106 protein-coding genes, 5 tRNA genes and 1 other RNA gene (1 of these 112 cut by a window edge) are annotated in these 111,829 nt (G+C 69.7%); 41 read left to right on the forward strand and 71 right to left on the reverse strand.

Features of this window, described 5'->3' with window-relative positions:
• Positions 1 to 20: 20 nt before the first annotated feature.
• Positions 21 to 2,903 carry a hypothetical protein gene (locus ACTJKK_RS06420; protein WP_440747384.1) on the forward strand — a complete coding sequence of 961 codons (2,883 nt, stop codon included), beginning with the start codon at positions 21 to 23 and terminating at the stop codon, positions 2,901 to 2,903.
• A gap of 28 nt (positions 2,904 to 2,931) precedes the next feature.
• Entirely contained in the window at positions 2,932 to 4,371 is a 1,440-nt protein-coding gene (gene cycA / locus ACTJKK_RS06425; protein ID WP_440747385.1) for a D-serine/D-alanine/glycine transporter, read from the forward strand.
• Here cycA and ACTJKK_RS06430 read toward each other — a convergent pair.
• Positions 4,360 to 4,896, reverse strand: a complete 537-nt coding sequence (locus ACTJKK_RS06430; protein ID WP_440747386.1) for a hypothetical protein — start codon at positions 4,894 to 4,896, stop codon at positions 4,360 to 4,362. The two genes, cycA and ACTJKK_RS06430, sit on opposite strands and share 12 nt — an antisense overlap.
• A 169-nt stretch (positions 4,897 to 5,065) precedes the next feature.
• Between ACTJKK_RS06430 and ACTJKK_RS06435 the strand changes: the two genes are divergently transcribed.
• The 3 genes from ACTJKK_RS06435 to ACTJKK_RS06445 are packed head-to-tail and all read left to right on the forward strand — an operon-like array spanning position 5,066 to position 8,344.
• Complete coding sequence (locus tag ACTJKK_RS06435; protein ID WP_440747548.1) at positions 5,066 to 6,214, forward strand: calcium:proton antiporter; 1,149 nt, start codon at positions 5,066 to 5,068, stop codon at positions 6,212 to 6,214.
• 52 nt (positions 6,215 to 6,266) lie between these two features.
• A complete protein-coding gene (locus ACTJKK_RS06440) occupies positions 6,267 to 6,809 on the forward strand; it encodes an ArsR/SmtB family transcription factor (RefSeq protein WP_440747387.1) in 543 nt (180 codons plus the stop codon).
• A 14-nt stretch (positions 6,810 to 6,823) separates the two neighbouring features.
• The gene (locus tag ACTJKK_RS06445) at positions 6,824 to 8,344 is read left to right on the forward strand and encodes a serine hydrolase domain-containing protein (RefSeq protein WP_440747388.1); all 1,521 of its coding nucleotides are present in this window, start codon (positions 6,824 to 6,826) and stop codon (positions 8,342 to 8,344) included.
• Between the two features lie 16 nt (positions 8,345 to 8,360).
• On the opposite strand, the gene ACTJKK_RS06450 is transcribed toward ACTJKK_RS06445, so the two are convergent.
• Positions 8,361 to 9,314 carry an aldo/keto reductase gene (locus ACTJKK_RS06450; protein ID WP_440747389.1) on the reverse strand — a complete coding sequence of 318 codons (954 nt, stop codon included), beginning with the start codon at positions 9,312 to 9,314 and terminating at the stop codon, positions 8,361 to 8,363.
• Between the two features lie 57 nt (positions 9,315 to 9,371).
• Between ACTJKK_RS06450 and ACTJKK_RS06455 the strand changes: the two genes are divergently transcribed.
• The gene (locus ACTJKK_RS06455; RefSeq protein WP_440747390.1) at positions 9,372 to 9,923 is read left to right on the forward strand and encodes a hypothetical protein; all 552 of its coding nucleotides are present in this window, start codon (positions 9,372 to 9,374) and stop codon (positions 9,921 to 9,923) included.
• Positions 9,924 to 9,932: 9 nt separating this feature from the next.
• Positions 9,933 to 10,415, forward strand: a complete 483-nt coding sequence (locus ACTJKK_RS06460; RefSeq protein WP_440747391.1) for a hypothetical protein — start codon at positions 9,933 to 9,935, stop codon at positions 10,413 to 10,415.
• 24 nt (positions 10,416 to 10,439) lie between these two features.
• On the opposite strand, the gene ACTJKK_RS06465 is transcribed toward ACTJKK_RS06460, so the two are convergent.
• Positions 10,440 to 10,512: transfer RNA gene (locus ACTJKK_RS06465), tRNA-Thr, on the reverse strand.
• Between the two features lie 57 nt (positions 10,513 to 10,569).
• Positions 10,570 to 11,517 (reverse strand): DsbA family protein, encoded by a 948-nt coding sequence (locus ACTJKK_RS06470; RefSeq protein WP_247956672.1) that lies wholly within the window; start codon positions 11,515 to 11,517, stop codon positions 10,570 to 10,572.
• A gap of 237 nt (positions 11,518 to 11,754) precedes the next feature.
• On the opposite strand from ACTJKK_RS06470, the gene ACTJKK_RS06475 reads away from it, so the two are divergent.
• Positions 11,755 to 12,858, forward strand: coding sequence for an ABC transporter ATP-binding protein (locus ACTJKK_RS06475; protein ID WP_247625011.1), 1,104 nt, complete (start codon positions 11,755 to 11,757; stop codon positions 12,856 to 12,858).
• Positions 12,859 to 12,938: 80 nt separating this feature from the next.
• Positions 12,939 to 14,249 carry a DUF4032 domain-containing protein gene (locus ACTJKK_RS06480; protein ID WP_247625012.1) on the forward strand — a complete coding sequence of 437 codons (1,311 nt, stop codon included), beginning with the start codon at positions 12,939 to 12,941 and terminating at the stop codon, positions 14,247 to 14,249.
• A 27-nt stretch (positions 14,250 to 14,276) separates the two neighbouring features.
• On the opposite strand, the gene ACTJKK_RS06485 is transcribed toward ACTJKK_RS06480, so the two are convergent.
• The 5 genes from ACTJKK_RS06485 to ACTJKK_RS06505 all read right to left on the reverse strand — a co-directional run bounded on the left by ACTJKK_RS06485 (position 14,277) and on the right by ACTJKK_RS06505 (position 19,197).
• A complete protein-coding gene (locus ACTJKK_RS06485; RefSeq protein ID WP_440747392.1) occupies positions 14,277 to 14,918 on the reverse strand; it encodes an NAD(P)-dependent oxidoreductase in 642 nt (213 codons plus the stop codon).
• 30 nt (positions 14,919 to 14,948) lie between these two features.
• Positions 14,949 to 15,953, reverse strand: coding sequence for a 23S rRNA (guanosine(2251)-2'-O)-methyltransferase RlmB (gene rlmB, locus ACTJKK_RS06490; RefSeq protein WP_247625014.1), 1,005 nt, complete (start codon positions 15,951 to 15,953; stop codon positions 14,949 to 14,951).
• Positions 15,946 to 17,355 carry a cysteine--tRNA ligase gene (gene cysS / locus ACTJKK_RS06495; protein WP_440747393.1) on the reverse strand — a complete coding sequence of 470 codons (1,410 nt, stop codon included), beginning with the start codon at positions 17,353 to 17,355 and terminating at the stop codon, positions 15,946 to 15,948. The genes rlmB and cysS overlap by 8 nt, the downstream gene beginning before the upstream one ends.
• Before the next feature lie 65 nt (positions 17,356 to 17,420).
• Complete coding sequence (ispD, locus tag ACTJKK_RS06500; protein WP_440747394.1) at positions 17,421 to 18,638, reverse strand: 2-C-methyl-D-erythritol 4-phosphate cytidylyltransferase; 1,218 nt, start codon at positions 18,636 to 18,638, stop codon at positions 17,421 to 17,423.
• Positions 18,639 to 18,714: 76 nt separating this feature from the next.
• Entirely contained in the window at positions 18,715 to 19,197 is a 483-nt protein-coding gene (locus ACTJKK_RS06505) for a CarD family transcriptional regulator (RefSeq protein ID WP_247625017.1), read from the reverse strand.
• 134 nt (positions 19,198 to 19,331) lie between these two features.
• On the opposite strand from ACTJKK_RS06505, the gene ACTJKK_RS06510 reads away from it, so the two are divergent.
• Positions 19,332 to 19,805: a DNA modification methylase gene (locus ACTJKK_RS06510; RefSeq protein WP_247634196.1), complete on the forward strand. Its 474-nt coding sequence runs from the start codon at positions 19,332 to 19,334 to the stop codon at positions 19,803 to 19,805.
• A gap of 88 nt (positions 19,806 to 19,893) precedes the next feature.
• Here ACTJKK_RS06510 and ACTJKK_RS06515 read toward each other — a convergent pair whose 3' ends face one another.
• Complete coding sequence (locus ACTJKK_RS06515; RefSeq protein WP_247625019.1) at positions 19,894 to 20,577, reverse strand: response regulator transcription factor; 684 nt, start codon at positions 20,575 to 20,577, stop codon at positions 19,894 to 19,896.
• Complete coding sequence (locus ACTJKK_RS06520; RefSeq protein ID WP_440747395.1) at positions 20,574 to 21,794, reverse strand: sensor histidine kinase; 1,221 nt, start codon at positions 21,792 to 21,794, stop codon at positions 20,574 to 20,576. Before ACTJKK_RS06520 ends, ACTJKK_RS06515 begins: the two co-directional genes overlap by 4 nt.
• 221 nt (positions 21,795 to 22,015) lie before the next feature.
• Between ACTJKK_RS06520 and phoU the strand changes: the two genes are divergently transcribed.
• On the forward strand, positions 22,016 to 22,714 hold the full coding sequence (gene phoU, locus ACTJKK_RS06525) for a phosphate signaling complex protein PhoU (protein WP_247625021.1): 699 nt from the start codon (positions 22,016 to 22,018) through the stop codon (positions 22,712 to 22,714).
• Between the two features lie 70 nt (positions 22,715 to 22,784).
• On the opposite strand, the gene ACTJKK_RS06530 is transcribed toward phoU, so the two are convergent.
• Entirely contained in the window at positions 22,785 to 23,534 is a 750-nt protein-coding gene (locus tag ACTJKK_RS06530) for a phosphoglyceromutase (RefSeq protein WP_247625022.1), read from the reverse strand.
• Positions 23,535 to 23,592: 58 nt separating this feature from the next.
• On the opposite strand from ACTJKK_RS06530, the gene ACTJKK_RS06535 reads away from it, so the two are divergent.
• The gene (locus ACTJKK_RS06535; RefSeq protein WP_440747396.1) at positions 23,593 to 24,417 is read left to right on the forward strand and encodes a class I SAM-dependent methyltransferase; all 825 of its coding nucleotides are present in this window, start codon (positions 23,593 to 23,595) and stop codon (positions 24,415 to 24,417) included.
• Between the two features lie 20 nt (positions 24,418 to 24,437).
• Here ACTJKK_RS06535 and ygfZ read toward each other — a convergent pair whose 3' ends face one another.
• The 3 genes from ygfZ to ACTJKK_RS06550 all read right to left on the reverse strand — a co-directional run bounded on the left by ygfZ (position 24,438) and on the right by ACTJKK_RS06550 (position 26,613).
• Positions 24,438 to 25,559 (reverse strand): CAF17-like 4Fe-4S cluster assembly/insertion protein YgfZ, encoded by a 1,122-nt coding sequence (ygfZ, locus tag ACTJKK_RS06540; RefSeq protein WP_440747397.1) that lies wholly within the window; start codon positions 25,557 to 25,559, stop codon positions 24,438 to 24,440.
• Position 25,560: 1 nt separating this feature from the next.
• Complete coding sequence (locus tag ACTJKK_RS06545; protein ID WP_440747398.1) at positions 25,561 to 26,163, reverse strand: FABP family protein; 603 nt, start codon at positions 26,161 to 26,163, stop codon at positions 25,561 to 25,563.
• Between the two features lie 153 nt (positions 26,164 to 26,316).
• On the reverse strand, positions 26,317 to 26,613 hold the full coding sequence (locus ACTJKK_RS06550) for a hypothetical protein (protein ID WP_247625026.1): 297 nt from the start codon (positions 26,611 to 26,613) through the stop codon (positions 26,317 to 26,319).
• 73 nt (positions 26,614 to 26,686) lie between these two features.
• Between ACTJKK_RS06550 and ACTJKK_RS06555 the strand changes: the two genes are divergently transcribed.
• The 7 genes from ACTJKK_RS06555 to pstB all read left to right on the forward strand — a co-directional run bounded on the left by ACTJKK_RS06555 (position 26,687) and on the right by pstB (position 34,790).
• Positions 26,687 to 27,370, forward strand: a complete 684-nt coding sequence (locus tag ACTJKK_RS06555; protein ID WP_247625027.1) for a winged helix-turn-helix transcriptional regulator — start codon at positions 26,687 to 26,689, stop codon at positions 27,368 to 27,370.
• Between the two features lie 52 nt (positions 27,371 to 27,422).
• Entirely contained in the window at positions 27,423 to 29,588 is a 2,166-nt protein-coding gene (locus ACTJKK_RS06560) for an RNA degradosome polyphosphate kinase (protein WP_247956680.1), read from the forward strand.
• Complete coding sequence (locus ACTJKK_RS06565; RefSeq protein ID WP_247625029.1) at positions 29,585 to 30,559, forward strand: NUDIX hydrolase; 975 nt, start codon at positions 29,585 to 29,587, stop codon at positions 30,557 to 30,559. The genes ACTJKK_RS06560 and ACTJKK_RS06565 overlap by 4 nt, the downstream gene beginning before the upstream one ends.
• A 154-nt stretch (positions 30,560 to 30,713) precedes the next feature.
• Positions 30,714 to 31,817, forward strand: a complete 1,104-nt coding sequence (locus ACTJKK_RS06570; RefSeq protein WP_440747399.1) for a phosphate ABC transporter substrate-binding protein PstS — start codon at positions 30,714 to 30,716, stop codon at positions 31,815 to 31,817.
• A gap of 100 nt (positions 31,818 to 31,917) precedes the next feature.
• The gene (pstC, locus tag ACTJKK_RS06575; protein WP_247625031.1) at positions 31,918 to 32,880 is read left to right on the forward strand and encodes a phosphate ABC transporter permease subunit PstC; all 963 of its coding nucleotides are present in this window, start codon (positions 31,918 to 31,920) and stop codon (positions 32,878 to 32,880) included.
• A 1-nt stretch (position 32,881) separates the two neighbouring features.
• Positions 32,882 to 33,982, forward strand: coding sequence for a phosphate ABC transporter permease PstA (gene pstA, locus ACTJKK_RS06580; RefSeq protein ID WP_247634190.1), 1,101 nt, complete (start codon positions 32,882 to 32,884; stop codon positions 33,980 to 33,982).
• A 28-nt stretch (positions 33,983 to 34,010) separates the two neighbouring features.
• Positions 34,011 to 34,790, forward strand: a complete 780-nt coding sequence (gene pstB, locus ACTJKK_RS06585; protein ID WP_247625033.1) for a phosphate ABC transporter ATP-binding protein PstB — start codon at positions 34,011 to 34,013, stop codon at positions 34,788 to 34,790.
• Positions 34,791 to 34,898: 108 nt separating this feature from the next.
• Here pstB and ACTJKK_RS06590 read toward each other — a convergent pair whose 3' ends face one another.
• From ACTJKK_RS06590 to sigK, 4 genes are all read right to left on the reverse strand, one after another.
• On the reverse strand, positions 34,899 to 35,783 hold the full coding sequence (locus ACTJKK_RS06590; protein WP_440747400.1) for an aminodeoxychorismate lyase: 885 nt from the start codon (positions 35,781 to 35,783) through the stop codon (positions 34,899 to 34,901).
• Positions 35,784 to 35,962: 179 nt separating this feature from the next.
• On the reverse strand, positions 35,963 to 36,592 hold the full coding sequence (locus ACTJKK_RS06595; protein WP_247625035.1) for a DNA-directed RNA polymerase subunit beta: 630 nt from the start codon (positions 36,590 to 36,592) through the stop codon (positions 35,963 to 35,965).
• 29 nt (positions 36,593 to 36,621) lie between these two features.
• Positions 36,622 to 37,422, reverse strand: a complete 801-nt coding sequence (locus tag ACTJKK_RS06600) for an anti-sigma factor (RefSeq protein ID WP_440747401.1) — start codon at positions 37,420 to 37,422, stop codon at positions 36,622 to 36,624.
• Positions 37,419 to 38,018 (reverse strand): ECF RNA polymerase sigma factor SigK, encoded by a 600-nt coding sequence (sigK, locus tag ACTJKK_RS06605; protein ID WP_247957552.1) that lies wholly within the window; start codon positions 38,016 to 38,018, stop codon positions 37,419 to 37,421. The genes ACTJKK_RS06600 and sigK overlap by 4 nt, the downstream gene beginning before the upstream one ends.
• A 304-nt stretch (positions 38,019 to 38,322) precedes the next feature.
• On the opposite strand from sigK, the gene ACTJKK_RS06610 reads away from it, so the two are divergent.
• Together ACTJKK_RS06610 and ACTJKK_RS06615 are read left to right on the forward strand one after the other, a co-directional pair.
• Positions 38,323 to 38,985: a fasciclin domain-containing protein gene (locus ACTJKK_RS06610; protein ID WP_440747402.1), complete on the forward strand. Its 663-nt coding sequence runs from the start codon at positions 38,323 to 38,325 to the stop codon at positions 38,983 to 38,985.
• A gap of 136 nt (positions 38,986 to 39,121) precedes the next feature.
• Positions 39,122 to 39,194, forward strand: a tRNA-Lys gene (locus ACTJKK_RS06615).
• Positions 39,195 to 39,212: 18 nt separating this feature from the next.
• Here ACTJKK_RS06615 and ACTJKK_RS06620 read toward each other — a convergent pair.
• Positions 39,213 to 39,842, reverse strand: a complete 630-nt coding sequence (locus ACTJKK_RS06620; protein WP_440747403.1) for an HD domain-containing protein — start codon at positions 39,840 to 39,842, stop codon at positions 39,213 to 39,215.
• A gap of 122 nt (positions 39,843 to 39,964) precedes the next feature.
• On the opposite strand from ACTJKK_RS06620, the gene ACTJKK_RS06625 reads away from it, so the two are divergent.
• Positions 39,965 to 40,513 (forward strand): type 1 glutamine amidotransferase domain-containing protein, encoded by a 549-nt coding sequence (locus ACTJKK_RS06625; protein WP_247625039.1) that lies wholly within the window; start codon positions 39,965 to 39,967, stop codon positions 40,511 to 40,513.
• A 186-nt stretch (positions 40,514 to 40,699) separates the two neighbouring features.
• A complete protein-coding gene (locus tag ACTJKK_RS06630; protein WP_440747404.1) occupies positions 40,700 to 42,289 on the forward strand; it encodes an SGNH hydrolase domain-containing protein in 1,590 nt (529 codons plus the stop codon).
• Here ACTJKK_RS06630 and ACTJKK_RS06635 read toward each other — a convergent pair.
• Entirely contained in the window at positions 42,282 to 42,812 is a 531-nt protein-coding gene (locus tag ACTJKK_RS06635; RefSeq protein ID WP_440747405.1) for a CGNR zinc finger domain-containing protein, read from the reverse strand. The genes ACTJKK_RS06630 and ACTJKK_RS06635 overlap by 8 nt on opposite strands.
• Before the next feature lie 25 nt (positions 42,813 to 42,837).
• On the opposite strand from ACTJKK_RS06635, the gene ACTJKK_RS06640 reads away from it, so the two are divergent.
• The gene (locus ACTJKK_RS06640; RefSeq protein ID WP_440747406.1) at positions 42,838 to 43,077 is read left to right on the forward strand and encodes a hypothetical protein; all 240 of its coding nucleotides are present in this window, start codon (positions 42,838 to 42,840) and stop codon (positions 43,075 to 43,077) included.
• On the opposite strand, the gene ACTJKK_RS06645 is transcribed toward ACTJKK_RS06640, so the two are convergent.
• From ACTJKK_RS06645 to ACTJKK_RS06700, 12 genes are all read right to left on the reverse strand, one after another.
• Complete coding sequence (locus ACTJKK_RS06645; RefSeq protein WP_440747407.1) at positions 43,067 to 43,600, reverse strand: DUF1697 domain-containing protein; 534 nt, start codon at positions 43,598 to 43,600, stop codon at positions 43,067 to 43,069. The genes ACTJKK_RS06640 and ACTJKK_RS06645 overlap by 11 nt on opposite strands.
• Positions 43,597 to 44,178: an isochorismatase family protein gene (locus ACTJKK_RS06650; RefSeq protein WP_336642113.1), complete on the reverse strand. Its 582-nt coding sequence runs from the start codon at positions 44,176 to 44,178 to the stop codon at positions 43,597 to 43,599. Before ACTJKK_RS06650 ends, ACTJKK_RS06645 begins: the two co-directional genes overlap by 4 nt.
• Positions 44,179 to 44,246: 68 nt before the next feature.
• Positions 44,247 to 44,319: transfer RNA gene (locus ACTJKK_RS06655), tRNA-Thr, on the reverse strand.
• A gap of 103 nt (positions 44,320 to 44,422) precedes the next feature.
• Positions 44,423 to 45,982, reverse strand: coding sequence for an alpha/beta hydrolase (locus ACTJKK_RS06660; protein WP_440747408.1), 1,560 nt, complete (start codon positions 45,980 to 45,982; stop codon positions 44,423 to 44,425).
• Complete coding sequence (locus ACTJKK_RS06665; protein ID WP_440747409.1) at positions 45,979 to 47,136, reverse strand: DNA polymerase III subunit delta'; 1,158 nt, start codon at positions 47,134 to 47,136, stop codon at positions 45,979 to 45,981. The genes ACTJKK_RS06660 and ACTJKK_RS06665 overlap by 4 nt, the downstream gene beginning before the upstream one ends.
• A 68-nt stretch (positions 47,137 to 47,204) precedes the next feature.
• Positions 47,205 to 47,834, reverse strand: a complete 630-nt coding sequence (gene tmk, locus ACTJKK_RS06670) for a dTMP kinase (RefSeq protein WP_440747410.1) — start codon at positions 47,832 to 47,834, stop codon at positions 47,205 to 47,207.
• On the reverse strand, positions 47,831 to 50,662 hold the full coding sequence (gene topA, locus ACTJKK_RS06675; protein WP_440747411.1) for a type I DNA topoisomerase: 2,832 nt from the start codon (positions 50,660 to 50,662) through the stop codon (positions 47,831 to 47,833). Before topA ends, tmk begins: the two co-directional genes overlap by 4 nt.
• Positions 50,663 to 50,741: 79 nt before the next feature.
• Positions 50,742 to 51,071, reverse strand: coding sequence for a helicase (locus tag ACTJKK_RS06680; RefSeq protein ID WP_440747412.1), 330 nt, complete (start codon positions 51,069 to 51,071; stop codon positions 50,742 to 50,744).
• A complete protein-coding gene (locus tag ACTJKK_RS06685; protein WP_440747413.1) occupies positions 51,071 to 51,427 on the reverse strand; it encodes a TadE family type IV pilus minor pilin in 357 nt (118 codons plus the stop codon). The genes ACTJKK_RS06680 and ACTJKK_RS06685 overlap by 1 nt, the downstream gene beginning before the upstream one ends.
• A complete protein-coding gene (locus tag ACTJKK_RS06690) occupies positions 51,427 to 51,624 on the reverse strand; it encodes a DUF4244 domain-containing protein (RefSeq protein WP_247634171.1) in 198 nt (65 codons plus the stop codon). Before ACTJKK_RS06690 ends, ACTJKK_RS06685 begins: the two co-directional genes overlap by 1 nt.
• Before the next feature lie 45 nt (positions 51,625 to 51,669).
• A complete protein-coding gene (locus ACTJKK_RS06695) occupies positions 51,670 to 52,563 on the reverse strand; it encodes a type II secretion system F family protein (RefSeq protein WP_440747414.1) in 894 nt (297 codons plus the stop codon).
• Positions 52,557 to 53,570: a TadA family conjugal transfer-associated ATPase gene (locus ACTJKK_RS06700; RefSeq protein ID WP_440747415.1), complete on the reverse strand. Its 1,014-nt coding sequence runs from the start codon at positions 53,568 to 53,570 to the stop codon at positions 52,557 to 52,559. Before ACTJKK_RS06700 ends, ACTJKK_RS06695 begins: the two co-directional genes overlap by 7 nt.
• A 360-nt stretch (positions 53,571 to 53,930) precedes the next feature.
• Between ACTJKK_RS06700 and acs the strand changes: the two genes are divergently transcribed.
• A complete protein-coding gene (gene acs, locus ACTJKK_RS06705; RefSeq protein WP_440747416.1) occupies positions 53,931 to 55,898 on the forward strand; it encodes an acetate--CoA ligase in 1,968 nt (655 codons plus the stop codon).
• 159 nt (positions 55,899 to 56,057) lie between these two features.
• Here the strand turns inward: acs and ACTJKK_RS06710 are convergent, their stop codons facing one another.
• Together ACTJKK_RS06710 and ACTJKK_RS06715 are read right to left on the reverse strand one after the other, a co-directional pair.
• Positions 56,058 to 56,516: a RidA family protein gene (locus tag ACTJKK_RS06710; protein WP_440747417.1), complete on the reverse strand. Its 459-nt coding sequence runs from the start codon at positions 56,514 to 56,516 to the stop codon at positions 56,058 to 56,060.
• Positions 56,513 to 56,737 (reverse strand): DUF4177 domain-containing protein, encoded by a 225-nt coding sequence (locus tag ACTJKK_RS06715; RefSeq protein WP_247625076.1) that lies wholly within the window; start codon positions 56,735 to 56,737, stop codon positions 56,513 to 56,515. Before ACTJKK_RS06715 ends, ACTJKK_RS06710 begins: the two co-directional genes overlap by 4 nt.
• An 89-nt stretch (positions 56,738 to 56,826) precedes the next feature.
• Here ACTJKK_RS06715 and ACTJKK_RS06720 point away from each other — a divergent pair, with 89 nt between their 5' ends.
• The 6 genes from ACTJKK_RS06720 (at position 56,827) to ACTJKK_RS06745 (ending at position 62,648) form a co-directional block, all read left to right on the forward strand.
• Positions 56,827 to 59,391, forward strand: coding sequence for a transglycosylase domain-containing protein (locus tag ACTJKK_RS06720; RefSeq protein WP_440747418.1), 2,565 nt, complete (start codon positions 56,827 to 56,829; stop codon positions 59,389 to 59,391).
• A complete protein-coding gene (locus ACTJKK_RS06725) occupies positions 59,388 to 60,323 on the forward strand; it encodes a metallophosphoesterase (protein WP_440747419.1) in 936 nt (311 codons plus the stop codon). Before ACTJKK_RS06720 ends, ACTJKK_RS06725 begins: the two co-directional genes overlap by 4 nt.
• A gap of 53 nt (positions 60,324 to 60,376) precedes the next feature.
• Positions 60,377 to 60,453 (forward strand) — tRNA-Pro (locus ACTJKK_RS06730).
• Positions 60,454 to 60,521: 68 nt separating this feature from the next.
• Positions 60,522 to 60,998: a VanZ family protein gene (locus ACTJKK_RS06735; protein ID WP_440747420.1), complete on the forward strand. Its 477-nt coding sequence runs from the start codon at positions 60,522 to 60,524 to the stop codon at positions 60,996 to 60,998.
• Entirely contained in the window at positions 60,995 to 61,750 is a 756-nt protein-coding gene (locus ACTJKK_RS06740; protein WP_440747421.1) for an HAD-IIB family hydrolase, read from the forward strand. Before ACTJKK_RS06735 ends, ACTJKK_RS06740 begins: the two co-directional genes overlap by 4 nt.
• A gap of 55 nt (positions 61,751 to 61,805) precedes the next feature.
• Positions 61,806 to 62,648: a DUF1295 domain-containing protein gene (locus ACTJKK_RS06745; RefSeq protein ID WP_440747422.1), complete on the forward strand. Its 843-nt coding sequence runs from the start codon at positions 61,806 to 61,808 to the stop codon at positions 62,646 to 62,648.
• A 44-nt stretch (positions 62,649 to 62,692) separates the two neighbouring features.
• Here the strand turns inward: ACTJKK_RS06745 and ACTJKK_RS06750 are convergent, their stop codons facing one another.
• The 16 genes from ACTJKK_RS06750 to ffs all read right to left on the reverse strand — a co-directional run bounded on the left by ACTJKK_RS06750 (position 62,693) and on the right by ffs (position 81,851).
• Positions 62,693 to 63,973: an alpha-hydroxy acid oxidase gene (locus tag ACTJKK_RS06750; RefSeq protein WP_440747423.1), complete on the reverse strand. Its 1,281-nt coding sequence runs from the start codon at positions 63,971 to 63,973 to the stop codon at positions 62,693 to 62,695.
• A 10-nt stretch (positions 63,974 to 63,983) separates the two neighbouring features.
• Positions 63,984 to 64,730, reverse strand: a complete 747-nt coding sequence (locus tag ACTJKK_RS06755; protein WP_440747424.1) for a FadR/GntR family transcriptional regulator — start codon at positions 64,728 to 64,730, stop codon at positions 63,984 to 63,986.
• A 140-nt stretch (positions 64,731 to 64,870) separates the two neighbouring features.
• On the reverse strand, positions 64,871 to 65,497 hold the full coding sequence (locus ACTJKK_RS06760; RefSeq protein ID WP_247625084.1) for a thymidine kinase: 627 nt from the start codon (positions 65,495 to 65,497) through the stop codon (positions 64,871 to 64,873).
• Between the two features lie 9 nt (positions 65,498 to 65,506).
• A complete protein-coding gene (gene mqo / locus ACTJKK_RS06765; RefSeq protein WP_440747549.1) occupies positions 65,507 to 66,934 on the reverse strand; it encodes a malate dehydrogenase (quinone) in 1,428 nt (475 codons plus the stop codon).
• A gap of 173 nt (positions 66,935 to 67,107) precedes the next feature.
• Entirely contained in the window at positions 67,108 to 68,172 is a 1,065-nt protein-coding gene (locus tag ACTJKK_RS06770) for an aspartate-semialdehyde dehydrogenase (protein WP_247625085.1), read from the reverse strand.
• A gap of 130 nt (positions 68,173 to 68,302) precedes the next feature.
• Entirely contained in the window at positions 68,303 to 69,583 is a 1,281-nt protein-coding gene (locus ACTJKK_RS06775) for an aspartate kinase (protein ID WP_440747425.1), read from the reverse strand.
• A gap of 109 nt (positions 69,584 to 69,692) precedes the next feature.
• Positions 69,693 to 70,616: a DMT family transporter gene (locus tag ACTJKK_RS06780; RefSeq protein ID WP_440747426.1), complete on the reverse strand. Its 924-nt coding sequence runs from the start codon at positions 70,614 to 70,616 to the stop codon at positions 69,693 to 69,695.
• 22 nt (positions 70,617 to 70,638) lie between these two features.
• Positions 70,639 to 71,232, reverse strand: a complete 594-nt coding sequence (recR, locus tag ACTJKK_RS06785; RefSeq protein WP_247625088.1) for a recombination mediator RecR — start codon at positions 71,230 to 71,232, stop codon at positions 70,639 to 70,641.
• Positions 71,232 to 73,589 (reverse strand): DNA polymerase III subunit gamma and tau, encoded by a 2,358-nt coding sequence (locus ACTJKK_RS06790; RefSeq protein ID WP_440747427.1) that lies wholly within the window; start codon positions 73,587 to 73,589, stop codon positions 71,232 to 71,234. The genes recR and ACTJKK_RS06790 overlap by 1 nt, the downstream gene beginning before the upstream one ends.
• 68 nt (positions 73,590 to 73,657) lie before the next feature.
• Positions 73,658 to 76,165: a glycoside hydrolase family 65 protein gene (locus ACTJKK_RS06795; RefSeq protein WP_247625090.1), complete on the reverse strand. Its 2,508-nt coding sequence runs from the start codon at positions 76,163 to 76,165 to the stop codon at positions 73,658 to 73,660.
• Positions 76,162 to 76,923: an HAD family hydrolase gene (locus ACTJKK_RS06800; RefSeq protein WP_440747428.1), complete on the reverse strand. Its 762-nt coding sequence runs from the start codon at positions 76,921 to 76,923 to the stop codon at positions 76,162 to 76,164. The genes ACTJKK_RS06795 and ACTJKK_RS06800 overlap by 4 nt, the downstream gene beginning before the upstream one ends.
• Before the next feature lie 105 nt (positions 76,924 to 77,028).
• A complete protein-coding gene (locus tag ACTJKK_RS06805) occupies positions 77,029 to 78,249 on the reverse strand; it encodes an acetate/propionate family kinase (RefSeq protein WP_440747429.1) in 1,221 nt (406 codons plus the stop codon).
• The gene (gene pta, locus ACTJKK_RS06810; protein WP_440747430.1) at positions 78,246 to 80,363 is read right to left on the reverse strand and encodes a phosphate acetyltransferase; all 2,118 of its coding nucleotides are present in this window, start codon (positions 80,361 to 80,363) and stop codon (positions 78,246 to 78,248) included. The genes ACTJKK_RS06805 and pta overlap by 4 nt, the downstream gene beginning before the upstream one ends.
• Positions 80,364 to 80,439: 76 nt before the next feature.
• Positions 80,440 to 81,006 carry a hypothetical protein gene (locus tag ACTJKK_RS06815; protein ID WP_440747431.1) on the reverse strand — a complete coding sequence of 189 codons (567 nt, stop codon included), beginning with the start codon at positions 81,004 to 81,006 and terminating at the stop codon, positions 80,440 to 80,442.
• A 110-nt stretch (positions 81,007 to 81,116) separates the two neighbouring features.
• Positions 81,117 to 81,713 carry a rhomboid family intramembrane serine protease gene (locus tag ACTJKK_RS06820; protein WP_440747432.1) on the reverse strand — a complete coding sequence of 199 codons (597 nt, stop codon included), beginning with the start codon at positions 81,711 to 81,713 and terminating at the stop codon, positions 81,117 to 81,119.
• Positions 81,714 to 81,754: 41 nt separating this feature from the next.
• Positions 81,755 to 81,851, reverse strand: an RNA gene (gene ffs / locus ACTJKK_RS06825) — signal recognition particle sRNA small type.
• A gap of 50 nt (positions 81,852 to 81,901) precedes the next feature.
• Here ffs and ACTJKK_RS06830 point away from each other — a divergent pair.
• The 4 genes from ACTJKK_RS06830 (at position 81,902) to ACTJKK_RS06845 (ending at position 89,354) form a co-directional block, all read left to right on the forward strand.
• Positions 81,902 to 84,796, forward strand: coding sequence for a DEAD/DEAH box helicase family protein (locus ACTJKK_RS06830; RefSeq protein ID WP_440747433.1), 2,895 nt, complete (start codon positions 81,902 to 81,904; stop codon positions 84,794 to 84,796).
• Positions 84,797 to 84,914: 118 nt separating this feature from the next.
• Complete coding sequence (locus tag ACTJKK_RS06835) at positions 84,915 to 85,892, forward strand: AAA family ATPase (protein ID WP_247625097.1); 978 nt, start codon at positions 84,915 to 84,917, stop codon at positions 85,890 to 85,892.
• 8 nt (positions 85,893 to 85,900) lie between these two features.
• Complete coding sequence (locus ACTJKK_RS06840; protein WP_440747434.1) at positions 85,901 to 87,091, forward strand: DUF58 domain-containing protein; 1,191 nt, start codon at positions 85,901 to 85,903, stop codon at positions 87,089 to 87,091.
• The gene (locus tag ACTJKK_RS06845; protein ID WP_440747435.1) at positions 87,078 to 89,354 is read left to right on the forward strand and encodes a transglutaminase family protein; all 2,277 of its coding nucleotides are present in this window, start codon (positions 87,078 to 87,080) and stop codon (positions 89,352 to 89,354) included. Before ACTJKK_RS06840 ends, ACTJKK_RS06845 begins: the two co-directional genes overlap by 14 nt.
• Before the next feature lie 54 nt (positions 89,355 to 89,408).
• On the opposite strand, the gene trhO is transcribed toward ACTJKK_RS06845, so the two are convergent.
• Positions 89,409 to 90,299, reverse strand: coding sequence for an oxygen-dependent tRNA uridine(34) hydroxylase TrhO (trhO, locus tag ACTJKK_RS06850; RefSeq protein ID WP_440747436.1), 891 nt, complete (start codon positions 90,297 to 90,299; stop codon positions 89,409 to 89,411).
• Between the two features lie 65 nt (positions 90,300 to 90,364).
• Between trhO and ACTJKK_RS06855 the strand changes: the two genes are divergently transcribed.
• Positions 90,365 to 90,452: transfer RNA gene (locus tag ACTJKK_RS06855), tRNA-Ser, on the forward strand.
• Between the two features lie 100 nt (positions 90,453 to 90,552).
• Here the strand turns inward: ACTJKK_RS06855 and ACTJKK_RS06860 are convergent.
• From ACTJKK_RS06860 to ACTJKK_RS06900, 9 genes are all read right to left on the reverse strand, one after another.
• On the reverse strand, positions 90,553 to 90,738 hold the full coding sequence (locus ACTJKK_RS06860) for a hypothetical protein (RefSeq protein ID WP_440747437.1): 186 nt from the start codon (positions 90,736 to 90,738) through the stop codon (positions 90,553 to 90,555).
• A 128-nt stretch (positions 90,739 to 90,866) separates the two neighbouring features.
• On the reverse strand, positions 90,867 to 91,469 hold the full coding sequence (locus tag ACTJKK_RS06865) for an N-acetyltransferase family protein (RefSeq protein WP_440747438.1): 603 nt from the start codon (positions 91,467 to 91,469) through the stop codon (positions 90,867 to 90,869).
• A 9-nt stretch (positions 91,470 to 91,478) separates the two neighbouring features.
• Entirely contained in the window at positions 91,479 to 92,144 is a 666-nt protein-coding gene (locus ACTJKK_RS06870; RefSeq protein WP_440747439.1) for a phosphatase PAP2 family protein, read from the reverse strand.
• Positions 92,145 to 92,196: 52 nt separating this feature from the next.
• Entirely contained in the window at positions 92,197 to 93,567 is a 1,371-nt protein-coding gene (locus ACTJKK_RS06875; RefSeq protein WP_440747440.1) for a multidrug effflux MFS transporter, read from the reverse strand.
• Between the two features lie 166 nt (positions 93,568 to 93,733).
• Positions 93,734 to 94,888 carry a cystathionine gamma-synthase gene (locus ACTJKK_RS06880; RefSeq protein ID WP_440747441.1) on the reverse strand — a complete coding sequence of 385 codons (1,155 nt, stop codon included), beginning with the start codon at positions 94,886 to 94,888 and terminating at the stop codon, positions 93,734 to 93,736.
• 69 nt (positions 94,889 to 94,957) lie between these two features.
• Positions 94,958 to 96,334, reverse strand: coding sequence for a cystathionine beta-synthase (locus ACTJKK_RS06885; protein ID WP_247625106.1), 1,377 nt, complete (start codon positions 96,332 to 96,334; stop codon positions 94,958 to 94,960).
• A gap of 68 nt (positions 96,335 to 96,402) precedes the next feature.
• Positions 96,403 to 97,374 carry a carbohydrate ABC transporter permease gene (locus tag ACTJKK_RS06890; protein WP_247625107.1) on the reverse strand — a complete coding sequence of 324 codons (972 nt, stop codon included), beginning with the start codon at positions 97,372 to 97,374 and terminating at the stop codon, positions 96,403 to 96,405.
• The gene (locus ACTJKK_RS06895) at positions 97,374 to 98,714 is read right to left on the reverse strand and encodes a carbohydrate ABC transporter permease (protein ID WP_247956715.1); all 1,341 of its coding nucleotides are present in this window, start codon (positions 98,712 to 98,714) and stop codon (positions 97,374 to 97,376) included. The genes ACTJKK_RS06890 and ACTJKK_RS06895 overlap by 1 nt, the downstream gene beginning before the upstream one ends.
• A 109-nt stretch (positions 98,715 to 98,823) precedes the next feature.
• Positions 98,824 to 100,149 carry an ABC transporter substrate-binding protein gene (locus ACTJKK_RS06900; protein WP_440747442.1) on the reverse strand — a complete coding sequence of 442 codons (1,326 nt, stop codon included), beginning with the start codon at positions 100,147 to 100,149 and terminating at the stop codon, positions 98,824 to 98,826.
• Between the two features lie 304 nt (positions 100,150 to 100,453).
• On the opposite strand from ACTJKK_RS06900, the gene ACTJKK_RS06905 reads away from it, so the two are divergent.
• Positions 100,454 to 101,458 (forward strand): LacI family DNA-binding transcriptional regulator, encoded by a 1,005-nt coding sequence (locus ACTJKK_RS06905; protein ID WP_440747443.1) that lies wholly within the window; start codon positions 100,454 to 100,456, stop codon positions 101,456 to 101,458.
• Between the two features lie 67 nt (positions 101,459 to 101,525).
• Here ACTJKK_RS06905 and rplL read toward each other — a convergent pair whose 3' ends face one another.
• Both rplL and rplJ read right to left on the reverse strand, forming a co-directional pair.
• The gene (gene rplL / locus ACTJKK_RS06910) at positions 101,526 to 101,909 is read right to left on the reverse strand and encodes a 50S ribosomal protein L7/L12 (RefSeq protein WP_247625111.1); all 384 of its coding nucleotides are present in this window, start codon (positions 101,907 to 101,909) and stop codon (positions 101,526 to 101,528) included.
• A 48-nt stretch (positions 101,910 to 101,957) separates the two neighbouring features.
• The gene (gene rplJ / locus ACTJKK_RS06915; RefSeq protein ID WP_247625112.1) at positions 101,958 to 102,446 is read right to left on the reverse strand and encodes a 50S ribosomal protein L10; all 489 of its coding nucleotides are present in this window, start codon (positions 102,444 to 102,446) and stop codon (positions 101,958 to 101,960) included.
• 333 nt (positions 102,447 to 102,779) lie between these two features.
• On the opposite strand from rplJ, the gene ACTJKK_RS06920 reads away from it, so the two are divergent.
• Positions 102,780 to 103,460, forward strand: coding sequence for a YqaJ viral recombinase family protein (locus tag ACTJKK_RS06920; protein ID WP_440747444.1), 681 nt, complete (start codon positions 102,780 to 102,782; stop codon positions 103,458 to 103,460).
• Between the two features lie 25 nt (positions 103,461 to 103,485).
• Here ACTJKK_RS06920 and ACTJKK_RS06925 read toward each other — a convergent pair whose 3' ends face one another.
• The 5 genes from ACTJKK_RS06925 to ACTJKK_RS06945 are packed head-to-tail and all read right to left on the reverse strand — an operon-like array spanning position 103,486 to position 106,599.
• Positions 103,486 to 103,965, reverse strand: coding sequence for a hypothetical protein (locus tag ACTJKK_RS06925; protein ID WP_440747445.1), 480 nt, complete (start codon positions 103,963 to 103,965; stop codon positions 103,486 to 103,488).
• Positions 103,966 to 104,009: 44 nt separating this feature from the next.
• On the reverse strand, positions 104,010 to 104,654 hold the full coding sequence (locus ACTJKK_RS06930; RefSeq protein WP_440747446.1) for an LPXTG cell wall anchor domain-containing protein: 645 nt from the start codon (positions 104,652 to 104,654) through the stop codon (positions 104,010 to 104,012).
• Positions 104,651 to 105,265, reverse strand: a complete 615-nt coding sequence (locus tag ACTJKK_RS06935) for a signal peptidase I (protein ID WP_440747447.1) — start codon at positions 105,263 to 105,265, stop codon at positions 104,651 to 104,653. Before ACTJKK_RS06935 ends, ACTJKK_RS06930 begins: the two co-directional genes overlap by 4 nt.
• Positions 105,266 to 105,299: 34 nt before the next feature.
• A complete protein-coding gene (locus tag ACTJKK_RS06940) occupies positions 105,300 to 105,956 on the reverse strand; it encodes a SipW-dependent-type signal peptide-containing protein (protein WP_247956721.1) in 657 nt (218 codons plus the stop codon).
• Between the two features lie 7 nt (positions 105,957 to 105,963).
• Positions 105,964 to 106,599 (reverse strand): SipW-dependent-type signal peptide-containing protein, encoded by a 636-nt coding sequence (locus tag ACTJKK_RS06945; RefSeq protein WP_247625118.1) that lies wholly within the window; start codon positions 106,597 to 106,599, stop codon positions 105,964 to 105,966.
• A 278-nt stretch (positions 106,600 to 106,877) separates the two neighbouring features.
• Between ACTJKK_RS06945 and ACTJKK_RS06950 the strand changes: the two genes are divergently transcribed.
• Both ACTJKK_RS06950 and ACTJKK_RS06955 read left to right on the forward strand, forming a co-directional pair.
• A complete protein-coding gene (locus tag ACTJKK_RS06950; protein ID WP_440747448.1) occupies positions 106,878 to 108,575 on the forward strand; it encodes an MDR family MFS transporter in 1,698 nt (565 codons plus the stop codon).
• Positions 108,562 to 109,056 (forward strand): MarR family winged helix-turn-helix transcriptional regulator, encoded by a 495-nt coding sequence (locus ACTJKK_RS06955; protein WP_440747449.1) that lies wholly within the window; start codon positions 108,562 to 108,564, stop codon positions 109,054 to 109,056. The genes ACTJKK_RS06950 and ACTJKK_RS06955 overlap by 14 nt, the downstream gene beginning before the upstream one ends.
• Here the strand turns inward: ACTJKK_RS06955 and ACTJKK_RS06960 are convergent.
• Positions 109,047 to 109,925: a LysR family transcriptional regulator ArgP gene (locus ACTJKK_RS06960; RefSeq protein WP_440747450.1), complete on the reverse strand. Its 879-nt coding sequence runs from the start codon at positions 109,923 to 109,925 to the stop codon at positions 109,047 to 109,049. The genes ACTJKK_RS06955 and ACTJKK_RS06960 overlap by 10 nt on opposite strands.
• Before the next feature lie 70 nt (positions 109,926 to 109,995).
• Here ACTJKK_RS06960 and ACTJKK_RS06965 point away from each other — a divergent pair, with 70 nt between their 5' ends.
• Positions 109,996 to 110,649, forward strand: a complete 654-nt coding sequence (locus ACTJKK_RS06965; protein WP_440747451.1) for a LysE/ArgO family amino acid transporter — start codon at positions 109,996 to 109,998, stop codon at positions 110,647 to 110,649.
• 15 nt (positions 110,650 to 110,664) lie between these two features.
• Here ACTJKK_RS06965 and ACTJKK_RS06970 read toward each other — a convergent pair whose 3' ends face one another.
• Positions 110,665 to 111,492 (reverse strand): amino acid ABC transporter ATP-binding protein, encoded by an 828-nt coding sequence (locus ACTJKK_RS06970; protein ID WP_440747452.1) that lies wholly within the window; start codon positions 111,490 to 111,492, stop codon positions 110,665 to 110,667.
• Positions 111,479 to 111,829, reverse strand: partial view of an amino acid ABC transporter permease gene (locus ACTJKK_RS06975; RefSeq protein ID WP_440747453.1) — the 3' portion only. Its footprint extends 315 nt past the window's final position; only the last 351 of its 666 coding nucleotides appear in the window; its start codon lies beyond the right edge, outside the window; its stop codon occupies positions 111,479 to 111,481. The genes ACTJKK_RS06970 and ACTJKK_RS06975 overlap by 14 nt, the downstream gene beginning before the upstream one ends.

Genomic DNA, 111,829 nt, shown 5'->3' on the forward strand with positions numbered 1-111,829 from the left:
CCCGACCGGAGGTACTCGCCGTGCCCATCCCCCGCTCCCTCTCCTTCGGCCTCGCCGCGCTCGTCGCGGCGAGCGCGGCGATCGTCGCCCCGCAGGCGGCCGTCGCCGCCGATGCCCCCGCCGACCAGCTCGCCGTCTCGGTCGTCGGCGACGGCGCGACCACCGGCAACGACGCGGTTCCGGTCGCGATCCAGCTCCTCGACGGACAGGGCGAGCTCGGCGACACGATCGCGCTGCCGACGACGGATGCCGGTGATCAGCACGCGTTCACCCTCGGGGCGAACCGCGACCAGCAGGGGGCACTGCAGCAGTCCGCCGATCACCGCTACGTGACGCTCGGCGGATACGACGCGGCCCCGGGATCGGGCTCGCTCAACGACACGGCCGCCCCCGACACGCTGCGCGTGATCGCCCGGATCGGATCGGAGGGCGACGTCGACACCGCCACGACGCTCGCCGGAGGGTTCTCCCTGCGTCACATCCGGGGCACCGCCACGGTCGACGGCACCCGCTACTGGGCGGGCGGGCACGGCGGCGATTCCACGGCTCCCGCCGGCGGCGTCCTCACGGTCGAAGCCGGTGGGACCACCCCCACCGCCGTCGTCTCCGGCAGCAGCAACCTCAACAACGGACGCGTGGTCGACATCCACGACGACCAGCTCTACCTCACGAGCGACCGCAGCGGATTCTCGGGGCTGAACACGGTCGGCACCGGCATCCCCACCGCCGCGGGATCACCGCTCACGCTCGTGGCCGCGGCCCCGGCCGGGGCATCCGTCGCGCACGACTTCGCCTTCGCCGGCGAACACCTGTACGTCGGCTACACGGAGGGGGCGAACGAGGGCATCGCGAAGTACCGCCGGACCGGTGCCACCTGGACCTGGGTCGACACCCTGCCGGGTGACTTCTGGGGCCTCGAGGCACGCCCGGCCGGCGACGATTCGGTGCTGTACGCCGTGCGCGGACTCAACCAGGGCAACGAGATCGTGCGGATCGTCGATTCCGGTGACGACTCCGCGTTCACCGCGCAGACCGATGTGCTCGCGACGGCGGCGCCCCAGACCGCGTTCCGCGGTGTCGCCTTCGCGCCCGGGTTCGAGCCGGGCGCGGATGCGGTCGGCCCCATCCTCGCGAAGCCGACCCTGTCATGGGACGTGCGCGTTCCCGGCGGCGCCGGCAGCGCCCTCGCCGCCGTGCTCGGGCAGGACACCAACCCCGCAGCCACCGGCGTGATCGCCGATGCCGCCGGTGAGGCCGTCACGGCGACCGTGACCAGCAGCAACCCCGCGGTCGTGCCCGACGAGGCGATCCGCCTCGACGTCGCCGACGACGGATCGTTCCGGCTCGCGGCGACACCCGCGGCCACCGGCACCGCGGTGCTCACCGTGCATCTGCGCACCGACGACGGACGCACCGCGATCTCTCAGCTCCCCTACCGCGTCGCCCCGGCCTTCGCCGATGGCGGCGCTCGCGGGCACTTCGGCATGTCGGATGCCTCCGCCGCGATCGACGCCGGCGACGGGTTCTTCTTCGCGGCCGACGACGACTCGAACGCGATCCGTCTCATCTCGGAAGAGGGCGGAGAAGCCGTCGCGGCGTTCGACTTCAGCGATCGCATCGAGTTCGAACGCGCAGGTGAAGCCCACGACTTCGAGGCCGTCGCTCAGGCCGGAGACCAGGTCTTCTGGATCGGATCGACCGGCAACACCCGCAGCGGCAACGTGCGGCTCGACCGCGACATCGTGCTCCAGACGCAGATCTCCGGATCCGGCGCGGACGCGACGCTCGCTTTCGTCGGTTACCGCAACGTGCTGCGCGATGCGCTCGTCGCCTGGGATCACGAAGGCCAGCACGGCCTGGGCGCCGACCGCTTCGGGTTCCTCGCGGCCACCCAGCCGGGGGTCTCGGCCGAGGGTCCCGACTCGCTCAACATCGAAGGAGCGGCGATCGCGCCGGACGGCACGACGCTGTGGCTCGGCTTCCGCTCGCCCGAGGTCGGCGATGACGCGGATGCTCTCATCGTGCCCGTCGCCGACATCGCCGACGTCGTCGCCGGGGCGGATGCCGTCGTCGGCGATCCGCTCCTCCTCGACCTCGGCGGGCGAGCGATCCGCGACATGGCCCGCGCCGAGTCCGGTGACTACCTGATCGTCGCCGGCAGCGCCGACGACACCGGCCGCTTCGCCCTCTTCGGGTGGTCCGGCTCGCTGGACGACGCCCCGATCGCGGCATCCGGCACCCTCGGGCTCGCGAACTGGCCCGGCTCCTACGAGGGCATCGCGGGCGTGCGCGACCTCGCCGACGGAACCTCCGTGCGCCTGCTGCTCGATTCGGGCACGGTCGACATCTACGGCGACGGCACCGAGGCGCAGGACCTCTCCCCCGTCGAGTTCAAGCTCTTCCCCTCGCAGACCGTCGAACTGTCGTTCGGTGCGGCGTTCACCGAGAAGCGGATCGCGGTCACGGGCGGCACCCTTCGAATCGGCTCGCCCTCCGAGATCACCGTCTCGGGCTTCGCGGAGGGCGAGCAGATCGAGCTCGTGCTGAACTCCGACCCGGTGCGCCTCGCGACCCTCATCGCGGGAGCGGACGGCACGGCGCGCGCGGTCGTCGTTCCCCCGGCATCCGTCGCTCCGGGGGCGCACACCCTGACCGCCACGGCGGCCTCGGGCGCCGCCGAACTCGCGGTCACGGTGCTCGCCCCGGTCGCCGACGGCGGCGACGGCACGGACGGCGGCGGCGACAGCGGTGCCGGAGCGGGATCCGGCGCGGGATCGGATGCCGGTGACGCACTCGCCACGACGGGGTCGGACTTCCCCGCAGGGCCGGTCGCGCTCGTCGCACTCGCGCTCCTCGCCCTCGGTGCGCTGGCGCTGCGCCGCAGGGGTGTCGCTTCGGAGTGACCCGTTCTCGTCGGCTACTCTGCATCGGGTGACCGTGCAGAGTACCGACGAAGAACAGCACCTCCGGCGAGCGCTGAGCAACCGCCACATCCAGCTCCTGGCGATCGGCGGTGCGATCGGGACCGGGCTCTTCATGGGCAGCGGCAAGACGATCTCGGTGGCCGGTCCCTCGGTGATCTTCGTCTACATGATCATCGGGTTCATGCTCTTCTTCGTGATGCGCGCGATGGGCGAGCTGCTGCTGTCGAACCTCAAGTACAAGTCGTTCAGCGACTTCGCCAGCGACCTGTTGGGGCCGTGGGCCGGGTTCTTCACGGGCTGGACGTACTGGTTCTGCTGGGTGGTGACGGGCGTCGCCGATGTCATCGCGATCGCCGGGTACACGAACACCCTCATCCCCGGCATCCCGCTGTGGATCCCGGGTGTCGCCGTGGTCGTCATCCTGCTCGCGCTCAACCTCCCCACGGTCGCCGCGTTCGGTGAGATGGAGTTCTGGTTCGCGCTGATCAAGATCGTGGCGATCGTCGCTCTCATCGTCACCGGTCTCGTGATGATCTTCACCGGCTTCCAGCACGACGCCGGTACCGCGTCGTTCGCGAACCTCTGGAGCCACGGCGGCATGTTCCCGCACGGGTTCATGGGGTTCGTGGCCGGTTTCCAGATCGCGGTCTTCGCGTTCGTCGGGATCGAGCTGGTCGGCACCGCCGCCGCCGAGACGAAGGACCCGAAACGGAACCTCCCCAAGGCGATCAACGCCATCCCGATCCGCATCCTGCTCTTCTACGTCGGCGCGCTGATCGTGCTGATGGCGGTGACCCCCTGGACCGAGTACGTCGCCGGGGAGAGCCCCTTCATCGCGATGTTCGCCCTGGCCGGCCTCGGCATCGCCGCGACCGTCGTGAACCTTGTGGTGCTGACCTCGGCGATGTCGAGCGCCAACTCGGGCATCTATTCCACCTCGCGCATGGTCTTCGGGCTCGCGCAGGACGGTGACGCGCCGAAGCTGTTCAGTCGCCTGTCGAAGCGCCGCGTGCCCCAGAACGCGCTGTTCCTCTCCTGCATCCTCCTGCTCTCGGGCGTCGTGCTGCTCTACGCAGGCAAGGACATCGGCACCGCCTTCGACATGGTGACGACGGTCTCCGCCGTGTGCTTCATGTTCGTGTGGACGATCTTCCTGCTCAGCTATGTGGTCTACCGCCGCCGGCGCCCGGAGAAGGCCGCGACCTCGGCCTTCCGGATGCCGGGCGGAGTGTTCATGGTCTCCGTCGTGCTGGCGTTCTTCGTCTTCATCCTGTGGGCGCTGACCACCCAGCCCGACACCCTCACGGCCCTGCTCGTGACGCCGATCTGGTTCGCGCTGCTCGTCGTCGCCTGGCTGTTCGTGCGCCGCTCGCCGAACCACCTGCAGCGGCACGCGGCCCACATCGCGCATCTGCGCAGCGACGACGAGGAAGAGTCAGCGTCGTAGCTCTCCACGAACCGCCCAACGCCCCGTCGCCTGGTGGAACTGCAGCTGTGCGAGCAACGGCGAGGCGTCGTACATCCGGATGTTGAGGCTCAGCCGCACCCCGCGCGCGGTGCGCACCGTGACCATCGGCCCCTGATCCGAGCGCCGTACCGAGTAGTCGGCGATGTCGGAGTAGCGGAAGCTGCGCGTGACACCCGCGAGGGTGCGGAAGGTCACCTCCTCGTCGCCGAACGCGACGTACCAATTGCGGTACATCACGAGGAAGAGGATGCCGCCGCCGAGGATCGCGAACGAGGCGATCGCCATGGCGGTGCGATCATCGTCGCGCGAAGCATCCGAGAGCAGGATCATGGGGATGCTGAGCAGGAGCAGGGTCCACCCGCCGATCGGCAGGATCTTCATCAGTCGGAGGCGGCGCGGATCGCGACGATCACGATTCGGATGCTTCCGGGCGTAGTGCGCGGCCTCGACGGCCAGCCACCCCGCGATCGCGGCGACCGCGATGTGCACGACGACCGCCAGCATCCGCTTCTCCTCTCCGGAGCGCGATGCGCTCCCCTTCTCCTTGACGAGTACTGCCCAGGAATCCGTCGGACACAGCCGGTAGAATACTGGGTGTGCACGGTGCACGCTGCGGCCGGGACGACCCGGATCGCGTCATCACCCGGGGACGGCCCCGCGAAGGAACCGGATGATGATCCCCACCGCTGTGAAGCAGTTCGTCGGACGACCCGATATCGCCCGCATCGCCCTGGGCTGGGGCGCCTACATCCTGGTGCTGCTGGCGCACCCCCTGCTCGCGGCCCCTGTAGCCGTCCCCCTGCTGATCGTCGCCCTCGGGGTGATCATCGGTGTGATCCTGGTGTGCGCGTTCGGCGTGGTGAAGCAGGCCGAAGCCCTCGCCCACCGCTTGGGCGACCCCTATGGATCGCTCGTACTCACCCTGTCGATCGTGCTGATCGAGGTGATCCTCATCTCGGCCGTCATGCTCGGACCGGGCGACCACGCCACCATCGCCCGGGATTCGGTGATGGCCGTCGCGATGATCATCCTGAACCTCGTGATCGGTCTCGCACTGCTGCTCGGCGGTCTCCGCCACCGCGGCATGGCGCACAACCGCACGGGAACCTCGACCTACCTGGCGATGCTCGTGGTGCTCGTCGCGCTCGCGTTCGCCCTCCCGGCTCTCATCGGCCGCGACGGCTCGTACACCCTCGGCCAGGAGATCCCGATCGTGATCCTGACCCTCGGGATCTACGCATTCTTCCTCTTCCGGCAGATGGGGGCGCAGGCGGGCGATTTCACCGAGGTCGACGAACGCCTGCGGCGACGGACGGATGCCGCGGACGCTGCGCCGCGCACGGGCATCCGCGAGACTCTCGCCGCGCACCGCACCGAGGTCCTGGTGCGCCTCGCCCTGCTCGTGGTGACGGTCACCCCGATCGTGCTGCTCTCGCACGACATGGCGGCGCTCCTCGACGACGGCCTCGGTCGTCTCGGAGCCCCGGCCGCCCTGGCCGGCGTGCTGATCGCCGCGATCGTGTTCCTGCCGGAGTCCCTCACCGCAGTGAGGGCAGCTCTCGGGGGCGAGGCACAGCGGGTGGTGAACCTCTGCCACGGGGCGCTGGTGTCGACGGTCGGGCTCACGATCCCCGCCGTACTGATCATCGGCATGCTCACCGGCCAGACCGTGGTGCTGGCCGAGTCTCCGGCGAACCTTCTGATGCTGGGTGTGACGCTGCTGCTCTCGGTGACCACGTTCGCGGCGAAGCGGGTGACGGCCATGCACGGCGCCGCGCACCTCGCGGTCTTCGCGGTGTACGTGATCGTGCTGTTCAGCTGATCATAGAAGTTCGATTTCTCCGTAATTACGAACTATTGCTACGGTTGTAGCCATGGAACGTGACGCGCTGCACGCGATCGAAAGCCGGGTCGACGCCCTCGAACGCGAACTCGAGCGTTTGCGTACGCAGGTCGAGGAGCCGTCTGCCGACGCCTCGACCGTGACACCGGAACCGGGGGCTGCGACATCGGACCCCGCCGCCGATCCGCTCTGGTTCGTCAATGAACTCGGACGCCGGGCTCCCGGCGCGGTGATGATGGCGGGTGCCGTCGAGGTACCGGCCGGGCCCATCCGCTGGCAGTACGGCCTCTACGCGGAAGAGCTCCTCGGCAAGGACTGGGGCGAACTCGCTCGACCCCTCGAAGCACTGGGGCACCCGGTACGTCTCGAGCTCGTGCGCGTCATCCTCACCGGCACCCAGACCACCGCTGAGCTGCTCGAACTGGAGCAGTTCGCGTCGTCCGGCCAGCTCTACCACCACCTCCGCCAGCTCGTGGGCGCGGGGTGGTTGTCCTCCCCGCGCCGCGGGTTCTACGAGGTGCCGGGGGCGCGCATCGTGCCGCTCCTCGTCCTGACCATGATCGCCTCGAGCTGAGGAGCAGCCGCACCGTGACCTCCCCCGCCCCCGCACTCACAGACCCCACCCCGACAGTGACGTCGCCCGCGCGACGCTCCCCCGGTCCCGTGCTCGGCCTCCTGGTGGGCGGCGCGGTCGCCGCGATCGCCCTCGGCGCGGCCGTCGGGCCGCAGCAGCAGACCGTGAGCTCGGCCTGGAGCGGTGACGAGACCCTGGCGGAGAGCATCCGCACTCTGCCCGGAGGCCTCGACGGATTCCGCTCGCTGTCGGTCGCGGAGATCGATCCGGGCGGCGTCGTCTTCGCCGGTCTCGGTGACGCCGATCCCGCACACCCGGAGGCGCCCGGGCCCGACACCGTGTTCGAGCTCGGTTCGATCACGAAGACCTTCACCGGAGCGCTGTTCGCCGACGCGATCGAACGCGGAGAGGTGGCCCCCGATGATCGACTCGCGGAGCACCTCACGGCCCTCGAGGGAACGGATGCCGGCGACGTCACCCTCGCGTCGCTGTCGCAGCACTCCTCCGGACTCCCCGGCCTGGGCGCGACGGCCGCTGACGGCGCGGTGACGAGCCTGATCCTCAACGACAACGCCTACGCGTCGTCGACCACGGCGCAGCTCATCGCCGACGCGGCCATCGCCCCCGTCGACCCCGACCAGGGCGCCGTCTACTCGAACTTCGCCGTCTCGCTCCTCGGCACCGCACTCGTCGAGGCGGCCGGCGCCGACGACTATGCGACATTGCTCGACGAGCGCCTCACCGGCCCGCTCGGGATGGAGCACACCACGGTCGCGGCGACGGCCGCAGAGGTGCCGGTCGATGCGGTTCCGGGCTTCCTCCTCAACGGCACACCCGCACCGCGCTGGTGGGGGGAGGGATACCTGCCCGCGGGGTCGTCGACGTTCACCACGGCATCCGACCTGGCGATCTGGGCACAGGCCAACCTCGACGGCTCGGCGCCGGGCGCAGCCGCACTCGAGCCGACCGCTCCCCTGGGAGCGGAGGGCGAGATCGGCTGGGGCTGGATCACCTCTGCGTCCTTCGACGGCGCCGGCACTCAGACCTGGCACAACGGCGGCACAGCGGGCTTCCGCACGATCCTCACGATGGATCGCGACGCCGGCACGGCCTTCATCGCCCTGTCGAACACCGTCGCGACCGTCGACTACGTCGCGATGTCGTATCTCTCGGGTGCGCCGATCCCCGGCCCCGCCGAGCCGTATCTGATCCTGGGATGGTCGGTCTTCGGCATCGCGCTGGCGCTCGGTGTCGTCGCGCTGCTCCGGGCCCTCCGCGCGAAGGCGCTGCTCCCCTCGCTCAGCGACCTCGTGTGGGCGCTCGCCGGGCTCCTGCTGCTCTGGCACAGCGGCCCGTGGTTCGCGGTCGGCGGTTGGGTGTGGGGCGTCGCTCTCGCGCCGACCTTGGCAGCGGTCGGACTGCTCGCGCTGCGCGGCCGCTCGCTGCCGTTCCTCCCCGCGCGTCGACGGTGGTACTGGTGGCCGACCGCGGCCATCGGTGTCGCGGCCGCGGTCGGCGTCACCTTCCTCTGGTGAGGACGCCGGTGGCCGCTCAGGCCTGAGCGGGAGTCCACTCCGAGACGCGGTCGAGCGTCTGCACCTCGTCGGCGCTCAGCTCCAGGCGAGCGCCGGCGAGGAGGTCGGGAACCTGCTCGACCGTGCGGGCGCTCGCGATGGGGGCTGCCACCGTCGGCTGCGCGCGCAGCCACGCCAGCGACGTCGCGGCGATCGAGGCTCCGTGCGCGGAGCCGATCTCCTCGAGGGCGTCGATGATCTTCAGGCCGGCCGGAGTCGCGTACTTGGCGGCGCCCTCGGCGCGGGGCGAGGACTGCCCCGCGGTCTCGGTGGAGCGGTACTTGCCCGTGAGGAAGCCGCTCGCCAGCGAGTAGTACGGCACGAGTCCGAGACCGAACTCCTCGGCCACCGGGATGATCTCGTTCTCGACGTCGTTGCGGTGCACGAGGTTGTAGTGCGGCTGCACGGCGACGGGCAGCGCGGCACCCGTGCGCTGGGCGATCTCGATCCACTCGCGGATCCGGTCGGCGGAGTAGTTCGAGACGGCGACGTTGCGCACGAGGCCGTCGGTCACGAGCTGACCGAATGCGCCGACCGTCTCCTCGAGGGGCACGCTCTCGTCGTCGAAGTGGGCGTAGTAGAGGTCGATCGCATCGACGCCGAGACGCCCGAGCGATGCCTCGGCAGCCTTGCGGATGTTCGCTGCGGCGAGTCCCCGGAACTCCGGGTGCGTGCTCACCTTCGTCGCGACCGTGACGCCCTGCGGCTTGCGCGACGCCAGCCACTCGCCGATGATCGTCTCGCTCTCGCCGCCGGAGTTTCCGGGCACCCACGCACTGTAACCGTCGGCGGTGTCGATGAAATCGCCCCCGCCCGCCACGAACGCGTCGAGCACGTCGAAGGACGTGTCGCGATCGGCCGTCCAGCCGAACACGTTGCCGCCGAGAGAGAGCGGGAAGACATCAAGGTCGCTGTTTCCGATACGAGTCATACTCGTCGCAACCGATCGATCCCGTGGGGTATTTCCGATTCGGGATACTCTCACCGCATGCATATCCTCCGCCGAGCATCCGTCGCCGTCGTCGCCGTCGCCCTCGCCGGGCTGCTCGGCGGGTGCGCGGCATCCGTCCCCGACCCGCCCGCTGCGGTGGGCGAGAACTACCCCGGCACGTGCATGCCCGCCGAGTTCACCTGGCCGACCGACTTCCTCGAGGCGCTGCCGAGCGAGTCCGAGGCCGTGGGCGGCTCCATCGTCGGCCTGCGGCTGGAGTACATCGACGAGCGGTGGGCGTGGCGCATCCGCAGTGCGAGCGGTCGGACGGATGCTTTCGGCGAGCGGGTCGACGATCCCGCGGCGGGGCGGGAGACGCTCGCGGACGTGCGGACCCTCGAGGTCTTCGCCAGCCGCGACGTCACCCTCACGAAAGCGGAGCAGACGGCGGGAACGAGTGCCTACACGGCAGCCGACCGCTCGGGCGAGGAGTGGCCCAGCCCCCTCATCATCGAGATGGCCCGGGTCGATGACGCTGGTTCCGACGTCTGGCGGATCACGATGTGCGACACGGCGACCAACGCGCAGTCCGTGATCACCGTGAAATAGCATTCAGGAATGCGCCGTTCTGCCGTCGTCCCCCTGATCGCTCTCGTCGCGCTGCTCGCCGGCTGCACGGGAGCTCCGATCCCCGCATCCTCGGCGACACCGGCCCCGACGCGAACGGCGACCACCGCGCCCACCTCCACGGCCACGCCCGCTCCCTCGTCGAGCCCGTCCACGGCGCCCGCCCCCTCGTCGCCGCCGGTCGCGTCCGATCCCACCGACGGCGAGCTCGTGACGATGTGCGTCGAGAAGGTCGATGCCTACGCGGGCGGCGCGACGTACGCGAGCGACCGGGGCACCGTCGAGTGGCTGGCCGAGCAGACGACCTGGTTCGTGGTCGTGCCCACGGATCGCGACGGCAACGAGGGCGCGGCCGTCTGCGGCATCGAGAAGACCTCCGCGGGCCCCGACGTCACGACCTACGGCGAGACCATCCCGAGCGGCGTCGCCGATCAGCGTGCGGAACTGCTGCGCGGAGAACACCCGCACGAGTGACCGCAGTCCCCTGCGATTCCTGAGAGCCGACTACGGGACTCGAACCCGTAACCCCCGTATTACAAGTACGGTGCGCTACCAATTGCGCCAAGTCGGCGGGTGCCACCAGCTTAGCGATGGTGGCGGAGGTCTCCCGACCTCTCGGGCTTCCGACTTACTCGGCCGGAGTCTCGGTCGGTGTTGGCGTCGGCGTCGCGGTGGCCTGGTAGTACGCGTCGCTGGCGACCGTGAGCACGAACTGCGAGAACTCGGCCGGGTCATCGAGCGCGCCGACGTATGCCTCGCCGTTGGCGACGATCATCGGGGTCGACGCGAGCACGAGGTCATCGGAACCGGGCAGCGGACCCTCGAGTGCACGGGTCGTCGCCTCCTTGGCCCAGGTGAGGTAGTCGCCGTCCTGGATGCAGCTGCGCACCGTCTTGGTGTTGTCGACGCCGACGGCCCCCGCGAGATCCGCGAGTTCGCTGTCGGACAGCCCGTCGGTGTTCACCTCGGGCTGGTCGTCGAGCAGGTCGTGGTTGAAGGCGTAGAACTGGTCGGGCGAGTGCGTCGCGACGCAGGCGGCCGCAGCGGCGGCGCGCAGCGAGTACTTGGTTCCGTTGGAGCTCGCGGTGAGCAGGGCGACCGGGTGGTAGGTCACGGTGACCGCACCCTCGCTGATCCAGTTGGTGAGTTGGCGGGCGTTGGCGCGCTCGAACTCACCGGCGTCATCCGACAGGTAGTCCACGTAGATGTGGATGTCGACCTTCTGAGCCGTAGTGGGCTCGGCCGTCGGCTCGGCGGGGGCCTCGGCCTCGGAGGAGTCGGGGGTGGGCGTGGCCGTACCGGCATCGGATGCCGCAGATGCGGAGAGCTCGGAGACGACGACGCCGTCCCCGTGCATGCCGGTCGGCGAGAGCTGGGGCTTCGAGACCTGCGCCGACACCGCGAGCGTCACGGCGGTACCGATCGCGCCGACGGCGACCACCGCGAGCGTCCCGATGATGATCCGTCGCATGATGCGCGCACGGGACTGCGCTGCATGCACTCTCTGTGCCTTCTCCCGCACAGCCTCGCGGGAGTTGCGAGGGGTGGGGACGTTCGGCGTTTCGTCGCTCGACATCGTTCCTCTTGAAAGTCTCACGGGGGCAGGGTGGCCCCGATCATCGGATATCGGATAGGCGACGATCGCCGCGTTGCACGGCCGGATTCGATGTTAACCATCGCACCTGAGAAATACCCAGATGCCGCGGTCCATGTCATACTGAGGGCGACCCAATGAGGGGTCACGGCGGGTCGAACCGCCGCATCCATCACTACGGATCGTCCGGCACGTACCTGCCGGTGAAGGAGAAACACAATGGCATCTGTGACTTTCGACGAGGCCACCCGCCTCTACCCGGGCGGCACCCGTCCGGCCGTCGACAAGCTCGACCTCCAGGTCGCCGACGGCGAGTTCCTCGTCCTCGTCGGACCCTCCGGTTGCGGTAAGTCCACGTCGCTCCGCATGCTCGCCGGCCTCGAAGAGGTCAACGCGGGCCGCATCCTCATCGGCGACCGCGACGTCACCGACGTCCCGCCGAAGGACCGCGACATCGCGATGGTCTTCCAGAACTACGCGCTGTACCCGCACATGACGGTCGCCGAGAACATGGGCTTCGCGCTCAAGATCGCCGGCGTCGGCAAGGAAGAGCGCGCCACCCGCGTGCTCGAGGCCGCCAAGCTGCTCGACCTCGAGGAGTACCTGACCCGCAAGCCGAAGGCCCTCTCGGGTGGTCAGCGTCAGCGTGTCGCCATGGGTCGCGCGATCGTGCGTCAGCCCCAGGTCTTCCTCATGGACGAGCCGCTGTCGAACCTCGACGCCAAGCTGCGCGTGCAGACGCGTACGCAGATCGCGTCGCTGCAGCGCCGCCTCGGCGTCACCACGGTCTACGTCACCCACGACCAGACCGAGGCCCTCACCATGGGTGACCGCATCGCGGTGCTCAAGGACGGCCTCCTGCAGCAGGTCGGCACGCCGCGCGACCTGTACGAGAAGCCGAACAACGTGTTCGTCGCCGGCTTCATCGGCTCCCCCGCCATGAACCTGTTCACGGCGGACCTCGCCGAGGGCGGCGTGCGCTTCGGCACCGAGGTCGTCCCGCTCGAGCGTGACGCGGTCGCCGGCGCGAACGGCACGCAGGTCACGGTCGGCGTGCGTCCCGAGGACATCACGGTCGGACCGGCCGACGGCAAGGGCCTCTCGGTCGTCGTCGACCTCGTCGAGGAGCTCGGCGCCGACGGTTACCTCTACGGCCACACCGACATCAACGGCAAGCGCACCGACCTCGTCGCGCGCGTCGACGGTCGCAGCCACCCGAACGCCGGCGAGACGGTCACCCTGGCCGCCAACCCGGGTCACGTCCACGCGTTCGACCTCGAGTCGGGAAGCCGCCTGAACACGGCTCCGGTCGTCTCGGCCTGATCGCACACACCACTCGCGGCGCGGGTCGACTTCGGTCGCCCGCGCCGCGTCTGCGTCCACCCCGACTTCCCAGGAGCGCCATGCAGGATTCGCTGCGCATCACCGCCAGCACCGTCGACCCCGGCCTCCTCGGCCTCCCCTGGTCGACGACGCTCGCCCGCTGGCCCTCCGAGCACATCGTCTCGCTCCCGAAGGGTCTGTCGCGGCACCTCGTGCGCTTCGCCGATCTGTCGGGACGGGTCGTCGCGGTGAAGGAGACCACCGAGGAGATGGCGCGCCGCGAATACGAGATGCTCGGCAACCTCGCCCGCCTCGACGTGCCCTGCGTCGACCGGGTCGCCGTCATCGCCGGGCGAACGGATGCCGACGGCGAAGCGCTCCCGGCCGCCCTGGTGACCTCGCACCTGCGCTTCTCGATGCCGTACCGTGCGCTGTTCACCCGCGTGCTGCGCCCCGACACCGCCACTCGACTCGTCGACGCGCTCGCCCTCCTGCTGGTGCGCCTGCACAACGTCGGCTTCTACTGGGGCGACGTATCGCTGTCGAACACGCTGTTCCGCCGCGATGCGGGCGCGTTCGCGGCGTACCTCGTCGACGCCGAGACCGGCGAACTGCACGAGGAGGGGCTGACCGACGGGCAGCGCGCCTACGATCTCGATCTCGCCCGCACGAACATCGCCGGCGAGATCATGGACCTGGCCGCCGGCGGGCGCCTCGAGAACGGTGTGGACGCGGTCGCGATCGCCGACGGCATCGTCTCGTCGTACCGGTCGCTCTGGGCCGAGCTGACCGCACAGGACTCCTTCTCGGCATCCGAGACCTGGCGCATCACCGAGCGCGTCGAGCGGCTGAACGCCCTCGGTTTCGACATCGACGAGATGTCGATGACGACCACGGCCGACGGCGCGGTCGTCGAGATCCAGCCGAAGGTCGTCGATGCCGGCCACCATCAGCGGCGACTCATCCGCCTCACCGGCCTCGACGTCGAGGAGAATCAGGCACGTCGCCTGCTCAACGACCTCGACGAGTTCCGTGCGCGTTCCACCAAGCAGTGGTCCGATGAGGAGATGTACGCGCACGAGTGGCTGACGCGCGTCTTCGAGCCCGTCGTGCGCGCGATCCCCTACGACCTGCGCGCGAAGCTCGAACCGGCGGAGGTGTTCCACCAGGTGCTCGAGCACCGGTGGTACCTGTCGCAGGCGCAGGGACGCCCGGTACCGCTCGCCGAGGTGCTGACGAGTTACATCAACGAGGTGCTCCGCCACCGTCGCGACGAGGCCACGATCATGGGGCCTCCCACCGAGACGATGAGCCTTCCCGTCATCACCGGCGCCACGCGCACCACCGACGAAGACGAGGACGGCGACATCGACTGGCGCGATCTCGTCTGATCCTCGGGGCGCGATGCCCGTTCGCGGTCAGTAGCCGACGGTGAACCGCTCGCGGTGGTGGTTGCCCTGCTCGATCTCGTCGACGACCGCGACGGCGAAATCCGCGCCCGAGATGTAGGACTTGCCGTCGGCGTCGCGCACGAGCACGTCTCCGCCGTCACGGTAATGGCCGGTGCGCTCGCCCTCGGCCCAGGGCCCGAAGACCTCCGCGGGGTGCACGAAGAACCAGTCGAGCGAGGCATCCGTGCTCTCGAGGAACGCGAGCGAGTCGATTCCCACCTGCGCCTCGTGCTTGTACTCCTCGGGGAAGTCCTGGTCGAACAGTCGCGGGCCGCCCGGGGCGACCAGGCTGCCGCCCGCTCCTCCGACCACGCCCAGGCGCGTGCCGGTGCCGCTGAGCTGTCGGGCCACGCCCTCGAGCGCGTCGAGCACACGGTCCTCCATGTCGCCGCGCGGGGAGAGCGCGGAGACCACCGCATCCGCCCCTGCGAAGGCGCCGGCGAGAGGAGCGAGGTCCAGCACGGAGCCCTGGATGTACGCGACGCCCTCCACGGCATCCGTCGGCACCGAGCGCGACACCGCGACGGCCTCGTGACCGCGGCTCACCGCCTCTGCGGCGATGTGACGACCGGCGTAGCCGGTCCCTCCGAGGATGACGATGCGACTCATGCGGGCTCTTCCCTTCGGATGCTGCGGCGACTACTTCGTGGAGCGGATCGTCGCGACCTGGTACAGGGCGACGGAGGTGGCGATGCCGACGTTCAGCGACTCGGTGGCCGTGGAGATCGGGATCGAGACGATCTGATCGCAGGTCTCGCGAACGAGGCGCGAGAGGCCCTTGCCCTCGGCGCCGGCAACGATGACGACCGCGCGATCGGCGAGCTGGAGCGCGGGCAGATCGACGTCGCCGTCACCGGCGAGGCCGAGGATGAACACACCCTGCTTCTTGAACTCCTTGAGCTGGGTGGTCAGGTTCGTCGCGAGCGCGACGGGCAGACGCGCGGCGGCACCGGCGCTCGTCTTCCAGGCGGCGGAGTTCACCCCCGCCGAACGGCGCTGCGGCAGGATCACGCCGTGGCTGCCGAACGCGGCCGCCGAGCGGATGATCGCGCCGAGGTTGCGGGAGTCGGTGATGCCGTCCAGAGCGACGAACAGCGGGACCTGCCCCTTGTCGATCGCCTTCTCGAGCAGATCCTGCGGGTGCGCGTACTCGTAGGGCGGCACCTTGATGGCGACGCCCTGGTGCACGCCGTCGAATCCGGCCATGCGGTCGAGCTCCTGGCGCGTGACCTCGAGCACCGGGATGCCCCGGTGCGTCGCGATCGAGAGCATCTCCTTCACGCGGTCGTCCATCTCGACCCGCTGCGCGATGTAGAACGCCGTCGCCGGGATCTTCGCGCGCAGCGCCTCGAGCACCGAGTTGCGGCCGGTGACGACCTCGGTCTCCGTCGTGTTGTCCTTGGAGCGCGCCGAACGGTTCGGGTTGCCGCCGGCGGTCTGGCGCTGGCCCGGCTTGCCCTTGCCGCCAGATGCGGCGTAGCGCTCGGCCGCGGCCTTGCGCTTGCCGGCGGGGTGCCAGGCGCGGTCCTCGGCCTTCGGCGTGGGTCCGCGTCCTTCGAGCGCCTTGCGCCCGAGACCGCCGGTGCCCTTGGTGGGGCCCTTCTTGTTGCCCTTGTTCGCGCCGGGGCGCTGTGGCTTAGCCATCGATACTCCAATGAGTTCCGGCCGGAGTATCCTCCAGCGTGATTCCTGCGGCTGCGATCGCGTCACGGATGCGATCGGCTGCCGCCCAGTCCTTGTCGGCACGCGCCTGTGCGCGCTGGGTGATCATCGTCTGGACGAGTGCGTCCAGTGCGGCGGCCTCGGCTCCCCCGCCGGTGCCGTTCCACTGCGAAGAGTGCGGATTGATCCCCAGGACGAGCGTCATCTGAATGACGTCCATCACGTCCTGCCTCGCCTCATCGTACTTGCCCGCGTCGAGGAGCGCATTCCCGGAGCGGATGCTCGTATGGATCGCGGCGAGCGCCCGGGGTACTGAGAGGTCGTCGTCCATGGCCTCGACGAACTCCTGCGGGAGTCCCTCCTTCGCCTGGCCCCAGCCCGGCTTCGCGAGGCGCTCGCCCCGTTCGAGGAAGGTGCGGATGCGTCCGAGCGCAGCCTCGGCCTCCGTCCACGACGACTCCGTCAGGTCGAGGCTCGAGCGGTAGTGCGCGGCCGCGAGCGCGTACCGCACGACGAGCGGATCGCGGGCGGCGAGCACATCGGCGGCCAGCGTGAAGTTTCCGAGCGACTTCGACATCTTCTGCCCGTTCACGGTGACCAGGCCGTTGTGCACCCAGTACCGCGCGAACGCGTCGCCCGCGGCCGTCGACTGCGCCAACTCGTTCTCGTGGTGCGGGAAGCGCAGGTCGAGACCCCCGCCGTGGATGTCGAACTCCGGTCCGAGATAGCGCTTCGCCATCGCGGAGCATTCGATGTGCCAGCCGGGCCGGCCTTCACCCCACGGAGACACCCACCGGGCATCCGCGGGCTCATCGCTCTTCGACCCCTTCCAGAGGGCGAAGTCCTGGGGATTGCGCTTTCCACGGGGGTCGGCGTCCTCCGCCGCCTCCATCGCGTCGATCGATTGGTGCGTCAGCGCACCGTACTCGGCCCACGAGCGCACGTCGAAGTACACATCGCCCGAGCCGTCGGCGGCGGGGTACGCGTGGCCGCGATCGATGAGCAGCGCGATGAGCTCCTGCATCTGCGGGACGGATGCCGTCGCGCGCGGTTCGTACGTCGGGGGCAGGATGCCGATGCCGGCGTAGGCTGCGGCGAACTCCTGCTCGATCCGATAGGCGAGGGCCCACCAGGGCTCCGCGTCGGTGGCGTTCGCGAGCACCTTGTCGTCGATGTCGGTCACGTTGCGCACGAAGGTGACGCGTCCGTGCCGCTTCTCGAGCCAGCGGCGCAGCAGGTCGAAGCTGAGCGCCGCGCGGACGTGCCCGATGTGCGGACCGGACTGCACGGTCGGACCGCACACGTACATCGTGACGTTTCCGGGGTCGAGCGGCACGAAGTCGCGCAGGTCCTGCGCACGGGTGTCGTAGAGGCGGAGAGTCACCGCTCAAGCCTACTCGGCCCGCCCCCGCGCGCCCCGAGAGTGACGCGCAGGCCGCGGTCGGTGGTTCAGGGCGCCGAGGCCGGGAAGACGAGTGCGGCCGCGGTCACGGCGATGCCCTCCCCGCGCCCCGGGAAGCCGAGCGCATCGGTGGTCGTCGCGGTCACCGAGACGGGGGCACCGCCGAGAGCATCCGAGAGCGCCCGCTCGGCCTCGGCACGGCGCGCGCTGAACCGGGGATGGTTGCCCTGGAACTGCGCCGAGACGTTGCCGATCACGAACCCCGCCTCGCCGAGCAGTTCGCGGGTGCGCGCCAGGAAGACCGCGGCGTGCGCGCCCGCGTACTCGGGATGCGCGGTGCCGAAGTGCTCACCGATGTCGCCCAGGCCGGCAGCACCGAGCAGTGCGTCGACGATGGCGTGCGCGACCGCGTCGCCGTCGGAGTGCCCCGAGAGCGCCGGTTCGCCGGGCCACCGCAGTCCGGCCAACCACAGGTCGCCCTCTCCGCCGAAGGCGTGGACGTCGGTGCCGAGGCCGACGCGCGGCAGGTTGGGAGCGGATGCCGGCACGTGCAGGGGCAGCGTGGGCGCCTCGGCGAGCAGCCGGCGCGCTCGGTCGAGGTCGTCCGGCGTCGTGATCTTGAAGGCGCGGGCATCGCCGGGGATGTGTCGGACGGCGTATCCGGCGGCGGCGAACAGCGCGGCGTCGTCGGTGTACTCGATCCCCGCAGCGGCGGCGGCGTCGTACGCCGCCTCGAGCGCGGTGCGCGGGAAGCCCTGGGGAGTCTGCGCCGCGGCGAGCTCGGAACGATCGACCGGGGCGACGATGCTGTCGCCGTCGACCCGCTTGAGGGTATCGATCACCGGGAGCGCGGGGATGATGCCGGTGCCCTCGGCGACAGCGGCGGCGACGGCGTCGATCTGTGCGGGCGGGGTCAGCGCACGAGCGGCGTCGTGCACCAGCACGGTGCGCACATCGCCCCAGAGCGCCGCGATCCCCGCCGCGACGGACTCCTGGCGCGTGTCCCCTCCCACGACGACCCGTGCGAGGTCGACGCGATCCCCGGCGGCCTCGCGCACCTCGGTCTCGGCGTCGCCTTCGAAGCCCGCGGGCGCGACGACGATCACCTGCGCGGGGGCGGCGGCGAACACGCCGTCGAGGGCGTGGCGCAGGATCGAACGCCCGTCGATTCCGACGAGGGCTTTCGGCGCGCCCGCCGCCAGGCGGGTACCGGATCCGGCGGCGACGACGATGACCGCGACGTGCGGCACGGGAAGCAGAGTCACGTCTTCACGCTACCGCCTGCCGGGAACGACGAAGGGGGCGGATGCCGAAGCATCCGCCCCCTTCGGGAAACTCGGATCAGGACGCGAGGACCTCGTCGAGCATCGCGCCCGCCTTGTCCTCGTCGGTCTTCTCCGCGAGCGCCAGTTCGGAGATGAGGATCTGACGAGCCTTCGCCAGCATCCGCTTCTCTCCGGCGGACAGACCGCGGTCCTGGTCACGGCGCCACAGGTCGCGCACGACCTCGCTCACCTTGATCACATCGCCGGAGGCGAGCTTCTCGAGGTTCGCCTTGTAGCGGCGCGACCAGTTGGTGGGCTCCTCGGTGAACGGAGCACGCAGAACCTCGAACACGTGGTCGAGGCCCTCCTTGCCGATCACGTCGCGGACACCGACCAGGTCGACGTTCTCGGCAGGAACCTCGATGATCAGGTCGCCCTGTGTCACATTGAGCTTCAGGTACTTCTTCGCCTCACCCTTGATGATGCGCTCCTTGACCTCGATGATGGTCGCAGCGCCATGGTGCGGATAGACGACGGTCTCGCCAACCTCAAAAAGCATAAAAACGTATCCTTTCGGCAACCTCAAGGATACCACAGGGGTTATGCGCTAAGGTTTGCGCCCCCTCGTCCCGAGGCGCGGTCCGCGTACCCGTAGAATGGTTGCGGATATCCCGTCGTACCCCAGGAGGACCCGTGAAATCGCGCCTTGTTGCGTCTGCTGCCCTCAGCGCCGTCGTTCTTCTCGGCGCGACCGGATGCACGTTCATCTCGCCGCAGGCGACGAAGATCGAGTACTCCGCCTCGGACGGCGTGAACGTCTCCGACGCCGAGGGCCCGATCGACGCGCGCAACGTGTTCATCGTCGCGAACGAGGACGGCACGGTGGGCAACCTCATCGGCGCCTTCGTGAACCCGACCGACGACCGCGCGACCATCACCATCGCCTTCGCCGACAACGACGCGTTCACCATCACGGTTCCCGCGGGCGACAGCATCAGCCTGGGCGCCGACGCCGAGCCGCTGCGCATCGTCGGCCTCGACTCGAAGCCCGGTTCCACGGTCGAGATCCACTTCCAGTCCGGTGACTCCACCGGCGTGAAGACGGCCATCCCGGTGCTCGACGGCGGCCTCCCCTACTACGCGGATCTGGTTCCCGAAGAGAACTGATCCAGACGCACGCAGAGAAGGCCGGCTCCCTCGGGAGCCGGCCTTCTCGCTGTCCGGAGACCGTCCGGTGCGCTCGGGACGCGGTGGCTCAGGCCTCGAAGCGGTAGCCGAGACCCCGCACGGTGACGAGCATGACCGGCTCGCTGGGGTTGACCTCGATGCGCGAGCGGATGCGCTTGATGTGCACGTCGAGGGTCTTCGTGTCGCCGAAGTAGTCGCTGCCCCAGACCCGGTCGATGAGCTGTCCGCGGGTGAGCACGCGACCCGCGTTGCGCATCAGCACCTCCAGCAGTTCGAACTCCTTCAGCGGCATGTTGATCAGCTGCCCCGCCACCGACACCGTGTGCCGGTCGATGTCGAGCGACACGCGCCCGCCGTCGAGCACGCGCTCGTCGAGCTCGCTGTCGGCCTGCACCACCCGGCGCAGCACCGCCCGCATACGGGCGAGCAGCTCGCGCGAGGAGTACGGCTTCGTGATGTAGTCGTCGGCTCCGAGCTCGAGCCCCACCACGATGTCGACCTCGGAGTCCTTCGCCGTGAGCATGATGATCGGCACCGCCGACGACGAGCGGATCTGACGGCACACCTCGGTGCCCGGCATCCCCGGCAGCATCAGGTCGAGCAGAACGATGTCGGCACCGCGCTCGCGGAACGCCGTGAGCGCCGTCGGGCCGTCCTCGGCGATCTCGACCTCGTACCCCTCCCGACGCAACAGGTACGCCAGCGGATCGGCGAGATCGGGCTCGTCTTCGACGAGGAGGATGCGGGTCATGCGCGATCACCTTTCCGTGCGCGAACGGCACCGGCCTTGGCGGCCTTCCGTTCGCGCTTCTTCTTGCTCTTCTTGCCGGCATCCGCGTTCGGCGGCGCGTCGATCAGGGGAAGCCGCATCGTGAACGTCGAGCCGCGCCCCGGGCGCGACCACAGGCGCACCTCGCCACCGTGCCGCTGCGTGGCGTGCTTGACGATCGACAGGCCGAGGCCGGTGCCGCCGGTGCGGCGCGAGCGCGCCTCGTCCGCGCGGTAGAAACGCTCGAAGATGCGCTCGCGATCCGCCTCGGCGATTCCGATCCCCTGGTCGGACACCGCGATCTCCACGACGCCGTCCTCGGCGCGCACGCCGACCCCGACGCGGGATCCGCTCGGCGAGTACACGATCGCGTTCACGATGAGGTTCCCGACGGCTTCGACGAGGATCTGCGCGTCGCCGCGCACCCAGATCCCGCGGTCTCCGCCGCGCGTGATCTCGACGCCCGCGGCATCGGCCTGCACGACGTGCGCCTCGATGGACTTCGCGATGACCTCGTCGATCGCGACGGGGGTGACGTCGCCCAGGCCGTCGTCGGCCTGGAGCCGGGAGAGGCTCATGATGCGACCGGTCAGCTGCGCGAGACGGCCCGCCTCCGCCGAGATGCGCGTCGCGAAGATGCGCACCTGGGCCGGGTCGTCGGCGGCCGACTCGATCGCCTCCGCGAGCAGAGTCACCGCACCGACCGGGGTCTTGAGCTCATGGCTGGTGTTCGCGACGAAATCGCGCCGCATCTGGTCGAGGCGTTCCTGCTCCGTGACATCCCGGATGATCAGCAGGGTCAGACGCGGTCCGAGCACGCTCGCCCGCGCCGAGACGAGACGCGGGTCGAGGCTCAGCCCCCCGCGGGTGATGCGCATCGACTCCGTCGCCGTGCCGCCGTCGGCGCGCACGCCGCGCACGAGCAGACGCAGTTCCGGGTTGTCGAGGGTCGAGCCCACGTCGATCCCGAACCGCGAGGCGGCGACCGATGCGGCGAGCACGAGGCCCGACGTGTCGACCACGCACGCCGCATCGTCCATGCTCGCGAGAACGTCGACGATCCCCTCGGGAACGGCGCTCGAGGTCTCCTCCGCGACACGGGCCCGCGCACGGTACGCCCAGGCGAGAAGGAGCGAGAGGCCGATACCGATCGCCAGGCCGACGGCCAGGGCGATCAAGGCGATCTGCGTCTCGGTCATATCTCCAGCGTAGAGTGCGTTCACCCTCTCTCCGGCGGGTTTCCGGGCCACAGCGGCAACGAGAGAAGTACTATTCACGTGCTGGGCACCGTTCGTTAACCTTCGGAGCAGACAATCGCTTCGGGCCTGTGCGGGAGCGCGGTCCTGCTCCTCCCGTGCGGACGACCCCGCCGTCTCGCGCTGACACCAGTCGAGATTCACATGAAAGGTTGCGCCCCACCATGCGCGAAGTCTTCCACCAGTCCCTCGAGGACCTGCAGTCCCGCCTCGTGGAGATCGCCGACCTCGTCACGGTCTCGATCGACAAGGCGACACGTGCGTTCGCGACGAGCGACGTCGCGTTGGCCGAAGAGGTCATCGCCGACGACGCCAAGATCGACGAGCTCGCCGTCGCCCTCGACGAGCAGGCCATCGAGATCCTCGCCCGCCAGCAGCCGGTCGCCCGCGACCTGCGCATCGTCGTCACGGCACTGCGCGTCAGCGCGTCGCTCGAGCGCATGGGCGACATGTCCGAGCACATCGCCCAGCTCGCACGCCTCCGCTTCCCGGAGCGCGCCATCCCGAAGGGCCTCAAGGGCACCTTCGTGAAGATGGGCGAGCTCGACGTCGAGATCTCGCGGACGCTCTCCGAGCTGCTGCGCACCCAGGACCTCCGTTTCGCCGACGCGATCCGCAATGCGGACGACGACGTCGACGAACTGCACGCCACCGTCTTCGAGAAGGTCCTCAGCGACAACTGGAAGGGCGAGGCCACGGCCACCGTCGACGCCACGCTCGCCAGCCGCTACCACGAGCGCTTCGCCGACCACGCCGTGGCCGTCGCGAAGAAGTACGTCTACCTGTCGACCGGAGACTGGGCCGTCGCCGAGGACGACATCGCCCTCGCCGTCGAGCAGCAGCAGGAGCTCGGTCACGCCTGACCCGCGGCATCCCCACGACGAAGCCCCCGGCGCCTGAGCACCGGGGGCTTCGTCGTGTCGTGCGTGGAGGTTACTTCTTGCCCTGCGCGGCGACCGCAGCAGCACCGGCGGCGGCGGCCTCGGGGTCGAGGTAGCGGCCGGGACCGGTGGGCACGTTGTTCTCGTCGAGTTCGTAGACGAGCGGGATGCCGGTGGGGATGTTCAGCTCGGCGATGTCTTCGTCGCTGATGCCCTCGAGGTGCTTCACGAGGCCGCGCAGCGAGTTGCCGTGCGCCGTGACGAGCACGGTCTTGCCGGCCTCGAGGTCGGGGACGATCGCGCTCTCCCAGTACGGGAGGAGTCGATCGATGACGAGCTTGAGCGACTCGGTGCGCGGCACCTCGCCGTCGATGCCCGCATAGCGGACGTCGTGCACCTGGCTGAATTCGCTGTCGTCGTCGAGCACGGGCGGCGGCACGTCGAACGAGCGACGCCACAGCTGGAACTGCTCGGGACCGAACTCCTCGAGCGTCTGCGCCTTGTCCTTGCCCTGCAGCGCACCGTAGTGACGCTCGTTGAGGCGCCACGAGCGCGTCACAGGGATCCACAGCCGGTCGGCGGCGTCGAGGGCGATGTTCGCGGTCTGGATCGCGCGGCTCAGCAACGAGGTGTGCAGCACGTCGGGCAGGATGCCGGACTCGGCGAGCAGCTCTCCGCCGCGGCGTGCCTCCTTCTGCCCCTGCTCGTTCAGGCGGACGTCCACCCAGCCGGTGAAGAGGTTCAGTTCGTTCCACTCGCTCCGGCCGTGACGGAGCAGGATGAGGGTGCGCTTCGCAGTCATGCCGTCAGTTTATCCGCCCGGACGGTGCGACCGAACAGGATGCTGGGAGGATGGAGACATGGCGTCATCTCCCCTCGGCAGGCCCACGCGCGGCACCACCGGGACCAACCGGCTGCGGCGCAACGACCGCTGGATCGCCGCGAGCGACGCTCTCCGTCGAGCATCCGATCCCCTCGTCGTCGACCTCGGGTACGGGGCGAGCGGCGTGACCGCGTTCGAGCTGGCGACCCGCCTCGTGCGTGTGCGGCCCGACGTCGAGGTGCGCGGGCTCGAGATCGATCCCGCGCGCGTCGCGAGCGCCGAGACGCAGCTCGCGGAGGTGCGGGCGGGCCGCACGCCGTTCGCCGCCGACCTTCCCGTCTCGTTCGGCCGCGGCGGGTTCGAGGTGCCGCTTCCCGACGGTCGCCGCGCGGCGGTCATCCGGTCGATGAACGTGCTCCGCCAGTACGACGAGCAGGACGTGCCGGATGCCTGGGCGCGCATGACCTCGCGCCTGGCGCCCGGTGGACTGTTGTTCGAGGGCACGTGCGATGAGATCGGGCGCATCGCGAGCTGGATCGACGTCGCCCCTGACGCTGTGCCGCTGCGCTTCACGCTCTCGCTCCGGCTCGCCGATCTCGACCGTCCGAGCATCGTCGCAGAGCGTCTCCCGAAGGCTCTGATCCACCGCAACGTGCCCGGCGAACGGATCCACGCCCTCCTGGTCGACCTCGACCGCGAGTGGGATCGGGCCGCGGGACTATCGACGTTCGGGGCGACCCAGCGCTTCCTCGCGGCCGCGAGCGCGCTGCGCGCACAGGGGTGGCCGGTCCTCGGCGGGCGGACACGGTGGCGTCTCGGCGAGCTCACGCTGCCGTGGTCGGCGGTCGCACCGGCGACCTGACCGCGCCGCGGAAAGCTCGCTTAGACCTGCGCGCGGGGGTCCGGCGCCGACGGGCGACGCGACAGACGGGTGAGGCGCGGGATGTCGGCCGTCGCACCGGCATCCGCCGGAACGATGACCTGCTGCGAAGCCGCGATCTCGAGGCCGTCGGCTCGCACGACGAGGTCGCCGACCGGTGCGCGGCGGCTGAGGATCGCGAGCGCGATGGGCCCGTCCTCGAAGTGCCGGGCCACGGAGGTCAGGTGCCCGACCTCCTCGTCGCCCGCGAAGACGGATGCCCCGGCCTCCGGCAGCACCGCATCGCTGCCGTCGAGCTGCAGCGCGGCCAGACGCCGCGGCGGGTGCCCGAGGTTGTGCACCTTGGCGACCGTCTCCTGCCCGCGGTAGCAGCCCTTGTTCAGGTGCACGGCGCTGCGGATCCAATCGGACTCGTGCGGCAGGGAGCGCTCATCGACCTCGGTCGCCCAGCGCGGACGCCAGGCGGCGACGCGCAAGGCCTCTGCTGCGAGGAGCCCGGCCAGCGCGTCGCGATCGGCCGACACCGCGAGAGCATCCGCGGCCTCGGTCGTCAGCAGCGCGACCCGCCACGCGTAGTCGGCGGCGGGGTGCGCTGCGACCTCGGCGTACTGGTGCCCGCCTGCGGACACGCGCTGCCACGGATCGGCCCAGATCAGGGGCGCACCACTCGGTGCGGCCGCCGCCGTGGCCACCACCGACGCGATCGCACCGCCGTCGAGGAATCCGATCGGAACGAGATCCGGACGGATGCCGACGGAGGCCTGCGCGCGGAACTTCATGCGGGTCAGCCATCCGGCGAGCGCCTCGGCGTCACCGGCATCCGCCAGCAACCAGGTCGATGCGCCGTCGTCGAGGACTCCGGCCGCGTGCTCGACCCGACCCTGCGGGTCGAGGATCAGCAACTCGGTGCTCTCACCCGGAGCGAGACCGCCGAGCGCCTGCGAGGTGATGGAGTCGAGCCAGCTCAGCCGCTCGGGCCCCGCGACCTCGATCACGACCCGATCGCCGAGCGGGACGAACGCAGCTCCCTCGGCGAGACGGCGCTGCTCGCGGAACGCGTCGCCGAAGTGCGCGATCACGTCTCCGTCGGAGACGGCGCCGTCGATCTCGGCGAATGCGCCCATCTCAGACCTTGGCCAGTCGCGCGGAGGCGTGCGAGCGCAACGGGGTGCCGAGGGCCGCGATGTCCCAGGCCCACAGCAGGTGGCCGTCGACCAGTCCGTACATCCGCGAGGAGGCGGTGTGCACCTTGGCTCCGGAGCTGCGCACCACGGCATCCGTGGCGATATCGATGCGCGGGCCGTTGATCTCACCCAGGTACAGCTCGAGCGCACCGTCGGCGTGCGCGAGCGACACCTCGATCGGGAAGCCGCCGCTCTCGGCGCGCAGCTCCTCGACGTCGTCGACCGTGCGGGCCACGGCGTCCGCAGTCGGGGGCAGCAGTGCCGGACCGGCATCCGCGTCCGTCGCCGGGCGCGCGAGACGCCAGAAACCGGTCTCGGCCAGCAGGGCGGAGGCCGGGGAGCCCTCCTCCGTGAGGAAGGTGGCGGTCGCCGAGTAGTTCAGGAACGGGCCGCCGTCATGGCTGAAGCTCACGCGATGCGTGAACTCGCCCTGCAGCCGCTCATCTCCGATGGGGTAGTCGATGACCCCTGTTCCCTCCCAGACGCCGATCAGCCACGAGAGCGGGGCGAGGTCGGCCGGGAGGTCGGTGGGAAGCTCGAGCACGATCGGCTCAGCGCTGGCCGCGGAAGAGGTTGCGCAGCACGACCGCCGAGACGAAGACGATCGCGAGGCTCGCCAGACCCAGCAGGCCGATGAAGAAGAGTTCGAGCGCCATGAGATCCATGGCTCCCACCCTACCGCGCGTGAGCGCGACTGTCAGGCGGAGGCGGTGGCGAGGGCGGCGAGCCCGAATCCGACCGAGATCACGCCCATGAGCAGCAGCGCGCCGATCACGCTCCCCGCCACCCGGAAGATGAATCCCTCGGTGCGGCCGTACCAGAGCTGCACGGCGAAAGAGAGGAGCACGGCGCCGCCGAAGGCCACCAGCATCCACGGGATGCGCCACTCCTCACCGACCAGGATGCCGATCGCCACGGCGCCCACCAGAGCGACCGCCCAGACGGCGACCACGCCGGCGAGCGGGCTGCGCGGAGCGAGTGCGGGTTGCGTCATGCGTCCATTGTCACTCATCGACCCCGGTATTATTGCCGCACGGCGTTGACCCGCGCGCCGGTGAGGAGTACGCGTGCCCCAGATCCTGGTCTTGACGAATGCTCCTGCCGAGGAGTCGGTCCTGCCCGCGCTGGAGCTGCTCAGCCACACCGTCCGCCAGATCCCCGCAGAGCCCGCGCGGCTGGTGAGTGCCCCCGAGTACGACATCGTGATCGTCGATGCCCGCACCGACCTCGCGGGCGCCAAGTCGCTGTGCCGTCTGCTCCGCGCGACCGGCCAGGAGGCGCCGCTGCTGCTCATCGTCACCGAAGGCGGCATGAGCGCCGTCTCCGGCGACTGGGGCATCGACGACGTGCTGCTCTCGACCGCCGGCCCCGCCGAGACCGACGCCCGCCTGCGGCTCGCGATCGCGCGCCGCGACGACGCTGCGGCTCCGACGCGTGTGCAGGCATCCGGCGTCACGATCGACGAGCAGTCGTACTCCGCCAAGCTGCACGGCAAGCCGCTCGACCTCACCTACAAGGAGTTCCAGCTCCTGCACTTCCTCGCCACGCACCCCTCCCGGGTGTTCACGCGCGAGCAGCTGCTCAGCGAGGTCTGGGGCTACGACTACTTCGGCGGCACGCGCACGGTCGACGTGCACGTGCGGCGCCTGCGGGCCAAGCTCGGCGACGCCGATCAGATCATCGGAACGGTCCGCAACGTCGGCTACCGCTTCAACGTGTACGAGGACGACACCCTGGTCGGCTCGCGGTAACCGAGGGCATCCGTTCACGCGCGTGTCACCTCTCGGTGCTTAGATGTACCCCATGATGGATCCCGCTCTCGCCGACGCAGGTCTCGGCGATGCCGAAGACGACGACTTCGATGCCGTCGAGGCCCCCGACTCGCTCCTCCCGGACCACCGGTACCTCGATCGCGAGCTGAGTTGGCTCGCGTTCAACCAGCGCGTGCTCGAGCTGGCCGAGGATCCCTCGCTCCCCGAACTCGAGCGGGCGAACTTCCTGGCCATCTTCGCCAGCAACCTCGACGAGTTCTTCATGGTGCGCGTCGCCGGCCTCAAACGGCGCATCATCACCGGCCTCGCCGTGCCGACCAACATCGGCCGCTCCCCCTCCGACGCCCTCGCCGACATCTCGCGCGAGGCGCATGCGCTGCAACTGCGGCACGCGGATGCCTGGACATCGCTCGTGCGCCCCGCCCTCGCCGACGCCGGTGTCGAGATCACTGAGTGGGACGAGCTGACCGACGACGAGCGCGCGGGCCTGACCGATTACTTCCAGGCCCAGGTGTTCCCGGTGCTCATGCCCCTCGCGGTCGACCCGGCGCATCCGTTCCCCTACATCTCGGGGCTGTCGCTCAACCTCGCGATCCGCATCCGCAACGCACGCACGGGTCGCCAGGAGTTCGCGCGCCTCAAGGTGCCGCCCATGCTGCCTCGGTTCGTGGAGGTGCCGGGCAACAGCGAGATCTCGCGCTACCTGCGCCTCGAAGAGCTCATCGCCAACCACCTCGGAGACCTCTTCCCCGGTATGGAGGTGCTCGACCACCACGCCTTCCGCCTCACCCGCAACGAAGACGTCGAGATCGAGGAGGACGAGAGCGAGAACCTCATCCAGGCGCTCGAGGCCGAGCTGCTGCGCCGCCGGTTCGGACCGCCGATCCGCCTCGAGATCACCGACGACATGGACGACGTGACCCTCGAGCTGCTGGTGAAGGAGCTCGACATCACCGACCAGGAGGTCTACCGCCTCCCCGGGCCGCTCGACCTGCGCGGACTCTTCGGGCTCTCGCGCATCGAGCGCCCCGATCTGCGGTACCCGCCGCACGTTCCGACCACGGCCGTCGCGTTCCAGCCCGGCGACAGCAGCACGCGTGCCGACATGTTCAAGGCCATCCGCAAGTCCGACGTGCTCGTGCACCACCCGTACGAGTCGTTCACCACGAGCGTGCAGGCGTTCCTCGAACAGGCTGCCCGCGACCCGCACGTGCTCGCCATCAAGCAGACCCTCTACCGCACCTCGGGAGACAGCCCCGTCGTGCAGGCACTGATCGACGCCGCCGAAGCGGGCAAGCAGGTGCTCGCCCTGGTCGAGGTCAAGGCACGGTTCGACGAGGCGAACAACATCGTCTGGGCGCGCAAACTCGAGAAGGCCGGCGTGCACGTCGTGTACGGCCTGGTCGGGCTCAAGACGCACTGCAAGCTCGCCCTCGTGATCCGCGAGGAAGACGGCAAGCTCCAGCACTACTCGCACGTCGGTACCGGAAACTACAACCCGAAGACCAGCCGCATCTACGAGGACTTCGGGCTGTTCACCGCGGACGCGCAGGTCGGGAAGGACCTCACCCGCCTCTTCAACGAGCTGAGCGGCTACGCGATCGAGAAGAAGTTCAAGCGTCTGCTCGTCGCGCCCCTGCACCTGCGCAAGGGACTCGTGCGCCAGATCGACAACGAGCGCGCCAACGCCGTCGCCGGCAAGCCCGCGCACATCCGCATCAAGGTCAACTCGATGGTCGACGAGGAGATCATCGACGCGCTCTACCGTGCCAGCGTGGCCGGGGTGAAGGTCGACGTGTGGGTGCGTGGCATCTGCAGCCTCCGCACGGATCTCGACGGCATCAGCGACAACATCACGGTGCGCAGCATCCTGGGCCGCTATCTCGAGCACTCGCGCATCTTCGCCTTCGAGAACGGCGGCGATCCGCAGATCTACATCGGCAGCGCCGACATGATGCACCGCAACCTCGACCGACGCGTCGAGGCGCTCGTCCGTGTCACCGAACCCGCGCATCTGAAGGAGCTCCTGGCGTTCTTCGACCTCGCGATGGATCCGGGGACGAGTTCCTGGCACCTCGGCGCGGCCGGCGTGTGGGAGCGCCACGCCGCGGATGCCGACGGCAAGCCGCTGATCGACCTGCAGGATAAGACCATGGGTCAGATTCAGCGACGCCGGCGTGCGCGGGCGGTTCGATGACGGTCGGACAGACCTTCGCAGAGCGGTCGAAGTGGACGGACAAGGCCGTCTACGCGGCCGGTGCCGTCGTCTGGCGCATCGTCGACGGCAAGCTGCGCATCCTGCTGATCCACCGCACCAAATACCGTGACGTCACTCTGCCCAAGGGCAAGGTCGATCCCGGCGAGATGCTCGCCGAGACCGCCGTGCGCGAGGTGCAGGAGGAGACCGGCATCCGCGTCTCCCTGGGCGTTCCCGTGGGCGTGAGCCGCTACAACCTCGCGTCGATGAAGCAGAAGGTCGTGCACTACTGGGCCGCCGAGGCCACCGACGACGCGATCCGCGCGTCGACGTTCGTGCCCAACCGGGAGATCGCGGCGATCGAGTGGGCCAGCGTGAAGAAGGCCAGGGAGCGCCTCAGCTACCCGGTCGACCACGAGATCCTCGATTTCTTCGCCCGTCTGGTCGAGGACGGCGCGCTGCGTACGTTCCCACTGATCGTGCTGCGGCACGCCAAGGCGTTGTCGCGTTCCGAATGGGACGGTACGGATGCCGAGCGTCCGCTCGCCGATCGCGGGCGCCGACAGGCGAAGTCGATCGTCGGCCCCCTGCGCGCGTTCGGCGTGCGGAAGATCGTGACGAGCGACGCCGTCCGATGCGTCGAGACCGTGAAGCCGCTCGCCAAGGCGCTCGATCGCAAGGCCGTGCGCACCGAGCTCATCAGCCAGGACGCCTGGGAGGACGGAACCTCCGATCTGCGCTCGGTGGTCGGGCGGCGCGTACGCTCCGGCAAGCCCGCCGTGCTCTGCAGCCACGGGCCCGTTCTGCCCGGCCTCCTGTCCGAGATCGCGCTCGCGACCGCCACGATCCAGGGCTCCTACCTCAGCAGCGCGGCCGACCTCGAGCCGGCGGCGTTCTCCGTGGTTCACCTCTCGGCCACGAACCCCGGATCCGGCATCATCTCGATCGAGACGCACATTCCGAAGGTCTAATGCGGCCCGGAATTCCGGGGGTAGCACCCCAGAGAGTCGACAGCCGTTCACCTTCCGTTCACCCGCGCGGGAGAGTCTCGTTAACCGCCGCGCTTAGCGTCACTGTGTGCCCTGCACCGGGCCTCAACCCCTCCCACGATCGAACGGATCCACAGTGAAGATCTCCCGAATCGCTCGCATCGGCGCCATCGGCGCCGTCGCTGCTCTCGCCCTGGCCGGTTGCGCCGCGAACGAAGGCGGCACCGGCGGCTCGTCCGACGCCCCCTCCGACTCCACGCTCTCGGGCACCATCGACGCCACCGGCGCGTCGTCGCAGACCGCTGCGCAGGAGGCGTGGGTCGCCGCGTTCCAGACCGCGAACCCCGACGTCACCGTCAACTACGAGCCCACCGGCTCCGGCACCGGCCGCGAGAACTTCCTCGAGGGCGGCAGCAACTTCATCGGCTCCGACCGTGCGTTCAACGACGAGGAGATCGCCGCCGGCGGCTTCGGCGCCTGCGCGACCGACGACATCGTCGAGGTCCCGCTCTACATCTCGCCGGTCGCCGTCGCGTTCAACATCGAGGGCATCGACACGCTCAACCTCGACGCAGCCACGATCGCGGGCATCTTCGCCGGCACGATCACCAACTGGAACGCTCCCGAGATCGCCGCGCTGAACGACGGCGTCGAGCTGCCCGACCTGGCGATCTCGCCGGTCCACCGCTCCGACCCCTCGGGCACGCAGGAGACCTTCACCAAGTACCTCTCGGCGACCGCCGGTGACATCTGGACCTACGAGCCGGCCGACGTCTGGCCGATCGAGGGTGGCGAGGCCGCTCAGGGCACCTCGGGTGTCGTCCAGGCCATCACCGCGGGCAACGGCGCGATCGGCTTCGCCGACGCCTCGCAGGTCGGCGACCTCGGCCAGGTGCACGTCGGCGTGGGCGGCGACTTCGTCGCCTACTCGGCCGAGGCCGCTGCCGCGCTCGTCGAGGGCTCGCCCCTCGTCGAGGGACGTGGCGCCGGAGACCTCGTCTTCGACGTCGACCCAGCATCCGCTGCCGAGGGTTCCTACCCGATCGCGCTGGTCAGCTACCTGATCGCGTGCGAGCAGTACGAGGACACCAACGTCGCCGAGCTCGTCAAGGCGTACCTCACCTACATCGCCAGCGCCGAGGGCCAGGAAGCCGCCGCGGACAACGCCGGCAGCGCCCCGATCTCGGACTCGCTGCGCGAGCAGGTCCAGGCCGCGATCGACCTGATCCAGGTCGGCTGATCCAGCCGATCGACTGATGGCGGTGCCCCCGCGTCCCGATCGGACGCGGGGGCTCCGCCCGGTCAGCCCCCGTTCCACCCCGCCCCGAAACAGGGAGACCATGAGCACGACCGCGCAGGCGCCCGCAGCGCCGCACGCACCGATCAAGGCCAAGCAGCGTCTCGGCGACCGGGTGTTTTCCGGTACCGCTCTCGGAGCGGGGATCATCATCCTCGTCGTCCTCGCGCTGGTCGCCGCCTTCCTCATCATCCAGAGCATCCCGGCGTTCCAGCTCGACACCACCGGCAACCACATCCTCAAGGGCGAATCCTTCTGGGTGTACGTCTGGCCCCTCGTCTTCGGAACGCTCTGGGCCTCGTTCATCGCGCTGCTCATCGCCGCACCGATCTCCATCGGCATCGCGCTCTTCATCTCGCACTACGCGCACCGTCGCCTCGCCGCCTTCCTCGGCTACGTGATCGACCTGCTCGCCGCGGTCCCCTCCGTCGTCTTCGGCCTCTGGGGCGGCCTCGTGCTCGCCCCCCTCCTCCAGCCGATCTACGCCTGGCTGAACACCCACGCCTCCTGGGTGCCGTTCTTCGGCGGTCAGGTGTCGTCGACGGGAAAGACGATCCTCACGGCATCCCTCGTGCTCGCCGTGATGTGCATCCCGATCATGACCGCCATCTGCCGCGAGGTCTTCCTGCAGACACCGAAGCTCCACGAGGAGGCGGCGCTCGCGCTCGGCTCCACCCGCTGGGAGATGGTGCGGATGGCCGTTCTGCCGTTCGCGCGCGGCGGTATGGTCTCGGCGGCGATGCTCGCCCTCGGCCGCGCACTCGGCGAGACCATGGCCGTGACCATGGTGCTGTCGCCCTCGGCCGTCGTCAGCTTCCTCGTGCTCACCGCGACGAACCCGACGCCGATCCCCGCCAACATCGCCCTGGCCTTCCCCGAAGCGCACGGCACCGGAGTCAACACGCTCATCGCGACCGGCCTCATCCTCTTCATCGTGACCTTCGCGGTCAACGCGTTGGCGCGATGGATCGTCGCCCGCCGCGCCGAGTTCTCGGGAGCGAACTGACATGACCGTCCTCACCCCCACCCCGACCGCCGTCGCCTCGGCCCCGGCAGCGTCGCTCACCGCGGGCAAGCTTCCCCGGTGGACCCCATGGGCCCTGCTCGGCGGATCGCTCGCGGTCAGCGCCGCCGTCTTCGGCGTCGCCGCGATCGGCACCAGCCTCGCGGACTTCAACATCGCCGGCACCGTCATCATCGGGCTCCTGCTCTACATGGTGCTCATCACGGTCATCTCCTCGATCGTCGAGAGCCGCCGAAAGGCCGTCGACCGCCTCATGACGGCGCTCGTCGCGACCGCGTTCCTCATCGCGCTGCTGCCGCTGATCTCGCTGCTGTGGACGGTCGTCTCCAACGGCATCGAGCGCTTCGACGCCGAGTTCTTCAGCTACTCGATGCGCAACGTGATCGGCGACGGCGGCGGCATCGTCCACGCGATCTGGGGCACGCTCCTCATCACCCTCACGGCGACGGTCATCGCCGTGCCGATCGGACTCATGACCTCGATCTACCTCGTCGAGTACGGTCGCGGCAAGATCGCGAAGGCGATCACGTTCTTCGTCGACGTCATGACCGGCATCCCCTCGATCGTCGCGGGTCTGTTCATCTACGCGGTCTTCGCGCTGATCTTCAAGCCGGGCATCTCGATGGGCATCATGGGCGCCCTCGCCCTGGCCGTGCTGATGACCCCGGTCGTCGTGCGAGGCAGCGAGGAGCTGCTCAAGATCGTGCCGAACGAGCTCCGCGAGGCGTCGTACGCACTCGGTGTACCGAAGTGGCTGACGATCCTCAAGGTCGTCCTCCCGACGTCGATCGCCGGAATCACGACCTCGGTCATGCTCGCGATCTCGCGCGTGATCGGCGAGACGGCTCCCCTGCTGCTCACCGCCGGGTTCACGCAGAGCCTGAACACCAACATCTTCAACGGCCAGATGATGACCCTTCCGGTGTTCGCCTACAACCAGTACATGAATCAGGGCACCAACCCGGACGCGTCGCTCGCCCGGGCCTGGGCCGCTGCTCTCACCCTCATCCTCATCGTCATGGTGCTGAACCTGCTCGCGCGTCTCGTCGCGAAGCTGTTCGCCCCGAAGACCTCCGGCCGCTGAGCGCCCGACCACTCAGAACAGGAAACACGTGTCCAAGAGCATCGAAGTCAACGACCTCAACGTCTACTACGGCAACTTCCTCGCCGTGGAGGGCGTCTCCCTCGACATCCAGCCGCGCAGCGTCACCGCGTTCATCGGCCCCTCGGGCTGCGGCAAGTCCACGTTCCTCCGCACCCTCAACCGCATGCACGAGGTCATCCCCGGCGCTCGCGTCGAGGGCGAGGTGCTCCTCGACGGCAAGGACCTCTACGGCCCCGGCGTCGACCCCGTGCTCGTGCGTCGCCAGGTGGGCATGGTCTTCCAGCGCCCCAACCCGTTCCCCACGATGTCGATCAAGGAGAACGTGCTCGCGGGCGTCAAGCTCAACAACAGCCGCATGTCGAAGAGCGACCAGGACGACCTCGTCGAGAAGTCGCTCACCGGCGCGAACCTGTGGAACGAGGTCAAGGACCGCCTCGACCGTCCGGGCTCCGGCCTCTCGGGTGGACAGCAGCAGCGTCTCTGCATCGCCCGCGCGATCGCCGTCTCGCCCGAGGTGCTGCTGATGGACGAGCCGTGCTCGGCCCTCGACCCGATCTCGACCTACGCGATCGAGGAGCTGATCGGCGAGCTCAAGAACGAGTTCACGATCGTCATCGTCACGCACAACATGCAGCAGGCGTCGCGCGTCTCCGACAAGACCGCGTTCTTCAACATCGCCGGCACCGGCAAGCCCGGCAAGCTGATCGAGTACGACGACACCACGTCGATCTTCACCACCCCGTCCGTGCAGGCCACCGAGGACTACGTCTCGGGCCGCTTCGGATGATCTGACGCCGTCGGCCGTCTGACAGGGCTCGGGGACTTCGGTCGCCGAGCCCTGCCGCGCGCCCTCCCCTCCCCGGCCCCGCACGACTTCGGAGACCTGGTGCCCGCCTCAGTCGCGGGGCGAGAGCAGGTACGTGTTCAGCTCGTCGGTCAGAGGCTGGTCGACCGGGAGAGCGGCGCCGTCTACGGCGGTGATCGCCGCCGCGAGACGCACGCTCGACACGAGCCACGCGGCATCCGCTCGGGGAAGATCGGATGCCGGGATCCGGTCGTACCCGACCTCGAAACCGCGGGCGGCGAGGTGCTCGTAGACGCTCAGCTGCGTGGTGCCGTGCAGGATGCCGCCGTTCGGCGCCGGCGTGACGAAACGGTCTCCGAACCGGAGGATCAGCGAGGCGGTCGGCGCCTCGAGCACGAAGCCGTCGCTGGAGAGGAAGATCGCGTCATCCGCGTCACGGCGGTGCGCCTCCCGCAGTGCGGCCATGTTCACGGCGTACGAGAGGGTCTTCGCCCCCAGCAGCAGCCACGGCGCCCGTTCGGCGGCGCCGAGGTCGTAGCCGCGGTCGAGGGTCACCACACGCACACCGTTCGCGCGCACGGCACGGAAGTCCGCCGCCGGGGCCGCGGTCACCCATGCCGTCGGCGTCGGCCCGTGCTCCACTCCCCTGCTGAGGATGAGCTTGATGACGGCCTCGCCCTCGCCGCACTCGTCAGCGGCCTGATCGATCGCCTGCCGCCACTGCGCCAGGTTCGGCAAAGGCAGGTCGCACAGGCGTGCGGAGTGCGCGAGACGCTCGAGGTGCGGCACGACCTCCTGGGCGTGGCCGTCGACCACTCCGATCGACTCGAACACGCCGTCGCCGCGCTGCGTGCTCAACTCGCCCACGCTGAGGGCGGGAGCCGCCGCATCGACGTGGGTGAACGTGTCACCGTAGTCGGCACGCTGCTCGTCGGCGGTGACGGGATCGATCATGAGTGCGAAGCGCCGGTTCATGATCCGAGCCTAGAGCGCCGGGAATACCTTCGCTCGTCTCGCGTTACACTGGTACAGGCCGGGCCGCATAACCCCGGGCTCCATTTTTCGCCGCTGCGAGCGGCCTTCCGCCGAGAGGCGTTCTTGCGGCCCGGTCTTTTTCTTGCCCGGACTTCTCCCTCCCGGCCGCACTCGTCCGCTCAGGCCAGCGCGCCCGACCGCCACAGCACACTCGCCGCGGAGAGGTCCTGCGCGTAGCTGCTCAGTCGCAGCGCTCGGGTCGTCAGTTCACTGGCCCGCCCCGGCTCGGTCGCCTCGTAGTCGTCGGCCGTATGCGTCGCTCCGGAGGCCTGTACGCGGCAGAACGCGGCCGCGCGCTCGAGCGCCACCGCGAAGTCGCCGCGGAACGCTCCGCGCAGGATCGTGTCGACCAGCGCGACGATCTCCTCCGGGCTCGCCGGGACCGGAGCACCGGCGATGGCGGCGTCGACCGAGGGAAGCTCGACCCGCCCGCGCTCGTACAGCAGCGCCGAGGTCTGCGGATCGGTGTGGATCGCCAACTGCAGCAGGTACAGCCGCCAGAGCGCACCGGGAAGCGTGCGCGAGGGCGCCTTGGACCACAGCTCCGCGATCTCGTCGATGCCGTGCTCGGCCGTGAACGCCACCAGGCGATCGGCGCTCACACCGCTCTCGTCGGCGCGCACCCGCGCCAGCAGGGCAGATGCCGTGGCGTGCGCGATGCGCGTCTCCTCGGCGGGATCGTGCGCCCCGACGAGGTTGTCGAAGGAGGCGGAGGGGCGTCGCACGGGGCGGTGGTGCTGCTCGGGCATCCCACCAGGGTACGCGCGATCGGTGACGCTCAGGCCGTGGGGATCGCGATGATCGGGTCGGTCGTGGGCAGGCCGCTCGGCGAGCCGCCCTCTTCCTCGACCGTGACGGCGATGACGTCACCCTCGTGCATCGAGCCGGAGAGCACGGCGGTGGCGGTCGTGCCATCGGCGTCGAACACACCGGCCGGAACCGGGGTCTCGCCGCGCACGAACCACATCTCGTACGTCTTGCCGTCGGCCGGAGCCGCGAGACCGTCGGTCACGAGCACGGCGGAGCCGAGCGATGCCGACCAGTGCGCCGTGGCCGTGGTGCCGTCGTCGAGTGTGACACTCGCTTGCGCGGCATCCGATGCTCCCGTGATCTGCTCGAGGGCCACGACGCTCGCCGGACGGTTGAGGTAATCGTTCAGCGCGACGGAGCCGATGCCGACGCCGACCAGGAGTGCGAGGCACGCCGCGAGCGCGAAGATCGCCCGTGACCAGCGGCGGGGCGGACGGATGCTGTCGACCGTCGAGGTGTCGGCCGATTCGGAAGACGCTGCGGCAGGCGCGGCCTGCTCGTCGTCCGTGCGACCCTCCTGCGGCGTCTGCGCTCCCTGCACCTGCGGCGTCTGCGCGATCTGCGAGAGCAGCGCGGCACGGATGTCGGGCCGGGGCACTTCACCGGTGAACGGGGCCGAGAGGGTGGCGGCGGTCGCGGCATCCGCCTCGACGATGCGCTCCCACTCGGGGTGCTCGTCGAGGGTACGACGGAAGCGCGCCTCGTCCTCAGGAGAGAGCGCGTGCAGGGCGGCGCCAGCCGCGAGCTCTGCGAAGTCCTTCTCGTTCATGCCATCACCCCCATCGCCGACCGGAGCCGGGTGAGTCCATCCCGCATCCGTGTCTTGATCGTTCCCAGTGGCGCCCCCAGGAGCGCCGCGATCTCGTTCTGACTGTAACCGCCGTAGTAGGCGAGGACGATCGCTTCACGCTGAGCTTCGGGTAGGCCGGAGAGTGCGCCGACGACGCGCTCACCTTCCATGCTCAACTCGACCTGCTCCGCCACGCTGTCGTGGGCCACCCCGATGTCCCGCAGTCCCGCCCGGACATCTCGATCCGAACTGGACTGCGAGGATCGGACGCGGTCCACCGCCCGGCGGTGCGCCATCGTCATGATCCATGTTCGTCCTTGCCCCTTGTTCGGAGCGAAGCGCGAAGCGGATTGCCAGATCTCGAGAAAGACCTCCTGGAGCACTTCCTCGCTCTGCGAGCGGTTGACGAGGACTCGGAGGATGAGACCGAACACGCGGGAGGAGAGGAGGTCGTAGAGCTCCGCGAAGGCCCGCTGGTCGCCGGCGGCTATGGCGAGGAGGAGGTCGGCGACGGCGTCCCGCGCCGTGCCGTCCTCGGGAACATCCATCCCATCGATGACCATCTCCATAAGCATGCCGTATTCCACCCCTCCTGCTCTGCATCCGACGCCCGATATCCGCTGATTCCTCGCGGAATTCTCGAAGATTCCGCGGCCCGCGCCCCGCATCACGATCGCGTCACGCTCGCGCGCGTGCTCGCGCGCGTGCTGCTTTTCCGTCGGATGTCGTTCGTGCTGGCGCGCCGATCGGATTGGCGGAGCCGTTCGAGACGGATCTCGAAGAAATCTCGAATTCTTCCCATCCGATCGGCGAGGGGTTCCGAACACCTGTCAACGCCACGGAGAGGCCGTGGTGGTAGTTCATCTGAAGGAGCTCGAAATGTTCAGCACCAAGAAGAAGGTCACCGCAGCACTGACGCTCACGGTGGCGAGCGCGTTCCTGCTCTCGGCATGTTCCATGGGCAGCGGCGAAAGCACCACCGAATCCGAGGAGCCCATGGCGCCGGAGAGCTCGCAGTCGTCCGAGCCCATGGAGATGGACCCCGCGGCCAACCTCGTGGGCCCCGGTTGCGCGGCGTACGCCGAGCAGGTTCCGGACGGAGCGGGTTCGGTCGAGGGCATGTCGAAGGACCCGGTCGCGGTCGCGGCATCCAACAACCCGATCCTCACCACGCTCACCGCAGCGGTCAGCGGACAGCTCAACCCCGACGTCGACCTCGTCGACACGCTCAACGGTGACGAGTTCACGGTCTTCGCACCGGTCGACGACGCCTTCGCGAAGATCGACCCGGCCACCATCGACGCCCTCAAGACCGACAGCGCCACGCTGAGCTCGATCCTGACGTACCACGTCGTCCCCGGCCAGATCACGCCGGACGACATCGTGGGCACGCACCCGACCGTCAACGGAGCCGACCTCGAGGTCACCGGTAGCGGCGACGAGCTGCAGGTCAACGGCGCCAACGTCATCTGCGGCGGTGTCCAGACCGCGAACGCCACCGTGTACCTCATCGACACGGTGCTGATGCCCCCGGCTCAGTAAGAGCGGGAGAGTGCCGACTGGACCCCGGCACGAGGCCTCACCTCATCCGGGGAGGGATGACCTGAGGTAACAAGAGGGCCGTTGACGATAGCTGTGTCGTCAACGGCCCTCTTTCTGCGCCCTAGACTGGGAGCACGGGCCTCTAGCTCAGTTGGCAGAGCATCGGACTTTTAATCCGCGGGTCGTGGGTTCGAGCCCCACGGGGCCCACCGCATTCCCCTCACTGTTCACCGGTCGGGAGAGACCTTCCACGCATCCTCCCCCGTGGCGATTCGCTTCGAAGCGTCGAGCCTCGCGGCGGCCGTCGCGGGTTTGCGCGCCGCCTGGTCGGCGATCGCGGCCGAGAACTCCTCGGCGAACGTCAATCGGGGCACGCGCCGCACGATCTCGGCGATGAGCTGCGCGTCCCACAGATCTGCCGCAGCGTGCGCGACATCGAGGCTGGTCGCCGCCTCCAGCAGGTAGCCCTCGGGATCCTCGTCGGCGTCAACGCTCACCCACATGTGCCGCTGGATCACCTGGCCGAGTCGCTCGCGGCGGTGCGGCGACCACCCGGCTCCGGCGGCGAAGACCTCCGACACCGCGGCCCCCGCATCTTCGAACGCCACCGTGTGGCTGTCGAACGCGGGCACGATCCCGACGTCGTGCAGGACGGATGCCACGAAGAGCAGTTCCTCGTCGCTCTCGAGGCCCCGCGACTCGGCGAGGGCTTTCGCCCACACCCACGAGCGCAGGGAGTGGTTCAGCACGGCGGGCGTGCACCACTGCCGCGCGACCTCCAGCGCACGCTCCGACGCCGCGGTGGGCGGCACGAGCAGACGGTCGGCGAGGGCGGAGACGGGCGCGGAGGTCGACATGGTGCGAGCCTAGCGGCGCGGCCGCTATCACCCCTGCCGCGCACTGGCCACCCCCTTCACGGCATCCGCCCCTCGCGGCAGAGTCGGAGCATCCACTTCCCCCTCCTGAAAGGACGACGACCATGGCGACTCTCACCGGAAACCGCGTGGCATTCCTGGCGACCGACGGCTTCGAGGACAGCGAGCTGACCAGCCCGTGGGAGGCGGTGACGGCCGCGGGAGCGAGCGCCACGTTGATCGCCCCGGCGGCGGGCAGCATCACCGGCAAGAACGGACACGAGCAGGCCGTCGACCTCATCTCCGGCGACACGAGCGCCGATGAGTTCGAGGCGCTCGTTCTGCCGGGCGGCGTGGTGAACGCCGACCACCTGCGGCTCGACGAGGCATCCGTCGCCCTCGCGAAGGAGTTCTTCGCACAGCACAAGCCCGTCGGAGTCATCTGCCACGGAGCCTGGATCCTCATCGAGGCCGACGTCGTCGACGGGCGCACGCTGACCAGCTACCCGAGTCTCAAGACCGACCTGCGCAACGCCGGAGCGACCTGGGTCGACGAGGAGGTCGTCGTCGACGCGGGCCTCGTCTCGAGCCGCACCCCGGACGACCTGCCGGCGTTCAACGCGAAGGTCGTCGAGGAGATCGGCGAAGGGCGCCACGAGGGCCAGACCGCCTGACTCGCATCACCATCGCGCCCGGGGCAGGATCAGGCACCTCCCCGGGCGCGATGCCGTCGTACCGCGGCCCGGTCGCCTCGCCGAGATTCTCCTCGGCGCGTTTCCTCCATCAAAATGCTGCGCGTTGCGCGTGCCCCCGCAGACACGCCCGTTATGCCAATATGCTTGCGGCGTTCTTGCATCGAGATGACCGTCACTTTCGTGACCCGGGGGGGCAGTTCTAGTATGACAGCGCAATCAACCGCGATCCGCAGACGGACGACTGCGATCGTCGCGGTACTGATTCTTGCGCTCGTAGCGATTCTGGAATCGAATGTCGCACACGCTGCGACCCCTGTTTCGCTCACGTTGAGCACGAGCGCCGAGAGCGTGACGTTTTCTCGCCCCCTGACTGTCACCGGCGTGGCCAGGACCGGCTCCGCCCCGCTTGTCAATGCCGAGGTGAAGATCGTCGGCCAGAATGTCAACGGGGTCTGGCGGATCCTCAGCACAACCAGGACTGACCCCTCCGGCGCCTACACGGCGACCTTCGCGCCCGTGGAGCAGTACCGGGTGAAGGCGGAGATTGCTGCGACGTCCACCACGGCGAGCGCCGCGAGCACATCGCGCATGATCACCGTGCAGCCCGGTGTCTACAATGCTGTGCCAGCACAAAATAGCTACGCAGTCGTGAACCTCTCCAAGCACGTCACCGGCAGCCTGCACGGCGGGCTCGCGGGCAAGCGCGTCAAGCTGGAGCACCTCGTCGGCGGCGCCTGGACGACGGTGGCTCAGAGCTACGCCGCATCCGACGGATCCTTCTCCATGTCGTTCACACCGACCCGGACCGGGTCGACGCGTCTGCGTATCTACATTCCCGCTGGACAAGGCCTGCTGGGCAAAGCAGGCCCGAACACCGTGCTCACCACGCTCGGCTCGACCGCCGAACTGGCAGGACGCGGCCCCACCTGCTACGGCGTGATGAGCACGCTCACGCCCAACTGCGTCAATCCCGAGCTCGGCGGAGTCATCTTGCCAACGACCGTCGCCGAGGAGCTGCGTCTGGTAACAGGTGGCTCTTATGGGCCGGACTGCTGGCAATCCAACCCCACCGATAACGTACGGATGTGCTCGTACGGGTCGACACGATCCGATGCAACACGAATCGCGTTCGTCGGAGATTCTCATGCTGCTGGGTACATGGCGGGATTGCGACCCCGCCTGACAGCCGAGAATTGGCGAGTCGACACCTACTTCGGCGTGAGCTGCCGCTGGTTGGACTTCCCTGATGGCCACGGATGCAAACCGCGCGCCGTCGCGATCGAATCCGCGCTGCTCCACGGCGGCTACGATGCGATCGTCGCGACGGGGCTTCGCGAACCGAGCGCTGATCCCACCAGCGCCGAAGCGGTCTCCCAACAGTACGTACGGGCGTGGAGCCGCGCCGCCGCCGCCGGCATCCCGGTCATCGCGATCGGCGACTTCCCCTATCTGCCGCAGGCCGCAGTGGACTGCGTAACGAGATCACGGGGGATGGCCGCAGCCGGCTGCACCGCCGCGCGCTCAGAAGTCTTGGCCGGCATAGACCCGATGTACTCGGCCGCGCGGCAGACCCCCGGCGCTTCGTTCATCGACCTCAATCGCTACTACTGCGGACCCGATACTTGCCCGCTCGTCACCGGCGGCATCGTGGTCTTTCGAGACCGTCACCACATCACCGGAACGTTCTCGGAGACCATGGGCGCCCACGTCGCTTATCGAATCAAGAAGCAACTCCAGGAACTCGGCATCAGGTGACGAGGCGCTCGCCCCGGGCACGATGCCGTCGTACCGCGGCCCGGTTCGCGCATCGCACCGAACAGAATCGTTGGCGGCCGTTCCGGGTGACGTCCGCGACGACGTTCGTGCAGGGGGATGCCGCGCAGCGGCCGAGCCTGCTCATGCCACGAGTGACCAGGTGGAGCGAGGTGCCCAGGTTGATGATCGCCCGCAGCACGTACGGAAGCGAGGGCACGTCGTCGCGGTAGTGCAGGTGCCAGCCCTCTCCGTCGTGATTCGTGAGCCGCGGGTACGCAGCCGCCTCCGCGAGCTGGGCATTGAGGAGTTCTGCACGCGCGTCGGGGTCGGCTTCGTCGACGATCCGGAGCCAGTCGTCGATGACGTCGCGCACGCGGGCGTGGTCGTCGGCGGCGGGCGGGAACGTCATCGTCATGCCCATCTCGATCGTGCGCTCCTCGATCCCGGCACGGTCGGCGGGCCAGTCGTTGGCGAGCGAGGTCGCCAGGAGGACCGCGTACTCTCCGTAAGGGTTGAGATGCATAAGGCCATTACATCACGCTGGTGTCATGACCTCCACGGACACCCTCCCGATCCCCCGACCGACCACTGCCCCGATAGTGCACGAGCACTTCTGGCTCACGGAGTCCCGCCATTCGACGAGCGAGGGCATCGTCGTCTACGTGCGGTGCGGGGCGTGCACCGCACGTCGCATCGATCTGCACCCCTCGAGCGCTGCGCCGTCGACCTCTCTGCCGCCGATCGCGATGAGCCGCAGCATCGGAGAGTCGCCGACCGTCAGGCCGTGAGCTCCGTGAGCTTTCTCACGGTGCGCAGGTTCCGCGCCGTGCCGGCGACCCCGAGCGCGCGATCGAGAACGGCTTTCGTGAGCTTCGACGCATGCACTCCGGACTCGGCGTAGGAGATCCACAGATCGTGCCCGACGAGGGCGATCTCCTCCCCCGGCACCAGACGCTCACGTAGCGCCGCGACCGCACCCTTCTGCGGAGCGCCCTCCAGGAACATCGCGTGCAACAGCTTCTCGACCGGATCGACGAACGGCTGCGACGCGAGGGCTCGCGCGAGCGCATCGTGCGTGCGCAGGATCACCGGAGTGTCGACTCCGAACTCGTCATGGATGAGCGACCGCACGCGCGCGCAGGCCGCGACCGGATCGGACGGATGCCGACACACGATGTTGCCGCTCGCGATGTACGTCGAGACGTCGTCGAGCACCCCGGCGTCGTTCAGCACCGAACGCAGCTCGGCCATCGGCACGCGATTGCGACCGCTGACGTTCACGGCCCGCAGCAGCAGGACGCTGCGGCTCACACCTCGGCGCTCACGACCAGCTCGGCGCCCGCGTGGGCGAGCTCGATCAGCGCCGCCTCACTCGACTCGGCACCGACGCCCGCGACCAGATCGGTGAGCACCCGCACGCGCACCCCGTGGGCGACGGCGTCCAGAGCGGATGCCCGGACGCAGTGATCCGTCGCGATCCCCACCACATCGGCGCTGATCACCCCGGCCGCCGTCAGCACGGCTCCGACCGTCTCGCCGGAATCCGTGACACCCTCGAACATCGAGTAGGCGGGCAGCCCCTGCCCCTTGCGCACGTGGTGGGTGACGGCATCCGTCTCGAGCAGCGGGTCGTACTCGGCGCCCGGCGTGCCCGCTACGCAGTGCACCGGCCAGGAGTCGACGTAGTCGGGACTCTCGGCGAAGTGCCCGCCATTGTCACCCTCGGCGTCGTGCCAGTCGCGCGAGGCGACGATCACGTCGTAGTCGCCGGCGTGGGCGGCGAGGTATGCCGAGACCGCGGCGGCAACCGCATCACCGCCCGCGACCGCCAGGGCACCGCCCTCGGTGAAATCGTTCTGGACATCGACGATGAGAAGCGCTCTGCTCATGATTCGAGACTACGCCGCCGGGAAGAGGAAAGCCCCCGTGATGTTCTTCGCATCACGGGGGCTGTCGGAGCCGCTTGTCAGAATCGAACTGACGACCTTTTCATTACGAGTGAAATGCTCTGCCGACTGAGCTAAAGCGGCGTGCGACGGACGAACCGGCGCGATCACCGATATTACCCTGTCTCGCGCTCGCTCGCGAATCGAGCGCGACGCACGCGCGTGTCACGCGCGTGCGTCGCGGACGTCACTCGCAGCGGAGGCCGTCTTCGGGCACCACGTCGTCGAGGAAGAACGCCTCCACGGCGTTGTCGACACATCCGTTGCCCTTGTTGTAGCCGGTGTGCCCCTCGCCCACACGGGTGATGAGCACGCCCTCGTCGAGCTGATCCGCGAGCGCCTCCGACCACTCGTAGGGCGTGGCCGGGTCGTTGGTCGTACCGATGACGAGGATGGGTCCGGCACCCTCGGCCGTGATCTCCCCGCGCGTTCCCGTGGGCGGGTAGGGCCACACCTCGCACGAGTCGGGGCCGGTCCAGTACGGCGCGATGGTCGGCGCACCCTCTTCGATCTTCTTCGTGGTCGCGGCTTCGGCGGCGGGGTCGTCTTCGACCGGGTAGTCCATGCAGTTGTACGCGCGGAACGCCTCGGTCGCGTTATCGGTGTACGAACCGGCCTCACGACTGTTGTAGAAGTCCGCCAGCACGAACGCCGTCGACGGGTCGCCCTGCAGCGCCTGGTCGAGTGCCTGCGTGAGGAACGTCCAGCTGTCCTGCGAGTAGAGCGCCGCGATGATTCCCGTCATCAGGGAATCCGCACCGAGCATCCGGCCGTCGCCGTTCTCGAGCGGCGTGCGATCGACGCTCGCGAGCAGCGCCCCGAGATCCGCCATGGCGTCGTCCACCGAGCCGTTGAACGGGCAGCTCCCGGAATCGAGGCAGTCCTGCATGTACGCGCGGAGCGCCGATTCGAATCCGAGAGCCTGCGTCGCACCGACCTCGAGCCCGGGCACCGACGGGTCGATCGCACCGTCGAGCACGAGGCGGCCGGCCTTCTCGGGGTAGAGGTTCGCGTAGGTCGCTCCGAGGAAGGTGCCGTAGGAGTAACCGAGGTAGTTCAGCTGCGAGTCGCCGAGCACGGCACGGATCAGGTCCATGTCGCGTGCCGCGTTGATGGTGGTGATGTACGGCAGGATGCCGTCGCTGTTCGCGTCGCACGCCTCGGCGAACGCCGTGTTGCGCTCGGTGAGCTCGGCTTCCCATTCGGCGCTGCCACGGGGCGAGGTCGAGACGTCGTAGAGGTAGGCGTCCATCTCGGCTGCGTCGAAGCAGCGCACCGCCGTCGACTCGCCCACGCCGCGCGGGTCGAAGCCGATCACGTCGTAGTTCTCGATGAGGTCGGCGCCGACCGCGTAGTCGAGACTGTCGCGGATGAGGGCGACGCCACTGGCGCCGGGGCCGCCGGGGTTGGTGAGCAGGGAGCCCATCGGCGTCTGCTCGGCCTGGTGCCGGATGATGGAGAGCTCGATCTCGCCCTCTGCGGGGTTCTCCCAATCGAGCGGTGCGGTGACCGTCGTGCAGTCGAAGCCGGCGCTGCCGCAGGACTCCCAGGTCAGCTCCTGCGAGTAGAACGGAAGGAGCTCTTCGGATACCCCGTCGGTGTCGGGCGCACCGGTCGCCGACGGGCGCGTCGCCGTCTCCTCGGGGATCATCGAGTAGAGGCAGCCGGAGAGCGCCACGGCGGCGACGGCGAGGCCGGCGACCAGTGCGGCGGCACGGCAGAGGCGGGGAGTCTTGCGGATGTTCACGGTGTCCTCCCGCTCGTGATGGTCACGAGCAAGCTCTCGAGGGCGAGCAGCGGTGCGACGTTTCGCTCCAGCGCCTGCCGGGTGTCGGCCAGGTGGTCGAGTACGACCAGCGTACGGGTCTCGGGCCAGGCTTCGGCGAGCGCGCTCAGCTCAGCCCGGAGCTCACGGTTGATCAGTTCGTCGGTGCGGCCGAACTGCAGCATCACGACGTCGCGGAAGAGCGACTGCATATCGGTGAGCACGCGGTCGATGCCGTCGCGCAGGCTGCGGGTGGCGCGCTTCTTCTGGTCGTCTTCGAGGGCCGAGAGCTGGGAGCGCAGTGCCGCGGGGATGGCCTGCCCCTCGGCGACGCCCACCATGCGCAGCAGGTTCGCCCGCTCGGCCGCGTCGCGCTCGGCGGTCAGGGCCTTCGCATCCTCGGTGGCGGCCTGGATGATGCGCCCGGCGACCTCGACGGCGTCGCCCACACCGCGCACGCCGATCACCGAGCGGAGCGTGTCGTCGCGCCGGCGACGGGCGGCCTCATCGGTGGCGAGTCGCTGCGCCATGCCGATGTGTCGCTGGGAGTGGCGGGCGGCCTGCTCGGCCACGACCTCGTCGACGCCCGTGCGCAGACTGATCAACCGCGCGACGTCTGCGACGTCCGGTTCGCGGAGCCGCAGCGAGCGTACGCGCGAACGGATGGTCGGGAGCAGATCGGCCTCGCTGGGGGCGCAGAGGATCCAGACGGTCTTCTCCGGCGGCTCCTCGAGCGCCTTCAGCAGAACGTTCGAGGTGCGTTCGACCATGCGATCGGCGTCTTCGACGACGATGACGCGGTAGCGCCCGGCCGAGGGAGCGAAGTACGAACGCTCGACCAGGGCGCGCGCCTCGGCGATCGTGATGATGACCTTGTCGGTGCGCAGCGCCGTCACATCGGGGTGAGTGCCCGCGAGAACCTGCCGCATGGTCGCCTCATCATCGGGCCGATCGGCGATCAGCGCCGCAGCGAAGGCGTAAGCGAGGGTGGAACGCCCGGACCCCGGCGGACCGGTGATCAACCAGGCGTGCGACAGCGCCGACGGATCGGATGCCGCGTCGCGCAGAGTGTCGACCGCGGCATCCTGCCCCCACACATCGGCCCACGGGAAAGGGGCGGCGATGGTCTCAGGCATGCACTCAGCCTAATCGGCACCACCGACGCCGACCGCATGCGATCGTGGCGCTGTGCAGAGGAGGGGGCTCAGGCCAGGAACGACGCGACCCGCGCACGGATCTCGCCGGCGATCACGTCGACCGGCGCGGAGGCGTCGATCACGAGGAAGCGCTCCGGTTCTGCGGCGGCGAGCGAAAGGTACGCATCGCGCACTCGACCGTGGAACTCGGCCTTCTCCGCCTCGAGCCGATCGAAGGGCTTGTCGGCCGAGTCGAGCCGGGTGCGGGCGGTCTGCGGGTCGAGGTCGAGCAGCACCGTGAGGTCGGGCAGCGCTCCCTCGGCGGCCCAGAGCGACAGGTCGCGGATCTCGGTCGCATCGAGCACGCGGCCCGCGCCCTGGTAGGCGACGGACGAGTCGAGGTAGCGATCCTGCAGCACGATGTCGCCCCGCTCGAGCGCGGGCCGCACGACGGTCGCGACGTGATGCGCCCGGTCCGCCGCGTACAGCAGGGCCTCGGCACGCGGCGCGATGTCGCCGCGGTGGTGGAGCACGATGTCGCGGATCAGCTGGCCGACCTCCGACCCGCCGGGCTCGCGCGTGCGCACGACTTCATGGCCGGTCTCCGACAGCCAGGAGGCGAGCAGGTCCGACTGCGTGGTCTTGCCCGAGCCGTCACCGCCCTCGAGCGTGATCCAGCGACCGCGGCCTTCCGTCACGAACCGGCCTTCTTCGCGGCGGCGTTCGCGGCGCGCGTCGCGGCCGCCTTCTTCGCCGCAGCCGAGCGTGCGGCCGCCTTCTCGGCATCCGTCGGAGCCTTCTTCGCTGCAGCCTTCTTGGCCGGCGCCTTCTTGGCAGGAGCCTTCTTGGCCGGCGCCTTCTTGGCCGCCGCACGCGAGCCGCGCTTGGGAGCGGGGCCCTTCGCGCGCTTATCGGCCAGCATCTGCACGGCGATCTCGAACGTGATGTCCTCGGGCTTCTGGCCGCGCGGAATCGTGACGTTGGTCTCCCCGTCGGTCACGTAGGCGCCGAATCGACCGTCGCGAATGCGGATCGGCTTGCCACTGACCGGGTCGGCGTCGAACTCGGCGAGCGCGCTGGATGCCCGGCGGGCACCGTACTTGGGCTGCTTGTAGATCTCGAGCGCCTGCTCGAGGGTCACGTCGAAGATCTGCGATTCGCTCTCGAGCGAGCGCGAATCGGCGCCCTTCTTCAGGTATGGACCGAAGCGGCCGTTCTGGGCGGTGATCTCGTCGCCCGATTCGGGGTCGACGCCGACGACGCGCGGCAGGGTGAGCAGCTGAAGGGCGGTGTCGAGATCGATCGCGTCGACCGACATCGACTTGAAGAGCGATGCGGTGCGCGGCTTGGGCGCGGCCTCCTTCTTGGCACCGCGCTTCTTCGGGGCTTCGACGACCTCACCGGTCGTCTCATCGACCGCGGCGTCCTCGGACACCGGGTCGTTCTCCTGCACGTACGGGCCGAAGCGTCCGTCCTTGACGACGACGATCTTGCCGTTCTCGGGGTTCTCTCCGAGAACGCGGTCGCCGGCGACGGGAGCGTCGATGAGCTCCTGCGCCTTCTCGGCCGTGAGCTCGTCGGGCGCGAGGTCTTCCGGAACGTTGACGATGCGCGGCTTGGCCTCGGGGTTCTCGGGGTCGGCGACCTCGAGGTAGGGGCCGTACTTGCCGAAGCGCAGGGTCGCGGTGTCGGTGATCGGTGTCGAGTTGAGCGCTCGCGCATCGATCTCGCCGAGGTTGTCGACGACCTTGCGCAGGCCGACGTGCGCGTCGGAACCGAAGTAGAAGCCCTTCAGCCACTCGACGCGGTCCTGCTCGCCGCGTGCGATCGTGTCGAGGTCGTCCTCGAGCGAGGCCGTGAAGTCGTAGTCGACCAGCTCGGCGAAGTGCTCTTCGAGCAGGCGGACGACGCTGAAGGCGAGCCACGTCGGCACGAGCGCCTGGCCGCGCTTGACCGCGTAGCCGCGATCGAGGATCGTCTCGGGGATCGTCGCGAACGTCGACGGACGCCCGATGCCCTTCTCCTCGAGCACCTTGACGAGCGATGCCTCGGTGTACCGCGGCTTCGGCGTCGTGCGGTGCCCCTTGGCCTCGGCTTCGGCGACCGACAGCTCATCGCCCACGGCGACGGCCGGGAGCGACTGGTTCTCGGCGGCATCCGCATCGCCGCGCTTCTCGTCGCGACCCTCTTCGTACGCCTCGAGGAAGCCCTTGAAGGTGTAGACGGTTCCGGATGCCGTGAACTCCGCGACCTGCCCGGCGGCGTTCACCGCGATCGTGACGGTCGTCGTCTCGTACTTCGCGTCGGCCATCTGGCTGGCGACGGTGCGCTTCCAGATCAGGTCGTAGAGGCGCTGCTCGTCACGGTCGAGCTCGGACGAGAGCGACGCGGGGGTGCGGAAGTTGTCGCCCGAGGGACGGATCGCCTCGTGCGCCTCCTGCGCGTTCTTGCTCTTCGACTTGTACACGCGGGGCTTGAGCGGCACCGCGGAGTCGCCGTAGAGCGCGACCGCCTGGCTCCGCGCCGCCTGCACCGCCTGGGTGCTCAGCGACGTGGAGTCGGTACGCATATAGGTGATGTACCCCTTCTCGTAGAGACGCTGGGCGACGCTCATCGCCTGCTTCGCCCCCATCGAGAGCTTGCGTCCCGCCTCCTGCTGCATCGTGGAGGTGGTGAACGGGGCGTAGGGGCTGCGGGTGCCGGGCTTGGCCTCGACCTTGGTCACCGTCCCGGCGCCGGCCGATTCGACGGCCTGGGCGAGGGCGTGGGCCTTGGCCTCGTCGAGGACGACGACGGCCTTCTTCAGGGCACCGCGGTCGTCGAAGTCGGTGCCGCGGGCGAGCTGCCCGCCGTCGACGCGCACGAGGCGGATGCGGAACGACGTTCCGGTTGCGGCCGCAGCGGCATCGACATCCCAGTACTCGGCCGAGACGAACGCCATGCGCTCGCGTTCCCGGTCGACGATCAGACGGGTGGCAGCGGACTGCACGCGGCCGGCCGAGATGCCGGTCTTGACCTTGTACCAGAGGACGGGCGAGACATCCCAGCCGTACAGGCGGTCGAGGATGCGGCGGGTCTCCTGCGCATCGACGAGCGCGTGGTCGAGCTCGCGGGTGTTGCCGACGGCTGCCTGGATCGCGTCCTTGGTGATCTCGTGGAAGACCATGCGCTTGACGGGGACCTTGGGCTTGAGGGTCTCGAGCAGGTGCCAGGCGATCGCCTCACCCTCGCGGTCCTCATCAGTGGCGAGCAGGAGCTCGTCGGCGGTCTTCAGGGCGCGCTTGAGTTCGGCGACCGTCTTCGTCTTGCGATCGGAGACGACGTAGTAGGGGTCGAAGCCGTTCTCGATGTCGATCGAGTACTTCCCGTAGGCCTCCTTGTCGGCGGCCGGGATGTCCCGCTTGTCGGCGAGGTCGCGGATGTGGCCGACCGAGCTGAGCACCTCGTAGCCGTCTCCGAGGTATCCCTGAATAGACCGCATCTTCGTCGGAGACTCGACGATGACGAGCTTCTTGCCTTCAGCCAAGGGGGCGTCCTTTCTTCGAAGCACACCATACACACCCCTGCTATCCGGGTGCGTCGCAGTGAGGAGGTACGTTCTGCCGTCATTCGCCCTCGGGTGGCCCGGCACGGGCTCGGGAGACGGCAACGACTCCAGCGTACGCCGACTCCACCTGCACGGTCGCCACGAAGCCCTCGATCGAGCATCCGGTGAGGGTCGCACCCGCAGCCCCGGCCACTCGCGCGGCGACGGCACAGGGCTCGTCGGAGACGACGACGGCACCGCTGACGGCGTCCGCCGCGGCGAGCGCCGCCGCATCGGCCGCACCGGCGACCCGTTGCGCGGTGATGGCGGCGCCGCCGACCGCGGCGAGCCCGAGGGCGAGGCCGGCCGCTGTCACCAGAACGCCGGTGGCGAGCGCGGATCCGGCCATCAGAGACCGCCCGCCAGGGCGCAGCTCGATGCCTGCAGCGGCACGGTGAGGAGATTGCCGACGGCCACCTCCGTGCGCGCCGTCACGCAGACGAGGTCGCCGGAGGTCGCGGACGACATGGTGGCACCCGGCGCCGCGCGCGCCACGGCATCGGCGGCGCGCCCCGTGTCTTCGCCTCGCCCGAGGAGGCGGGCGGCATCGGCCGCCGCATCCTGCAGAGACACCTGACGCGTGGCGGCGCCGAGCGCTCCGACGCCGAGGGCGAGCACGAGGACGACCGCCGGCAGCGCGAGGGCCAACTCGGCGGCGACCGATCCCCGGTCACCGCCGAGCCGTGCGAGTCGGGATCGCGGCATCACGCCACGGTCAGCGCCCGGCGCACCAGGTCGGTGAGGATGCCGCGCACCTCGTCGGAGCGCATGATGACGACGAGTAGACCCGCAAAGGCCACGGCGGCCATCGTGGTGATCGCGTACTCGGCCGTCGCCGCTCCGGTTTCGTCGCCGAACAGCGATGCGGCCCGACGCCGGTCGAGTGGGGGAAGTGCGTGCATGGTGTTCCTTCTTTCTGGTGTGACGCGGTCGCGTCGTCGTTCCGCTCATATCGGGAGCGGTGTGGAGGTCAGGACGCTGAGGAGCATCGGCGCGACGCCCAGCAGCAGGAAGGCGGGGAGCGTGCAGACGCCGAGCGGGAGGAGCAGCCGTGTCGAGAGACGCGAGGCGCGCAACCTGCCCTCGACCCGCGACGTGTGGCGCTCCTGGGCAGCCGACGCGCGGAGGAGCTCCACGGCGGGGACGCCCGCCGCGCGCGACAGTTCGAGCACGGCGGGCACACGGTCCTCTCCCCCGTGCGCGATCGATCCGACCGCGTCGAGGAGCCCCAGAGCCCGGTCGATCGAGGCTCCGCCCGCCAGGGCCACCGCGACGAGTTCGGCGCGCATGCCCGGTGTTCCCGGTGACGGCCGCGCCCGCCGGAGCAGGCTCGCCGTCCAGACCCGCGCGAGGAGCACGAGCCCTCCCCCGGCGAGCACACAGGCGGCGCCGATCGGGTTCCGGATGATGACCCCGATCGTGTCGAAGCCCAGCGCGAACCCCAGGAGCAGACCGGCGAGCGGCATCCACAGCAGCAGGCGCGCCGTGCCGGCGGGCTCGGCGAGGGCGATGCGCACGTCATCGGCCGCGGAGGCGGCGTCGCGAAGGGTCTCGGCCAGCGTGCGCAGCACCTCGGCGAGCGGTGCGCCCACCGTGGTCGCGATCTCCCAGGCCGAGGCGAGATCGACCCACACCCCGCCCTCCGCCTCGATCGCGGCGGCGATGGGCTCGCCCGCGTCGATGCGCGACACGATGGCGATCGCGTGCCGGTCACCGGTCTCTGCGAGATGCCGCCAAGCCACCGTCGGCATGGCTCCGGCTTGCAACAGCACGGCCAGCGTCTGCACGGAGGTCGCGGTATCCGCATCGCGCGTCACATCCCGCACTCGCCGCCTCACCATGGCCGCACCTCCTCGATCGTCAGCCGGTCGTCCGCGAGCGCGAACACCCCCGCCTGCGCAATACGCCGGGTTCCGCCGGGATCGCGCACGAGATGCAGCACGGTGCTGAAGGCGCTCACGGTCTGCCGCGCCAACGCCGTGGCATCCATCCCCGCGAGTGCCCCGAGCGCTTCCAGCCGCGCGGGCACATCGGTCAGCCCACTCGCATGCAGGGTCCCGGCGCCGCCGTCATGCCCGGTGTTGAGCGCGGTGAGCAGTTCTCGGATCTCCTCACCGCGGCACTCGCCCACGATCAGCCGATCCGGCCGCATGCGCAGCGACTCCCTCACCAGACGCGCCAGGCTGATCCCTCCCGCGCCCTCGAGGTTGGCCTGCCGCGCTTCGAGGGCGACGTGGTGCGGATGCCGCGGCCGCAGCTCGGCGACGTCTTCGATCGTCACGAGGCGCTCGGAGTCCGCGGCCTCCGAGAGCAGCGCGGAGAGCAGCGTCGTCTTGCCCGTGCCCGTGCCTCCGGTGATCAGCAGATTCGCCCGCTCGTGCACCAGGCTCGTCAGCCACCGCTGCATCCGTGCGTCGAAGCAGCCGAGCGCCGCGAGCGCATCGAGGTCGGCGGCGCGCACCCGGGGGATGCGAATCGAGATGGCGGTGCCGCTGGCCGCGACGGGGGCGAGCACGGCGTGCACGCGGATGCCGGAGTCGAGCCGCACGTCGACGCACGGCGACTGGTCGTCGAGATGGCGCCCTCCGAGTCCGACGAGGGCGACCGCGAGATCGCGGACCTCGCGTTCGGATGCCCGCCACGCGGAGACGGGTTCGGCGCCCTCGCCCCGATCGAGGAACAGTCCTCCGTCGCCGTTGACGAAGAGATCGGTGACGGCGTCGTCGGCGCAGTGTTCGGCCAGCATCCCGAACGCGGGGTCGATCCGCAGCGGGGCCGGCGGGTTCGGCACCGAGGCGCCGTGCGGGGTCTCGGTGCCCCGGGGCTGGAGGATGAACGGATCGGCCATGCCCCGACGCTAGGCAACGGGTGGGACGCCGCCCGTCCACGGATGCGGTCGCTGTGCAGAACCCACGGCATCGCCGCGCCGTGCAGAACCGATCGCAGCGCCTCGCCGGTAACGAGAAAGGCGGCACCTCACGGGGGGAATGAGGTGCCGCCCGGGGCGGGCACCGATCGGGGGAATCGGGCGCGCCAAGGCCGGAATGAGTATTCGGCTGAGGTCGAGTGTACGCAAGGCAACCGTCCTGACAAAACCGACGCGACTACCGACTTTCGGCAGTATTGATCCCCCGTGCGCGAGACTAGATTCGCCCTGTCCCGGACGCACCACCCGGGATCGACCCCAGCCGCAAAGGAGCGTCTGCCGATGAGCAGTCAGATCGACCACCTTCTCGATGAGAACCGCCAGTTCCCGCCGTCCGAGGAGTTCGTCGCCCAGTCGATCTCCTCCCCCGAGCTCTACGAGCGCGCCGCCGCCGACCGCGAGGGCTTCTGGGCCGATCAGTCGCGCGAACTGCTGCACTGGCACACGCCGTTCACCCGGGTTCTCGACTGGTCCGCCCCGCCGTTCGCCAAGTGGTTCGACGACGGCGAGCTCAACGTCGCCTACAACTGCCTCGACCGACATGTCGAGCAGGGCAACGGCGACCGCGTCGCTCTGCACTGGGAGGGCGAGCCCGGCGACAGCCGCAGCATCACCTACGCCGAGCTGACCGACGAGGTCAAGCGCACGGCCAACGTGCTCGCCGATCTCGGCGTCGGCCAGGGGGACCGCGTCGCCATCTACCTGCCGATGATCCCCGAAGCCGTCGCCGCGATGCTCGCCGTCGCGCGTCTCGGCGCCATCCACTCGGTGGTCTTCGGCGGATTCAGCGCCGACAGCCTGCGGGCGCGCATCGACGACGCCGGCGCCAAGGTCGTCATCACCGCAGACGGCGGTTACCGCAAGGGTCGCGTCTCGGCGCTCAAGCCGGCCGTCGACCAAGCGCTGAGCGACCGCGGAGACGGCGAGCAGCTCACGGTCGAGCACGTGCTCGTCGTGCGTCGCGGAGGCAACGAGGTCGACTGGGTCGATGGTCGCGACGTCTGGTGGCACGAGGCCGTGCCCGCGGCATCCGCCGAGCACACCGCCGAGGCGTTCCCCGCCGAGAACCCCCTCTTCATCCTCTACACCTCGGGCACCACCGGGAAGCCGAAAGGCATCCTGCACACGTCCGGCGGCTACCTGACACAGGCCGCGTACTCGCACAAGTACGTCTTCGACCTGCACGCCGACAGCGACGTCTACTGGTGCACGGCCGACATCGGCTGGATCACCGGGCACTCCTACGTGACCTACGGCCCGCTCGCGAACGGAGCGACGCAGGTCATCTACGAAGGCACCCCGGATGCCCCGCACCCCGGTCGCTGGTGGGAGATCATCGAGAAGTACAAGGTGTCGGTCTTCTACACCGCCCCGACCGCCATCCGGTCGTTCATGAAGATCGGACGCAGCGTCCCGCAGAAGTTCGACCTCTCGTCGCTGCGCGTGCTCGGATCGGTGGGAGAGCCCATCAACCCGGAGGCGTGGATGTGGTACCGCGAGGTCATCGGCGGCAACCGCGCCCCCATCGTCGACACCTGGTGGCAGACCGAGACCGGCGCGATCATGGTCTCGCCGCTGCCGGGCGTCACCGCCACGAAACCGGGCTCGGCGCAGGTGCCGCTCCCCGGCATCCGCATCGACGTCGTCGACGAGCAGGGTCAGGAGGTCGGCAACGGCAACGGCGGCCTGCTCGTGGTGACCGAACCCTGGCCGAGCATGCTGCGCGGCATCTGGGGCGACCCGGAGCGCTTCCGCGAGACCTACTGGGAGAAGTTCGAGGACCAGGGGTACTACTTCGCCGGCGACGGCGCCCGCCTCGACAACGACGGCGATCTCTGGCTGCTCGGGCGCGTGGACGACGTGATGAACGTCTCGGGACACCGCCTCTCGACGGCCGAGATCGAGTCGTCGCTCGTCGCCCACGAGGCCACCGCCGAGGCGGCCGTGGTCGGGGCGTCCGACGAGACGACGGGCCAGGCGGTCGTCGCCTTCGTCATCATCAAGGAGAGCTACCTCTCAGCGCACGACCCCGCCGGTCTCGCCCAGCAGCTGCGCCTGTGGGTCGGCGAGCAGATCGGGGCGATCGCCCGCCCGCGCGACGTCTACATCGTGGGTGAACTGCCCAAGACCCGCTCCGGCAAGATCATGCGCCGCCTGCTGCGCGACGTCGCCGAGGGTCGCGAGGTCGGCGACACAACGACGCTGGCCGACACCGCGGTGATGACGATCATCTCGTCGCAGGTCAAGTAGTTTCTCGGGGGCCCGCTCCGCAATGCCCCTGCGCCGGTCGAGACGGGGACCCCTGCACCCCGATCGCCCGGCGCAGGGGCATCGCTGCGCTCGCCATCGATCTGCTGCGACCGGGCGTCTCGCCTCCCGGTAGGGAGAGAGGCGGATGCCGCGGGCCGATCAGGCGAGGAGGAAGGTGACCTCGACCTCGACGGGGCTGTCGAGCGGCAGCACGGGCACGCCGACGGCGGCGCGGGCGTGACGGCCGGCGTCGCCGAAGATCTCGCCGAGCACTTCACTCGCACCGTTGATGACACCGGGCTGGCCCGAGAACTCGGGAACGGATGCCACGAACCCCCCGACGCGCAGCACCCCGGCGATCCGGTCGACACCGCCCGCGGCATCCGCCGCGGCGGCGAGGGCGTTCAGCGCGCAGGTGCGGGCGTAGGCCTGGGCGTCGGCGGCGTCGACGTCCGCGCCGACCTTGCCGGTCGCGGGAAGAGCGCCATCGGTGAACGGGAGCTGGCCCGAGGTGTAGACGAGCCCCGCGTGCACGACAGCGGGTACGTAGGCGGCGACCGGAGCGGCGACGGCAGGAAGTTCGATGCCGAGCTCTGCGAGGCGGGCGGAGATGCTCATGCGGCACCACCCTCGAACTGGCGGGCGGCCTGGGCGGCAGCCGCGAGACCGGTCTCGTTCGAGCCGTCCTGCGTGACGGGGCGCTTGAAGTAGGCGACGAGTCCGCCCTCGGGACCCTGCACCACCTGGACGAGCTCCCAGCCCTGCTTGCCCCAGTTGTTGAGGATCGCCGCGGTGTTGTGGATCAGCAGCGGCGTGGTGAGGTATTCCCACGTGGTCATGGCACTCCATCGGATCGTCGTGCGGGCGCAGCGGACGAACGCGGGCCCGTCAAAGGCGGTATTCAGGGAACTCCCCTACGATCAAGCGTATGCCTCAAAAGAACCGTACGGTGAAAGGCGTGCTCGGTGGTCTGCTCGGGCTCGTCGGTCTGAGCGCCGTCGCCGGCCTTCTTGTCACCACCAGCGTCACGCCCGTCCTCGCGATGGCCGGCATCGCCGGCAACAGCGCCGTGACGCTGTTCGAAGAGCTCCCTGCGAACCTCGACGTCAACGCGCCGATGGAGCAGTCGACCATCTACGCGACCGACCCGAACACCGGGGAGAACATCGCGCTCGCCTCGTTCTACGAGCAGAACCGTGTTCCGGTGAAGTACGAGGATCTCTCGCCGACCCTCATCAACGCGATCCTGTCGAGCGAGGACAAGAACTTCTACAGCCACGGCGGCGTCAACCTCGGCGCGACCGTCAAGGCCGTCATCGACAACCTGCGCAAGACCTCGAGTCGCGGTGCGTCGACGATCACGCAGCAGTTCGTGAAGAACGTGCAGATCCAGGAGTGCGAGCAGAAGGCCGACACAGCGTCGGAGACCTATTCCGCGGATCTGCAGAAGTGCTGGACGGACGCCACGAACGCCGAAGGCGCCGCCGGTATCGAGCGCAAGCTGCAGGAGATGCGCTACGCCATCCAGATCGAGAAGACGTCGTCGAAGAACGACATCCTTCTCGGCTACCTCAACATCGCGAACTTCGGCGGCACCGTGTACGGCATCGAGGCCGCCGCCAAGTACTACTTCTCGGCATCCGCATCGAACCTCACGATCGCTCAGGCAGCAACCCTGGCCGGCATCGTGCAGAACCCGAACACCTTCCGTATCGATCTGCCGGAGGGCACGTATACCGATAACGATGGCGTCGCCCACAACTCGGCCGCAGACGGTTACGCGGCCACGCTGGAACGTCGCAACTACGTGCTCAACCGCATGAAGGCCGACGGAAAGATCACCGAGGCCGAGTACGACGAGGCCTATGCCTCGCCCATCGAGCCCGCGATCACACCGTCCGTGCAGGGATGCGCCACGGCCGGCCAGAACGCCTACTTCTGCCAGTACGCGAAGTCGATCATCGAGAACGACCCGATCTTCGGGGAGACCCGACAGGAACGCAGCGAGCTGCTGCGCCGCGGCGGCCTGAAGATCTACACCACGCTCGACTTGCGTGTGCAGGGCCCGGCCGCCCAGGCCATGGCCGACAATGCTCCGGGCAACATGGACAACCAGTACTTCGGCGCCGCCGGCGTCTCGCTCAACACCAAGAACGGCAACATCATCTCGATGACGCAGAACACCACGTTCAGCGAGACGGTGACCGACGACCAGGCGTTCACCTCGATCGTGTTCGCGGGCGACCGGGTCCACGGAAACTCCGACGGCTTCCCGGTCGGATCGGCCTACAAGCTCTTCACCCTCATCGACTGGCTCGAGAAGGGGCATTCCGTGAGAGAGACGCTCAACGGAGCCGTGCAGCGGAACCTCAAGATGAACGTGTGCGGCGGAACCCAGACCGTCAACACCGCGGAGATCGGTAACTTCGGTGGCAACCGCGGATACACGAGCAACGTGCTCAACTTCACCGCGCAGTCGCTCAACAGCGGGTACTTCGCCATGGCCGCGAAGCTCGACATCTGCGACATCAACAAGGTCGCCGACCGCATGGGCGTGACCTTCGGCACCGGCGAGAAGGTCACGGACAAGAACGCGCCCTACGACGTGCTCGGCTCGAAGAACATCTCGCCGATGGCGATGGCGGCGGCCTACGCGACCGTCGCGAACGGCGGCACCTACTGCGCCCCGCGCGCGATCGAGAAGGTTCTGAACGCCGACGGCACCGAGCACCCGATCCCGCCCGTGGCGTGCAAGGAGGGCGTGATCTCCCCCGAGGTCGCCGCGACCGCCGCCTTCGCGCTACAGGGCGTCATGGCAAGCGGCGGCACCGGCGCAAGGGGCAACCCCTTCGACCGCACGCCGCTGATCGGTAAGACCGGAACGCACAACCGCGAGGGCACGATGATGATCGAGTCGAGCACCAACGTCGCGACCGCGGTCTGGGCCGGACGGTGGAAGGGTCAGGCCGACATCTTCCAGGTGCCCTCGCAGAAGGGCGGGCTCCTCAACGAGATCCGTTACCCGATCGCGAAGGCGACACAGGCAGCCGCTAATGCTGTCTATGGCGGAAGTGCCTTCCCTCAGCCCGACCGAAACCTCACCCGCACGATTCTCACAGATGTGCCGAGCGTCGTCGGGATGACAGTCGACGAGGCGAGGGCTGCTCTGGAGGGCGCTGGATTCTCGGTCTCGGTCGGAACGCCGGTCGACGGCTCGCAGGCGACCAACATCGTCGCCGCGCAGGATCCGTCGGGGCAGGCTCCGACGGGTGCGACCGTCACGATCTCGCCCAGCAATGGGCAGGCGGTGACCGTACCGGAAGATATCCTCGGCAAGTCGAAGACAGCCGCGTTCGCCTCGCTCGCCGGTGTCGGCCTGAACGCCCAGTTCGACACCTCCTGCAACCCCGGCGGCTCGAAGGTCAGCAGCACCGATCCCACACCGGGGACGGCGACCACCAAGGGCACCACCGTGACCGTGGTCTGCGAGTGACCCGCACCTCTTCGGTGCACCCGGCCCTCATCGCGCTCGGCGCGGTGGGGGCCGTGGGCGCTGCGGCGGCGGTCTGGGGCATCGGCATCGAGCGCTACCTGTTCACGGTGCGCGAGGTCGAAGCATCCGCTCTGCCGCCCGGCTCCGCTCCCCTGCGCATCCTGCACCTGTCCGATGCCCACATGGCGCCCTGGCAGCACCACAAGCAGGACTGGCTCGCCTCGCTCGCCCAGCTGAAGCCCGACCTCGTCGTCAACACCGGCGACAACCTCGGGCATCGCGAGGGGCTCGACGGCATCCGTCGTGCGTTCGATCCGTTCGCCGGCATCCCCGGCGTCTTCGTGCACGGCTCGAACGACGTCAACGAGCCCTCGCCGCGCAACCCGTTCAAGTACTTCACCGGTCCGTCGAAGCACACGAGCGCCCCGCGCCTGCTCGACACCGACGCGATGGATCGCTACTTCACCGACGAGCTCGGGTGGACGGGGCTCAACAACACCGCCGCGCGACTCTCGGTCGCCGGGCGCGACATCGACCTCTTCGGCGTGAACGACGCCCACCGCGACTGGGACCGCCTCGACGACCTCCCCGACGCGATCGCAGCGCTCGGCCCGGCACCGGCCGGCACACCGGTGCTCGGGGTCACGCACGCGCCGTACCAGCGGGTGCTCAACGGGTTCATCGATCTCGGGGCCGACGCGATCCTCGGCGGCCACACGCACGGCGGCCAGGTGTGCATCCCCGGCTTCGGCGCTCTGGTCGCGAACTGCGACATCCCCCTGAAGCAGGCCAAGGGGCTGAGCACCTGGACGCACGGCGACCGCGCCGTGCCGCTCAACGTCAGCGCGGGCTGCGGGCACTCGATCTACGCCCCGGTGCGCTTCGCCTGCCGCCCGGAGGCGACGCTGCTCACGCTCACCGCGCGGGCCTGAGCGCTCGATTGGGCGCTCGCGACTTTTCCTTGTAGACTCGGAGGGTTGCAAAACGGGGTGTGGCGCAGCTTGGTAGCGCGCTTCGTTCGGGACGAAGAGGTCGCAGGTTCAAATCCTGTCACCCCGACCAGTAACACCGGAAAGGCCGCCCTGCGGGGCGGCCTTCTCTGTACCCCGACCGCGGATCGAAGGGACGGCATGGGCTCGCTCCTCCCCCCGCCGCGTCGCCGCACACGCGCCTGGGCTCTGGGTCTCGGCATCCCGTTCCTCGCCGGACTCGTCGCGCTCACCCTCACGCCGTCGCGCGTCGAACAGCGTCTGCCCAACCTGCTCGACCTCGTGCTGTCGACCGCGCACCGTCTCGGCTGGGCGTCACTCGATTTCACCCGCCTCGAGATCCTCGCGAACGTCTTCGTCTTCGTGCCGGTGGGAATCCTGGCGTTCGTGCTGCTCCCCCGCCCGGTCTGGGGTCTCGCCTTCCTCGTCGGTCCCGCGATCTCGATCGGCATCGAAGTCTTCCAGCGTCTGGTGCTTCCGCACCGCACGGCGACCGTCTCCGACGTGATCGCCAACTCGACCGGAGCGACGATCGGCGTCGTCCTCGCGGTGTTGTCCACACTCCTCGTCGCCGTGCTCTCCGGCCCCTCGCCATCTCGTAGGCTGGAAGCATCATGACCGCGCCCTCCCTCGTCGCCTTCGACCTCGATGACACGCTCGCCACCTCGAAGGCGGCGATCACTCCGCGCATCGCCGCCCTGCTCCAGGCCCTGCTGCACCGGGTCGACGTCGCGATCATCTCGGGCGGCAACGAGACGCAGTTCCGCACCCAGGTGATCGCCCAGCTGACGGACGCGGATGCCACCGCGCTCGGCCGACTGCACCTCCTGCCCACCTGCGGCACCCGCTACCTGCGCCACGACGGCACCGAGTTCGCCACCGTCTACGCGCACGACCTCACCGACGACGAGAAGTACGCCGCCCTCACCGCTCTGCGGGAAGAGGCCGAACGCCTCGAGCTGTGGGAGGCCGAGCCCTGGGGCGAGATCCTCGAGGACCGCGGCTCGCAGATCACCTTCTCGGCCCTCGGGCAGCGCGCGCCGAGCGACGCCAAGCACGCGTGGGACCCGGCGGGCGCGAAGCGCGCCGCGCTGCGCGATGCCGTCGCCGCCCGCCTCCCCGGCCTCGAGGTGCGCTCGGGTGGGTCGACGTCGATCGACATCACCCGTGCCGGCATCGACAAGGCGTTCGGGATGACGCGCCTCGCCGACCTCACCGGCATCCCGCTCACCGACATGCTCTTCTTCGGTGACCGTCTCGACGAGGGGGGCAACGACTACCCCGTGCTCGCGATCGGCGTGCCCTCGGTCGCGGTCGACGGCTGGGAGGACACGGCCGACAAGCTCGACGCCCTCCTCCCCACGCTCTGATCGACCTTTCGCAGGCATCCGCCGCTCGGGCCCGCTCCGGGCCTAACATGGCGGCATGGACGCTCTGCTCATCGTCATCATCGTGGCGGCCGCTGCCAGCCTCGTCTGCTGGGTGCTGTCGCTGATCACCCGCGACACCTCCTGGGTCGATCGCGCGTGGTCGATCGTCCCGGTCGCCTACGTCTGGATCTTCGTGGGCGTCGCCTTCGCCGAAGGCGACGGGTCGGCGCGGCTCGTCGCGATGGGGCTGCTCGCCACGGCCTGGGGCGCGCGCCTCACGTTCAACTTCGCCCGTAAGGGCGGCTACACCGGCATGGAGGACTACCGCTGGGCGATCCTGCGCGGACGCATGCGCCCCTGGCAGTTCCAGCTCTTCAACCTGTTCTTCATCATCGCCTACCAGATGACCCTGCTCGTGCTCATCACGCTCCCGGCGATGGTGGCCGCGCGGCATCCGTCCGCGATGACGGGCTGGGACGTGCTTTTCATCGCCGCCTTCCTCGCCTTCCTCGCCGGCGAGACGATCGCCGACCAGCAGCAGTGGGTTTTCCACCAACGCAAGAAGGCGGCGGGAGGCACCCTCTCCCCCGGTTTCGCGACCACCGGGCTCTTCCGTTACAGCCGCCACCCCAACTTCTTCTTCGAGCAGGCGCAGTGGTGGGCGTTCTACGCGCTGGGCGCGAGCGCGGCCGTCTCGGGAGGCGCGGGACTCGTCGGGGGCGCCCTGAACCCGACGATCGTCGGAGCCGTGCTGCTCTCGCTCCTGTTCATCGGCTCGACGATCTTCACCGAGTCGATCACCGCCACGAAGTACCCCGCGTACGCCGAGTACCGCCGCACCACCTCGATGCTCGTGCCCTGGGCGCCACGACGAAGCGCCGTCGCACCCCAGACCTGAGCGGGGCACGACGGCGCTTCGTCGTTCGACAGAACGGATGCGCCTCAGCGCACGACTGCCTCGGCGGCGGGGCGAGCCACCGGAACGAGCCGCTGCAGCTGGGTGACGTGTCCGGGCTCGAGCTCGGCCAGCGTCGAGACGCCGAGCAGACGCATCGTGCGCTCGATCTCGCTGCGCAGGATGGCGATGGTTCGGTCGACGCCCTGGCGTCCGCCGGCCATCAGACCGTAGAGGTACGCACGGCCGATGAGCGTGAAGTCCGCGCCCAGGGCGACCGCCGCGACGATATCTGCGCCGTTCATGATGCCGGTGTCGATCATGACGGTGAAGTCGTCACCGACCGCCTGGCGCACGCTCGGCAGCAGGTGGAACGGGATCGGGGCGCGGTCGAGCTGGCGCCCGCCGTGGTTCGAGAGCACGATGCCGTCGACGCCCGCATCGCGCAGGCGGACGGAGTCCTCGACGTTCTGCACGCCCTTGATGACGATCTTGCCGGGCCAGATGTCGCGGATCACGGCGAGGTCGTCGTAGCTGATGGTCGGGTCCATGGCGGCGTCGAGCAGCTCACCGACGGTGCCGCCGGTGGTGCTCAGCGAGGCGAACTCGAGCTTCGGGGTGGTGAGGAAGTCGTACCACCACCAGGGGCGCGGGATCGCGTTGATGATCGTGCCGAGGGTGAGCTGCGGCGGGATGCTGAAGCCGTTGCGCTTGTCACGCAGACGGGCTCCGGCGACCGGTGTGTCGACCGTGAACTGCAGGGTGTCGAATCCTGCGGCGGCCGCGCGACGGGTGAGCTCGTAGGAGATCTCGCGGTCGCGCATGACGTAGAGCTGAAACCAGTTCCTTCCGGGAATCCGTCCCTGAGGCTCTCGAAGGGTGACGGCCTTCACGTCCTCGATCGAGGTCGTGCCGAGCGTCGACAGCGTGAACGGGATGCCCGCAGCGGCCGCGGCGCCGGCACCGGCGGACTCGCCCTCGGTCTGCATCAGACGGGTGAAGCCCGTCGGGGCGATGCCGAACGGCAGCGCGGAGGGTCCGCCGAGAATGTCGACGCTCGTGTCGACGGTCGGTGCCGGGCGCAGGATGCCGGGGTGGAACTCGACGTCCTGGAAGGCCTGGCGCGCGCGGGTGAGCGAGATCTCCCCCTCGGCCGCACCGTCGGTGTAGTCGAACGCGGCCTTCGGGGTGCGGCGCTTCGCGATCAGGCGCAGGTCGCCGATCGTGAGCGCGGCGTCGAGGCGACGCTTGCGCCCGTTGAACTCGGGCTTCTTGAACTTCATCAGGTCGAAGAGCTCGGCGGGCTTGGGCACCTGGCGCTGAACCATGGTGGTCCTCTCAGTTGTCGGGGGTGCTGTCGGGGGTCGTGTCGGTCGAGGCCCTGCGGGTCAGGCCCGCGGCGGTGTAGTAGCCGGTGATGTGCGCATGCACGAGGGCGCGGGCGGATGCCGCGTCGCCGGCGTCGATCGCCGCGACGAGGGCGCGGTGCTCCTCGCGCAGGCGGGCGGCCATGTCGTCCCAGTCGGGGATCGACGCGGCGCCGGCCTGCACGTACGACTCGATCGACGAACGGAGACCCGCCATCATCGCGGCGATCACGGTGTTGCCGCTCGCCTCGGCGAGAGCGAGGTGCAGCTGCGCGTCGAGGGCGAGGAACTCCGCGGGGGTGAGGTCGGGTGCGTCCATGGCGGCGAGCATCCGCTGGGCCGCAGCGGTGTCTCGATTCGGCGCCGTCGCGAGCGCGTGGGCTGTGGCGTCCTCGAGCACGAGTCGGGTCGCGACGACATCCGCCAGCGGGAAGCCGTGCGCGGCCACCTGCAGGCGCAGGAGCTGCGACATGCCCCCGGTGGGCGTCGCGATGACGATCGCGCCCGCCTGCGGCCCGGAACCGGTCGCGGTGCGGATGAGGCCCATGACCTCGAGCACGCGGAACGCCTCGCGCACGCTGGAGCGGCCGACACCCAGGTCGGTGGCGAGGTCGCGCTCGGAGGCGAGCCGGTCGCCCGGGTTCAGACGCCCTTCGAGGAGGTCGCGCTCGATGTGGTCGAGCACGACTCTCCACGCGCGCACCGGCTGCTCCGCCATCCGCTCTCTCCTGGGTCGCACTGCGCGCGGCCATCTGTGGTCCGCGCTGTGGTCTGACCACACTCTACGTCGTGTGGTCAGACCACGCAACGCGGGTACGCGAAATCACCGCCCCGGAAGAGCGAAGGGAGGAGGCGGGCTCAGCCCAGGCGCCCGCCGGACTCCTGCAGGTAGCAGGTGCCGCACAGCGACTCGTAGGTCGTCACCTCGGGAGCGGCCTGGCCGTCGGCCCCCTCGTCGATCGCGACCTGGTCTCCGTCGAACACGAAGCGCCCGCCGATCACCCGGCCGTTGAACACGGCCTTCCGGCCGCACCGGCAGATGGTCTTGAGCTCTTCGAGCGAGTGCGCGATCGCCAGCAGGCGAGCCGATCCGGGGAAGGCATGCGTCAGGAAGTCGTTGCGGATGCCGTAGGCGAGCACCGGGATGCCCTCCTCGACCGCGATGCGGAAGAGGTCGTCGACCTGCTCCGGCGTGAGGAACTGCGCCTCGTCGATGAGCAGGCACGCGATGTCGTCGGCGTGCGCCCGCGCATCGTCGCGGCGAGCGAGAAAGAGCTGCTTCGCATCGTCGCCGGGAGCGATGAGGAAGTCGACCTCCCGCGTCATCCCCAGGCGGCTCGAGATCTCGGACGCACCCTTGGTGTCGATCGCGGGCTTGGCCAGCAGCACCCGCTGCCCGCGCTCCTCGTAGTTGTAGGCCGCCTGCAGAAGAGCGGTCGACTTTCCCGAGTTCATCGCGCCGTAGCGGAAGTAGAGCTTCGCCACCCGCCGACCTCAGACGTTGATGCCGAGGGTCGCCGCCGTCGCCGTCGTCGACTCCTTCGCCAGCGCGGCATCCTCGTTGAGCTGCTCACCGAACGTCGGGATGAGCTCTCGCAGCTTGGGCTCCCAGGCCACGTAGTCGTCGGGGAAGCAGGTCTTCAGCAGGTTCAGCATGATCGGCACGGCCGTCGAGGCACCGGGCGAGGCGCCGAGGAGCCCGGCGATCGAGCCGTCGCCCGCGGCGACCACCTCGGTGCCGAACTGCAGAATGCCGCCCTTCTTCGGGTCCTTCTTCATGACCTGCGCGCGCTGACCCGCATCGATGAGCGTCCAGTCCTCGTCCTTCGCCGTCGGCATGAACGTGCGCAGGCTGTCGACCTTCTTGCGGTGGTTCTTCATGAGCTCGCCGACGAGGTACGTGATCAGGTCGGGGTTCGCGAAGGCGACGCGCAGCATCGGCCACAGGTTGTGCGTGCGCACCTGCGAGACGATGTCGAGCATCGAACCGTTCTTGAGGAACTTGGGGCTGAACGTCGCGAAGGGCCCGAACATCAGCGAGGCCTCGCCGTCGACCACGCGCGTGTCGAGGTGCGGCACCGACATGGGCGGTGCACCGACGGATGCCTGCGAGTAGACCTTCGCCTTGTGCTGCTCGACGATCTTCGGGTTGCTGGTCTTCAGGAACTGTCCGCCGATCGGGAAGACGCCGTAGCCCTTGATCTCGGGGATGCCCGAATTCTGCAGCAGCTTGAGCGCCCATCCACCGGCGCCGACGAACACGAACTTCGCCTTGACCTCGTTCGGGGTGCGACCGATCGTCGTGCGGTACTTGACGAGCCAGGTGCCGTCCTTCTGGCGCTTGAGCGAGCGCACCTCGTGGTTCGTGCGCAGCGTGACGCCCGAATCGGTGAGGTGGTCGAAGAGCTGGTGGGTGAGGGCCCCGAAGTCGACGTCGGTGCCGGCGGGCACGCGCGTCGCGGCGAAGGGCTCACCCTTGCGGCGCTTCTGCATGAGCAGCGGCGCCCACTGGTTGATGACGCGCGAGTCCTCGCTGTACTCGATGCCGTCGAACAGGGGCTGCTTCTTGAGCACCTCGTAGCGGTCCTTGAGATACGCGACGTCCTTCTCGCCGCGCACGAAGGTCATGTGCGGGGTGGCGTTGATGAAGGTGGACGGAGCGTCGAGCACGCCCTTGTCGACGAGCGACGACCAGAACTGGCGGCTCTGCTGGAACTGCTCGTTGATCGAGACGGCCTTCGCGGGGTCGAGGGGCCCGGTGCCCTGCGGCATGTAGTTGAGCTCGCAGAGGGCGGCGTGCCCCGTGCCGGCGTTGTTCCAGGGGTTCGAACTCTCCTGGGCGACATCCGAGAGTCGCTCGAAGGCGACGATCTTCCACTCCGGCTGCAGCTCGTGCAGCAGAGTACCCAGGGTGGCGCTCATGATGCCACCGCCGATCAGGACGACATCGACTGTTTCGGTCACCACGACAGTCTAGTTCGCGGACGCGACCGGGCCGACCACCGGGGCCGGCCCGATCAGACCGCTTCCGCATCGCGGGGATGCCGTCGCGCTATCGCGCGCGGACCCGCTCAGGCGCTCAGACGCTCAAGCGCTCAAGCGCTCAAGCGCTCAGCGAGGATCTCGGCGATCTGCACCGCGTTGAGGGCCGCGCCCTTGCGCAGGTTGTCGTTGCTGACGAAGAGCACCAGGCCCTTGCCCGCCGGAGCCGACTGGTCGGCGCGGATGCGACCGACGAAGCTCGGGTCCTTGCCCGCGGCCTGCAGCGGCGTCGGCACCTCGTCGAGCACGACGCCGGGAGCAGCCGACAGCAGCTCGGTCGCGCGCTCGGGGGTGATGTCGTTCGCGAACTCGGCGTGGATCGAGAGCGAATGCCCGGTGAAGACCGGCACGCGCACGCAGGTGCCCGCCACGAGGAGATCGGGCAGCTCGAGGATCTTGCGGCTCTCGTTGCGGAGCTTCTTCTCCTCGTCGGTCTCGTTGTCGCCGTCGTCGACGAGGTTGCCCGCGAAGGGGATGACGTCGAACGCGATCGGGGCGACGTACTTCTCGGGCTCGGGGAAGTCGACCGACGAGCCGTCGTGCACGAGGCGCAGGGTGTCGCCCTGGGCGAGCACGCCCTCGACCTGGCCGAGGAGCTCCTGCGCACCCGCGAGGCCGGAGCCCGAGACCGCCTGGTACGTCGAGACGATGAGGCGCTCGAGGCCCGCCTCCGCGTGCAACGCCTTCAACACCGGCATCGCGGCCATGGTCGTGCAGTTGGGGTTCGCGATGATGCCCTTGGGGCGCTCGTCGATCGCGTGGGGGTTGACCTCGCTGACGACCAACGGCACCTCGGGGTCCATGCGCCACGCGCTCGAGTTGTCGACCACGACGGCCCCGGCGGCGGCGAAGCGCGGCGCGTAGGCGCGGCTGGCGGTCGCGCCGGCCGAGAAGAGGGCGATGTCGATGCCCGCGGCATCCGCCTGCTCGACGTCCTCGACGATCACCGACGTGCCGCCGTACTCGATCGACGTGCCGGCCGACCGGGCCGACGAGAACAGGCGCAGCTCGCGGATCGGGAAGGACCTCTCGGCGAGAATCTCGCGCATCACGGTGCCCACCTGGCCGGTGGCGCCCACGATGGCGACGGAGAGTCCTGAGTCGGAGATGCGGGTCATGATGTTCCTTGGCGTCGTGCGGTACTGCGTACGAGGCGCGAGGCGTGGCGTCGGGATGCGGATGCCGCGCCTGGCGCCGATGTCAGGGTTCCGGCGAGTCTATCGCTCGGCCGGACGGCCGGGCGCCGGGTCAGCGACCGGTGCCGGCGTGGACGACGGCTTCGGTGTCGCCGTCGAGGCCGTAGGCGGTGTGCACCGTGCGCGCGGCCTCGAGCAGGTCGCTGCCGCGGAGCACCACCGAGATGCGGATCTCGGAGGTCGAGATCATCTCGATGTTGATGCCGCCGGCCGACAGCGCCTCGAACAGCACGGCCGAGACACCGGAGTGCGTGCGCATGCCCGCGCCGACGACGGAGAGCTTGCCGATCTGGTCGTCGTGCACGAGGTTCTGGAAGCCCACCTCGGCCTGGTCGCCGGCGAGGGCCTTCAGCGCCGCCGCGGCATCCGCCTTGGGAACGGTGAACGAGATGTCGGTGCGCCCGGTGGCCGAGACGTTCTGCACGATCATGTCGACGTTCGCGCCCGACTTCGCGACGATCTTGAAGATCTCCGCCGCCTTGCCCGGCACGTCCGGCACACCGGCGACGGTGATCTTGGCCTGGCTGAGGTCGGTGGCGACACCGGCGACGATCGGTTCTTCCATGGCTGCTCCCTCGGCTTCGCGGGGGTTCTTCATACCCTCGCCCAAAACGTACGTACCCTCGGCCGACGAGAACGACGACCGGGCGTGGATGAGCACGCCGTGGCGGCGTGCGTACTCGACGGCGCGGATGTAGAGCACCTTCGCCCCGTTGGCCGCGAGCTCGAGCATCTCCTCGCTCGAGACGTGGTCGAGCTTCTGAGCGGCCGGCACCACCCGCGGGTCGGAGGTGAAGATGCCGTCGACGTCGCTGTAGATCTCGCAGACGTCGGCCTTGAGGGCGGCGGCGAGGGCGACGGCGGTGGTGTCGGAGCCACCGCGGCCGAGCGTGGTGATGTCGCGGGTGTCGCGGTTGAAGCCCTGGAATCCGGCGACGATCACGATCGCGCCCTCGTCGAGGGCCTCGCGCAGACGGATCGGCGTCACATCGACGATGCGTGCGGCACCGTGCTGCGAGTCGGTGATCATGCCCGCCTGGCTGCCCGTGAACGAGCGGGCCTCGAAGCCCATCGAGTGGATCGCCATCGCGAGCAGCGCCATCGAGATGCGCTCACCGCTCGAGAGCAGCATGTCGAGTTCGCGCGGTGCCGGGATCGGCGCCACCTCGTTCGCGAGGTCGAGGAGCTCATCGGTGGTGTCGCCCATCGCGCTGACGGCGACCACGACGTCGTGACCGGCACGACGGGTGTCGACGATGCGCTTGGCGACGCGCTTGATGCTCTCTGCGTCGGCGACGGATGAGCCGCCGTACTTCTGCACGATGAGGGCCACGTTCACTCCCGGGGATGTCGGGCGGATCCGCCCACCGCTCATTCTACGATCGCGCCATATGCTCCGCTGTGCATGTGACGCCGCAGCCGGGGCCGGACGCTGCCGGTCGTCAGGGCACCGCGGGAGGAGGGAGAGCGGATGCCGGCGGCCGCAGCCGTCCGCCGGTGGCGGCGAACCAGCATCCGGCGATCACGAGCGGGAAGCCGATCAGCAACCCGGGGGTGAGCGGCTCGGCGAGCACGATCGCGCCGAGCACGATCGCGACGATCGGGTTCACGTAGGTGAACAGCGGGGCACGCACGGGACCGACCTCGCGGATGAGCGCGAAGAAGGCGAGGAACGCGACCGCGGTGCAGATCACCGCGAGGGCGAGCAGGGCGCCGATCGCGGGGAGGGTCGGCACCTCGTGCTGAGTGAGCAGACCGATCGGAAGGTAGAAGACGCCGATCATGAGGAGCGAGAGCGTGATCGTTCCGAGGGAGGGCACGTCGGCGAGCTTGCGCGCGACGATGAACGGGGCGGTGGCGTACAGCACCGCGACGAGCAGCACCTCACCGCCGGCGAGCAGGCTGACCTCGCCGCCGAATAGGCCGGGCCCCGCGACGACGATCGCGACACCGAGGAACCCGACGAGCAGTCCGATCGATCGCGCCGGCTTGAGCACTCCGCGATCACCGCCGCCGAGCGCGATGAGCGCGGCGAACAGCGGCACGGTCGCGACGAGGAGGCCGGTCATGCCCGAGGGCAGCGTCATCTCGGCGTGCCCGAGGAGCAGGAAGGGGCCCGCCATCTCGACGGCGCCGAAGGCGAGCACCCAGGGCCAGTGCTTCCATGCCGCCTTCAGCGCGCCGTTGCGCAGCGCGAAGGGCAGCAGCAGGAGCGCGGCGATGAGCGTGCGCCCCGCGACGATCGCGGGCGGCGAGAACGACTCGACCGCGATGCTGATGAACAGATACGGCACGCCCCACAGCAGAGCCATGGCCCCGAAGAGCAGCCATCCGCGTCGCGAGAATCCGGTGTGCTGCGCGTTCATCGTCGAACCGCGCGAGGGGTCGTCACAGCACGCGCCGCCCTTCGAAGGCGCGGCCGAGGGTGACCTCGTCGGCGTACTCGAGATCGCCGCCCACCGGGAGCCCCGAGGCGAGACGCGAGACCGTGATCTGCATCGTGGTGAGGTAGCGGCTCAGGTAGCTCGCGGTGGCCTCGCCCTCGAGATTCGGGTTGGTGGCGAGGATGACCTCCTGCACCGTGCCGTCGGCGAGGCGGCTCATGAGCTGCGCGATGCGGAGATCGTCGGGGCCGATGCCTGCGATCGGGCTGATCGCTCCACCGAGCACGTGGTAGAGCCCGCGGAACTCGCGCGTGCGCTCGATCGCCGCGACGTCCTTCGCGTCTTCGACCACGCAGATGAGCGCCTGGTTGCGGCGCGGGTCGCGGCAGATCGCGCACCGCTCCTGCTCGGCCACGTTGCCGCACACCTCGCAGAAGCGCACTCGCGTGCGGATGTCGCTGAGCAGTTCCGACAGTCGTGCGACGTCGAACGTCGGCGTCTGCAGGATGTGGAAGGCGATCCGCTGCGCGGACTTCGGACCGATGCCGGGCAGGCGCCCGAACTCGTCGATCAGCTCTTGAACGATTCCGTCGTACATCAGGCGAACCTCGTCGGGGGCTCATAGGGCTCTTCGCGCACGAACGTCGCGCCGAGCACCTGGCGGATCACGGCCTCGCCGTAGCGCTGCACTCCCCCGGGCGCCGGCGCACGCTCGGTGACGCGCGGAGCGGCGTGGGCCGAGGCGACCCGTGCCGGGGCGCTCGCGGGTGCGGCGGAGGACGGTGCGCCGGCGGGTGTAGGTGCGGCAGGTGCCGCGGACGCGGCGGGCACCCGCGCGGCGGAGACCGGTGCCGGCGGGGCCGAGTGCGGAGCGGGCTCGTACGAGGGGTCGTACGGCGGCTCGTCGTCGGGGAACGGCGCCTCGTCGTCGCCGGGAAGCGGCGGCTCGTCGCGATCGATCGTGCCGTCGGTCGGAGGGACGGGCGCGGATGCCGCGGCCTCGACCTCTTCGGGCTCGTCGTCGACCGGCAGGGAGGATCCGGGGCCGACTGGGGTCGTCACCGCTTCGGGCGCGGTGTCGGACGTCGGGATCGCGGCCACGGCCCACTCGGTCACCGCAGCGGGCGCGGGAGCGGACGAGGGGCGCGGGCTCGACTGTCGGGAGGAACCCGCAGGGGCAGGCTCCGTCGGGGCGGGCTCGGCCGGGGCCTGGGCACCGCCTGCGGACCCCGAGGATCCCCCCGAACGCGGTGCGCCGCCGCTCGACGCGGCACCGCCGGTCGGAAGCGGGGCAGGCCGGTACTTGACGACCACACCGAGCTCCTGCTGGAGAGCGGTGCGCAGGTGATCGGAGGTGCCGGCGCCCGGCGTGGTTCCCTTGAACTTCGCGACATCGTGCTGGCTCGCGAAACCGATCGTGAGGACCTCGGACTCGGTGTCGTACGCCAGGGGCTGCACGGTGGTGACGACCAGCCACGACGAGCGGCTGATGCTCTCGAGGCGCGTGAGCACGGCCGGCCACGCGGCGACGATGCGATCGAGCGTCACCGGACCCGACGGTGTCGCGGTGGGCGCGGGCTCGGCGGCGGCAGCGGCAGCGGCCGGCTCGGCGACGGCAGCAGCCGGTGCGGCGGAGGCAGCCACCTCTTCCGGGGCGGACGTCGGGGCCGCGACTGCGGTGGGTGCTGCGACCGGCGCAGCCGGGGCAGCGGCGGCCGGAGCTGCGGGCTGCGGTGCAGGTGCAGGTGCAGGTGCAGCCGACGGTCGCGGAGCGGCGTGCGGCTGCGCCGCTGCTGCGGGCGCAGCGGCAGCGGGCGCCACCCCGGCCGCGGCATCCGTCGCCCCGGCGAGCACACGAGCGACCATGAGCTCGAGGTGCAGTCGCGGGGAGGTCGCGCCCGACATGTCGTCGAGCGCGGCGCTGACGACGTCGGCGGTGCGCGAGAGACGCGCAGCGCCGAAGGCGGCCGCCTGCGTGCGCATGCGCTCGAGCTCGTCGTCGGCGATGCCGCGCAGCACGGCGGAGGCGCCGTTGCCGACGGCCGCGATCACGATGAGGTCGCGCAGGCGCTCGAGCAGGTCGTCGACGAAGCGGCGCGGGTCCTGACCGGTCTGCACCACGCGGTCGATGGCGGGGAACGCCGTCGCCGCGTCGGCGATCGCCAGGGCGTCGACGATCTCGTCGAGCAGGGCCGCGTGCGTGTAGCCGAGGAGGGCGACGGCGCGTGCGTACGCGACCGTGACCGTCTCGGAGCCCGCGGGCGAGTCGGAGCCGGCGATGAGCTGGTCGAGCAGCGAGAGCGTGTCGCGCGGCGATCCGCCACCGGCGCGCACGACGAGCGGCAGCACACCCTGCTCGACCACGACGCCCTCTTCGACGCAGAGCTTCTCGACGTACTCGAGCATGGCCGCGGGCGGCACGAGACGGAACGGGTAGTGGTGCGTGCGCGAGCGGATCGTGCCGAGCACCTTCTCGGGCTCGGTCGTCGCGAAGATGAACTTGACGTGCGGCGGCGGTTCTTCGACGAGCTTGAGCAGCGCGTTGAAGCCCTGCGGCGTCACCATGTGCGCCTCGTCGAGGATGAAGATCTTGAACCGGTCGCGGCTCGGGGCGAAGGTCGCCCGCTCGCGCAGGTCGCGCGCGTCGTCGACACCGTTGTGGCTCGCGGCGTCGATCTCGACCACGTCGAGCGATCCGCCACCGGCACGCGAGAGCTCGACGCAGCTGGGGCAGGTGCCGCAGGGGACGTCGGTCGGCCCCTCGGCGCAGTTCAGGCACCGCGCGAGGATGCGCGCCGACGTAGTCTTGCCGCACCCGCGCGGGCCGGAGAAGAGGTAGGCGTGGCCGACGCGGTCGCCGCGCAGCGCGGTCATGAGCGGGTCGGTCACCTGGGACTGCCCGATCATCTCGCCGAACGTCTCGGGGCGGTAGCGGCGATAGAGGGCTGTGGTCACCAGAACAGCCTACGGCGTGCCACGGACATCGCGGGAGGTGCGTCCGGAGAAACACCCCCCGCGCGCGATCACTCCGGCGGTGCGAGCACCGGGATCGACGTGGTGATCACCGGGACGGATGCCGAAAGGCGCGTTCCGTCCTCGCGGCGGGCGTCGGCGAACTGGCGCAGCGTCGGGCGACCGGGGATCAGCGGGCCCTGGTCGGCGAGCGGGACGACGACCTCTTCGCCCTCGGTCGCGATGTAGGCCTCGTCGCGCACCGTGAACGGCACCGGTGCGCCGGAGCGCACCCGCAGACGCAGCTCGTGGGCCGTGATCGTGACCGTGACCTCCGACTCCTTCCACTTCATCGGGAAGGTCAGTGAGGGCCAGGCCGCGGGCAGACGCGGGTCGAAGCTCAGCTCGCCCTCGTAATCGCGCATGCCGCCGAAACCGCACACGAGCGCGGTCCACACGCCACCGGCGGAGGCCACGTGCACACCGTCGGCCGCGTTGTTGTGCAGGTCGTGGAGGTCGACGAAGATCGATTCCTCGAAGTACTTCAGCGCGAGGTCCTGGTACCCGACCTCGGCCGCGAGGATCGACTGCACGACCGCCGAGAGCGTCGAGTCACCCGTGGTGAGCGGGTCGTAGTAGTCGAAGTCGGCGCGCTTCTCCTCGGGCGAGAAGTGGTTGCCCTGCAGGAACAGGGCGAGCACGACATCCGCCTGCTTGAGCACCTGGAACCGGTAGATCACCAGCGGGTGGAAGTGCAGCAGCAGCGGACGCTGCGACGACGGCGTGTGCGCCAGGTCCCAGACCTCGCGCTCGAGGAACAGGGAGTCCTGCGGGTGGATGCCCAGGCTCTCGCTGTAGGGGATGAACATCGCCTCGGCGGCACGCTCCCACGACTCCGCCTCGCCCTCGAACAGGCCCGTGCGCTCGACGAGGTCGCGGTAGTCCTCGGGGTACGTCTCGCGGATCTCGCGCACGACCTCGGCCGCGAAGCGGAGGTTGTAGCGGGCCATGACGTTCGTGTAGAGGTTGTCGTTCACGACGGTCGTGTACTCGTCGGGACCGGTGACGCCGTGGATGTGGAAGGTCTGCAGACCGTCGGCGGCATCCGCGTTCTCGACCACCTGCGCCGAGCGCCAGAAGCCGAGCGTCGCCCACAGGCGCGCGGTCTCGACCGCGACGTCTGCGCCCTCGCGGCGCAGGAACTCGGTGTCTCCCGTCGCGCGCACGTACTTGCCGAGCGCGAAGCTCACGTCGGCATTGATGTGGTACTGCGCCGTGCCCGCGGCGTAGTAGGCCGAGGCCTCTTCACCGTTGATCGTGCGCCAGGGGAAGAGCGCCCCCGCCTCGTTGAGCTGGGCCGCACGCCGACGCGCCGCCGGCAGCATCAGCACGCGGGCGCGCAGCGCGTTGCGCGCCCACTGCGGCGACGTGTACGCGAGGAACGGGAGCACGTAGATCTCGGTGTCCCAGAAGTAGTGGCCGCTGTACCCCGAACCGGAGACGCCCTTGGCGGGGACTCCGGTGCCGTCGGCGCGGGCCGCGGCCTGCGCGAGCTGGAGGAGGCACCAGCGGGTCGCCTGCTGCAGGTCGTCGTGACCGCCGATCTGCACGTCGCTGCGCTCCCAGAACGCGTCGAGCCAGTCGCGCTGGCGCTGGAACTGCGTCTCGACGCCCTCGACGGCGACGCGGTCGAGGGAGCGGCGGCAGCGGTCGACGAGCTCGCGCGGAGGTACCCCGCGCGAGGTGTGGTAGCTCACGAGCTTGGTGACGGTGATCGGCACTCCGGCCTTGGCCTGCACCCGGAAGACGTTCTTCGCGATGTCGGCCTCGACGAGGGCGCGGGCGCTGTACTCGTTCTCGGTCTCGAGGATGTGGTCGGCGACGACGGCGACGGTCATGCCGGAGTCGGCGACGCGGTACGACAGCGCCGAGCGCAGGCCGTCCTGCCAGTGCTCACCGGGCTCGAGCACCCGATCGGCGATCTTCTCGGCCTTGCGCGGGTCGAAGCCCGGCTTCTGGGCCTGGGTCGGGGTGCCGGCGTAGACGCCCGCACCGTCCTGGCGGTTGAGGATCTGGCAGCTGATCGTGACGGGAGCGTCGGAGTTCTCGACGACGACCTCGAGGCGCAGGATCGCGAGGTGGCGCTCCTCGAAGCTGACGATGCGCTCGTCGCGCATGCGCACGCGCTTGCCCGACGGCGTCTCCCACACGACGAGACGCTCGAGCACACCCGTGCGCATGTCGAGGGTGCGGCGGTACTCGCGCACATCCGCTTCGTCGAACGAGATCGGCTCGTCGTCGACGTAGACGCGCATGACCTTGGCGTCGGGGGCGTTGACGATGGTCTGTCCCACCTCGGCGAAGCCGTAGGCCTGCTCGGCGTGACGGATCGGCCACGTCTCGTGCAGCCCGTTGATGAAGGTGCCGTGCTCGTGAGCCCCACGGCCCTCGATGTGGTTGCCCCGGAGACCGAGGTATCCGTTGCCGATCGAGAACAGCGTCTCGCCGACGCCCTCCTCGGAGTAGCGCGTCTCGATGAGGCGCCACGGGTCGACGGGGAAGCGGTCGCGGTCGATCATGCGGTGGTCTCCGGTGCAGAGTTCGGGGTGGTCGGGAGGAAGCGGTCGAGGTCGTCGACGACGACGGTGGCGCCCGCGGCTCGCAGGGCGTCGGCCCCGGTGCCGCGGTCGACGCCGACGACGTGCGCGTAGCCGGCGGCCGATGCGGATGCCGCACCCGAGGTCGCGTCCTCGACGGCGACGCTGCGAGCGGGGTCGACGCCGAGCGCCACGGCGCCGGCGCGGAACATGTCGGGCGCGGGCTTGGACGCCAGACCGTCGCGCTCGGCGACGACGCCGTCGACCACGATGCGGAAGTACGAGCGGAGGTCGGCGGCGGCGAGGACCTCTTCGGCGTTCTTCGAGCTCGACACCACACCGAGCGGCACCCCGGCCGCGTGCAGGCGCTGGACCAGCGCGAGCGAGCCCGGGTACGGGGCGATGCCGTCACGGCGCAGCTCGGCGGCGAAGGCGTCGTTCTTGCGGTTGCCGATTCCGCAGATGGTGTCGGCCGAGGGCGGGTCGTCGACCTCACCCCAGGGGATCTCGACGTTGCGGCTGTGCATCAGGCTCGCGACACCGTCGTAGCGCTTCTTGCCGTCGACGTAGCCGAAGTAGTCGGCGTCGGTGTAGGCCGGCGTGATGCCCCACTCGGCGAACACCTCGTCGAACACGGCTTTCCAGGCCCGCATGTGGACCTCTGCCGTCGGGGTGAGCACGCCGTCGAGGTCGAACAGCACCCCTTCTGCGGCGAGCAGATCGGGCAGGTTTTCCGGCACAGAAGCCTCCAGGGAGAAGGTCGAGGGTTTCGGCACTCCTCCGTGCCACCATGACAGCGTAATGGGGAGCCGCGCCCCAGAGTAACCCCTGTGGAAACCGTGCGCTCAGAGCATGTCGGCGGTCTGCCGGGCGATCTGCAGTTCCTCGTTCGTCGGGACCACCAGAACCGTCACCGTCGAGGCATCCGTGGAGATCCTCCGGATGCCGCGACCGCGCTCGGCGTTGCGTGCCTGATCGACCTCCACGCCGGCGAATCCGAGGGTCGCGAGGGCCTCCGCGCGCACCCGGGCGGCGTTCTCGCCGACGCCGGCGGTGAACGAGATCACGTCGACGCCGCCGAGCTGGGCGATGTACGCCCCGGCGTAGGCGCGCAGGCGGTGCACGTAGACGTCGAAGGCGAGGGTCGCCGCCTCCTCCCCCGCATCGACGCCCGCGAGGATGTCGCGCATGTCGCTGCGTCCGGCGAGGCCCTGCAGTCCGCTGCGGGTGTTCAGCAGCGCATCGAGCTCGTTGATCGAGAGGCCGGCGCGACGCGACAGGTGCACCAGAGCCGCCGGGTCGAGGTCTCCCGAGCGGGTGCCCATCACGAGCCCCTCGAGCGGGGTCAGCCCCATCGACGTCTCGACCGAGCGCCCGCCGTCGATCGCGGTGACCGACGCTCCGTTGCCCAGGTGGAACACGAGCTGGCGCAGGTCGCCGAGGTCGCGGCCGAGGTACGCCGCGGCCGACTCGCTGACGAACTGGTGGCTGGTGCCGTGGAAGCCGTAGCGCCGCACGCGGTGCTGCTTCGCCAGATCGGCGTCGATCGCATAGGTGTAGGCCGCTGCGGGCAGGGTCTGATGGAAAGCCGTGTCGAACACGGCGACGTGCGGCACGCCGCGGAAGACGGCCTGCGCCGCGAGGATGCCGGCGAGGTTGGCCGGATTGTGCAGGGGCGCGAGTACCGACAGCTCCTCGATCTGCCGCTCGACATCGGCATCGATCAGGGTCGGCGCGAAGAAGCGGGCTCCGCCGTGCACGACCCGGTGTCCGACGGCGACCGGCGGATGCTCGGCGAGAGAAGGTCCGTGCTCGGCGAACTGCTCGAGCATCACCGCGAAGGCCGCATGATGATCGGGGATCGAGCGCTCGTCGCTGTACGTCGCGTCGAGCATCGTGGGCACGACATCCGCATCGGTCTCGGGTCGCACCGTGTGCGAGGCCGCACCGGTGTCCTGACCGATCCTCTCGATGAGGCCCGAGGCGAGCTCGTGCTCGCGCTCGATGTCGAGGAGGCTGTACTTCAGCGACGACGAGCCGCTGTTGATCACGAGGATCGCGCTCATGCGGTCTCTCCCTGCGCCTGGATGGCGGTGATCGCCACCGTGTTGACGATGTCCTCGACCAGCGCGCCGCGCGAGAGGTCGTTGATCGGCTTGTTGAGTCCCTGCAGGACCGGGCCGATCGCGACCGCGCCGGCGGAGCGCTGGACGGCCTTGTAGGTGTTGTTGCCCGTGTTCAGGTCGGGGAAGACGAACACGGTCGCACGACCCGCGACCGCGGAATCGGGCAGCTTCGCCTTCGCGACGGCGGCATCGGCGGCCGCGTCGTACTGGATCGGCCCCTCGACGAGCAGCTCAGGAGCGCGCTCGCGCACGAGCGCCGTGGCCTCGCGCACCTTGTCGACGTCGGCTCCCGACCCGGACTCGCCGGTCGAGTACGACAGCATCGCGACGCGCGGATCGATCCCGAACTGGCGGGCGGTCGCCGCCGACGAGATCGCGATGTCGGCGAGCTGGATGCTCGTGGGATCGGGGATGACGGCGCAGTCGCCGTAGACGAGCACCCGGTCGGCGAGCGCCATGAGGAACACGCTCGAGACGACGTTCACGCCCGGCTTCGTCTTGATGATCTCGAAGGAGGGACGGATCGTGTGCGCCGTCGTGTGCGCCGCTCCCGAGACCATGCCGTCGGCGAGGCCCAGGTGCACCATCATCGTGCCGAAGTACGAGACGTCGGTCACGGTGTCGGCGGCCTGCGCGAGGGTGATGCCCTTGTGCGCCCGCAGTCGTGCGTATTCCTCGGCGAACCTCGCGACGTACTCGGGATCGGTGGGGCTGATCACCTGGGCCGCGGCGATGTCGATGCCGAGCTCGACCGCGCGGGCTCGCACGGCGGCCTCGTCGCCGAGGATCACGAGGTCGGCGACCTCGCGGGCGAGCAGCGTGGCGGCCGCACGCAGGATGCGGTCGTCGCCGCCCTCGGGCAGCACGATGCGCCGGCGGTCGGCGCGGGCGCGCTCGATGAGGCCGTACTCGAACATCAGCGGGGTCACGACCCGCGATTCGGCGAGCCCGAGCTGCGTCGCGAGCTCGGCGATGTCGACATGGGTCTGGAAGAGTCCGAGGGCCCGGTCGTACCGCGCGCGCGAGTCGGCGGAGAGCCGGCCGCGCGCGCCCATGACCCGGACGGCGGTGTCGTAGGTGCCGAGATCGGTGGCGATGATCGGGACCGTCGAGGGGATCCCGTCGAGCAGCTGCGTGATCGGCTCGGGAAGGTCGAAGGGCCCGTTCAGGATGATGCCGCTGACCCGGGGGAAGGTGCCGGAGGCGTCGGCGAGCAGCGTCGCGAGCAGCACCTCGGTGCGGTCGGCGGGGATCACGACGACGGAGTCCTCGGTGATGCGCGGCAGCACGTTGACCATCGACATGCCGGCGACGACGATCGACAGCGCCTCGCGGGTCAGCCGCCCCTCGTCGCCCTTGATGAGACGGCCGTCGACGGCCGCGAGGATGCCGCGGATCGACGGCGCCACGAGCGTGCGGTCCTCGGGGATCGCCCAGACCGGCGTGGTCTTGCCCGGCCGCACCCCGCGCACCGCCTCGATGATGGCGTCGAGCTCGGCGGGGTCCGAGCGGTTGACGATCGCGGCGAACAGCTCGGCGCGCTCCTGTTCGAGCTCCGTGAGTGCGAGTGCGGCGATCTGCCCGACCGCGGCCGGCACCCGGGCGGTCGTCGTGCCGAGCTGCTCGGCCTGCCGCTGCTGGTCGCGTCCCGACAGCACGAGCAGCACCGGAGCTCCGAGGTTCGCGGCGATGCGGGCGTTGACGCCGAGCTCGGCAGGGCTGGCGACGTCGGTGTAGTCGCTGCCGATGATCACCACGGCATCGCACTGCGCTTCGACCGCTTTGAACCGCGCGACGATCGTCGACAGCGCGTGCTCCGGGTCGTGGCGCATGTCGTCGTAGCTGACGCCGATGCAGTCGTCGTAGTCGAGGTGCACGCCGTCGTGGGCGAGCAGCAATTCGAGGATCTCGTCGCGCTCGGTGACCGAGCGCGCGATCGGCCGGAACACGCCGACCCGCGGGGTGACCCGCATGAGCGCGTCGAGCACGCCGAGGGCGATCGTCGATTTTCCGGTATGGCCTTCGGCCGAGGTGATGTAGATGCTCCGCGCCACGGTTCCAGCTTAGGCGCACCTCACTCGGCACGCCCTGGGAGCGGACCGGACTTAATCCCCGCGTGATTCCCGGAGGTCAACACGGCGCCGACAGCGCGTCGACGACGGCGGTCGCATCGGCTGCGTAGCGGGAGTAGTAGGTGGGATCGAGGTTGATCTGCACGCGATGGATCGCGAGCGACGGATCCATCGAGGACCACCCCGGCACCCGCGCCAACCGCTCGTAGAACAGCGTCGCGGACGTGGCGGGATCCATGCGCTGCTCGACGCTCCCCCACCACTCCTGCTGCTGGAACAGGCCGATGCTCGTGGTGCGCGAGCCGTCGGGGTTCGTGAATCCGCTCGTCTCCCAGTCGCCGTAATCGATGTTGCGCAGGCTGCTCTCGCCCATCGCGGTCATCACGCCCAGGATCTGCCCGTCGCGCGCGAAGCCCAGGGCGGATGCCGTCGCCATGATCGTCGCGGCGTTCTCGAGCTGCTCCCCGCGCCACCCCTCGATGCCGGCCGACGGGTAGGTGCGCGGGTCGCTCGCGCAGATTGCGAGGGGCTTCTCGTGCGCGAGCCCGAGCGGCACGAGCACGGCGATCCCGGTGAAGAGCGCGACGGCGACGACCCCGATCAGCACGCGCCGGAGCACCAGCATCCGCCGCCGACGCCGGGCGGCCCGTGCACGGACGCCCGGTCGACGCCGGGCCGCGGGCCGACGCTTCTTCCGGCGTCGAGCGGGTGTGCGCGAGCGCGACCGCGGCGCGCTCACTCCGCGGAGCCCCCGCGTCGCCCGACGAACACGGCGAGCGCGCCGCCGATCGCCCCGAACAGGTGCGCCTGCCACGAGATGCCCTGGCTCACGCCCACCACGCCCGCGAGCATCGTCGCCCCGTACACGCCGATCACGACGAGCGCGATGACGGCGTATCCGATGCGGTGGGCGACGCGGCCCGGCGCGAAGACCCGCACGACCGTGTAGCCGAAGTAGCCGAACACGAGCACGGATGCCCCGACCGTCACCGTTCCCGGGGCGTTGAAGACCCAGGTGCCGAGGCCGCCGACGACGGCGACGATCGCGGTGACCGTCCAGAATCTGCGGGTGCCCTCGACCGCGACGAGCAGTCCGAGCACGAGGAAGGGCACGGAGTTGCCGATCAGGTGCGCCCAGTTCGCGTGCAGCAGCGGCCCGAGCACGATGCCGAGCAGACCCTCGGGATCCCAGGAGCGGATGCCGAACCCCATGAACGAACCCGGGAGGAGCGCGTCCGCGAACTGGATCGCCCACATCGCGGCGAGGAGCAGCACGGGCGAGGCGAAGCGCGAGAGCGCGTTCTGCCGGGGAGGAGTGGTGGCGCCGGTCACATCACGATCCTGACAGGACAGCCCCGGAGGAGGCTGAAAAAGAAAGTGACCCTCCGCGCACCCAGCAGAGCCCGGTTACCCTTGCTGCGTTTCCGCCCTGGGGGAATTGGCCTGGATGCCGCCACGCGGAGAGCCGTCGACAAGTCTAACCGATGAGCGGGCGCACCTTTTGACAGACTGGGGAGATCATGCCGCCCGAGCCCGTCGCCTCCCCGCTCACGGGCTGGAATTTCAGCGGCGAGTTGCGCACGTACCAGGCCGAGGTCCTCACCCGGCTGCCGGTCGGCGGCCGGGACCCGCTGCACGTCGTCGCCCCTCCCGGATCGGGCAAGACCCTGCTGGGTCTGTTGCTCGCGGCGCGCGAACGCCATCGGACCCTCGTCCTCGCCCCGACCGTCACGATCCGTCAGCAATGGGTCCGCACCGCCCTCGATCTCGCCCCGGATGCCGGCGCCGTATCGGACGACCCCGAGAGGATCGCCGACCTCACCGCTCTCACGTACCAGGCGCTCAGCGTCACCGGCGACGGCTCGCCCTTCGACGACCTGGCGCGGGTGGTGTGGGCCGAGGAACTGGTCGAGGCGGGGCGCAGCGACGCCGATGCCGCGACCTGGCTCGCCGAGCTCGCGATCGACAATCCGGCGCAGTACCGCTCCGGCATCCGTCGTCGCACGCGCCGATTGCGCTCGCAGTTCGCCCGGCGCAATCCCGCCGAGCTCGCGCGCGTGCTGCATCCGAACGCCACGGCGCTCATCGACCGCCTCGTGGCCGCCGGGGTGCGCACGGTCGTGCTCGACGAGTGCCACCACCTGCTCGACCACTGGGCCCTGGTCGTGGCGTACCTCGCCGCGCGCATCCGCGAGACGGGGGTCGAGCCGCTGCTGATCGGTCTCACCGCCACCCTGCCGTCGCCGGACGACGAGACGGAGTACGAGAACTACAGCCAACTGCTCGGAGAGGTCGACTACGAGGTCCCGACTCCGGCGGTGGTGAAGGAGGGGCACCTCGCCCCGTACCGCGACTTCGTTCTCCTCACCGAACCGACGCCCGCGGAGGCCGGTTTCATCCGCCGGCACGAAGCGCTGCTGCACTCGATGATCGTCGACGTGCTGTCGACCGCCGACGGGATCTCCTTCCTCGAGGAGCAGCTACAGCCCGCGGACGGACCGCCCGACGAAGACCCGCTCGCCCGCATCGATCGGGCACTGTCCGCGGACTTCGCCCTCACCCGCTCGTGCGCGGTGGTGCTGCGCGAGGTCGTGCCGCAGCATCCGCTCGTCGCCGCCATCCCGCAGGTGCTGCTCGACCGCTGCACGACCGATGATCTGCTCACCGTCCTCGTGCGGTTCGCGCAGGTGCGCCTGCTGGCCGATCCATCGGCGGCGAACCAGTGGGAGCACGTGCGGCGCTCGCTCGCCGACTTCGGCTACCTGCTCACCGACCGCGGGCTGCGCCGCGGGCGCAACCCGGTCGAGACGACACTGGCCTCGTCGGAGGCGAAGGATGCCGCGGCCGTCGAGATCCTGCACCGCGAGCTCGCGAGCGACGACGGCGAGCGCGTCCGTGCCGTCGTCGTCACCGACTTCGTGACGCACGGCAATCGGCGCGGTGCGGATGCCGCGGCCGGAGCGCTGCGCACCTTCGACGCCCTCGTCGCCGATCCCGTCGTCGCGGGGCTGCGGCCGGTGCTGCTGACCGCGCAGTACCTGCGCGTCCGCGCCGACGACGCCGCGACGCTCGCACCCGCGCTCGCAGATCTGCTCGGGGTGACGGTCGATATCGGCGACGCCGCCGGGGCCACGCGCGACCTGCGCGCGTCCGGCGCCGGCAGCGGACGCATCGTCGCCGCGGTGTCGGAGCTGATCCGTCGCGGAGAGGTGCGCGTGCTCGTGGGTACCCGTGGCCTGCTCGGCGAGGGATGGGACTGCCCCGCCGTGAACACCCTCATCGACCTCACCGCGGTCGCGACGTCATCGGCGACGCAGCAATTGCGTGGCCGCACCCTGCGCCTCGATCCGGGGTGGCCCGAGAAGGTGGCGCACAACTGGTCGGTGGCGTGTCTGATCCCCGCCGATGTCGCACTCGACGACACGAGCGAGCCGGATCGTCTGCGCCGCAAGCACTCGCATCTGTGGGGCCTGAACGCCGACCGCGACGGTCGGATCGTCAGCGGACTCGCGCACGCACTGCCCTCGGCAGCGGCCCAGGCGTTCGAGGCGGTGCTCGACAAGCATCCGGATGCCTCCATCCGCGGCGTCGATGATCTGCTGCGCGCCGCGTGGCCGGCGCGGGCGACCACGCGCGCCGAGTGGCGCATCGGTGAGCCGTACACGTCGCGCGAACGCGACGAGATCACGGTGCGGCAGGTCGCGGCGGCTCCCCTGCTGCGCACCACCCAGGTCGCGCGCGCCGACGGCGCGACCTCCGCCGTGGGTGGGGCGCTCGGCGTCGGCCTGCTGCTCGCCGTGCTGGCGGGTCAGGGACTCTCGGTGCACCCGGCGATCGGAGTCGCGCTCGTCGCGGCCGGCGGCGCACTGGCCGCCGCGACGACGCTTCTGCCCCTGCTCGGACGCACCCTGCGCGATCGCCGCCACCCCGCCGAGGTGTACCGGTTGGCCGCCCTGGTCGTCGCACGCACCCTCCGTGATGCCGGGCGCATCGGCTCCTTCGACGACACCGACATCGTCGCGCACGTCGACGACGACCGCGCCCGAGTGCGCATCGAGCTGGGCGGCACCCCCGCGGATCGTCGGGTGGTGGCGGATGCCGTCGAAGAGCTGTTCGCGGCGGTGCGCACACCCCGCTTCCTGCTGCGGATCGACCGCGGCGCCGCAGGGTCGACGCGTCTGTTCGAACGCCTCGCCGACCGTCTCTCCCCGGGGCGCACCCTCCTGCCCGTCCCGCGCGCGATCGCACGGCGGCGCGGCGATGCCGAGCAGTTCGAGCGCCACTGGCGGCAGGCCATCGGCACGTGCACGCTGCACGAGCTGCAGGGCGCGCAGGGTCTCGCCCTGCTCCGCGTCGCCCGCAGCAGCGAGGGCCGTGTCGACGTCGCACGTCCCCGCGCCCGCGTCTGGGGCTGAGGGGTGTGCGGGGCGGCGCCCGCGACCCGAGGAAGCACAGCGATCTGCCAGCCCCACGCCGATGCCCCGCGGGTTACGATCGAATAACGCGCGCTGCAGCGCCGACGAGAGGGAACGCATGACGGACAACTCCCCCCTGATCACGGCCGAACAGTTCGCCGCCCAGACCTCCGCGATCCTCGCCTCCGTGGGAGAGGTGATCGACGGAAAGCCCGATGCCGTGCGCAGTGCGCTGATCTGCCTGCTCGCCGAGGGCCACCTGCTCATCGAGGACGTGCCCGGGGTCGGCAAGACCATGCTGGCGCGCGCCCTCGCGGCGAGCGTCGACGCGACCGTGCGACGCATCCAGTTCACCCCCGACCTGCTCCCGGGCGACGTGACCGGCGTCTCGGTCTACAACCCGGTCGACCGCGAGTTCGAGTTCAAGCGCGGCGCGATCTTCGCGCACATCGTCATCGCCGACGAGATCAACCGGTCCTCGCCCAAGACGCAGTCGGCACTGCTCGAGGCCATGGAGGAGCGTCAGGTCACCGTCGACGGGTCGACGCATCCGCTCCCCTCGCCCTTCCTCGTCGTCGCCACCCAGAACCCCCTCGAGATGGAGGGCACGTACGCCCTGCCCGAGGCGCAGCGCGACCGCTTCATGATGCGCATCTCGATGGGGTACCCGGATGCCGCGGCCGAGGCCCTCATGATCCGCCAGCGCGACGTGGTGAACCCGCTCGCGGCCGTCGCGGCGGTCGCCGATGCCGGCTCGATCTCGCAGCTCATCGCCTGGGCCCGCGCCGTGCACGTGGCGCCCGCGCTCGAGGAGTACACGGTCGCCCTCGCGCAGGCCACGCGCACCGACCCGAGCCTGCACCTCGGGGCGAGCCCCCGCGCGACGCTGCAGCTGATCCGTGCCGCGAAGGTGTGGGCGGCGCTCGACGGCCGCGACTTCGTGATCCCCGACGACGTCACCGCCCTCCTCATCCCGGTGTTCGCGCACCGACTGCTGCCCGCCCGCGGTGCGCACCGCGCCGGCGCCCAGCCCATCGAGACGGCCCTCGCGCACATCGTCGAGCGCGTACGCGTGCCCGTCGCGAGCCGCGTCTGAGACGGTCGATGCGACGCCGCCGATCCCTGACCCGCCGCGGTGCGGGCGCGCTGGTCGCGGCACTGCTGTGCGTGATCGGAGCGAACCTCGTCGCCGCACCGATCCTGCTCTACATCGGAGTCCTGCTCGCCCTCCTCACCGGCTTCTCGGCGCTCATGGCCTGGCTCCCGCGGCGCACGGGCACCGTCTCCCGACAGGTGTCGACCGACCTGCTCACGGTGTCGGAGACCTCGCGCGTCAGCATCCGCTTCGCCCTGCGCTCGCTCCGCGTGCCGCACGCGCTGTGGCACGACGTCCTGCCCGACGCCGTCAGCGGCGACGCCGGCGGCGAGTATCCGCCGCAGTCCGGGCAGCTCGGGTACCGCATCACGGGCGTGCATCGCGGTGTCTGGCCGATCGGGCCGCTCGTGCTGCGCACCGTCGACCCCTTCGGTCTCGCGCAGCGCGAGCAGGAGTTCGGCGAGACGCGCACCGTCACGGTCGTACCCGAGGTCTTCGCGCTCGAACCCCTCGCCGTGCGCGTCGGCGCGGCCGGCGGCACGGCGCACACGTCGTCGACGCGCCTCGGCCAGGGCGCCGACAACCTCTCGCCCCGGTTCTACCTGCCGGGCGACTCGATGCGCCGCATCCACTGGCGTGCGACCGCCCACCGCGGGCAGCTCATGGTGCGGCAGGAAGAGGAGGAGTCGAGCCCCGATGCGATCGTCGTGCTCGACCGCAGCGCCGAGCGGTGGGATCGACCGGGGGACGACGCGGATGCCGCGTTCGAGGCCGCGGTCTCGCTCTGCGCCTCGTCGGCCGTGCATCTCGCCGACGAAGGGTACGGCGTCGACGTGATCGACAGCGCGGGCGTGCTGCTCGGCACCCTGCGCGGTCACGAGGACGACCGTGATGCGCTTCTCGTCGCCCTGGCACTGATCGCGCCGCGGGGCGACCACCGCGACGTGGCGACGCTGATCGGCGGCGCTCCTCCCGGCCCTCTGGTCTACATCACGGGCAGGCTGACGGAGGATGACGCGGCATCGTTGCGCACCGCCGGCGCGGCCGCGGGCATCCTCCTCGCCACCGGGCCCGAGCAGGGTGCGGCAGAGGCGGCGACGCGCAACGGCTGGTCGTTCGCCCCGCTCGGTGATGACGTCGCCGCGGCATGGGCGGACGCCCTCCCGGAGCGGATCGGAGTCGGCGATGTTCCGGGCTGAGCAGGCGACGGGCAGCGCCTCCCGACGATCGCGCTCGCGCTCCCGCACGAAAGTCGCGTGGCACCGCGACGAGGAGACGCCCACGGCGATCCTCGCGCCGTCGGTGCTCGCGGCGGTCGGCGGCCTCGTCGCGATGTGGCCCTTCACCTCGGTGATCGAGGCGGGCGCCTGGTCGTTCGCCGTCGTCGCGGCGGTCACGCTCCTCCCGTTGACCGGGCTCGTGATGCGCGTGCTGCTGCGTTACCGCCGCGCGTGGCTGCGCGATGTCGGCACCCTCCTCGTGCAACTGCTCGTCGCGATGGCGCTCGTCACCCAGGTGACGGCGGGCGACTCGGCCTTGTTCGGGATCATCCCGTCGCCCACCACGCTCTCGACGTTCGGCGCGTTGACGGGCGCAGCCTGGCAGGAGGTCGCGGTCGGCTCCGCGCCGCTCGCCGCCTCGCGCGGGCTCGCCGCGACGATGGCGCTCGGCTTCGCGATCGTCGCGGTGCTGCTCGATCAGCTGGCTGCGGCCCGTGCGGCGATCCTCCCGACCCTCCTCGTCGGTCTCGTCGGATCCGTCCCGATGATCGTCACCCTCGGCGACGCGAACGTGGTCTGGTTCGTGCTCTTCGCCCTCTTCGTCCTCGCGCAGCTGCGCTACGCGACGCGCGCCGATCCGCAGACACCGCGCCGCACCTCGGCATCCGTCGCGGTGGGCATCGGCGCCGCGGCGATCGCCGTGACGCTCGCCATCGCACCCGGTCTGCCCCTCGCCGCCGGACTCACCGGCACCGGCACGGGCATCACGGTCGACGCATCGCTGCGGCTCGGCGACGATCTGCGCCAGCCCAACCCCGTCGAGGTGCTGACGGTCGCGACGGCGGGCGGCGCGGCGCCGTATCTGCGGCTCACGACCCTCTCCGACTTCGACGGCGAGGTGTGGCAGCCCGACCGAGGGGGCCTGCAGTCGCAGGCCGACGGATTCGGCGACCCCGAGTGGGGTGCCGACGTCGAGGTGACGGAGACGACGACCTCGATCCGCATCCTGCGGATGTCGAGCTCGTGGCTGCCCGTCCCCTACCCCGCGACCGACATCCAGGGCGTGCCCCGCGCCTGGCGGGTGATGCCCGACAACCGCACGCTGGTCTCGCGCAATGCGGATGCCGTCGGCGCCGACTACACCGTCTCCTCGGTGCGCGTGACCCCCACGCTCGAGCAGATCCGCGCGGTGTCGGCGGCGGAGTCCACCGCCGAGACCGATGACGTCGAGATCCCCGACATCGTCGGCGAGTTGGCCCGCGAGGTCACGGCAGAAGAGGCTACCGACTACGACCGCCTGCTCGCCCTGCAGGACTGGTTCCGCAGCGACTTCACGTACTCGCTCGACACCCCGGTCGAGGAGGACTTCGACGGCACGGGAGCCGAGGCCGTCGCCCGGTTCCTCGACGTGCGCTCGGGGTACTGCGTGCACTTCGCCGGCGCCTTCGCCCTGATGGCCGAGAGCCTCGGCATGGAGACCCGGATCGTCGTGGGGTACCTGCCCGGTTCGCTCACCGGCGAGAAGCGCGGCGACGAGTCGATCTACTCCGTCACGAGCGACCGCCTGCACTCCTGGCCGGAGGTGCTCTTCCCGGGCATCGGCTGGGTGCCCTTCGAGCCCACGGCCTCGCTCGGGGTGCCGACCGAGTTCCGCACGGCGGTCACGGGTTCCACGGGATCGGGCAGCACGCCGTCGGGCACTCCGGAGACCACGGCTCCACAGGCCGAGCAGACGACGGCCCCCGAGGTCGATCGTCAGGATGCCGGCGACAACAGCTCCTCCTCGGGCGAGCTGCGCACGGTCGACCCGACGCCGGTGATGTTCGTGATCCTCGGTGCGGTCGTGGTGCTGCTGCTCCCCGCGCTGATCCGCACCCTCGTTCGCGCCCGTCGCCGGGATCGCGCGCGCGACGGCGATGCGGGCGCCGCCTGGACCGAGGTGCGGAGCACACTCGTCGATCTCGGCATCCCGCCGTCGGATGCCGATTCGCCGCGCATGCGTGCGGCCGCGCTGATCCGCGAACGCGGCGTCGATGCGACGGCGATCGGACGCCTGGCCGATGCGGTCGAACGCGCGACCTATGCCCGATCCGGAGCGGATGCCGTCGACCTCGCGTCGGATCTGGGCACCGTGCTGCGCGATCTGCGGCGCAGCGTCGATGCACCGGCGCGCACCCGGGCACTCCTGGTGCCCCGCTCGCTCTTCGTCGCCCGGGGAGTCGACACGCTCGCCGCGACCTAGGGTCTCGACCGGTTCCGGCCGATTCCGACCGGTTCCGACCGTGGGTGCGGTGCGTCAGGCGGCGTGCTGTGCGCAGGCGACGCGGTCGCAGTCCTCGCACACCACGAACTGCGTGCGGCACGAGAGGTCGGGGCAGTTCGCGGTGCGCGAGGTCGCGGCGCCGCAACCGACGCACTCTCCGATCACGGCCGCATGATCGGAGAAGTCGATCGATCCGCGCTTGTCGAAGACGTACAGCGAGCCGTCCCACAGACCGTCGTCGCCGTACTTCTCGCCGTAGCGCACGATCCCGCCCTCGAGCTGGTAGACCTCGCCGAACCCGCGCGCGGTCATGAGGCTCGACAGCACCTCGCACCGGATGCCGCCGGTGCAGTAGGTCACGACGGGCTTGCCCTTGAGGTCGTCGTAGGCGCCCGAGTCGAGCAGGTCGACGAAGTCGCGGGTGGTCTCGGTGTCGGGAACGACCGCGCCACGGAAACGCCCGATCTGCGCCTCGAGCGCGTTGCGGCCGTCGAAGAAGACGACGTCGTCGCCGCGCTCGGCGACCAGGTCGTGCAGCTCCTCCGGGCTCAGGCGGGTGCCACCGCCGACGACGCCGTTCTCGTCGACCCTCAGTTCTCCCGGGGCGCCGAACGAGACGATCTCGTCGCGCACCTTCACGCTCAGCTTCGGGAAGTCGAGGCTGCGCCCCTCGGCATCGACGCCGGTGCCCTCGCTCCACTTGATGTCGGCGTTCTTGAAGGGCGCGTACGAGCGGAAGGAGCGCGCCCATCTCTTGAGCACGGGCAGGTCGCCGCCGAGGGTGCCGTTCACTCCGTCGCCCGAGATCAGCAGCCGTCCGCGCAGCCCCAGCGCCTCGCCGAGGTCGCGCTGCCACACCCGGATCGCCTCGGGGTCGGCGAGCGGGGTGAAGACGTAGAAGAGAACGATCTTGGGGGTTGCCACCTCAAGATCGTACGCCGCGTCACGGAGCATCTGCCGCATCGGATAGGATGGACAAGTTGTTCCCTGGTGACGTGTCCGAGCGGCCGAAGGAGCACGCTTGGAAAGCGTGTGTTGTGCAAGCAACCGCGGGTTCGAATCCCGCCGTCACCGCCAGATGACGAAGAAGGCCCCGCATTCGTGCGGGGCCTTCTTGTCTCCGATGTGCGGGGTGTCCACCGCGACGACGTCCGTGGCGATCAGCCTGACGCCCGCGTCATCCGCCCGACGGGTTCTCGAGGGGCATTCCGTCGTCGTCGGTGCTCTCGTCCCGGAGCATCTTCTCGGTCTCCTCCGAGGCTCCGGTCTCCTCCGAAGCTCCGTTCTCCGACGCACCACCGGATGCGGCGCCCGCGTCGTCGTTCCCTCCGACGCTTCCCTGCGTGTTGCGCGAATCGTTCATGGCCCAGCTCCGATCTGTCGCGAACCATGAACGCTACGGGCGCCGTCGCTCCCCCCACAGGGCGTTGACCAGCCCGGACACCAGCGAGACACTACCTTCCGCGCACGTGCCCGTCCGCGAAGAGAGCCTCAGCCCGCGAAGATCACGCCGTAGCTCTGCCCGCCCGGGGCGGTCGGGAGCGGCGTCATGCCGAGGCGCTCGTAGAAGGCGGCGGCACCGGTGTTCGCCGGATCCATCCCGAGGTGCAACCCCCTCACGCCGCGACGCGAGAGCTCGTCGAACAGCGTCTCGATGAGTCGGCGCCCGAGGCCCTGCCCCTGCGTCTCGGGCAGCAGATCGATGTGCAGATGAGCAGGGTACACAGCGGCGTTCGGCTCGGCGCCGGGCCGGCGTCCGTAGGCGTACGCGAGCATCTTCTCCTCGCGCGTCTGCGGCTCGGCGGGCTGCGGGAAGCGGTCGGCGAACCGCGGCCACCATTCGTCGCGGAACCACTGCTCGAAGGCATCCGTGTCATCGGTCGCGACGATGTACCCGATCACGCGGCCGTCGTCCGATTCGACGACCCACGCCAGGCTCGGGTCGCGCTCGACGTACGGCACCGCGAACAGCAGGCCCCAGAGCTCGTCGTCGGAGAACACACCGGTGGCGTCCTCCCCCGCATCGGCGGTGCGCACGCAGACGTCGAACAACGACGCGCGATCGGACGGACGGTACGGGCGGATGCTCGACACGGGGACTCCTCAGTGAGTGGGTGCGTCGGTGAGTGGGGCGTCGTCCAGACTATCGGCGGGCGGTTCCGCCGCGCCCGGGCGCCGCACCCACGGCAGCAGCCACGCCGCCAGCAGCAGCACGACCCCGGCCCCGAGCAGAGCGCCGCCGATCGTGTCGGTCGCCCAGTGCACCGAGAGGAAGGTGCGCGACAGCGCCATCAGCACGATCCACAGCGCCCCCGCGATCCGGATCCACACATTCGGGAACAGCACGGCGAAGACGAAAGCGAGTGTCGCGGCGTTCGCAGTGTGCCCGGAGGGGAACGACCCGTAGTCGCTGAGCACCAGCATGTCCTCCGGCCGCGCGCGCCCGAAGAGGTGCTTGAGCAGCTGCACCGCGCCCGCGCTCGCGAGGAACGCGAGCGCCGCGAACACGCCAGATCTCCAGCGGCGTGCCAGCAGGAACGAGATGATCACGACGAGCGGCACGAGATACACCGCGACCCACCCGCCGCCGACCGTGTCGAGGGCGTGCGCGAAGGCGACCAGTCCCTCCGAGCGGAACGACACCACGACGTCGTTCCACCAGGCGTCGAACACGAACGGGTGCGCGACCCCGAAGGTGATCAGCGCCCCCAGCGCGAAGGTCAGCGCGACGCACCCGACACCCGACCACACCAGCATCCGCCTGTCCATCGCCCCATTCTGTCGGAGCGCGCCTGGGAACCCGGGAGGTGCGCCCGCCGCGTCAGGGAGTGAGCAGGCCGACGGTGCGCGGGCGCACGACGAACCAGAGCGCGAGGATGCCGATCGCGGCGCACCCGGCCATCACCGCGGCCATCGTCGTGGCCGTGATGCCCGCGTCGTGGGAGACCCAGCCGACGACCGGCGAGATGAGGCCGGCGACGCCGAAGTTCGTCGCGCCGAGGATCGAGGCCGCGGTTCCGGCCGCCTTCCCGTGGCGGTCGAGCGCCAGCACCTGCACGTTCGGGAACGTGAAGCCGCACGCGGTCATGAAGACGAACAGCGGGATGACGGTGCCCCACAGCCCGAGTCCGAGCTGGTCGGTCACGATGATCGCGGTGCCCGCGAGCAGCAGCACCGAGGTCGAGTACGCGAGCACCCACTGCGGGCCGAAGCGCGCGGCGAGGCGCGAGGCGGTCTGCACGCCGACGACGACGCCGAGCGAGTTCACGGCGAAGAGCAGACCGTACTGCTGCGGGTCGAGACCGTGCGTCTGCTGGAACAGGAACGGCGAGGCCGACAGGTACGAGAAGAGGCCCGAGAAGGTCATGCCGCCGATCACGAGCACCCCGAGGAACACGCGGTCGGAGAGCACCGAGCGGTAGCGCTGCAGCACCGTGGCGCCGCCGCCCTGACGACGGGCCGCGGGGAGGGTCTCGGGGATGAAGATCAGGGTCGAGATCAGCATCACGACGCCGTAGGCCGCGAGCACACCGAAGATGCCGCGCCAGGGCATGAGCGTCAGCAGCCACGAACCGATCAGCGGGGCGACGACGGGCGCGACGCCCGAGACGAGCGCGAGGCGCGAGAGCATCACCACGAGTCGGCGCCCGCCGAACAGGTCGCGCACGATCGCCATCGCGACCACACCGCCGGCCGCGGCGCCCATGCCCATGAGCACGCGCGAGGCGCTGAGCAGCTCGAGCGTGGGCGCGAACGCGGCGGCGAGGCTCGCGAGCACGTGCAGCGCCGTCACGATGATGAGCGGGAGCCGCCGGCCGATCTTGTCGCTGAGCGGACCGACGAGCAGCTGCCCCACCGCGAAGCCGATCATGGTTCCGGTCAGCGTGAGCTGGATCGCCGCGGCGGTCGTCTGGAAGTCCTCTTCGAGCACCGGGAAGGCCGGGAGGTAGAGGTCGATCGTGAACGGCCCGAGAGCGGTGAGCGCTCCGAGGAGGATGATGTACAGCGCGCGTCGGCCGTTCGAGATCGAGTCTCCCGGGTGCAGCATGATCGGCGCCGTGATCGGGTTGGACCCGAGCGTGCGGATCGCTCCCGTCGCGGCGGGGATGCGGATGCTGCCGGTCGCGGTGCGTTCGGGCGCGGTGTGTGCGGGGATCGTCGGGACGGAGTCGGTGCGAGGAGCGTCGGGCACGACGGCCTTTCGGAGCGGGGGCGGACGGTCGAATCGATTCGACCCAGCCACCCATTCTACGGGCACGCCCGCGCCGGCGTGCCGAGACACCACATCCGCGACGAGACACCACGGCCCCCGTGGTGTCTCGCAAGAGATGTGGTGTCTCGCGCTCCGACGCCGCGCGTCAGGAACCGATGCGAGCGAGCCCCTGCTCGAGGTCGGCGATCAGGTCGCGCACGTCCTCGATGCCGACCGACAGGCGCACGACGTTCTCCGGAACCGCGAGAGCGGTGCCGCGCACCGAGGCGTGCGTCATGTCCGGCGGGTAGCCGATCAGCGACTCGACGCCGCCGAGCGACTCCGCGAGCTGGAAGATCTCCGTCGACTCCGCGAACGCCTTGGCTGCGTCCGGGCCCGCGGCGAGGGCGAGCGACAGCATGCCGCCGAAGCCGCTCATCTGGCGGGCCGCGATGTCGTGGCCCGGGTGCGAAGCGAGACCCGGGTAGAAGACGCGCTCGAACTCGGGACGGCTCTCCGCCCACTCGGCGATCGCCTGGGCATTCTCGGAGTGCTGACGCACGCGCACTGCGAGCGTCTTGATGCCGCGGGTGGTGAGCCAGGCGTCGAGCGGGGCCGACACGGCTCCCACGGCGAACTGCTGGAACTTGATCGCGTCGAAGTGGGTGTCGTCGCCGAATACCACCGCGCCGCCCAGCACATCGGAGTGCCCACCGAGGTACTTGGTGGTCGAGTGCACGACCAGGTCGGCGCCGAGCGCGAGCGGCTGCTGCAGCGCCGGCGAGGCGAACGTGTTGTCGACCACGACGACGGCGCCGGCCGCGTGCGCGACCTCCGCGACGACCGCGATGTCGACGATCTTGAGCAGCGGGTTGCTGGGCGTCTCGAGCCAGACGATCTTGGTCTCGGGGCGGATCGCCGCGCGCACCTCGTCGAGGTCGCCGAGCTCGACCGTGGTGGTCTCGATGCCCCACGGCGCGAGCACGCGGGTGAGCAGACGGTAGGTGCCGCCGTAGACGTCGTTGCCGAGCACGACGTGGTCGCCCGGCTTCAGGATGCCGCGCAGCAGCGCGTCTTCGGCGGCGAGCCCCGAGGCGAACGACAGCGCCGAGACACCGCCCTCGAGGGCCGCGAGCTGGGTCTCGAGCGACGACCGGGTGGGGTTGCCCGCGCGGTTGTACTCGTAGCCCTCGCGGAAGCCGCCGATGCCATCCTGCACGTGCGTGGAGGCCTGGTAGATCGGCGGGATGATCGCACCGGTGCGGGGATCGGGTTCCTGACCTGCGTGGATGGCTCGGGTGGCGAAGGAGTGCTCGGACATGCCCCTCAGCCTACGTGCGGGCTCCGGAGCGGCGGCGATCCTGTTACGTCGCGCGTCACTCGTCGCGCGTCACTTCGAGAGGTACGCGAGCAGATCCTGCCGGGTCAGGACGGTGTGCGGCTTGCCACCCTCGGTGACCAGCAGCGCATCGGCGTCGGCGAGCGCGGCACGCGCCTGCGCGACGGACGCGTGGATGCCGATGAGCGGCAGCCGCTCCCCCACGTGATCGCCGACGGCGTCGGCCGGGTTGGCGTCGCCGCGGAACAGCAGGTCGAGCAGACCCTTCTCGTCGACCGTGCCCACAACCTCGCCCATCATGACGGGCGGCTCGGCGCTGAGCACGACGAGCTGCGAGACGTCGTACTCGGTCATCATGCCGATCGCCTCGAGCACCGTGTCGGTCGGGTGCGCGTGCACGAGATCCGGGATCGCCTCGCCCTGGCGCGCGGCACGGGCGGCGATCACGTCGGCGACGGTCTCGCCCTCCTCCACCTCGCTGAACCCGTAAGAGCGCATCCAGCCGTCGTTGAAGATCTTGCCGAGGTAACCGCGACCGCCGTCGGGCAGGAGCACGACCATCACGGCATCCGCGGGCAGGTCCTTGGCGATGCGCAACGCGCCGACGACGGCCATGCCGCTCGACCCACCGACGAGGATGCCCTCCTCCCGGGCGAGACGGCGCGTCATCGCGAACGACTCCGCATCACCCACCGCGACGATCTCGTGCGGCACCGCCGGATCGTACGATCCGGGCCAGATGTCCTCGCCGACACCCTCGACGAGGTACGGACGCCCGGTTCCACCGCTGTAGACGCTGCCCTCGGGGTCGATGCCGATGATGCGCACGCGGTCGTCCGACACCTCGCGCAGGTAGCGCCCCGTGCCGCTGATGGTTCCGCCCGTGCCGACACCGGCGACGAAGTGCGTGACCGTGCCGTCGGTGTCGCGCCAGATCTCGGGACCCGTGGTCTCGTAGTGGCTGCGGGGACCGTTGGGGTTCTCGTACTGGTTGGGCTTGAACGCGCCGGGGATCTCACGCGCCAGCCGATCGCTCACGCTGTAGTACGACTCCGGGCTGTCGGCCGGCACCGACGTCGGCGTCACGACGACCTCGGCGCCGTAGGCCCGCAGCACGTCGATCTTGTCATCGCCGACCTTGTCGGGCACCACGAAGACGCACGCGTACCCGCGCTGCTGCGCGACCAGGGCGAGCCCGACACCGGTGTTGCCGCTCGTGGGTTCGACGATCGTCCCGCCGGGCTTCAGCTGCCCCGCCGCCTCCGCCGCGTCGATGATGCGCGAGGCGATGCGGTCCTTCGACGAGCCGCCGGGGTTGAAGTACTCGAGCTTGACGAGAACCGTGCACGCGACGCCCTCGGTGACGTGACGGAGCTTCACGAGGGGCGTGTCGCCGACGAGGTCGACGATCGAATCTGCGTACTTCATAGGTTCAGCGTAGAACGACGGATGCCGTGGCGCAGAAGTGTTGCGCCACGGCATCCGTCGTTCAGGGGTCAGCCCTTGGTCGCGCCGGCCAGCAGGCCGCGCACGAAGAAGCGCTGGAGGGCGAAGAACACGATCAGCGGGATGATGATCGAGATGAACGTTCCCGCCGACTGCAGGAACCACTTGTTGCCCCACGTGCCCGACAACGAGTTGAGGGCCTGAGTGATCGGCAGCGCACCCGGCGAGGCGAAGATCGTCGCGACGAGCAGGTCGTTCCACACCCAGAGGAACTGGAAGATGCCGAACGACGCGATCGCGGGAGCGGCCAGCGGCAGGATGATCCGGAAGAACACCTGGCCGTGACCGGCACCGTCGACACGGGCCGCCTCGATGATCTCGCCGGGGATCTCCGAGATGAAGTTGTGCAGCATGAACGTCGCGAGCGGCAGCGCGAAGATCGCGTGCGCGATCCAGACGCGGGCGAAGCTGTACTGCACCTCGTTGAGACCGAAGCCCGGGAAGATCGGCACGTCGTTGATCGACAGGCCGTCCGAGAACAGGCTCAGCAGCGGCACGAGGGCCATCTGCAGCGGCACGATCTGCAGCGCGAAGACGAAGACGAACAGCATGTTGCGACCCTTGAAGTCGATCCATGCGAACGCGTACGCGGCGAGCGCCGCCATCACGATCGGGAACACCGTCGCGGGGATGGTGATCGCGAGCGAGTTCACGAACGCCGAAGCGAGCGTGGTCGAGGTGCCGCCCGAGTTCCAGGCCTGCACATAGTTGTCGAGCGTGAACTCGGGGTTCGTGAAGACCGTCCACCAGCCCGAGTTCTGCGTGTCGGCACCGGGACGGAACGAGGTGACGAAGAGGCCGAAGGTCGGGATCGTCCAGAAGATGGCGATGATCGCGGCGGCGATCGTCGCGCCCTTCGACGTCAGCTTCTTATGGGCGATCGCCTCGTTCTTGCGCGTGTCACGGGCGACCTGCCGCTTGGTGCGGTTGTCGGGCGTGACGACGAGTTGCGTGGCGCTCATCAGCGGATCTCCCTCTGCTTGGCCATCGATCGGGCGTTGTAGACGATCAGGGGCAGCACGAACAGGAACAGCACGACGGCCAGCGCCGAGGAGTGCCCGTAACTCTGGAACCTCTGCTGCTGGTTGACCATCTCGAATCCGAGCACGCTCGTCTCGTCACGACCACCGGTCATGACGGCGACGATGTCGTACACCTTCAGCGAGGCGATCGTGATCGTGGTGAGCACCACGATCAACGAGGAGCGGATGCCGGGGACGGTGACGTTGCGGAACCGCTGCCAGGCGTTGGTGCCGTCGAGTTCGGCGGCCTCCATCTGCTCGATCGGCACGGCCTTGATCGCGGCGGAGAGGATCACCATCGCGAAGCCCGTCTGCGTCCAGATGAACACGATGAGGAGCATCAGGGTGTTGAGCACCGGCTTGATGGCGAGCCACTGCACGGGGTCGCCGCCGAACGCGGTGACGATCGCGTTGAGGAGACCGATCTGGTCACCCTGACGCGCGTCGTACATGAACTTCCAGATGATGCCGGCGCCGACGAACGAGATCGCGACGGGCATGAACACGAGCACCTTGAGGATCTTCTCGCCGCGCGCCCGGTCGATGAACACGGCGTAGGCGAGACCGATGACCACCGAGACGGTCGGGGCCAGGAGCGCCCAGAGGATCGTGTTGATCACCGAGGAGGTGCCGACGGGGTTCGTGAAGACCCAGACGTAGTTCTCGAAGCCGACGAAGTTCGCGCCGGTCTTGTCGAAGAACGACTTGAAGATGGTCGAGATCGCCGGGTAGATCAGGCCCAGGATGAGCATGATCGAGGCGGGTGCCATGAAGAGCACGAGCTGGAAGAGGTAGCCGGCTCCCTGGCGGGCGCGGAAGTCCGCGAAGAAGAGCAGAGCGCCGACCAGCAGGGCGATCGCCACGACGTAGAGCACGGCGTTCTGGTACGGACGCAGCAGCAGGAAGGCGAGCACCGGGATCACCAGGCAGGCGACCAGCCGCATGATGAAGTAGCCGCGGCCGGGGCGCGGGGCGAACTCGATGAGCACCAGGATGATGGCCACCACCACGCCGAAGACGGCGAGGATCACGGGGATCTGCACGAGCGGGTGCATGCCGCCGAGGGCCACGAAGAAGCTGTTGAGCGAGAACCCGATGGTCGTGCGGGCGGATTCTTCGGTGGAGGTGGTGAAGACGAGCAGGAGAGCGAGGGCGACGAGCACGACGAAGCCGATCGCGAGGACGGCGCGCGTGATCGCGCGCCCCTTCGGATCGGCGCCGTGCCTCGTCACCGGAAGTTCGTCGGCTTCGACGGACTTCTCGATGGTCGCTTGCGACATGGGAGTCCCCTTCTGAGTACTGCCGCGTACTCGGGCGAATGGATGGGAGGAGCGGGGCCGGGCTCTGGAGCCCGACCCCGCTCAGCTCACGCTGATCGTAGCGAGACGATCAGTTCTCGTAGCCGGCCTGGATGTCGGAGAGCACCGTGTCGGTGTCCTTACCGTCGATCCAGTCGACCATTCCCTTCCAGAACGAACCCGAACCGACGGTCGACGGCATCAGGTCGGAGGCGTCGAAGCGGAACGTGGTGGTGTCGCTCTGCATCGTCTCCATGGCCTCCTTCAGGAACTCGCTCGAGGCGAGGCTCGGGTCGGCCTTCTTGTTGGCGGAGATGACGCCGCCGAGCTTCACGCGGGCATCGGCGAACTCCGGCGAGGCCATGAACTCGAGAACCTGCTGGGTCGCGTCGTCGTCGGAGAATCCGGCGACGAACTCGCCGCCACCCTCGACCTGGACCTCGCCGGCCTTCTCGCCCGGCATGATGAACGCGTAGACGTCACCGTCGGGTCCGATCTCGGGCGTGTTGCCGTCGGCGGTCTGCGCCTCGAGGAAGTTCGCCGAGAGGAACGACGCCTGGTGGGTCAGGGCGCACTTGCCCTGCGCCAGCGTCGCCGCCACGTCGCCGAAGGCGGTGGAGTTGATGCTCTTCACGTCGCCGTAGCCCGCGTTGACGTAGTCCGGGTTGAGGAGGATCTCGCCGACGGCGTCGAAGGCCTCCTTGATCTCGGGGTCGGTGAACTTGACCTCACCGGCCACCCACTGGTCGTAGACCTCGGGGCCGGACTGACGGAGCACGAGGTCCTCGATCCAGTCCGTTCCCGGCCAGCCGGACGCCGCCTCGGACGAGAAGCCGGCGCACCAGGCGGGGCCGCCGGTCGTGTCGACGATCGTCTGGGTGAGGGTCAGCATCTCGTCCCACGTGGTCGGGACCTCGACGCCCCACTCGGCGAACTGCTTGGGCGAGTACCAGACGTAGCCCTTGAGGTTCGCGAGCATCGGCGCCGCGTAGAACGTGTCTTCGAACGTGCCGTACTTCTTCCAGTCCTCGGACCAGTTCTCGTCGACCGCCGCCTCGACGGCCTCGGGAGCCGCCTTCACCTTGCCGGTGTCGACGAGGGTCTTGAGCAGACCCGGCTGGGGGACGATCGCGATGTCGGGGGCGTCGCCACCGGTGACCTTGGTCACGATGTTGCCCTCGAAGCCCTTGTCGCCGGTGTACTCGACGGTGATGCCGGTGTCTTCGGTGAACTGCTCGAAGGACTTGTTCAGGTCGTCAGCCTCGACGCCCGTGATACCTCCGGAGATGCGGACCGTGGTCTTCGCATCTCCACCGCCGTCGCCGCTGCCGCCCTCGGCGCAGCCGGCCAGAACCAGGGTCGCTGCTCCGACGAGCGCGATCGGTGCAAGAAGGCGGTATCGCTGTGACAAAGCCATTTACTTCTCCTCTTCAGGTGGATCATCGTCCGCCCAAGGGAGCAATCGCCGCAACCATTGGGGAACCGATTCCAGGTAAACCTACTGGCCTTTCCTCCCGCGGCACAACTGGGGAAGGTCACAAGATCGCATCCTTTCGCGGCATATCGGGATGCGGAATGGGAGCGCTCTCATTGTTTTCGTGTGGAACCGGTTCCTTTTCGGCCCCGTCACGCACTACGCTGACATCGGCGCGTCCCCCCGCGCGCCGGCGTCGATGCCATGGGCGAGAACCCTCGATGCCGAGATTGGTCGAGGAGGACCGATGAGCAAGATCGCCGACGTCGCAGCCCGCGCCGGCGTCTCGAAGGCCACCGCGAGCAGAGCTCTCAGCGGACGCGGCTACGTCTCGGACGAGACGCGTCAGCGCGTGGAACAGGCCGCCGCAGAGCTGTCGTACGTCGCCCACTCCTCCGCCACCAGCCTCGCCACCGGCCGCACGCAGACGGTCGGGGTGATCATGCCCCCGGTCGACCGCTGGTTCTTCGCCGAGCTCCTCGCCGGCATCCAGGAGGCCCTGTTCGCGCTCGACTACGACCTCGCCCTGTACGGGGTCCCCGAGGGGTCAGAGACCCGCGAGCGTCTCTTCTCGAACGTGCTCCCCCGCCGTCGTTTCGACGGCATCATCGCCGTCGGCATCCAGCCCAGTGCTCACGAACTCGAGCGGTTGCAGCAGACCGGGCGACCGCTCGTCAGCGTCGGGCCCTACAGCGAGGGATCGAGCGCCGTCTCGATCGATGACGCCGCCGCCGCGCGCATCGCCACCGAGCACCTGATCGAGCTCGGTCACACCGCGATCGCGTTCGTCGGCGGGACGACGGATGCCGCGGCGCTCAGCTACGGCGACGAGAAGCGCATCGACGGCTATCTCGCCGCGCTCGGCACCGCCGGGATCGCCGACGAGGCACGCGTCGCAGGATCGGGCCCCACCCTCTCCGAGGGGTACGCCGCAGCCGTCGGCATCCTTGGAGATCGGCGGCACCGACCGACCGCGATCGTCGCGGTGTGCGACGAGGCCGCGATCGGTACGATCATCGCCGCCCGGCGCCTCGGCATCGCCGTGCCGACCGAGCTCAGCGTCGTCGGCATCGACGACCACGAGCACGCCGAGCTCTTCGCTCTGACGACGATCCGCCAGTCGCCGCGCGACCAGGGTCACGACGCCGTCCGCCTCCTCACGCAGCGGATGGACGACCCGGATTCAGCCGTGGAGCAGGTCGCCGCGGCATCCGCCCTCGTGGTGCGCGGGTCGACCGCCGCGCCACGCTGACGCACGCCCCCTTGACGCACGAATGCCCCGGCCGGAGCCGGGGCATTCGTGAAGCGTTCAGACGCGATTACTTGAGGGTAACCGTGGCGCCTGCCTCTTCGAGAGCAGCCTTCGCCTTCTCGGCGGTCTCCTTGTTCGCGCCCTCGAGCACGGCCTTGGGAGCACCGTCGACGACGGCCTTGGCCTCGCCGAGGCCCAGCGAGGTGAGCTCGCGGACCGTCTTGATGACCTGGATCTTCTTGTCGCCAGCCGACTCGAGGATGACGTCGAAGGAGTCCTTCTCTTCCTCAGCCTCAGCAGCGCCTGCGCCACCCGCAGCGCCGGCAACGGCGACGGGTGCAGCAGCGGTGACCTCGAACTTCTCCTCGAACGCCTTCACGAACTCGTTGAGCTCGATGAGGGTGAGGCCGGCGAACTGCTCGAGCAGCTCCTCGGTGGAAAGCTTCGCCATGATGTATCTCCTAGATAGATGGGGTTTGTAGACGAGATCGCCGGACGCTTACGCGGCCTCTGCGGTCTCCAGCTTTTCGCGAAGCGCGTCGATGGTGGCGGCAGCCTTGCCCATCGTCGCCTTCATCATGCCCGCAGCCTTCGCCAGCAGAACCTCGCGGCTCTCGAGCGAGGCGTACTTGTTGACCTCGTCAGCGGTGAGGGCTTCGCCCTCGAAGATGCCGGCCTTGATCACGAGAAGCGGGTTGGCCTTGGCGAAGTCACGCAGAGCCTTGGCGGTGGCGACGAAGTCACCGTGCACGAACGCGACGGCCGACGGACCCTTGAGGTCGTCGTCCAGCGCGGTGATGCCGGCCTTGTTGGCCGCAAGCTTGGTCAGCGTGTTCTTCACCACGGCGTACTCAGCGTCCTGACGGATGCTGTTGCGCAGCTCCTTGAGCTGGGCAACCGTCAGACCGCGGTACTCGGTCAGCAGGACGGCGGACGAGTTCTCGAATGACTTCGTGAGCTCGGCGACCGATGCATCCTTCTGCGCCATGGTCACTCCTTGGTGTGTACGAGGCGCCGCACGGTGGTGGGGCGCCGACCTGGACCGCCCGCAGCAACAAGAAGAGCTCCGGCGCAAGCGCACGGAGCTCTGAGAAGATCGTGACACCTGCGCGGGCCCCTGCGATGCAGAGCTTCGATCGACATGTACTCGCGCACACGACGATGACCAGCGGTCTTCGGTTGGTTCAACTGTACCCCACGGCATCCGCTCCCCCAAATCGCGGGGTCTCTTTGCGCCGCCATGATCGCCGAGACAACGGCACGGCGCGGACGAGCGGCGTGTGGGGTCGGCGAGGTCGGAGGGCGGGGTTACGCTCGATGGGTGACCCCCGAACTCGCCGCACGCATCGTCGCGGACTCCCGCGACCGCGTCGCCTGGCTGCGGGCCCGGTCACGAGGCATCACCGCCACCGACGTCGCCGGACTCACCTCCGAGAGGTCGATCGCGCGCGCGGCGGAGTCCAAGCTCGGCGGCGGACCCCGCTTCGGCGGCAACGCCTACACCGATCACGGCCGGCGCCGCGAGCCCGAGATCGCCGCCTGGGTGGCGGCGACCCACGGCATCCTGCCCTCGTCCGCCCTGTTCCGCGCCGAGGTCGAGCACCGGCACCTCGCGACCCCCGACGGCATCGCGGTCGACGCCGACGGCCGCATCAAGCTCGCCGAGATCAAGACGACGAACAAGGCGTTCCGCGGCATCCCGCGCACCTACCTCCGTCAGGTGTGGTGGCAGCAGCACGTGCTGGGCGCCGAGCGCACGCTCTTCGTCTGGGAGGAGCACGTCGACTTCGCCCCCATTCACGACGAGCCGCGCTGCGTGTGGATCGACCGCGACGACCGCGAGATCGCGAAGCTCGTGGGCCTCGCGACCGACCTCATCGACGAGCTCTACCGGCGTACGACCGGCCAGCAGGTTCCGAGCCGCACGACGGATGCCGCGGCCAGCCGCCGCGCGCAGCTGCGCGAGCGCGACGCGTTCCGCGCGCTCGCCCTCGCGGACTGACGCCTCAGCTCCTGCTCTCTGCAGCTCAGGTGCACGTGTTGTTGCCACCGAGTCCGAGCAGTCCGCCCACCGACAGCGTGCGGGTCGCCGCCACCGATGCCCAGGTCGTGCCGGACAGCAGCGCTTGGACGCGGATGGTGTTGTTCGCCCCCAGCAGTCCTCCGGTCAGGAGCGTTCCCAGCAGTCCCGACGAGATCGTCGAGGTGTATGTGTACGGGCCGGTGCCGCTCTGCGTCACATTGGTGTTCGGCACCACCACATCGTTGATCGTGAACCGCTGCTGCGCGAGAAGGTAGGGCGACGTCCACGTGATGGTGAAGCCGGTGAACGTTCCCAGCACGCTCGTGACCGTGCAGCTCGTGATCGCAGGCATGGGCACGGTGAACGCGGTGAACGTGCCCGAGGCGACGAACTCGGTGTCGGTGAACAGCGCATCGGTGGATTGCACCGTCGCGACCGTCCCCCCGGCGGCGAGCATCGACAGGCCCACGACACCGGCGAGCATCCGCCGTCTCCTCCCACTCCGCGCCCGGATCCGCTCCCGCCCGCTCATGCGTCACCCTCCCGGATCTGCGCGCCGCGGCGGTCTCGCCGGCGCAGCACCACGAGCCCGATGCCCGCCACAGCCAACCCCACGCCCGCCCCGGTCACCCACGGCGCGATCGCCCCGCCCGTGGCCGGGAGAGGATCGCCTCCGGGTCCGGTGTCCACCGCCTCCCCCGCACCCTGCGCGTGCACCCGCACATCGGTGATGCCGTCGTCGTCATCGGCGTCGAGGGTGATCCACAGCCGCAGGTGCGCGACGTCGGTGGAGGGGAACGCGGCGAGCGCGACCTCGGAACCGTCGCGCGGGATGCTCCATCCCGACTCGAGCTCCTCGGCCCCGCCGGGGCATCCGCTCTCCTGCCACTCCTGCATGCAGAGGGCCGCGTCGACCAGCAGCGGCGCGTCCCCGGCGGCGCTCACGGCGATCGTGACGGTGCCGGGATCGGGCGGGCTCGCACTCACCGCGACGTCCCACTGGACCGGCTCGCCGGGCAGCAGCCGCGAGGCCTGCGCCCAGTCGGCGACCGAGACGAGGCGCAGCACGCGCCCCTGGATCACCTCGGTCGTCGGAGCGGCCCACGCGGGGGCGGCAGCCAGGATGCCGGCGGCGACGAGCACCGGCGGGAGGATCGCGATTCGGCGCCTCATGTGAGCCCCTGCTCCTTGCGGGTCGCGGCCGATCCCGACCGCGGCCAGAACGCCCAGATCACGAGCACCGTGGCCCCCGCGGTGAGTCCTCCGAGCACCCACGGGTCGCCCATTCCGACGATCACGCTCGCGATGCCGGGGATCGAGAAGAGCACGGTCCGCACCGAGGTCACGGTGTAGGGGAAGGGGTCGTCGGTGGCGTTCGCGTCGCCGCGCATCGTGATGATGCGCTCGGACTCGCTCGCACCGGGTTCGACCGAGGTGACGCGGTGCGTGACGGGCAGCTCGTCCTCGCGGTCGACCGTCACGACGTCTCCGACCTCGACCTGAGCGGCATCCACCCGCTGCACGACGGCCACGGATCCTGCGGGGATCGTCGGAGACATCGACCCGGTGCGGAACATGATGAGCGTGATCTGGGCGGTCATGGCGAGGATCACGAGCACGATGCACACGACCCCGGCCGCAGCCGCGATCCACAGCCCGAGGTCGCCGAGCATCCGTCCGATGCCGCCGCGGCGGCGGGGCACCGCGGGCGCCGGCGCCATCGCGGGCGCGCCCGATGCGCCGGCCCGCTCGCGCAGGCCCCGCCTCGTGGTCGGCGTGCTCATCACCGCTCCTCGCGTGGTCGACCGCTGCGGACGGTCAGGTGGATGTTCCCTGGATCTGCCAGGTCTGCGTCATGGTGAGCCCCTGCGCGGCGTTGACCGCTGTCGTCGGAAGCGTCACGGCGACGCAGTAGTTCAGCTGGTTGCCGCCGTTCGCGGTCACCGCCTGCGGTACGGTGCCGGTCGCTGCGCCGTTCGTCGTGAGCGCCGACCCGTCGGCGACGACGATGGACGTCGAGGCGGATGCCGCGGCGTACGTCGCGGCCGTGCACGACTGGCTCGGGGTCGCCGCGGTCGGCACCAGGCGCACCCCGTACGTCAGGTGCGTGGCGAGCCCGGTGCCGCTCGGCGTCCCCGCCGTCAGCTGCAGCGTGCCCGCACCGGACGGGTTTGCCGTCTTGACGCTGAACAGCGCATACGTCGTCGTGCCGGGCACCATGGCCGTGGGCGCGACGGCGAAGCTCAGCGTCGCCGCAGCTCCCGTCGTCGCATGGCTCGAGAACGTGGCCCCGTCGGTCGCGCCGACGATGTCGAATCGTCCGGCGGTGAACGTCGCGGTCGCGTACTCGGAGTCGTTCCAGGCGGCGAGCGTCATGGCCGCGCCCACGCCGAAGACGAGTCCGCCCGCGAGGACGGCCCGTATCCGGCGGGAGCGCAGTCGCTTCGCCTCCCGCATCGCTCTGCGGGTCTGCATGACGGACTCAGCTCGTCGACGTCGCCGTGAACTTCCAGGTCGTCGTGGTCGCGACGCCCTGCTTCAGCGCCGTGCCGGCGGTCACCTTGAAGCACAGCTGAACGGCGGTTCCGGCGGTCGCGGCATCCGCTCCCTGAGTGAGCGTCATCGCGGTCACGCCGGTCTGCGCGTCCATCGTCGCCCCGGTCGCCACGGGGGTGCCGGTGGCGGATGCCGCGTTGCAGGTGGCACCGGGGGCGAGTTGGTACACCTGGTACGACAGGTTGCCGGAGTTCGTCGTCGCGGCGGCACCCGTCGTCGTGCCGGCGGCCGAGAGGCTCGCGCCCGTCGTCGTTCCGGGAGCGAGTCGCACCCAGAAGCCCGCGTAGACCGCGTCTCCCGGTGCCATGTTGCCGACGACGCCGGTGGGCAGCGTGAAGGCGAGCGTGGCCGCCGTTCCTCCGGTGTCGACGTTGTGATCGCTGTAGTTGGCGCTCACGTCACCCGCGGTCGACCCCTGCAGATTGAACGAGCCGGCGGTGAACGTGCCGGTCGCGAACTCGGAGTCGTTCCAGGCCGCGAGCGTCACCGCCACTCCGACGCCGAGCACGAGCCCGCCCGCCAGCACTGCCAGAGTCTTGCGCTTCCGATCCTTCGTAACCATGTGCGATTCCCCCTCAGGAATTCTTATCGGTCGCTCCGGTACGTCGTATGGCCACCCCTCAGAGGCCGCGCACCGTTGCGTTCCGGCCATCCTTCCCGAGACTGCACGGTCGTTCAAGGTATCTTTCGCCTGCGGTCCCGATCGTTGCGCGTTCGCGACCCGGCGCGGATCGATAGTTGACGAACATCAACCACCGTCCTATAGTTGACGAAGTTCAACCATCTTCGTGCGCGCCAGGGCTGTCGCGGCATCCACTCTCCGACTGCGAAAGGTCCTGCATGTCCACGGACTCCGCTCCCGCCAAGATGACGCACCGCCAGGTGCTCGAGGCCCTCACCGGCCTCCTGCTCGGCATGTTCGTCTCGATGATCGCCACCACGGTCGTCTCGACGCCGATGCCCGTCATCGTCCACGACCTCGGTGGCGATCAGGCCGCCTACACCTGGGTCATCACCGCCACCCTGCTGACCACCGCGATCTCGACGCCGATCTGGGGAAAGCTCGCCGACCTGTTCAACCGCAAGCTGCTGATCCAGATCGCGATCATCATCTTCGTCGGCGCGACCGCCGCGGCCGGCTTCGCGCAGGATACGAACACCCTCATCGCCTTCCGCGCGATCCAGGGTCTCGGCGGCGGCGGACTCGCCGCCCTCAGCCAGGTCATCATGGCCGACATCATCAGCCCGCGCGAGCGCGGCCGGTACATGGGTCTCTTCGGCGCCGTCATGGCCGTCGCGACGGTCGGCGGACCGCTGCTGGGCGGATGGATCACGGATGCCGCGAACTGGCGCTGGAACTTCTTCGTCTCCCTGCCGTTCGCCGTCGCCGCGCTGATCATCCTGCAGCGCACGCTGAAGATCTCGACCGAGCGCACCCGCAAGGCGTCGATCGACTACGTTGGCATCGTCCTGCTCTCGGCCGCCGTGTCGCTGATCCTCATCTGGATCACGAACGCCGGGTCGACCTTCGACTGGTGGAGCACCGAGACGGCACTCATGGTGGGCGGAGCCGTCGTCGCCGCGATCGCGTTCGTCATCGTCGAGCTGAAGGTGCGCGAGCCGCTGATCCCGCTCACGCTGTTCCGCGGGCGCACGTTCACGCTCTCCGTCATCGCGTCGATTTCGATCGGCGTCGCGATGTTCGGCACCTCCGTCTACCTCGCGCAGTACATGCAGCTCTCGCGCGGTGCGACGCCCACCGAGGCGGGTCTCATGACGCTGCCGATGATGGCGGGACTGCTGATCTCGTCGATGGTGATCGGGCAGCTCGTCACGCGCTTCGGCAAGTGGAAGGGCTACCTGGTGCTCGGGGCCGTGCTGCTGATCGCCGGGTCCGTGCTGCTGTCGACACTGCACTACGACACGGACTTCGTGCTCGTCTCGATCTACATGTTCCTCATGGGTGCCGGCGTCGGCATGACGATGCAGAACCTCGTGCTGATCGTGCAGAACGTCGCGAAGCCCAGCGAGATGGGCGTCGCGAGCTCGGGCGTCACCTTCTTCCGCAGCCTCGGCGGCACCGTCGGCGTCTCGGTGATGGGTGCGGTGCTCGCAAACTCGCTCACCGGGCTGTTCGCCGACGGCAAGGAGCGCCTGGGCGCCGCGATCGCGCAGCTCGGCGAGAAGGGCGCCGATGTCGCGGCGCAGCTCACCAGCGGCACGTTGCCCGAGGTGCGCCTGCTCCCCGAGCCCGTGCGCTCGATCATCGAGGACTTCTACGCGCAGGCGATCTCGCACGCCTTCGTCATCGGCATCCCGCTCGCCATCATCAGCCTCGTGGCGATCCTGTTCCTGCCGAACCGGCCGCTGACGACGATGACCACGAGCGAGCGGGCGTCGGCGGATGCCGCGGCCGACGGTGCCGGCGAGACGGCGATCGCCGACTCCGTCGCCCTCTCGGGTGCGGCGACCACCGGCACCCTGACCGTCGTCGACGGCCGCGGCTCGACGGGAACGGCATCCGATGACCGCCGCTGATCACCCGATCGACGCCTCGGAGGCGCGGACCGCTGCGGTCCGCGCCCTCGAGGCGGAGTTCAGCGATCTGATCACGCACTTCCGTCGCCTCATCCTGGAGAACGCGAACCGAGTGAGCCCCGGCATGCTCCCCGGGGCATACAAGGCGTTCACGACGATCGCGCGCTGCGAGCAGGCGACCGTGTCGATGCTCGCCGAGCGGATGCTGATGGACAAGGGGCAGGCCAGCCGCACCGTCCGCGAGCTCGAAGACCTCGACCTCGTCGAGCGCACGGCCGATCCGTCGGATCGCCGCTCGTCGATCCTGCGCCTCACGCCCCACGGACAGGAGCGCCTCGCGCTCGCCCGCAAACCCCAGGAGGGCATGCTCATGCAGTCGCTCACCGACTGGGACATCGACGACATCGAGAGCCTCACCCGACTCCTGCACGCCCTCGCCTCCGGCGGCACGCCCGGCATGCCGACCGCCGCTCAGGGCTGAAGGACCGCCCGCGCCTCGGCGGCGATCTCGGCGGCGATCGTGTCGAGCAGGGCGGAGCGCAGGTTCCACTGCTGCCAGTAGAGCTGCACGCGCAGCGCCGGGGCGCCGAGGTGCACCAGCCCCGCAGCCTCCTGCACGGCCGGGACCATCCCCCATCCGAGCCCCAGTTCGACCGCGCGCGCGTAGTCGTGGGATGCCGGGACGTAGTGCCGCGGGATGCCCTCGGGCGAGACGCCCTGTGTGCGCAACCACTCGTGCTGCAGCGTGTCGCGGCGGTCGAGGTCCACGAAGGGCGCGACGGCGAGAGCATCCGCCGTCACCCCGCCCGGGAACCATCGCTGCGCATACCCGGGGGCCGCGGCCGCCCGGTACTCGAGCACCCCGAGCGGCGAGACCGAGCAGCCCGCCACCGGTGCGCTCTCGCTGGTCACCGCGGCCATCACGTCGCCGGACTCGAGCAGGCGCGCGGTGAAGTTCTGATCGTCGCGATGAAGATCGAAGTCGATGCCGTGCCGCTCCGCGAGGCGAGCGAGCGGAGGCAGGAACCACGTCGCCATCGAGTCGGCGTTGACGGCCAGCGGGATGACGGGCCTGCTCGTCGGGATGCCGTCGTCGACACCGAGTCCGGTCAGGGCATCCTGCTCGAGCAGAGCGATCTGGCGAGCGAGGCGTACCACCGACTCCCCCGCCTCGGTGAGTCGGACGGGCTTGGTGCGCACGAGCAGGATGCGCCCCAGCTGCTGCTCCAGCGTCTTCACCCGCTGGCTGACCGCGGACGGGGTGATGCGCAGCGCGCGGGATGCCGCGTCGAGCGTGCCTTCGTCGGCGACGGCGGCGAGAGTGGCGGCCAGTTCGGGATCGATCCTCACATTAGCGATGCTAATGGTTCTGAAGGAATCTGCGCTGGCTCTTTATGGACGCGCTTTCTACGCTGAGACCATGCTCTCGGTGCTCTCCGGCCTCGGCCTCGGCCTCTCCCTCATCGTCGCGATCGGCGCGCAGAACGTCTTCGTGCTGCGTCAGGGCATCCGCCGCGAGCACGTTCTCGCGGTCGTCGTGATCTGCGCGCTCTCGGATGCCGCGCTCATCATCGCCGGCGTCGCCGGGCTCGGATTCGTCATCGCCGCCGCCCCCTGGCTCGTCGTCGTCGCCCGCTGGGCCGGGGCGCTCTTCCTGCTGACCTACGGCCTGCTCGCCGCCCGTCGCGCCTGGCGCGGCGAGGGCCAGGCGCTGGATGCCTCGGAGCCCGCGGGCGAGACCGTCCCCTCTGCGGGCGGCACGGCCACCGCGACGCGCACCGCCCTGGCGCCGGTGGTCCTCACCGTCCTCGCCCTCACCTGGCTGAACCCGCACGTGTACCTCGACACCGTGCTGATGCTCGGCTCGATCGCCGCGACGCACGGCGAGGAGCGCTGGCTCTTCGCCGCCGGCGCGGTGACGGCCAGCATCCTGTGGTTCACCGCTCTCGGCTTCGGCGCCCGCCACCTGGGCCGTTGGCTGCGGACGCCGCGCTCGTGGAGGATCCTCGACGCGCTCATCGCCGTCGTGATGATCGCACTCGCCGTCAGCCTCGTGCTGCCCGTTCTGGGTTGAGGGCGCGCTTCCGGGTCAGATGCCGTCGAGGGGGCGCAGGATGCGCGTGAGGAAGCGCTGCGTGCGCTCGTGCTTCGGGGCGCTGAAGAGCTCGTCCGGCGGCCCCTGCTCGACCACCACGCCGCCGTCCATGAACAGCACGTGATCGGCGGCCTCGCGGGCGAAGCTCAGCTCGTGGGTGACGACGGCCATGGTCCAGCCCTCGTCGGCGAGCTCCTTGATCACCAGCAGCACCTCACCCACCAGCTCGGGGTCGAGCGCACTGGTCGGCTCGTCGAACAGCAGCAGGTCGGGCTTGAGAGCGAGTGCACGCACGATGCCGACGCGCTGCTGCTGACCGCCCGAGAGCTGATGGGGTCGAGCATCCGCCTTGTCGGCGAGACCCACGCGGTCGAGCAGGGCCCGCGCCTCGGCCACGACCTCGGCCTTCGGGCGCCCCTGCACCCGCCAGGGACCCTCGATCACGTTCTCGAGCACGGTGAGGTGCGGGAAGAGGTTGTGGTGCTGGAACACCATCGCCGAGCGATCGCGCAGGGCGAGACGCTTCTGCTTCTGCACGCGCGGCTTCGGGCGAGCGTCCGGGGCGAAGTCGATGTCGGGTCCACCCGCGACGACGATCGTGCCGGCATCCGGGGTCTCGAGGCCGTTGAGCGCGCGCAGCACGGTCGTCTTGCCGGAGCCGCTGGGGCCGACGAGCACGACGACCTCTCCGCGGTGCAGCGTCAGATCGATGCCGCGGAGCACCTCGTTGTCGCCGAAGCTCTTGCGGAGGCCGCGGGCGGCGAGCAGCTCCTCGCTCTGCGGGGCCTGGGGCGGGAGTGCGATCGGGTCAGTGGGCGACACGGCTGTCGAGCCTCCTCTCGAGGGCGCTCTGGCCGAACGACAGCACGAGGCAGAACACCCAGTAGACCAGCGCCGCGGCGAGGTAGAGCACCATGAACTCGTAGGTGGTCGAGGCGATCTGCTGCGCCACCTTGAACAGCTCGGTCACGAGGATCAGCGACGCGAGCGAGGTGTCCTTCACGAGCGAGATGAACGTGTTCGACAGCGGGGGCACCGACACCCGCGCGGCCTGCGGCAGGACGATGCGCGTCAGCGTGCGGGTGCGGTTCATGCCCACCGTGTACGCGGCCTCCCACTGCCCCTGCGGCACGGAGAGGATCGCGGCACGCACGACCTC

It is taken from the genome of Microbacterium sp. 22179 (assembly GCF_052045715.1).
Classification (GTDB): Bacteria; Actinomycetota; Actinomycetes; order Actinomycetales; family Microbacteriaceae; genus Microbacterium; species Microbacterium galbinum.

Excerpts from the sequence above, each read along its gene's own strand:
- ACTJKK_RS06430 (WP_440747386.1), bottom strand. The coding sequence starts at position 4,896 with ATGCTGGCGGTCGTCGTGCACATCGCGGTCGCCGCGATCGCGGGGTGG.
- ACTJKK_RS06435 (WP_440747548.1), top strand. The coding sequence starts at position 5,066 with ATGATCCCCACCGCTGTGAAGCAGTTCGTCGGACGACCCGATATCGCC.
- ACTJKK_RS06440 (WP_440747387.1), top strand. The coding sequence starts at position 6,267 with ATGGAACGTGACGCGCTGCACGCGATCGAAAGCCGGGTCGACGCCCTC.
- ACTJKK_RS06450 (WP_440747389.1), bottom strand. The coding sequence starts at position 9,314 with ATGACTCGTATCGGAAACAGCGACCTTGATGTCTTCCCGCTCTCTCTC.
- ACTJKK_RS06455 (WP_440747390.1), top strand. The coding sequence starts at position 9,372 with ATGCATATCCTCCGCCGAGCATCCGTCGCCGTCGTCGCCGTCGCCCTC.
- ACTJKK_RS06460 (WP_440747391.1), top strand. The coding sequence starts at position 9,933 with ATGCGCCGTTCTGCCGTCGTCCCCCTGATCGCTCTCGTCGCGCTGCTC.
- ACTJKK_RS06470 (WP_247956672.1), bottom strand. The coding sequence starts at position 11,517 with ATGTCGAGCGACGAAACGCCGAACGTCCCCACCCCTCGCAACTCCCGC.
- ACTJKK_RS06475 (WP_247625011.1), top strand. The coding sequence starts at position 11,755 with ATGGCATCTGTGACTTTCGACGAGGCCACCCGCCTCTACCCGGGCGGC.
- ACTJKK_RS06480 (WP_247625012.1), top strand. The coding sequence starts at position 12,939 with ATGCAGGATTCGCTGCGCATCACCGCCAGCACCGTCGACCCCGGCCTC.
- ACTJKK_RS06485 (WP_440747392.1), bottom strand. The coding sequence starts at position 14,918 with ATGAGTCGCATCGTCATCCTCGGAGGGACCGGCTACGCCGGTCGTCAC.
- rlmB (WP_247625014.1), bottom strand. The coding sequence starts at position 15,953 with ATGGCTAAGCCACAGCGCCCCGGCGCGAACAAGGGCAACAAGAAGGGC.
- ACTJKK_RS06505 (WP_247625017.1), bottom strand. The coding sequence starts at position 19,197 with ATGCTTTTTGAGGTTGGCGAGACCGTCGTCTATCCGCACCATGGCGCT.
- ACTJKK_RS06515 (WP_247625019.1), bottom strand. The coding sequence starts at position 20,577 with ATGACCCGCATCCTCCTCGTCGAAGACGAGCCCGATCTCGCCGATCCG.
- ACTJKK_RS06520 (WP_440747395.1), bottom strand. The coding sequence starts at position 21,794 with ATGACCGAGACGCAGATCGCCTTGATCGCCCTGGCCGTCGGCCTGGCG.
- phoU (WP_247625021.1), top strand. The coding sequence starts at position 22,016 with ATGCGCGAAGTCTTCCACCAGTCCCTCGAGGACCTGCAGTCCCGCCTC.
- ACTJKK_RS06530 (WP_247625022.1), bottom strand. The coding sequence starts at position 23,534 with ATGACTGCGAAGCGCACCCTCATCCTGCTCCGTCACGGCCGGAGCGAG.
- ACTJKK_RS06535 (WP_440747396.1), top strand. The coding sequence starts at position 23,593 with ATGGCGTCATCTCCCCTCGGCAGGCCCACGCGCGGCACCACCGGGACC.
- ygfZ (WP_440747397.1), bottom strand. The coding sequence starts at position 25,559 with ATGGGCGCATTCGCCGAGATCGACGGCGCCGTCTCCGACGGAGACGTG.
- ACTJKK_RS06550 (WP_247625026.1), bottom strand. The coding sequence starts at position 26,613 with ATGACGCAACCCGCACTCGCTCCGCGCAGCCCGCTCGCCGGCGTGGTC.
- ACTJKK_RS06560 (WP_247956680.1), top strand. The coding sequence starts at position 27,423 with ATGATGGATCCCGCTCTCGCCGACGCAGGTCTCGGCGATGCCGAAGAC.
- ACTJKK_RS06565 (WP_247625029.1), top strand. The coding sequence starts at position 29,585 with ATGACGGTCGGACAGACCTTCGCAGAGCGGTCGAAGTGGACGGACAAG.
- pstC (WP_247625031.1), top strand. The coding sequence starts at position 31,918 with ATGAGCACGACCGCGCAGGCGCCCGCAGCGCCGCACGCACCGATCAAG.
- pstA (WP_247634190.1), top strand. The coding sequence starts at position 32,882 with ATGACCGTCCTCACCCCCACCCCGACCGCCGTCGCCTCGGCCCCGGCA.
- ACTJKK_RS06590 (WP_440747400.1), bottom strand. The coding sequence starts at position 35,783 with ATGAACCGGCGCTTCGCACTCATGATCGATCCCGTCACCGCCGACGAG.
- ACTJKK_RS06595 (WP_247625035.1), bottom strand. The coding sequence starts at position 36,592 with ATGCCCGAGCAGCACCACCGCCCCGTGCGACGCCCCTCCGCCTCCTTC.
- ACTJKK_RS06600 (WP_440747401.1), bottom strand. The coding sequence starts at position 37,422 with ATGAACGAGAAGGACTTCGCAGAGCTCGCGGCTGGCGCCGCCCTGCAC.
- sigK (WP_247957552.1), bottom strand. The coding sequence starts at position 38,018 with ATGCTTATGGAGATGGTCATCGATGGGATGGATGTTCCCGAGGACGGC.
- ACTJKK_RS06610 (WP_440747402.1), top strand. The coding sequence starts at position 38,323 with ATGTTCAGCACCAAGAAGAAGGTCACCGCAGCACTGACGCTCACGGTG.
- ACTJKK_RS06620 (WP_440747403.1), bottom strand. The coding sequence starts at position 39,842 with ATGTCGACCTCCGCGCCCGTCTCCGCCCTCGCCGACCGTCTGCTCGTG.
- ACTJKK_RS06625 (WP_247625039.1), top strand. The coding sequence starts at position 39,965 with ATGGCGACTCTCACCGGAAACCGCGTGGCATTCCTGGCGACCGACGGC.
- ACTJKK_RS06630 (WP_440747404.1), top strand. The coding sequence starts at position 40,700 with ATGACCGTCACTTTCGTGACCCGGGGGGGCAGTTCTAGTATGACAGCG.
- ACTJKK_RS06635 (WP_440747405.1), bottom strand. The coding sequence starts at position 42,812 with ATGCATCTCAACCCTTACGGAGAGTACGCGGTCCTCCTGGCGACCTCG.
- ACTJKK_RS06640 (WP_440747406.1), top strand. The coding sequence starts at position 42,838 with ATGACCTCCACGGACACCCTCCCGATCCCCCGACCGACCACTGCCCCG.
- ACTJKK_RS06650 (WP_336642113.1), bottom strand. The coding sequence starts at position 44,178 with ATGAGCAGAGCGCTTCTCATCGTCGATGTCCAGAACGATTTCACCGAG.
- ACTJKK_RS06665 (WP_440747409.1), bottom strand. The coding sequence starts at position 47,136 with ATGCCTGAGACCATCGCCGCCCCTTTCCCGTGGGCCGATGTGTGGGGG.
- ACTJKK_RS06680 (WP_440747412.1), bottom strand. The coding sequence starts at position 51,071 with ATGGCCGGATCCGCGCTCGCCACCGGCGTTCTGGTGACAGCGGCCGGC.
- ACTJKK_RS06685 (WP_440747413.1), bottom strand. The coding sequence starts at position 51,427 with ATGCCGCGATCCCGACTCGCACGGCTCGGCGGTGACCGGGGATCGGTC.
- ACTJKK_RS06690 (WP_247634171.1), bottom strand. The coding sequence starts at position 51,624 with ATGCACGCACTTCCCCCACTCGACCGGCGTCGGGCCGCATCGCTGTTC.
- ACTJKK_RS06695 (WP_440747414.1), bottom strand. The coding sequence starts at position 52,563 with ATGGTGAGGCGGCGAGTGCGGGATGTGACGCGCGATGCGGATACCGCG.
- ACTJKK_RS06700 (WP_440747415.1), bottom strand. The coding sequence starts at position 53,570 with ATGGCCGATCCGTTCATCCTCCAGCCCCGGGGCACCGAGACCCCGCAC.
- acs (WP_440747416.1), top strand. The coding sequence starts at position 53,931 with ATGAGCAGTCAGATCGACCACCTTCTCGATGAGAACCGCCAGTTCCCG.
- ACTJKK_RS06710 (WP_440747417.1), bottom strand. The coding sequence starts at position 56,516 with ATGAGCATCTCCGCCCGCCTCGCAGAGCTCGGCATCGAACTTCCTGCC.
- ACTJKK_RS06715 (WP_247625076.1), bottom strand. The coding sequence starts at position 56,737 with ATGACCACGTGGGAATACCTCACCACGCCGCTGCTGATCCACAACACC.
- ACTJKK_RS06720 (WP_440747418.1), top strand. The coding sequence starts at position 56,827 with ATGCCTCAAAAGAACCGTACGGTGAAAGGCGTGCTCGGTGGTCTGCTC.
- ACTJKK_RS06735 (WP_440747420.1), top strand. The coding sequence starts at position 60,522 with ATGGGCTCGCTCCTCCCCCCGCCGCGTCGCCGCACACGCGCCTGGGCT.
- ACTJKK_RS06740 (WP_440747421.1), top strand. The coding sequence starts at position 60,995 with ATGACCGCGCCCTCCCTCGTCGCCTTCGACCTCGATGACACGCTCGCC.
- ACTJKK_RS06745 (WP_440747422.1), top strand. The coding sequence starts at position 61,806 with ATGGACGCTCTGCTCATCGTCATCATCGTGGCGGCCGCTGCCAGCCTC.
- ACTJKK_RS06750 (WP_440747423.1), bottom strand. The coding sequence starts at position 63,973 with ATGGTTCAGCGCCAGGTGCCCAAGCCCGCCGAGCTCTTCGACCTGATG.
- ACTJKK_RS06755 (WP_440747424.1), bottom strand. The coding sequence starts at position 64,730 with ATGGCGGAGCAGCCGGTGCGCGCGTGGAGAGTCGTGCTCGACCACATC.
- mqo (WP_440747549.1), bottom strand. The coding sequence starts at position 66,934 with ATGAGCGCCACCCTGGGTACTCTGCTGCACGAGCTGCAGCCGGAGTGG.
- ACTJKK_RS06770 (WP_247625085.1), bottom strand. The coding sequence starts at position 68,172 with ATGACCCGCATCTCCGACTCAGGACTCTCCGTCGCCATCGTGGGCGCC.
- ACTJKK_RS06780 (WP_440747426.1), bottom strand. The coding sequence starts at position 70,616 with ATGAACGCGCAGCACACCGGATTCTCGCGACGCGGATGGCTGCTCTTC.
- recR (WP_247625088.1), bottom strand. The coding sequence starts at position 71,232 with ATGTACGACGGAATCGTTCAAGAGCTGATCGACGAGTTCGGGCGCCTG.
- ACTJKK_RS06795 (WP_247625090.1), bottom strand. The coding sequence starts at position 76,165 with ATGATCGACCGCGACCGCTTCCCCGTCGACCCGTGGCGCCTCATCGAG.
- ACTJKK_RS06805 (WP_440747429.1), bottom strand. The coding sequence starts at position 78,249 with ATGAGCGCGATCCTCGTGATCAACAGCGGCTCGTCGTCGCTGAAGTAC.
- ACTJKK_RS06815 (WP_440747431.1), bottom strand. The coding sequence starts at position 81,006 with ATGCTGGTGCTCCGGCGCGTGCTGATCGGGGTCGTCGCCGTCGCGCTC.
- ACTJKK_RS06830 (WP_440747433.1), top strand. The coding sequence starts at position 81,902 with ATGCCGCCCGAGCCCGTCGCCTCCCCGCTCACGGGCTGGAATTTCAGC.
- ACTJKK_RS06835 (WP_247625097.1), top strand. The coding sequence starts at position 84,915 with ATGACGGACAACTCCCCCCTGATCACGGCCGAACAGTTCGCCGCCCAG.
- ACTJKK_RS06840 (WP_440747434.1), top strand. The coding sequence starts at position 85,901 with ATGCGACGCCGCCGATCCCTGACCCGCCGCGGTGCGGGCGCGCTGGTC.
- ACTJKK_RS06845 (WP_440747435.1), top strand. The coding sequence starts at position 87,078 with ATGTTCCGGGCTGAGCAGGCGACGGGCAGCGCCTCCCGACGATCGCGC.
- ACTJKK_RS06860 (WP_440747437.1), bottom strand. The coding sequence starts at position 90,738 with ATGAACGATTCGCGCAACACGCAGGGAAGCGTCGGAGGGAACGACGAC.
- ACTJKK_RS06870 (WP_440747439.1), bottom strand. The coding sequence starts at position 92,144 with ATGGACAGGCGGATGCTGGTGTGGTCGGGTGTCGGGTGCGTCGCGCTG.
- ACTJKK_RS06880 (WP_440747441.1), bottom strand. The coding sequence starts at position 94,888 with ATGTCCGAGCACTCCTTCGCCACCCGAGCCATCCACGCAGGTCAGGAA.
- ACTJKK_RS06885 (WP_247625106.1), bottom strand. The coding sequence starts at position 96,334 with ATGAAGTACGCAGATTCGATCGTCGACCTCGTCGGCGACACGCCCCTC.
- ACTJKK_RS06890 (WP_247625107.1), bottom strand. The coding sequence starts at position 97,374 with ATGAGCGCCACGCAACTCGTCGTCACGCCCGACAACCGCACCAAGCGG.
- ACTJKK_RS06895 (WP_247956715.1), bottom strand. The coding sequence starts at position 98,714 with ATGTCGCAAGCGACCATCGAGAAGTCCGTCGAAGCCGACGAACTTCCG.
- ACTJKK_RS06900 (WP_440747442.1), bottom strand. The coding sequence starts at position 100,149 with ATGGCTTTGTCACAGCGATACCGCCTTCTTGCACCGATCGCGCTCGTC.
- ACTJKK_RS06905 (WP_440747443.1), top strand. The coding sequence starts at position 100,454 with ATGAGCAAGATCGCCGACGTCGCAGCCCGCGCCGGCGTCTCGAAGGCC.
- rplL (WP_247625111.1), bottom strand. The coding sequence starts at position 101,909 with ATGGCGAAGCTTTCCACCGAGGAGCTGCTCGAGCAGTTCGCCGGCCTC.
- rplJ (WP_247625112.1), bottom strand. The coding sequence starts at position 102,446 with ATGGCGCAGAAGGATGCATCGGTCGCCGAGCTCACGAAGTCATTCGAG.
- ACTJKK_RS06925 (WP_440747445.1), bottom strand. The coding sequence starts at position 103,965 with ATGCTCGCCGGTGTCGTGGGCCTGTCGATGCTCGCCGCCGGGGGGACG.
- ACTJKK_RS06930 (WP_440747446.1), bottom strand. The coding sequence starts at position 104,654 with ATGAGGCGCCGAATCGCGATCCTCCCGCCGGTGCTCGTCGCCGCCGGC.
- ACTJKK_RS06935 (WP_440747447.1), bottom strand. The coding sequence starts at position 105,265 with ATGAGCACGCCGACCACGAGGCGGGGCCTGCGCGAGCGGGCCGGCGCA.
- ACTJKK_RS06940 (WP_247956721.1), bottom strand. The coding sequence starts at position 105,956 with ATGCAGACCCGCAGAGCGATGCGGGAGGCGAAGCGACTGCGCTCCCGC.
- ACTJKK_RS06945 (WP_247625118.1), bottom strand. The coding sequence starts at position 106,599 with ATGGTTACGAAGGATCGGAAGCGCAAGACTCTGGCAGTGCTGGCGGGC.
- ACTJKK_RS06950 (WP_440747448.1), top strand. The coding sequence starts at position 106,878 with ATGTCCACGGACTCCGCTCCCGCCAAGATGACGCACCGCCAGGTGCTC.
- ACTJKK_RS06955 (WP_440747449.1), top strand. The coding sequence starts at position 108,562 with ATGACCGCCGCTGATCACCCGATCGACGCCTCGGAGGCGCGGACCGCT.
- ACTJKK_RS06965 (WP_440747451.1), top strand. The coding sequence starts at position 109,996 with ATGCTCTCGGTGCTCTCCGGCCTCGGCCTCGGCCTCTCCCTCATCGTC.